Source organism: Azospirillum sp. TSH58 (assembly GCF_003119115.1).
Lineage (GTDB): Bacteria > Pseudomonadota > Alphaproteobacteria > Azospirillales > Azospirillaceae > Azospirillum.
The window spans coordinates 2,333,596-2,446,321 of record NZ_CP022364.1; the positions used below are offsets into that span (position 1 = coordinate 2,333,596).

At 69.8% G+C, this 112,726-nt stretch carries 100 protein-coding genes, 2 tRNA genes and 1 pseudogene (2 of these 103 running past the window's edge); 57 read left to right on the forward strand and 46 right to left on the reverse strand.

Going from position 1 to position 112,726, the window contains the following annotated elements; translation table 11 throughout:
* On the forward strand, positions 1–1,118 hold the final stretch of the coding sequence (locus tag TSH58p_RS14525) for a hydantoinase B/oxoprolinase family protein (protein WP_109469250.1). 2,491 nt of this gene lie to the left of the window's left edge; 1,118 of the gene's 3,609 nt are visible here — the last part of the coding sequence; the start codon falls outside the window, past its left edge; the stop codon is at positions 1,116–1,118.
* 262 nt (positions 1,119–1,380) lie between these two features.
* The gene (locus tag TSH58p_RS14530; RefSeq protein WP_109469251.1) at positions 1,381–2,784 is read left to right on the forward strand and encodes an FAD-binding oxidoreductase; all 1,404 of its coding nucleotides are present in this window, start codon (positions 1,381–1,383) and stop codon (positions 2,782–2,784) included.
* A 45-nt stretch (positions 2,785–2,829) separates the two neighbouring features.
* Here TSH58p_RS14530 and TSH58p_RS14535 read toward each other — a convergent pair whose 3' ends face one another.
* On the reverse strand, positions 2,830–3,711 hold the full coding sequence (locus tag TSH58p_RS14535; RefSeq protein WP_109469252.1) for an NAD(P)-dependent oxidoreductase: 882 nt from the start codon (positions 3,709–3,711) through the stop codon (positions 2,830–2,832).
* A gap of 398 nt (positions 3,712–4,109) precedes the next feature.
* Between TSH58p_RS14535 and TSH58p_RS14540 the strand changes: the two genes are divergently transcribed.
* Both TSH58p_RS14540 and TSH58p_RS33125 read left to right on the forward strand, forming a co-directional pair.
* Positions 4,110–4,340, forward strand: coding sequence for a hypothetical protein (locus TSH58p_RS14540; RefSeq protein ID WP_014241201.1), 231 nt, complete (start codon positions 4,110–4,112; stop codon positions 4,338–4,340).
* A gap of 162 nt (positions 4,341–4,502) precedes the next feature.
* On the forward strand, positions 4,503–4,679 hold the full coding sequence (locus tag TSH58p_RS33125) for a hypothetical protein (RefSeq protein WP_158282673.1): 177 nt from the start codon (positions 4,503–4,505) through the stop codon (positions 4,677–4,679).
* 28 nt (positions 4,680–4,707) lie between these two features.
* Here TSH58p_RS33125 and TSH58p_RS14550 read toward each other — a convergent pair whose 3' ends face one another.
* On the reverse strand, positions 4,708–6,843 hold the full coding sequence (locus tag TSH58p_RS14550) for a hybrid sensor histidine kinase/response regulator (RefSeq protein WP_109469254.1): 2,136 nt from the start codon (positions 6,841–6,843) through the stop codon (positions 4,708–4,710).
* 248 nt (positions 6,844–7,091) lie between these two features.
* On the opposite strand from TSH58p_RS14550, the gene TSH58p_RS14555 reads away from it, so the two are divergent.
* Positions 7,092–7,481: a carboxymuconolactone decarboxylase family protein gene (locus TSH58p_RS14555; protein ID WP_109469255.1), complete on the forward strand. Its 390-nt coding sequence runs from the start codon at positions 7,092–7,094 to the stop codon at positions 7,479–7,481.
* A 3-nt stretch (positions 7,482–7,484) separates the two neighbouring features.
* Here the strand turns inward: TSH58p_RS14555 and TSH58p_RS14560 are convergent, their stop codons facing one another.
* The 4 genes from TSH58p_RS14560 to TSH58p_RS14575 form a co-directional block, all read right to left on the reverse strand.
* Positions 7,485–7,886 (reverse strand): hypothetical protein, encoded by a 402-nt coding sequence (locus tag TSH58p_RS14560; protein ID WP_109469256.1) that lies wholly within the window; start codon positions 7,884–7,886, stop codon positions 7,485–7,487.
* 120 nt (positions 7,887–8,006) lie between these two features.
* Positions 8,007–8,083, reverse strand: a tRNA-Pro gene (locus tag TSH58p_RS14565).
* Positions 8,084–8,300: 217 nt separating this feature from the next.
* A tRNA-Pro gene (locus TSH58p_RS14570) sits at positions 8,301–8,377 on the reverse strand.
* A gap of 109 nt (positions 8,378–8,486) precedes the next feature.
* Positions 8,487–9,503 (reverse strand): polyprenyl synthetase family protein, encoded by a 1,017-nt coding sequence (locus tag TSH58p_RS14575; RefSeq protein ID WP_109070114.1) that lies wholly within the window; start codon positions 9,501–9,503, stop codon positions 8,487–8,489.
* A 110-nt stretch (positions 9,504–9,613) separates the two neighbouring features.
* Here TSH58p_RS14575 and TSH58p_RS14580 point away from each other — a divergent pair, with 110 nt between their 5' ends.
* Genes TSH58p_RS14580 through TSH58p_RS14590 form a run of 3 tightly spaced genes read left to right on the forward strand, consistent with a single transcriptional unit; the run spans position 9,614 to position 11,514 of the window.
* Entirely contained in the window at positions 9,614–9,829 is a 216-nt protein-coding gene (locus tag TSH58p_RS14580) for a DUF2007 domain-containing protein (protein WP_014241194.1), read from the forward strand.
* Positions 9,829–10,590, forward strand: a complete 762-nt coding sequence (locus TSH58p_RS14585) for a tRNA1(Val) (adenine(37)-N6)-methyltransferase (RefSeq protein WP_199230128.1) — start codon at positions 9,829–9,831, stop codon at positions 10,588–10,590. The genes TSH58p_RS14580 and TSH58p_RS14585 overlap by 1 nt, the downstream gene beginning before the upstream one ends.
* 45 nt (positions 10,591–10,635) lie before the next feature.
* Positions 10,636–11,514: a S49 family peptidase gene (locus TSH58p_RS14590; RefSeq protein WP_109070090.1), complete on the forward strand. Its 879-nt coding sequence runs from the start codon at positions 10,636–10,638 to the stop codon at positions 11,512–11,514.
* 168 nt (positions 11,515–11,682) lie between these two features.
* Here TSH58p_RS14590 and TSH58p_RS14595 read toward each other — a convergent pair whose 3' ends face one another.
* Positions 11,683–11,910, reverse strand: a complete 228-nt coding sequence (locus tag TSH58p_RS14595) for a type II toxin-antitoxin system HicB family antitoxin (protein ID WP_109070091.1) — start codon at positions 11,908–11,910, stop codon at positions 11,683–11,685.
* Between the two features lie 183 nt (positions 11,911–12,093).
* Here TSH58p_RS14595 and TSH58p_RS14600 point away from each other — a divergent pair, with 183 nt between their 5' ends.
* From TSH58p_RS14600 to glyS, 3 genes are all read left to right on the forward strand, one after another.
* Entirely contained in the window at positions 12,094–12,363 is a 270-nt protein-coding gene (locus TSH58p_RS14600; RefSeq protein WP_109070092.1) for a hypothetical protein, read from the forward strand.
* A gap of 88 nt (positions 12,364–12,451) precedes the next feature.
* Positions 12,452–13,339: a glycine--tRNA ligase subunit alpha gene (locus TSH58p_RS14605; protein WP_109070093.1), complete on the forward strand. Its 888-nt coding sequence runs from the start codon at positions 12,452–12,454 to the stop codon at positions 13,337–13,339.
* Between the two features lies 1 nt (position 13,340).
* The gene (glyS, locus tag TSH58p_RS14610; protein ID WP_109070094.1) at positions 13,341–15,428 is read left to right on the forward strand and encodes a glycine--tRNA ligase subunit beta; all 2,088 of its coding nucleotides are present in this window, start codon (positions 13,341–13,343) and stop codon (positions 15,426–15,428) included.
* A gap of 206 nt (positions 15,429–15,634) precedes the next feature.
* Here the strand turns inward: glyS and leuA are convergent, their stop codons facing one another.
* The 4 genes from leuA to TSH58p_RS14630 all read right to left on the reverse strand — a co-directional run bounded on the left by leuA (position 15,635) and on the right by TSH58p_RS14630 (position 19,552).
* Positions 15,635–17,332: a 2-isopropylmalate synthase gene (leuA, locus tag TSH58p_RS14615; RefSeq protein WP_109070095.1), complete on the reverse strand. Its 1,698-nt coding sequence runs from the start codon at positions 17,330–17,332 to the stop codon at positions 15,635–15,637.
* Between the two features lie 390 nt (positions 17,333–17,722).
* Positions 17,723–18,445 carry an LrgB family protein gene (locus TSH58p_RS14620; protein ID WP_109070096.1) on the reverse strand — a complete coding sequence of 241 codons (723 nt, stop codon included), beginning with the start codon at positions 18,443–18,445 and terminating at the stop codon, positions 17,723–17,725.
* Positions 18,442–18,816 (reverse strand): CidA/LrgA family protein, encoded by a 375-nt coding sequence (locus tag TSH58p_RS14625; RefSeq protein ID WP_109070097.1) that lies wholly within the window; start codon positions 18,814–18,816, stop codon positions 18,442–18,444. The genes TSH58p_RS14620 and TSH58p_RS14625 overlap by 4 nt, the downstream gene beginning before the upstream one ends.
* 76 nt (positions 18,817–18,892) lie before the next feature.
* Positions 18,893–19,552, reverse strand: coding sequence for an alpha/beta hydrolase (locus TSH58p_RS14630; RefSeq protein WP_109070098.1), 660 nt, complete (start codon positions 19,550–19,552; stop codon positions 18,893–18,895).
* Between the two features lie 205 nt (positions 19,553–19,757).
* On the opposite strand from TSH58p_RS14630, the gene TSH58p_RS14635 reads away from it, so the two are divergent.
* From TSH58p_RS14635 to TSH58p_RS14650, 4 genes are read left to right on the forward strand one after another with little or no spacing between them, the layout of a single operon-like run.
* Positions 19,758–20,192 carry a DUF3775 domain-containing protein gene (locus TSH58p_RS14635; protein WP_109070099.1) on the forward strand — a complete coding sequence of 145 codons (435 nt, stop codon included), beginning with the start codon at positions 19,758–19,760 and terminating at the stop codon, positions 20,190–20,192.
* Positions 20,189–20,926: an SRPBCC family protein gene (locus tag TSH58p_RS14640; protein ID WP_109070100.1), complete on the forward strand. Its 738-nt coding sequence runs from the start codon at positions 20,189–20,191 to the stop codon at positions 20,924–20,926. Before TSH58p_RS14635 ends, TSH58p_RS14640 begins: the two co-directional genes overlap by 4 nt.
* Positions 20,923–22,113: a zinc-dependent alcohol dehydrogenase gene (locus TSH58p_RS14645; RefSeq protein WP_109070101.1), complete on the forward strand. Its 1,191-nt coding sequence runs from the start codon at positions 20,923–20,925 to the stop codon at positions 22,111–22,113. The genes TSH58p_RS14640 and TSH58p_RS14645 overlap by 4 nt, the downstream gene beginning before the upstream one ends.
* Positions 22,114–22,126: 13 nt before the next feature.
* Positions 22,127–22,387, forward strand: coding sequence for a hypothetical protein (locus TSH58p_RS14650; protein ID WP_247874039.1), 261 nt, complete (start codon positions 22,127–22,129; stop codon positions 22,385–22,387).
* A 5-nt stretch (positions 22,388–22,392) separates the two neighbouring features.
* Here TSH58p_RS14650 and TSH58p_RS14655 read toward each other — a convergent pair whose 3' ends face one another.
* A complete protein-coding gene (locus TSH58p_RS14655; RefSeq protein ID WP_109070103.1) occupies positions 22,393–23,139 on the reverse strand; it encodes a ThuA domain-containing protein in 747 nt (248 codons plus the stop codon).
* A gap of 113 nt (positions 23,140–23,252) precedes the next feature.
* Between TSH58p_RS14655 and treZ the strand changes: the two genes are divergently transcribed.
* The 5 genes from treZ to TSH58p_RS14680 all read left to right on the forward strand — a co-directional run bounded on the left by treZ (position 23,253) and on the right by TSH58p_RS14680 (position 30,012).
* On the forward strand, positions 23,253–25,220 hold the full coding sequence (gene treZ / locus TSH58p_RS14660; RefSeq protein WP_247874040.1) for a malto-oligosyltrehalose trehalohydrolase: 1,968 nt from the start codon (positions 23,253–23,255) through the stop codon (positions 25,218–25,220).
* Positions 25,213–27,273, forward strand: a complete 2,061-nt coding sequence (locus tag TSH58p_RS14665) for an amylo-alpha-1,6-glucosidase (RefSeq protein WP_109070105.1) — start codon at positions 25,213–25,215, stop codon at positions 27,271–27,273. The genes treZ and TSH58p_RS14665 overlap by 8 nt, the downstream gene beginning before the upstream one ends.
* A 261-nt stretch (positions 27,274–27,534) precedes the next feature.
* Positions 27,535–28,698: a HAMP domain-containing sensor histidine kinase gene (locus tag TSH58p_RS14670; protein WP_158282604.1), complete on the forward strand. Its 1,164-nt coding sequence runs from the start codon at positions 27,535–27,537 to the stop codon at positions 28,696–28,698.
* A 637-nt stretch (positions 28,699–29,335) separates the two neighbouring features.
* The gene (locus tag TSH58p_RS14675; RefSeq protein WP_109070107.1) at positions 29,336–29,545 is read left to right on the forward strand and encodes a hypothetical protein; all 210 of its coding nucleotides are present in this window, start codon (positions 29,336–29,338) and stop codon (positions 29,543–29,545) included.
* A gap of 101 nt (positions 29,546–29,646) precedes the next feature.
* The gene (locus TSH58p_RS14680; RefSeq protein WP_109070108.1) at positions 29,647–30,012 is read left to right on the forward strand and encodes a hypothetical protein; all 366 of its coding nucleotides are present in this window, start codon (positions 29,647–29,649) and stop codon (positions 30,010–30,012) included.
* A 12-nt stretch (positions 30,013–30,024) separates the two neighbouring features.
* Here the strand turns inward: TSH58p_RS14680 and TSH58p_RS14685 are convergent, their stop codons facing one another.
* The gene (locus tag TSH58p_RS14685) at positions 30,025–31,308 is read right to left on the reverse strand and encodes a polysaccharide deacetylase family protein (RefSeq protein WP_109070109.1); all 1,284 of its coding nucleotides are present in this window, start codon (positions 31,306–31,308) and stop codon (positions 30,025–30,027) included.
* 48 nt (positions 31,309–31,356) lie between these two features.
* Here TSH58p_RS14685 and TSH58p_RS33980 point away from each other — a divergent pair, with 48 nt between their 5' ends.
* Positions 31,357–31,884, forward strand: a complete 528-nt coding sequence (locus TSH58p_RS33980) for a DUF2934 domain-containing protein (protein WP_247874041.1) — start codon at positions 31,357–31,359, stop codon at positions 31,882–31,884.
* A 53-nt stretch (positions 31,885–31,937) separates the two neighbouring features.
* Positions 31,938–32,522, forward strand: a complete 585-nt coding sequence (locus TSH58p_RS14695; protein WP_109070111.1) for an HPF/RaiA family ribosome-associated protein — start codon at positions 31,938–31,940, stop codon at positions 32,520–32,522.
* Between the two features lie 57 nt (positions 32,523–32,579).
* On the opposite strand, the gene TSH58p_RS14700 is transcribed toward TSH58p_RS14695, so the two are convergent.
* On the reverse strand, positions 32,580–33,812 hold the full coding sequence (locus TSH58p_RS14700) for a L,D-transpeptidase family protein (protein ID WP_109070112.1): 1,233 nt from the start codon (positions 33,810–33,812) through the stop codon (positions 32,580–32,582).
* 342 nt (positions 33,813–34,154) lie between these two features.
* Between TSH58p_RS14700 and TSH58p_RS14705 the strand changes: the two genes are divergently transcribed.
* The gene (locus tag TSH58p_RS14705; RefSeq protein WP_109070113.1) at positions 34,155–34,751 is read left to right on the forward strand and encodes a DUF882 domain-containing protein; all 597 of its coding nucleotides are present in this window, start codon (positions 34,155–34,157) and stop codon (positions 34,749–34,751) included.
* Positions 34,752–34,923: 172 nt separating this feature from the next.
* Positions 34,924–36,099 (forward strand): hypothetical protein, encoded by a 1,176-nt coding sequence (locus tag TSH58p_RS14710; protein ID WP_109469257.1) that lies wholly within the window; start codon positions 34,924–34,926, stop codon positions 36,097–36,099.
* 612 nt (positions 36,100–36,711) lie between these two features.
* Here the strand turns inward: TSH58p_RS14710 and TSH58p_RS14715 are convergent.
* A pseudogene (locus TSH58p_RS14715) lies at positions 36,712–36,970 on the reverse strand (helix-turn-helix domain-containing protein); the annotation flags it as partial.
* A 501-nt stretch (positions 36,971–37,471) separates the two neighbouring features.
* On the opposite strand from TSH58p_RS14715, the gene TSH58p_RS14720 reads away from it, so the two are divergent.
* Both TSH58p_RS14720 and TSH58p_RS14725 read left to right on the forward strand, forming a co-directional pair.
* Entirely contained in the window at positions 37,472–39,910 is a 2,439-nt protein-coding gene (locus TSH58p_RS14720) for a methyl-accepting chemotaxis protein (protein WP_109469258.1), read from the forward strand.
* A gap of 117 nt (positions 39,911–40,027) precedes the next feature.
* Complete coding sequence (locus tag TSH58p_RS14725; protein ID WP_146205807.1) at positions 40,028–40,390, forward strand: hypothetical protein; 363 nt, start codon at positions 40,028–40,030, stop codon at positions 40,388–40,390.
* Positions 40,391–40,585: 195 nt separating this feature from the next.
* Here TSH58p_RS14725 and TSH58p_RS14730 read toward each other — a convergent pair whose 3' ends face one another.
* Complete coding sequence (locus tag TSH58p_RS14730) at positions 40,586–41,137, reverse strand: hypothetical protein (RefSeq protein ID WP_109067809.1); 552 nt, start codon at positions 41,135–41,137, stop codon at positions 40,586–40,588.
* 70 nt (positions 41,138–41,207) lie between these two features.
* Positions 41,208–42,227, reverse strand: a complete 1,020-nt coding sequence (locus TSH58p_RS14735; protein ID WP_146205806.1) for a cation diffusion facilitator family transporter — start codon at positions 42,225–42,227, stop codon at positions 41,208–41,210.
* A gap of 186 nt (positions 42,228–42,413) precedes the next feature.
* On the opposite strand from TSH58p_RS14735, the gene TSH58p_RS14745 reads away from it, so the two are divergent.
* From TSH58p_RS14745 to accC, 5 genes are all read left to right on the forward strand, one after another.
* Positions 42,414–43,877, forward strand: coding sequence for a dynamin family protein (locus TSH58p_RS14745; protein ID WP_109067807.1), 1,464 nt, complete (start codon positions 42,414–42,416; stop codon positions 43,875–43,877).
* A gap of 35 nt (positions 43,878–43,912) precedes the next feature.
* On the forward strand, positions 43,913–44,707 hold the full coding sequence (locus TSH58p_RS14750) for an ABC transporter substrate-binding protein (RefSeq protein WP_109067806.1): 795 nt from the start codon (positions 43,913–43,915) through the stop codon (positions 44,705–44,707).
* Positions 44,708–44,832: 125 nt separating this feature from the next.
* The gene (gene aroQ, locus TSH58p_RS14755) at positions 44,833–45,282 is read left to right on the forward strand and encodes a type II 3-dehydroquinate dehydratase (RefSeq protein WP_014241158.1); all 450 of its coding nucleotides are present in this window, start codon (positions 44,833–44,835) and stop codon (positions 45,280–45,282) included.
* Positions 45,283–45,305: 23 nt separating this feature from the next.
* Entirely contained in the window at positions 45,306–45,755 is a 450-nt protein-coding gene (accB, locus tag TSH58p_RS14760) for an acetyl-CoA carboxylase biotin carboxyl carrier protein (RefSeq protein WP_109067805.1), read from the forward strand.
* 20 nt (positions 45,756–45,775) lie between these two features.
* A complete protein-coding gene (accC, locus tag TSH58p_RS14765; protein WP_014241156.1) occupies positions 45,776–47,119 on the forward strand; it encodes an acetyl-CoA carboxylase biotin carboxylase subunit in 1,344 nt (447 codons plus the stop codon).
* 275 nt (positions 47,120–47,394) lie between these two features.
* Here the strand turns inward: accC and TSH58p_RS14770 are convergent, their stop codons facing one another.
* The gene (locus TSH58p_RS14770; RefSeq protein WP_109067804.1) at positions 47,395–48,048 is read right to left on the reverse strand and encodes a ribonuclease T2; all 654 of its coding nucleotides are present in this window, start codon (positions 48,046–48,048) and stop codon (positions 47,395–47,397) included.
* A gap of 125 nt (positions 48,049–48,173) precedes the next feature.
* On the opposite strand from TSH58p_RS14770, the gene aat reads away from it, so the two are divergent.
* Complete coding sequence (aat, locus tag TSH58p_RS14775) at positions 48,174–48,815, forward strand: leucyl/phenylalanyl-tRNA--protein transferase (RefSeq protein ID WP_109067803.1); 642 nt, start codon at positions 48,174–48,176, stop codon at positions 48,813–48,815.
* A 21-nt stretch (positions 48,816–48,836) separates the two neighbouring features.
* Here the strand turns inward: aat and TSH58p_RS14780 are convergent, their stop codons facing one another.
* The 8 genes from TSH58p_RS14780 to TSH58p_RS14815 all read right to left on the reverse strand — a co-directional run bounded on the left by TSH58p_RS14780 (position 48,837) and on the right by TSH58p_RS14815 (position 54,755).
* Entirely contained in the window at positions 48,837–49,298 is a 462-nt protein-coding gene (locus TSH58p_RS14780) for a DUF2155 domain-containing protein (RefSeq protein WP_247873800.1), read from the reverse strand.
* A gap of 92 nt (positions 49,299–49,390) precedes the next feature.
* On the reverse strand, positions 49,391–49,657 hold the full coding sequence (locus TSH58p_RS14785) for a hypothetical protein (protein ID WP_109067802.1): 267 nt from the start codon (positions 49,655–49,657) through the stop codon (positions 49,391–49,393).
* A gap of 171 nt (positions 49,658–49,828) precedes the next feature.
* Positions 49,829–50,314 carry an outer membrane lipid asymmetry maintenance protein MlaD gene (gene mlaD / locus TSH58p_RS14790; protein WP_109067801.1) on the reverse strand — a complete coding sequence of 162 codons (486 nt, stop codon included), beginning with the start codon at positions 50,312–50,314 and terminating at the stop codon, positions 49,829–49,831.
* A gap of 30 nt (positions 50,315–50,344) precedes the next feature.
* Entirely contained in the window at positions 50,345–50,737 is a 393-nt protein-coding gene (locus TSH58p_RS14795; RefSeq protein WP_109067800.1) for an NADH:ubiquinone oxidoreductase subunit NDUFA12, read from the reverse strand.
* Positions 50,738–50,866: 129 nt separating this feature from the next.
* Positions 50,867–51,538 (reverse strand): LysE family translocator, encoded by a 672-nt coding sequence (locus TSH58p_RS14800; RefSeq protein WP_109067799.1) that lies wholly within the window; start codon positions 51,536–51,538, stop codon positions 50,867–50,869.
* A 25-nt stretch (positions 51,539–51,563) separates the two neighbouring features.
* On the reverse strand, positions 51,564–52,472 hold the full coding sequence (locus TSH58p_RS14805) for a lipid A biosynthesis lauroyl acyltransferase (protein ID WP_109067798.1): 909 nt from the start codon (positions 52,470–52,472) through the stop codon (positions 51,564–51,566).
* On the reverse strand, positions 52,465–53,475 hold the full coding sequence (lpxK, locus tag TSH58p_RS14810) for a tetraacyldisaccharide 4'-kinase (RefSeq protein WP_109067797.1): 1,011 nt from the start codon (positions 53,473–53,475) through the stop codon (positions 52,465–52,467). Before lpxK ends, TSH58p_RS14805 begins: the two co-directional genes overlap by 8 nt.
* Entirely contained in the window at positions 53,472–54,755 is a 1,284-nt protein-coding gene (locus TSH58p_RS14815) for a 3-deoxy-D-manno-octulosonic acid transferase (RefSeq protein WP_109067796.1), read from the reverse strand. The genes lpxK and TSH58p_RS14815 overlap by 4 nt, the downstream gene beginning before the upstream one ends.
* Positions 54,756–55,040: 285 nt before the next feature.
* Between TSH58p_RS14815 and TSH58p_RS14820 the strand changes: the two genes are divergently transcribed.
* Positions 55,041–56,396, forward strand: coding sequence for a globin-coupled sensor protein (locus TSH58p_RS14820; RefSeq protein WP_109067795.1), 1,356 nt, complete (start codon positions 55,041–55,043; stop codon positions 56,394–56,396).
* A 48-nt stretch (positions 56,397–56,444) separates the two neighbouring features.
* Here the strand turns inward: TSH58p_RS14820 and TSH58p_RS14825 are convergent, their stop codons facing one another.
* Together TSH58p_RS14825 and TSH58p_RS14830 are read right to left on the reverse strand one after the other, a co-directional pair.
* Positions 56,445–57,443 (reverse strand): glycosyltransferase family 1 protein, encoded by a 999-nt coding sequence (locus TSH58p_RS14825; protein ID WP_109067794.1) that lies wholly within the window; start codon positions 57,441–57,443, stop codon positions 56,445–56,447.
* Complete coding sequence (locus TSH58p_RS14830) at positions 57,440–58,297, reverse strand: UDP-2,3-diacylglucosamine diphosphatase (protein ID WP_109067816.1); 858 nt, start codon at positions 58,295–58,297, stop codon at positions 57,440–57,442. Before TSH58p_RS14830 ends, TSH58p_RS14825 begins: the two co-directional genes overlap by 4 nt.
* A 216-nt stretch (positions 58,298–58,513) precedes the next feature.
* On the opposite strand from TSH58p_RS14830, the gene TSH58p_RS14835 reads away from it, so the two are divergent.
* The 3 genes from TSH58p_RS14835 to TSH58p_RS14850 all read left to right on the forward strand — a co-directional run bounded on the left by TSH58p_RS14835 (position 58,514) and on the right by TSH58p_RS14850 (position 61,742).
* A complete protein-coding gene (locus tag TSH58p_RS14835; protein WP_247873799.1) occupies positions 58,514–59,431 on the forward strand; it encodes a diacylglycerol kinase family protein in 918 nt (305 codons plus the stop codon).
* 123 nt (positions 59,432–59,554) lie between these two features.
* The gene (locus tag TSH58p_RS14845) at positions 59,555–61,165 is read left to right on the forward strand and encodes a hypothetical protein (protein ID WP_158282543.1); all 1,611 of its coding nucleotides are present in this window, start codon (positions 59,555–59,557) and stop codon (positions 61,163–61,165) included.
* 109 nt (positions 61,166–61,274) lie between these two features.
* A complete protein-coding gene (locus TSH58p_RS14850; RefSeq protein ID WP_146205805.1) occupies positions 61,275–61,742 on the forward strand; it encodes a hypothetical protein in 468 nt (155 codons plus the stop codon).
* Positions 61,743–61,781: 39 nt separating this feature from the next.
* Here TSH58p_RS14850 and TSH58p_RS14855 read toward each other — a convergent pair whose 3' ends face one another.
* From TSH58p_RS14855 to TSH58p_RS14880, 6 genes are all read right to left on the reverse strand, one after another.
* Positions 61,782–63,137: a TldD/PmbA family protein gene (locus TSH58p_RS14855; RefSeq protein WP_109067790.1), complete on the reverse strand. Its 1,356-nt coding sequence runs from the start codon at positions 63,135–63,137 to the stop codon at positions 61,782–61,784.
* A 176-nt stretch (positions 63,138–63,313) separates the two neighbouring features.
* Positions 63,314–63,763: a DoxX family protein gene (locus TSH58p_RS14860; RefSeq protein ID WP_109067789.1), complete on the reverse strand. Its 450-nt coding sequence runs from the start codon at positions 63,761–63,763 to the stop codon at positions 63,314–63,316.
* 132 nt (positions 63,764–63,895) lie between these two features.
* Positions 63,896–65,020: a DUF3616 domain-containing protein gene (locus TSH58p_RS14865; RefSeq protein WP_109067788.1), complete on the reverse strand. Its 1,125-nt coding sequence runs from the start codon at positions 65,018–65,020 to the stop codon at positions 63,896–63,898.
* Positions 65,021–65,059: 39 nt separating this feature from the next.
* Positions 65,060–66,586, reverse strand: a complete 1,527-nt coding sequence (locus TSH58p_RS14870; RefSeq protein WP_109067814.1) for a UbiD family decarboxylase — start codon at positions 66,584–66,586, stop codon at positions 65,060–65,062.
* A 114-nt stretch (positions 66,587–66,700) separates the two neighbouring features.
* Positions 66,701–67,483: a DNA alkylation repair protein gene (locus TSH58p_RS14875; protein ID WP_109067787.1), complete on the reverse strand. Its 783-nt coding sequence runs from the start codon at positions 67,481–67,483 to the stop codon at positions 66,701–66,703.
* Positions 67,484–67,486: 3 nt separating this feature from the next.
* On the reverse strand, positions 67,487–68,146 hold the full coding sequence (locus TSH58p_RS14880; RefSeq protein WP_109067786.1) for a methyltransferase: 660 nt from the start codon (positions 68,144–68,146) through the stop codon (positions 67,487–67,489).
* Positions 68,147–68,396: 250 nt separating this feature from the next.
* Here TSH58p_RS14880 and TSH58p_RS14885 point away from each other — a divergent pair, with 250 nt between their 5' ends.
* Positions 68,397–69,128 carry a CHAP domain-containing protein gene (locus TSH58p_RS14885; RefSeq protein WP_348981716.1) on the forward strand — a complete coding sequence of 244 codons (732 nt, stop codon included), beginning with the start codon at positions 68,397–68,399 and terminating at the stop codon, positions 69,126–69,128.
* A 13-nt stretch (positions 69,129–69,141) separates the two neighbouring features.
* On the opposite strand, the gene ubiA is transcribed toward TSH58p_RS14885, so the two are convergent.
* The gene (gene ubiA / locus TSH58p_RS14890; RefSeq protein WP_109067784.1) at positions 69,142–70,068 is read right to left on the reverse strand and encodes a 4-hydroxybenzoate octaprenyltransferase; all 927 of its coding nucleotides are present in this window, start codon (positions 70,066–70,068) and stop codon (positions 69,142–69,144) included.
* 133 nt (positions 70,069–70,201) lie between these two features.
* Between ubiA and TSH58p_RS14895 the strand changes: the two genes are divergently transcribed.
* Together TSH58p_RS14895 and TSH58p_RS14900 are read left to right on the forward strand one after the other, a co-directional pair.
* Positions 70,202–70,996: a 16S rRNA (uracil(1498)-N(3))-methyltransferase gene (locus TSH58p_RS14895; protein WP_109067783.1), complete on the forward strand. Its 795-nt coding sequence runs from the start codon at positions 70,202–70,204 to the stop codon at positions 70,994–70,996.
* A gap of 81 nt (positions 70,997–71,077) precedes the next feature.
* Entirely contained in the window at positions 71,078–72,442 is a 1,365-nt protein-coding gene (locus TSH58p_RS14900; protein ID WP_109067782.1) for a glutamate--cysteine ligase, read from the forward strand.
* A 147-nt stretch (positions 72,443–72,589) separates the two neighbouring features.
* Here TSH58p_RS14900 and TSH58p_RS14905 read toward each other — a convergent pair whose 3' ends face one another.
* Together TSH58p_RS14905 and TSH58p_RS14910 are read right to left on the reverse strand one after the other, a co-directional pair.
* A complete protein-coding gene (locus tag TSH58p_RS14905; protein ID WP_109067781.1) occupies positions 72,590–73,744 on the reverse strand; it encodes a pyridoxal phosphate-dependent aminotransferase in 1,155 nt (384 codons plus the stop codon).
* A gap of 19 nt (positions 73,745–73,763) precedes the next feature.
* Complete coding sequence (locus TSH58p_RS14910; protein WP_247873798.1) at positions 73,764–75,173, reverse strand: gamma-glutamyltransferase; 1,410 nt, start codon at positions 75,171–75,173, stop codon at positions 73,764–73,766.
* Between TSH58p_RS14910 and TSH58p_RS14915 the strand changes: the two genes are divergently transcribed.
* The 3 genes from TSH58p_RS14915 (at position 75,142) to TSH58p_RS14925 (ending at position 78,004) form a co-directional block, all read left to right on the forward strand.
* Complete coding sequence (locus TSH58p_RS14915) at positions 75,142–76,494, forward strand: M48 family metalloprotease (RefSeq protein ID WP_247873797.1); 1,353 nt, start codon at positions 75,142–75,144, stop codon at positions 76,492–76,494. The two genes, TSH58p_RS14910 and TSH58p_RS14915, sit on opposite strands and share 32 nt — an antisense overlap.
* A gap of 122 nt (positions 76,495–76,616) precedes the next feature.
* A complete protein-coding gene (locus TSH58p_RS14920; RefSeq protein ID WP_109067780.1) occupies positions 76,617–77,372 on the forward strand; it encodes a DsbA family protein in 756 nt (251 codons plus the stop codon).
* A gap of 20 nt (positions 77,373–77,392) precedes the next feature.
* The gene (locus tag TSH58p_RS14925; protein ID WP_109067779.1) at positions 77,393–78,004 is read left to right on the forward strand and encodes an HAD family phosphatase; all 612 of its coding nucleotides are present in this window, start codon (positions 77,393–77,395) and stop codon (positions 78,002–78,004) included.
* Between the two features lie 12 nt (positions 78,005–78,016).
* On the opposite strand, the gene greB is transcribed toward TSH58p_RS14925, so the two are convergent.
* Together greB and TSH58p_RS14935 are read right to left on the reverse strand one after the other, a co-directional pair.
* Complete coding sequence (gene greB, locus TSH58p_RS14930; RefSeq protein ID WP_109067778.1) at positions 78,017–78,580, reverse strand: transcription elongation factor GreB; 564 nt, start codon at positions 78,578–78,580, stop codon at positions 78,017–78,019.
* A gap of 84 nt (positions 78,581–78,664) precedes the next feature.
* Complete coding sequence (locus TSH58p_RS14935; RefSeq protein WP_109067777.1) at positions 78,665–81,877, reverse strand: ribonuclease E/G; 3,213 nt, start codon at positions 81,875–81,877, stop codon at positions 78,665–78,667.
* A gap of 583 nt (positions 81,878–82,460) precedes the next feature.
* Between TSH58p_RS14935 and TSH58p_RS33985 the strand changes: the two genes are divergently transcribed.
* The 3 genes from TSH58p_RS33985 (at position 82,461) to TSH58p_RS14945 (ending at position 86,575) form a co-directional block, all read left to right on the forward strand.
* Positions 82,461–83,072 (forward strand): AMIN domain-containing protein, encoded by a 612-nt coding sequence (locus tag TSH58p_RS33985; protein ID WP_247895504.1) that lies wholly within the window; start codon positions 82,461–82,463, stop codon positions 83,070–83,072.
* Entirely contained in the window at positions 83,003–83,758 is a 756-nt protein-coding gene (locus tag TSH58p_RS33990) for an N-acetylmuramoyl-L-alanine amidase (protein ID WP_247895505.1), read from the forward strand. Before TSH58p_RS33985 ends, TSH58p_RS33990 begins: the two co-directional genes overlap by 70 nt.
* Before the next feature lie 306 nt (positions 83,759–84,064).
* Positions 84,065–86,575, forward strand: coding sequence for a penicillin-binding protein 1A (locus tag TSH58p_RS14945; RefSeq protein WP_109067775.1), 2,511 nt, complete (start codon positions 84,065–84,067; stop codon positions 86,573–86,575).
* A 72-nt stretch (positions 86,576–86,647) separates the two neighbouring features.
* Here the strand turns inward: TSH58p_RS14945 and TSH58p_RS14950 are convergent, their stop codons facing one another.
* A complete protein-coding gene (locus TSH58p_RS14950; RefSeq protein ID WP_109067774.1) occupies positions 86,648–87,604 on the reverse strand; it encodes a hypothetical protein in 957 nt (318 codons plus the stop codon).
* Between the two features lie 13 nt (positions 87,605–87,617).
* Positions 87,618–89,057, reverse strand: a complete 1,440-nt coding sequence (locus TSH58p_RS14955) for an MBOAT family protein (RefSeq protein ID WP_109067773.1) — start codon at positions 89,055–89,057, stop codon at positions 87,618–87,620.
* A 330-nt stretch (positions 89,058–89,387) separates the two neighbouring features.
* Between TSH58p_RS14955 and prfB the strand changes: the two genes are divergently transcribed.
* Both prfB and TSH58p_RS14965 read left to right on the forward strand, forming a co-directional pair.
* A protein-coding gene (gene prfB, locus TSH58p_RS14960; RefSeq protein WP_104675338.1) for a peptide chain release factor 2 occupies positions 89,388–90,510 on the forward strand; the annotation gives its coding sequence in 2 pieces (ribosomal slippage) (positions 89,388–89,456 and positions 89,458–90,510; 1,122 coding nt in all).
* A gap of 190 nt (positions 90,511–90,700) precedes the next feature.
* Entirely contained in the window at positions 90,701–91,009 is a 309-nt protein-coding gene (locus tag TSH58p_RS14965) for a peptidoglycan-binding protein (protein WP_035675189.1), read from the forward strand.
* 12 nt (positions 91,010–91,021) lie between these two features.
* Here TSH58p_RS14965 and TSH58p_RS14970 read toward each other — a convergent pair whose 3' ends face one another.
* The 4 genes from TSH58p_RS14970 to TSH58p_RS14985 are packed head-to-tail and all read right to left on the reverse strand — an operon-like array spanning position 91,022 to position 99,099.
* Positions 91,022–92,044, reverse strand: a complete 1,023-nt coding sequence (locus tag TSH58p_RS14970) for an ABC transporter substrate-binding protein (RefSeq protein ID WP_109067772.1) — start codon at positions 92,042–92,044, stop codon at positions 91,022–91,024.
* 32 nt (positions 92,045–92,076) lie between these two features.
* Positions 92,077–92,916 (reverse strand): ABC transporter permease, encoded by an 840-nt coding sequence (locus TSH58p_RS14975; RefSeq protein WP_247873796.1) that lies wholly within the window; start codon positions 92,914–92,916, stop codon positions 92,077–92,079.
* Entirely contained in the window at positions 92,909–93,682 is a 774-nt protein-coding gene (locus TSH58p_RS14980; RefSeq protein WP_109067770.1) for an ABC transporter ATP-binding protein, read from the reverse strand. The genes TSH58p_RS14975 and TSH58p_RS14980 overlap by 8 nt, the downstream gene beginning before the upstream one ends.
* Positions 93,679–99,099: an AMP-binding protein gene (locus TSH58p_RS14985; RefSeq protein WP_109067769.1), complete on the reverse strand. Its 5,421-nt coding sequence runs from the start codon at positions 99,097–99,099 to the stop codon at positions 93,679–93,681. The genes TSH58p_RS14980 and TSH58p_RS14985 overlap by 4 nt, the downstream gene beginning before the upstream one ends.
* 175 nt (positions 99,100–99,274) lie before the next feature.
* Here TSH58p_RS14985 and TSH58p_RS14990 point away from each other — a divergent pair, with 175 nt between their 5' ends.
* Both TSH58p_RS14990 and TSH58p_RS14995 read left to right on the forward strand, forming a co-directional pair.
* Positions 99,275–99,694: a cupin domain-containing protein gene (locus TSH58p_RS14990; RefSeq protein WP_109067768.1), complete on the forward strand. Its 420-nt coding sequence runs from the start codon at positions 99,275–99,277 to the stop codon at positions 99,692–99,694.
* Between the two features lie 340 nt (positions 99,695–100,034).
* Positions 100,035–100,646: a hypothetical protein gene (locus TSH58p_RS14995; RefSeq protein ID WP_109067767.1), complete on the forward strand. Its 612-nt coding sequence runs from the start codon at positions 100,035–100,037 to the stop codon at positions 100,644–100,646.
* A 94-nt stretch (positions 100,647–100,740) separates the two neighbouring features.
* Here the strand turns inward: TSH58p_RS14995 and TSH58p_RS15000 are convergent, their stop codons facing one another.
* Positions 100,741–101,001, reverse strand: coding sequence for a DUF3126 family protein (locus TSH58p_RS15000; protein WP_094306360.1), 261 nt, complete (start codon positions 100,999–101,001; stop codon positions 100,741–100,743).
* Positions 101,002–101,260: 259 nt separating this feature from the next.
* Here TSH58p_RS15000 and TSH58p_RS15005 point away from each other — a divergent pair, with 259 nt between their 5' ends.
* The 8 genes from TSH58p_RS15005 to TSH58p_RS15045 form a co-directional block, all read left to right on the forward strand.
* Positions 101,261–104,017: an SUMF1/EgtB/PvdO family nonheme iron enzyme gene (locus TSH58p_RS15005; protein ID WP_109067766.1), complete on the forward strand. Its 2,757-nt coding sequence runs from the start codon at positions 101,261–101,263 to the stop codon at positions 104,015–104,017.
* 290 nt (positions 104,018–104,307) lie between these two features.
* Positions 104,308–106,584, forward strand: a complete 2,277-nt coding sequence (locus tag TSH58p_RS15010; protein WP_158282542.1) for an SH3 domain-containing protein — start codon at positions 104,308–104,310, stop codon at positions 106,582–106,584.
* Between the two features lie 308 nt (positions 106,585–106,892).
* On the forward strand, positions 106,893–107,609 hold the full coding sequence (locus TSH58p_RS15020; protein ID WP_109067764.1) for a TetR/AcrR family transcriptional regulator: 717 nt from the start codon (positions 106,893–106,895) through the stop codon (positions 107,607–107,609).
* Between the two features lie 157 nt (positions 107,610–107,766).
* Complete coding sequence (locus tag TSH58p_RS15025) at positions 107,767–108,639, forward strand: ABC transporter permease (protein WP_199230000.1); 873 nt, start codon at positions 107,767–107,769, stop codon at positions 108,637–108,639.
* Positions 108,640–108,691: 52 nt separating this feature from the next.
* Positions 108,692–109,690 (forward strand): ABC transporter substrate-binding protein, encoded by a 999-nt coding sequence (locus TSH58p_RS15030; protein ID WP_035675146.1) that lies wholly within the window; start codon positions 108,692–108,694, stop codon positions 109,688–109,690.
* A 26-nt stretch (positions 109,691–109,716) separates the two neighbouring features.
* A complete protein-coding gene (locus TSH58p_RS15035) occupies positions 109,717–110,541 on the forward strand; it encodes an ABC transporter ATP-binding protein (RefSeq protein ID WP_035675144.1) in 825 nt (274 codons plus the stop codon).
* A gap of 181 nt (positions 110,542–110,722) precedes the next feature.
* On the forward strand, positions 110,723–112,015 hold the full coding sequence (locus TSH58p_RS15040; protein ID WP_109067763.1) for a hypothetical protein: 1,293 nt from the start codon (positions 110,723–110,725) through the stop codon (positions 112,013–112,015).
* Between the two features lie 20 nt (positions 112,016–112,035).
* On the forward strand, positions 112,036–112,726 hold the 5' portion of the coding sequence (locus TSH58p_RS15045) for a Gfo/Idh/MocA family protein (RefSeq protein ID WP_109067762.1). The gene runs 461 nt beyond the window's last position; only the first 691 of its 1,152 coding nucleotides appear in the window; its start codon is at positions 112,036–112,038; its stop codon lies beyond the right edge, outside the window.

Sequence of the window (112,726 nt, forward strand, 5' to 3'; positions counted from 1 at the left end):
ACAGCACGACCATCGACCAGGAGGGCGTCCTTCTCGACAATGTCCAGCTCGTCGAGCGGGGCCGCTTCCTGGAGGAGGAGGTCGTCGCCCTCTTCACCGCCGGGCCGCAGCCGGCGCGCAACGTGGCGCAGAACCTGGGCGACCTGAAGGCCCAGATCGCCGCCAACGAACAGGGCGCGCGGGAACTGCGCCGGATCGTCGCCCAGTTCGGGCTGGAGACGGTCAACGCCTACATGAAGCTGGTCCAGGACAACGCCGAGGAGCAGGTCCGCCGCGTCATCGACGTGCTGACCGACGGCGAGTTCGTGCAGGAGCTGGACAACGGCGCGATCATCAAGGTTCGCATCACCATCGACAAGGACGAGCGGTCGGCGCGGGTGGACTTCACCGGCACCAGCCCGCAGCTCACCAGCAACTTCAACGCCCCGACGGCGGTGTGCCGGGCGGCGGTGCTCTACGTCTTCCGCACGCTGGTGGACGACGAGATCCCGATGAACGAGGGCTGCCTGAAGCCGATCGAGATCGTCATCCCGCCGGGCACCATGCTGTCGCCCAGCTACCCCGCCGCGGTGGTGGCCGGCAACGTGGAGACCAGCCAGTGCGTCACCGACGCGCTGTACGGCGCGCTCGGCGTGCTGGCCTCGGCCCAGGGGACGATGAACAACACGACCTTCGGCAACGAGCGCTACCAGTATTACGAGACGGTCTGCGGCGGTTCCGGCGCCGGTCCCGGCTTCGACGGGACGGACGCGGTGCACACCCACATGACCAACTCGCGCCTGACCGACCCGGAGGTGCTGGAATGGCGCTTTCCGGTGCTGCTGGACAGCTTCCGCATCCGCCGCGAATCGGGCGGGGCGGGGCGCTGGCGCGGCGGCGACGGGGTGGTGCGGCGCCTGAGGTTCCTGGAGCCGATGACCGCCGCCATCCTGTCCAACCACCGCCGCGTGCCCCCCTTCGGCCTGAAGGGCGGCGCCCCCGGCCAGATCGGGCGCACCTGGGTCCAGCGCACCGATGGGTCGGTGGAGGAACTCGGTCCCCAGGACAAGACCGCCATGGGGGAGGGCGACGTGCTGGTCGTCGAGACGCCGGGCGGCGGCGGCTACGAGGAGGCGTAGGGTCTCAGTTCCCTCTCCCCTCTGGGAAGAGGGTTAGGGTGAGGGGGGTGCGCGTGTCGTACGTCCGGCAAAGGCGCAACCCCCTCACCCTCCCCGCGCCTGTGGCGCGGGTCCCCTCCCTCTCCCCAGGGGGGAGAGGGCTTTTGCTGCGGCACCCACCCATGCGCGCGAGTCGCTTGTCTGCGCGGGCGGCGGGGCTTAGCTTCTCCGGTCCTACCACCGCACGGCATCGTGCCAAAAGGACCCCCGGGGAGATTCGTCCATGACCGCCGTACCCGCCGCCCAGCCTCGCGTCGCCTTCACCGACGAGATGAAGGCCGAGTTCAAGGCCCTGCTTGGGGACCGCTTCACCACCGCCGCGGCGGTGCGCGAGCATCACGGCAAGGACGAGTCCTACCACCCCAACTTCCCGCCCGACGGCGTCGCCTTCGCCACCTCCACCGAGGAGGTCAGCGCCATCGTCAAGCTCTGCGCGAAGCACGGCCTGCCGATCATCCCCTTCGGCACCGGCACCTCGCTGGAGGGCGGCGTCGCCGCGCTGGCCGGCGGCATCTGCGTCGACGTGTCGACCATGAAGGAGGTCCTGCGCGTCAGCCCGGAGGACCTCGACGTCACCGTCCAGGCCGGCGTGACCCGCAAGCAGCTCAACGAGCATCTGCGCGACACCGGCCTGTTCTTCCCCATCGACCCCGGCGCCGACGCCTCGCTGGGCGGCATGGCCTCCACCCGCGCCAGCGGCACCAACGCCGTGCGCTACGGCACCATGCGCGAGAATGTGCTGGGGCTGACCGTGGTGCTGGCCGACGGCCGGATCATCAAGACCGGCGGGCGTGCCCGCAAGTCCGCCGCCGGCTACGACCTGACCCGCCTGTTCGTCGGTGCCGAAGGCACGCTCGGCATCATCACCGAGGTGACGCTGCGCCTCTACGGCATCCCGGAGGGGATCTCGTCGGCGGTGTGCCCGTTCAACGACATCCGCGGCGCCGTGGACACGGTGATCCAGACCATCCAGTCCGGCATCCCCGTCGCCCGCATCGAGCTTCTGGACGAGGTGCAGATGGACGCGGTGAACAAATATTCCAAGCTGGACTACAAGGTCGCCCCGACCCTGTTCTTCGAGTTCCACGGCACCGCCGCCGGGGTGAAGGAGCAGGCGGAGATGGTCGCGTCCATCGCCGCGGAGTTCGGCGGCAGCGAATTCACCTGGGCGACCCGTCCGGAGGATCGCTCCAAGCTCTGGCAGGCCCGCCACGACGGCTATTACGCGGCGCTGGCGCTGCGTCCCGGCTCCAAGGGCTGGCCGACCGACGTCTGCGTGCCGATCTCGCGGCTGGCCGACTGCATCCTGGAGACCAAGAAGGACATCGCCGAATCCTCGATGCTGGCCCCGCTGGTCGGCCATGTCGGTGACGGCAACTTCCACCTCGTCTACGTCATCGACCCCGACAAGCCCGAGGAGCTGGCCGAGGCCAAGCGCCTGAACGACCGCATGGTCGACCGGGCGCTCGCCATGGGCGGCACCTGCACCGGCGAGCACGGCATCGGCTACGGCAAGATGGAGTTCCTGGAGAAGGAGGCCGGCGACGCCTTCGCCGTGATGGGCGAGCTGAAGCGCGCCTTCGACCCGGAAAACCGGATGAACCCCGGCAAGGTCGTCCGCATCTGAGGACAGTGAAAGGGGAGCGCCGCAGCGCTCCCCATCCCCCTCCGTTCAGCGCGTCAGGCGGGTCATCAGGCTGGAGGTGTCCAGCCGGTTGCCGCCCATTCCCTGCACCTCGGCGTAGAACTGGTCGACCAGGGCGGTGACGGGCAGGGTGGCGCCGTTGTTGCGGGCCTCGTCCAGCACGATGCCCAGGTCCTTGCGCATCCAGTCGACGGCGAAACCGAAGTCGAACCTGCCGTCCAGCATCGTCTTGGCGCGGTTGTCCATCTGCCAGGACTGGGCGGCCCCCTTCCCGATCACGTCCACGACCTTGTGGCCGTCCAGCCCGGCCTTCTGCGCGAAGGCCATGCCCTCGGCCAGCCCCTGCAGCAGCCCGGCGATGCAGATCTGGTTGACCATCTTGGTCAGCTGGCCGGCGCCCGCCGGGCCCATGTGGGTGACGGAGCGGCCGTAGCAGGCCATCAGCGGCTGGGCACGGGCGAAGGCGTCGGCGTCGCCGCCCACCATCACCGTCAGCACGCCGTTCTCCGCCCCGGCCTGGCCGCCGGACACCGGCGCGTCGAGGAAGAACAGGCCGCGCTCGCGGGCCAGATCGGCCATCTCGCGCGAGACGGTGGCGGAGACGGTGGAATGGTCGGCGATGATGGTGCCGGGCTTCATGGCGGTCATCGCCTCGCCGGCCACCGCCCGCACGTCGTCGTCACCGCCGACGCAGAGGAAGACCAGCTCGGCGTCGCGGGCGGCCTCGGCCGGGGTGGCGGCGCCGGCCCCGCCGAAGCGGGCGGTCCAGGCCTCGGCCTTGGCGGCGGTGCGGTTGCAGACGGTCACCCGGTGACCGCCCCGGACGGCCAGATGGCCGGCCATGGGAAAGCCCATGGTGCCAAGCCCCAGAAAGGCGACGGAGCGGGAAGCGGTCGCGGTGTCGGCCATGGTCCTGTCTTCCATTGTTGTATCGGCTGCGGATTGTTCTTGTCGGCGATCGCTTTCTGTCGGCGATCGTTTTCTTTCGGCGTCTGCCCTTGGACCGCCAAGCTAGGCCGGGAGCGCGTCCCGATCAAACGCCGTCCGCCGAGTGCCGCGCGATTGCAGTGCGGCGGCCTCCTTCCCCCGTCCGGCATTGCCGGGGAGCGGCACTCTGCCGCGGGAGGCATGACTCTTTCGAACGAGGTTGTCTTGCCGCGCCCTTGCTCCCGGCGCGTGATGTGTTAAGACGTTGAATGCCGGGTTTGCAGCGCAGCACCCGGCCATGCCGGCGCAACGGCGCCGGTGAACCAGGGCAGAGCCGGGGCCGCAAGACCCGGGCCGGAGAACAAGGGAAGGATAGCCGCATGACGAATCAGTCGGGTTTCCAGGATGCGCCGCCGGACGAGCGTTCGAACCTCACGGACGAGCAGGAGAGCGCCATCCGCGTCCTCGCCAACAGCCTGCACCGCCTGAACGACGCCGTCGTCAAGGCCGTGGAAGCCGGCGTGACGGTCGAGCTGATGCGCACCGCCCGCTATCACAACGCGACGGGCAACTGGGGCGACCAGCTCACCCCGATGATCCGCACCAAGTAAGCGGCTCATCCCATCCGACCGGAAGGCCTCCTGTCCGAAAGGACAGGGGGCCTTTTCCTTTTCGGCATGACCCATTCCGTCCCACCATTGTTCCCGTCGCGGTGCGGAACCGCGGCGCCCTTCGCCGGTTCCTTCCATTTGGCCTCCAGCAAGGAAACGGTCATGAAGGACGCTCAGAACCACATCCCGCAGCGTCAGGGCATGAACGACCGCGAAGCGTTCTGGCGCATGCATTGCCTGTCGGAACCGACCTTCACCGACCTCACCCATGGCATCTTCCTGGGGCTGATCTGGTCGGCGGTGCTGTGGGCGCCGATGTTCATCAGCGTCCTGCTCTGACCCGTCCGTCCGGTTGGAACGGCCCCGGTCAGGCGGTCTTCGCGGTGCGGAGCAGGGCGCGGACGCGGGCGGCGAGCTGGTCCGGGGTGAAGGGCTTGGGCAGGACGGCGGCGTCGGCCTTCAGGCCGGTCAGCGATTCGGGGCTGTAGCCGGAAATCAGCAGGACTCGGATGCCGGGCCAGCGCTCCTGGACCCGCCGCGCCAGATCGATTCCCGACACGCCGTAGGGCATCACCACGTCGGTCACGATCGCGTCGAAGGCGGCGTCCTGGTCCAGGATCTCCAGCGCGGCGGCGCCATGGTCGGCGGTCACCACCTCGAACCCCTCCTGCGCCAGCCCCTCCACGGTGGCCATCAGGACCAGCGCGTTGTCCTCGACCACCAGCAGGCGTACCGGTCCGGCCGGCATCGCCTCCGCCGCGTCCGGCACCGCTTCGGCTTCCGGCGCACGGCCGGACACCGGCAGGCTGACGCGGACGACCGTGCCGCGGCGCGGCGCGCTGGAAATGGTGGCGTTGCCGCCCGACTGGCGGGCGAAGCCGTAGACCATCGACAGGCCCAGACCCGTCCCCTTGCCGTGCGGCTTGGTGGTGAAGAAAGGCTCGAAGGCGCGGGCGGCGACCTCCGGCGGCATACCGCTGCCGGTGTCGGCGATCTCCAGAACGGCGAGCGGGCCGTCGGATGTTTCCTCCTGCCGGGCGGCGATGCGGATGCGCCCGCCCGCCGGCATCGCGTCGCGGGCGTTGATCACGAGGTTCAGCACCGCCAGCTCCAGCTGGACCGGATCCACCTCCACCGGCAGCGGCGCGCTGGAAAGCGCCCAGTCCAGGGCGATGTCGGCACGGACGGAGCGTTCCAGCAGATCGGCCATGACCCGCAGGGCGTCCCCCAGATCGATCACCTTGGGGTCCACCGCCTCCTGGCGCGAGAAGGCCAGCAGCTGTCCGGTCAGCGTCCGGGCGCGTTCCAGCGCGGTGCGGGTGCCGTCCAGGTAGCGCGTCCCCTCCGCCGGCAGATGCCGTTCCATCAGATGCAGGTTGGCCAGGGCGGCGGTCAGCAGGTTGTTGAAGTCGTGGGCGACGCCCCCGGTCAGCTGGCCGAGCGCCTCCAGCTTCTGCGACTGGCGCAGCGCGTTCTCCAGGGACTCGCGGGCGCGGGCCTCTTCGGTCCAGCGGCGGATGGCCCCCATCTCGCTGCGCGCGCGGCGCAGCGCCAGCAGGGTGATGCCGACCAGAGCCAGCATCGCCGGCACGGTGAAGGCGGCGTAGAGCAGGACGTTGCGCGCCCAGCCGGCCCGGATCTCGTTGATCGGGATGCCGTAGGTCACGTAGAGCGGGTAGGGCGCCACGTGCATGAAGCCGTTGAGCCTCGCCACGCCGTCCATGCGGCCCCGCGTGCGGAACACGCCCTCGGTCTGCCCGGACGCCATCGCGCCGAGCAGAATGCTGTCCGCGGCATGGCGGGCCTGCCGGTCGCCGGTCGAGGGGTAGCGGACCAGGACCGAGCCGTCGCGGCGGACCAGAGAGATCGACTCCTTCTGACCGGCGACGACGAGCTGATAGAAATCGGTCAGGTAATCGGTCAGCACCGCGGTCAGCAGCACGCCGTTGAACGGCCCTTCCGGTCCCCCGGCGGCGGCGCGGCGGCGCGTGACGTTGAACTGCCGCTTGCCCGACCCGCGCCCCGTGATCGCCTCGCTGACCAGGATGCCGGCGTCGGCCGCCGCCTGGGTGCGGAAATACTCCCGGTCGCCCACATTGATCGACGGGGCCGGGAACAGCCGGTTGTCGTTGCGCACCGCGCCGTTGGGATCGACCAGCCCGACGACGCCGATCTGCGGAAGCTCCTCGACCAGCGTCCTCAGATAGCCGTGCAGGTCGTCGGAACGGCCGATCTCGTCCCAGCTCATGCCGGCGGTCCGCTCGTCCAGCCGGTCCAGGACCTGCTCGACCGTGTCGAAGACCTTCTGCATGTGCTCGTGCAGGATCAGCACGGTCTTGCGGATGTTGCGCTCCGCCTGCGCCTCCTCCTCGTGAAAGTCGCGCCAGGCGATGGCGGTGAACAGCAGGGTTGGAACCAGGACGGAGGCCACCAGAAGGATGCGGAGCAGGCGCACCATTCCTTCCGATTCGGTTGCCAGGGCGTCGAGGTGGCGGAGGGGCATGGGATGGAGGACTTGAAGGCGGGGAGGGTGGCGACAGGGCGGGGCGCCGTGCGCGGGCCATCGGAATTAGGAAGCTATGCCGGTCCGCGGCGGTCGGAGCAACCTGAACTTTCCGGCGCCCCTATGACCTTCAGGGGAAGAGATAGGACGTTGCGACCCTTCGGCGATGGCCCCGCGGGGCGGAAGCGGCGACAATGCCGCGGGATCGAGCCCTGAACTGTGCCCTTCTGCCGTGGAGACCATCAGCCATGCCCCTGAAGCCCATCGAGCACGCCGACGCCGCTCCCGAGGTGCGCGCCGTCTACGACGACATCAAGGCGGCCCGCAACGTGCCGGACGTCAACAATTTCTGGAAGATGGCGGCCCATCACCCGCCGACCCTGAAACGCACCTGGGAGAGCCTGAAGGAGGTGATGGCCCCCGGCGCGCTGGACCCGCTGGTGAAGGAGATGATCTTCGTCGCGGTCAGCGTGACCAACGGCTGCGACTACTGCATCCGCTCGCACGAGGCCGCCGCGCGCCGCGCCGGCATGACCGACGCCCAGTTCGGGGAGCTGATGGCCGTCATCGGCATGGCCAACGAGACCAACCGCCTCGCCAAGGGCTATCAGGTGGAGATCGACGAGGCGCTGAAATAGCCGTCACGCGATGTCGTCGAGGGCGTCCTCCAGCGACGGGTAGATGCCCTCGGCCAGCGAACCGTCCACCCGCACCGGGCGGGGGAGCACGGCCACGGCGTCCAGCGCGCCGCGCAGCGTCAGGCCGGTGACCTCGACGAAGCCGCCGCGGTTGCCGTAGCGTCCGGCGGTCCATTCCGCCCGGTCGGGGTCGCCGGACAGCCTCCCGTTGCAGGTGATCATCTCGTGGGTGTCGTCGCCGCCGCGCCGGTTCCAGGCCATGCCGCCGCCGATATCGCGCGGGCGGAAGCCCTGCGGCTGGACCAGGTCGCGCACCGCGCGGGACACCACCACCGCCTTGGGGTCGATCTCCGTCCCCACCGGGCCGCCCGCCGCCTGGGGTTCCTGTCCGATCGCCTGTTCCATGGGTCCGCTCCCCGTCTGTGTCGCCTTCCAAAGGACAACAGGCGGGAGCGCGGCCTGTGCCGCGGCGGCGGGCCGGAAAAGCGAAAGGGCCGATGCGTCGCCGCATCGGCCCTTTCAATTTGGTCGGAGAGAGAGGATTCGAACCTCCGGCCCCTGCCTCCCGAAAGCAGTGCTCTACCAGGCTGAGCTACTCTCCGGTCCGTCGGTGCCGCCGTTGCCAGCGTCGCCGTGGAGCGGGTGTATAGACCCATTGCCCGCGGGCTGCAATGGGAATAAGCGGCATTTGCGGTATGTTTTTTTGCCGGGTCGCGAAAGCCGGCGGGAAGGCCGCCGCACGGCTGGTTGGGCGGGCCGGAAAAGCGAAAGGGCCAAAAGCGAAAGGGCCGATGCGTCGCCGCATCGGCCCTTTCAATTTGGTCGGAGAGAGAGGATTCGAACCTCCGGCCCCTGCCTCCCGAAAGCAGTGCTCTACCAGGCTGAGCTACTCTCCGGTCCGTCGGTGGCGCCGTGGCCGGCGTCACCGTGGGCCGCGTATATAGCCGCTCGATCCAGGGGCTGCAACGTGAAAATCATCCCCCGCGGCGAAAAAGTTCCCAAAGCTCAGAAATCGCGCTCGATCACGAAATCCAGCACCTCCAGCAGGGCGGTCTTCACCGGGGTATCCGGGAACAGGCCCAGCGCGTCGCGCGCGATGGAGCCGTAGTGGCGCGCGCGCTCCACGGTGTCCTTCAGCGCGTTGTGCTTGGCCATCAACTCCTGGGCGCGCTCCAGATCGCCCTCCTGCTGGTCCAGCTCCTCCATGGTGCGGCGCCAGAAGGCCCGCTCCTCGTCGTTGCCGCGGCGGAAGGCCAGCACGACCGGCAGGGTGATCTTGCCCTCGCGGAAGTCGTCGCCGACCGTCTTGCCCAGCTTCGCCTGGAAGGCCGAATAATCCAGCACGTCGTCGACGAGCTGGAAGGCGATGCCCAGATTCATGCCGTAGTCGTAGAGCGCCAGTTCCTCGGCCTGCGGGCGGGCGGCCACCACGGCGCCGACGCGGCAGGCGGCGGCGAACAGCTCCGCGGTCTTGGCCTTGATGACCTCCAGATAGGCCTGCTCGCTGGTCTCGGTGTCGTTGGTGGTGCGCAGCTGCAGCACCTCGCCCTCGGCGATCACCGCGGACGCCTTGGACAGGATGCGCAGCACGTCGAGCGACCCGACCTCCACCATCAGCTCGAAGCTGCGGGAGAACAGGAAGTCGCCGACCAGCACGCTGGCCTTGTTGCCGAACACCGCGTTGGCCGAGGCGAGGCCGCGGCGCAGGTCGCTCTCGTCCACGACGTCGTCGTGCAGCAGGGTGGCGGTGTGGATGAACTCCACCACCGCGGCCAGCATCTTGTGATCCTCGCCCTTGTAGCCGCACAGCTCGGCGGCGGCGAGGGTGAGGACGGGACGCAGGCGCTTGCCGCCGGCGGCGATGAGATAGCCGGCAAGTTGCGGGATCATATCGACGGACGAATGCATCCGCTGGACGATGATCTCGTTCACCGCGCTCAGGTCATCGGCCACCAGGGCGGTCAGATCGTCGAGCGGGGTGGACTTCCGCCGTTTCGGCTCGAGGTTGGTCACGACCGCCAAGGTCGACTCCAATGATGATTGACGTGACGAATTCCGGCAGGGAGCATAACGGCATAGCCTCTTCGGTCAAGTCCGCAAGGCGAATAAGGGCACAGAACAGCCGGGATTTCATGAAGGAACTGCTGCGCACCACCGATCCGGTCCGTCTGAGCTGGCTTCTCGCCCTGCTGACCGACGCGGGAATCGAGGGGATCGTGCTGGACACCCACACCAGCATCCTGGAGGGCTCCATCGGCGCCATCCCCCGCCGCCTGATGGTGGCCGAGGAGGATCATGCCGCCGCCTGCCGCCTGCTGCGCGACGCCGGGGAGGAGCTGGGGGCGTGATGGCGGAGAGCGACGGGGCGTTCGACACGCTTCTGAACGGGCGCGTCCGCCTGCACCAGCCGCAGGCCGGTTACCGCGCCGCCGTCGACCCGGTGCTGCTCGCCGCCTTCACCGCCGCCGGGCCGGGGGAGCGGGTGCTGGACGTCGGCACCGGCACCGGGGCGGCGGCGCTGTGCCTCGCCGCCCGTGTGCCGGGCGTCGCTGTCGTCGGGCTGGAGAAGCGGGCGGAGGCGGCGGAGTTCGCCCGGCGCAACGTTGCCCTCAACGGGACGGCCCTCAACGGGATGGGCGACCGGGTGAGCGTCCTTGACGGCGATCTGCTGGCCCCGCCGCCGGAGCTGCTTCCCGGAACGTTCGACCGGGTGATGATGAACCCGCCCTACCTGCGCGCCGGGGCGGCCAGCGTCCCGCCCGATCCCTGGAAGGCCGCCGCGAACGTGGAGGGGGAGGCGGGCCTGGCCGACTGGGTGCGCTTCGCCAGGGCCATGCTGAAGCCACGCGGCACGCTGACCATGGTCCACCGGGCCGACCGGGTGGACGAGATCCTGGCCGCGCTCCACGGCGCCCGATTCGGCTCCCTGACGCTCGTCCCGCTCTGGCCCAGGCCGGCGGAGGAGGCGCGGCGCATCCTGCTGGCGGCGCAAAAGGGGGGGCGCTCGCCGGCGCGATTCACCGCCGGGCTGGTGCTGCACGGCCCCGATGGCGCCTACAGCGCGCAGGCGCAGAGGATTCTGCGCGACATGGAGCCGCTGATCGCTTAAGCCGGTTCTTTCAATCCGGCGTCAGCGCCACCATTTCAACCGGCGATGAACATGACGAAGCTGCTCGCCAAACTCCCGTTCGGCCCCTGGCGCGACGCCGGGCCGATCGTGTCCGTCCTCCGCCTGTCCGGTGTCATCGGTCAGGCCGGAGCCTTCCGCCAGGGCCTGACCATGTCCAACATGGCCGGGCTGATCGAGCGCGCCTTCGCGCCGAAGGGTCAGGCGGCGGTGGCGCTGGTCGTCAATTCGCCCGGCGGATCGCCCGTGCAGTCGGCGCTGATCGCCAAGCGCATCCGCGACCTCGCCACCGAGAAGAAGGTGCCGGTCTTCGCCTTCTGCGAGGACGCGGCGGCGTCCGGCGGCTATTGGCTGGCCTGCGCGGCGGACGAGATCTGGGCCGACGAGAGCAGCATCCTGGGCTCCATCGGCGTGGTGTCCGCCGGCTTCGGCGCGCACGCGTTCATCGAGCGCTACGGCATCGAACGGCGGCTCTACACCGCGGGCGACAAGAAGGTGATCCTCGACCCCTTCTCGCCGGAGCGGGAGGACGGGGTGGCCCATCTGAAGGCGATCCAGGCGGAGATCCACGACGCCTTCAAGGCCATGGTGCGCGACCGCCGCGGCGCCCGCCTGTCCGGGTCGGAGGAGGAGCTGTTCTCCGGTGCCTTCTGGGCGGGGCGGCGCGCCCTGGAACTCGGGCTGATCGACGGCATCGGCGACCTGCGCACCGTGCTGCGGGGCCGTTTCGGCGAGAAGGTCCGCCTGCGGGTGGTGCAGGAGGACCGGCGCTGGTTCCGCCGCATGGGCTTCCGCGTGGCGGCTCCGGTGGGCGTGAGCGCTCTGGACAGCCTCGCGGCGGACCTCCCCGCGGCGGCGCTGTCCGCCGTCGAGGAGCGGGCGCTCTGGTCGCGCTACGGTCTTTGAGTTTTTCTGCTTGTGGTCGCCTTGGTGCCCCCACCCTGACCCTCCCCCGCTATCGCAGGGGAGGGGATTGAGGGTCGTGCAGCGGAGTTCCCTCCCCTGCGCAGCGGGGGAGGGCTAGGGTGGGGGCCAAGTGCGAGGGCTTATGCCCCGTTACTGGGCTCCACGATCTTACTGGGTGACTTCGCGCAGGCGTTCGGACGGCGGCGGGACCGGCTCCCCGGCGCGGCGGGCGTTCTCGATCCAGGCGGCGATGGCGTCGAGCGCCGCCGTGCTGGCGTCGGCAGGAGTGGCGCCGCCCGCGGTGCAGCCCGGCAGGTCGGGCACCTCGGCCACATAGCCGACGCCCTGTTCCGGAGGCAGGGGGCGGACGATGACCGGATAGGCGCTGGCGTTCATGACGTTGCGTCTCCTCTGCGCACGGTTTTCACCCATTAGGTGCCGCTTCCGCTGCGGACGACAAGGATTCTTTGCGCTGGACGGGGCGCTTCTTTCGAAGTTCGATCCATTTTCGAGAGGTCAGCCGTTCGGGGTGAAGGCCACTCTTGACCGGGCGGCCCCGCACCCCCTAATCCTGCTTCCATGTTCAGCTTGTCCAAGATCCTCTTCCTGATCCTGGTGATCGGCGCCGTGTGGTTCGGTTGGCGCTGGTACAACCGCGTCGGCGCGGTCGGCCGGGAGCGCCTGCGCGAGCGGGAGCGTCGCGGCTCCGGAAAGCCCACCGCCACCAGCGGCGGCGGGCCGGCCCAGGTGGCTGCCGAGGACATGGAGAAGTGCCCGGAATGCGGCGCCTACGTCGCCCCGCGCTCCGCCGTGGCCTGCGGCCGGCCGGTCTGCCCTTACGGGCGCTGAACCTTAAACCCAGGCGGGCGCTTGATTCCGGGAATACCGCCGCGTATCGTGCGGCGCGTTTTTCCACACCAATCATAAGTGACCGCCGATGGCCTCCCCGAGCGGGTCTTCCCAAGACAGCCGCGGCCTGTCCTTTCAGGCCCTGATCCTCAAGCTCCACCAGTTCTGGTCGGAGCAGGGCTGCGTGATCCTCCAGCCCTACGACATGGAGGTGGGTGCGGGCACCTTCCACCCGGCGACGACGCTGCGCGCCCTCGGCCCGCAACCGTGGAAGGCGGCCTATGTGCAGCCCTCGCGCCGCCCGAAGGATGGCCGCTACGGCGAGAACCCGAACCGGCTCCAGCACTACTACCAGTATCAGGTGATCCTGAAGCCCTCGCCGGCCAACCCGCAGGAGCTGTATCTGGAAAGCCTGAAGGTGCTGGGCATCGACCCGTCGCTGCACGACATCCGATTCGTCGAGGACGACTGGGAAAGCCCGACGCTGGGCGCCTGGGGCCTCGGCTGGGAGGTCTGGTGCGACGGCATGGAGGTTACCCAGTACACCTACTTCCAGCAGGTCGGCGGCATCGAGTGCGACCCGGTCGCGGTCGAACTGACCTACGGGCTGGAGCGTTTGGCGATGTATGTGCAGGGCGTGGAGAACGTCTACGACCTGGACTTCAACGGGCAGGGCGTCAAATACGGCGACGTGTTCAAGCGCGCCGAGGTCGAGTATTCGGCCCACAACTTCGAGCACGCCAACACCGACATGCTGCTCCAGCATTTCAAGGACGCCGAGGCGGAGTGCCAGTCGCTGATCGCCAAGGGCGTCGCGCTGCCGGCCTACGACCAGTGCATCAAGGCGTCTCACCTCTTCAACCTGCTGGACGCGCGCGGCGTCATCAGCGTCGTGGAGCGCGCCGCCTACATCGGCCGCGTGCGCGCGCTGGCGAAAGCCTGCTGCGAGGCGTGGACCGCCGGGGGGCCCAAGTAACATGCCCGAACTTCTGATCGAATTCTTCTCCGAGGAAATCCCGGCCCGCATGCAGGCGCGCGCGGCGGACGACCTCAAGCGCCTCGTCACCGAGAAGCTGGCCGCCAACGGCCTGTCCTTCGGCACGGCCGAGGCCCATTCCACCCCCCGCCGCCTCGCGCTGGTGATCGACGGCCTGGCCGAGCGCACCGCCGACGTCCGCGAGGAGAAGAAGGGGCCGCGCGTCGGCTCGCCCGAGCAGGCGGTCGCCGGCTTCCTGAAGTCCGCCGGCCTGACCAGCCTCGACCAGTGCGAGCAGCGCGACACCGGCAAGGGCGTCTTCTACTTCGCCGTGGCGGAGAGGAAGGGCCGCGCCACCGCGGAGGTTCTGGCCGAGATCATCCCGGCGGTCATGGGCGACTTCCCCTGGCCGAAGTCGATGCGCTGGGGCACCGGCACGGTGCGCTGGGTGCGCCCGCTGCACTCGATCATCGCCCTGTTCGGCGGCGCCGTGCTGGAGGGCTCGTTCGACCTGGGCGGCGCGCAGGGCAAGCTGGTGTTCGGCAACAGCACCCGCGGCCACCGCTTCCTGTCGCCGGACGCCTTCACGGTCACCGACTTCGCCGACTACAAGGCCAAGCTGCGCGCCGCCCATGTCGTGCTCGACCGCGCCGAGCGCAAGGCCAAGATCAAGGCCGACGCCGAGGCGCTGGCGGCGACGGAGGGGCTGACCCTCTCCCCCGACGACGGGCTGCTGGAGGAGGTCGCCGGCCTCGTCGAATGGCCGGTCGCCCTGGTCGGCACCATCGACGAGAAGTTCATGGACGTGCCGTCGGAGGTCCTCATCACCTCCATGCGCACGCATCAGAAGTATTTCGCGCTGCTGGACAAGGCCGGAAAGATGGCCCCGCGCTTCGTCGTGGTCGCCAACACGGTGACGGCGGACGGCGGCAAGGCCATCGTCGCCGGCAACGAGCGCGTGCTGCGCGCCCGCCTGTCCGACGCCAAGTTCTTCTGGGACCAGGACCGCAAGACGAAGCTGGAAGACCGCGTGTCCAAGCTGGGCGCCATCACCTTCCACGCCAAGCTCGGCACGGTGGCGGAGAAGGTCACGCGCGTCCAGGTGCTGGCCGCCGAGATCGCCCGCGCCATCGGCGCCGACGCGGACGCCGCGACCCGCGCCGCCCTGCTGTCCAAGGCGGACCTCGTGACCGAGGTGGTCGGCGAGTTCCCCGAGGTCCAGGGTATCATGGGCCGCTACTACGCGCTGGGCGAGGGCGAGAACCCCGCAGTCGCGGAGGCCATCGCCGAGCATTACAAGCCGCTCGGGCCCTCCGACAGCTGCCCGACCGCTCCGGTGTCGGTCGCCGTGGCGCTGGCCGACAAGCTCGACACGCTGGTCGGCTTCTTCGCCATCGACGAGAAGCCCACGGGCTCGAAGGACCCGTATGCCCTGCGCCGCGCCGCGCTGGGCATCATCCGGCTGATCCTGGAGAACGGGCTGCGGCTGAACCTGACGCAGCTGTTCAAGGCCGCGCACGGCGCCTACACGGTCGGCGGTTTCGCCGCCGCCGATGGCGTCGCCACCGACCTGATGGCCTTCTTCGCCGACCGCCTGAAGGTCACGCTGCGCGACCAGGGCGTGCGGCACGACCTCGTGGACGCGGTGTTCGCTCTGGGCGGCGAGGACGACCTCGTCCGTCTGCTGGCCCGCGTGAAGGCGCTCCAGACCTTCGTCGGGTCGGAGGAGGGAGCGAACCTGCTCGCCGCCTACAAGCGCGCCAGCAACATCGTCCGCATCGAGGAGAAGAAGGACGGCAAGGCCTACGACCAGCCGGTCGATCCGGCCCTGCTGACGCTCGCGGAGGAAAAGGACCTCTACGGCGCCCTGTCCGGCGCCGGCGAGACGGCCCGGCCGCTGCTGGCGCAGGAGGACTTCACCGGCACCATGGCGGCGCTGGCCCGCCTGCGCGGCCCGGTGGACGCCTTCTTCGACAAGGTGACGGTGAACGCCGAGCAGGCCGACCTGCGCGCCAACCGCCTGCGGCTGCTCAGCCAGATCCGGGCGACGCTGAACGCGGTCGCGGATTTCTCGCGCATCGAGGGGTGATGGGGCAGGGGGTGCCGCACGGTGCCCCCACCCTCCCACGCTTGCGCGTGGGTCCCTCCCTCCCCCGCTGCGCAGGGGAGGGCCAAGTTTCCCTCCCCTGCGCAGCGGGGGAGGGTCAGGGTGGGGGCCCGTTTCGGACACTCCCTACCATCCCAACAAAAAAGGGGCGCCCCACCGGGCGCCCCTTTCTCATGTCCCTGAACCCCTTACCGGACGGCGCGGTTCGCGGCGCTGACCAGGGCGCGCAGCGAGGCGGTCACGATGTCCGCGTCCATGCCGACGCCGAACAGGGTGCGCTCGTCCTTGGTCTTCACCTCGACATAGGCGCAGGCCTGGGCGTCCTCACCCTCGCCGACGGCGTGCTCGCGGTAGTCCACCACATGCAGGTCGATGCCGGCACCCTGGCGCAGCGCGTCCAGGAAGGCGTCGATCGGACCTTTGCCCGAGCCCTTCAGCGTGCTGACCACGCCGTCGCGCGACACCACCACGTTCAGCACGCGGGCGCCGGAGTTCGGGCCGCGCGGCTCGGTCGAATGCTCGATCAGGGCCAGCGGGGCGTCGATGTCCAGATACTCCGCCTTGAAGGCGTTGTGGATGTCGGCGGGGGCCAGCTCCTTGCCGGTCTCGTCGGCGATGCGCTGCACCGTCTTGGAGAACTCGATCTGCAGGCGGCGCGGGATCTGGATGCCGTAGTCCTTCTCCAGCACATAGGCGATGCCGCCCTTGCCCGACTGGCTGTTGATGCGGATCACCGCCTCGTAGCTGCGGCCCAGGTCCTGCGGGTCGATGGGCAGGTACGGAACCTCCCACGTGCCGTGGTTGGACTTGGCCAGCGCCTTCAGGCCCTTGTTGATGGCGTCCTGGTGCGAGCCGGAGAAGGCCGTGAAGACCAGCTCGCCCGCGTAGGGGTGGCGCGGATGGACGGGCAGCTGCGTGCAGTATTCGGCGACGCGGACGATCTCGTTGATGTCGTCGATGCGCAGCTCCGGATCGACGCCCTGGGTCAGCAGGTTCAGCGCCAGCGTGATCACGTCGACGTTGCCGGTGCGCTCGCCGTTGCCGAACAGGGTGCCTTCCACGCGGTCGGCGCCGGCCAGCATGCCCAGCTCCGCCGCCGCGACGCCGGTGCCGCGGTCGTTGTGCGGGTGCAGGGAGATGATCGCCGCGTCGCGGTTCTTCATGTTGCGGCAGAACCACTCGATCTGGTCGGCGTGGATGTTCGGGGTGGACATCTCCACCGTCGCCGGCAGGTTCAGGATGACCTTGTTCGCGGCGTCGGCGCCCCAGGTCTCCATCACCGCCTCGCAGATCTCCAGGGCGAACTCCAGTTCGGTCCCGGTGAAGCTCTCCGGCGAATATTGCAGGACGATCTCGGTCTCCGGATGCTCGGCGGCCAGTTGCTTGATCAGCTTGGTGCCGGCGACCGCGATGTCGACGATGCCCTGGCGGTCCAGCCCGAAGACGACGCGGCGCTGCAGCTCCGAGGTGGAGTTGTACAGGTGGACGATGGCGCGCTTGGCGCCCTTGATGCCCTCGAAGGTGCGGCGGATCAGCTCCTCACGCGCCTGGGTCAGCACCTGGATGGTCACGCCGTCGGGGATCTTGCCGCCCTCGATGATCTCGCGGCAGAAGTCGAAATCGGTCTGCGAGGCGGCGGGGAAGCCGATCTCGATCTCCTTGAAGCCCATCTTCAGCAGCGCGTCGAACATCGCGCGCTTGCGATCCGGACCCATCGGCTCGATCAGCGCCTGGTTGCCGTCGCGCAGGTCCACCGAGCACCAGACCGGGGCCTTCCCGATGGTCCGGTTCGGCCACTGGCGGTCGGTCAGCTTCACCGGGGCGAAGGGGACATACTTCTCGTGCTTGGCAGAAGTGGCGGCGGCGGGGGTGGCGATGTGGTTCATGACGCTTCGTGATCCCTTGGGAGCCCCGGTTTTCGTTGCGGGGCGTTGTCTCGTGTCGTGTGGGGACCGGCGGGACTACGGTCGCCGAGCTGCCGGGCGGCTCAGCGACCGTTCCTAAGTCGCAGCCCCGGCCCCAGCCGGGAGACACGCTTCGCCCCGCAAGGGCGCGTGCCGAAATGGCGCGTGCAATAGGTGCTCATGGGAAAACTGACACTTCGACCAGGGAACAGGGCAGACGAACGCGGACGACCCGGACGCTCAAAGCGCCGGGGTGATAAGTCGCAGAAGGGCGTTCGTGTGGTCGATGCGGATCATGGGCCACACTGTGCGCAGGCAGGCTTGCTGTGTCAAGCCACGATTCCATGAAATCTTCTTTCGCGAAGCGGGGCTTCACGTGAAGAACAGGCGGTAGAGGACGGGCAGGAGGATGGCCGTCACCAGCCCGTTCAGCCCCATCCCCAGACCGGCGAAGGCCCCAGCCACCTCGTTCACCTGAAGCGCGCGAGCGGTGCCGATGCCATGGGCGGCCACCCCCAGGCCGAAGCCGCGCGCCCGCCAGTCCGTCACCCGGACGAGGTTCAGCACCCAGGTGCCGAAGGAGGCGGCGATGATCCCGGTCAGGATCACGAAGACCGCGGTGAGGGAGGGCAGGCCGCCGATCTGCTCCGACACGCCCATGGCGATGGGGGAGGTCACCGACTTCGGCGCCAGCGACAGCATGGTGCGCTCCGACGCGCCGAGCGCCCAGGCGATGGCGACGGCGCTCAGCGCCGAGGCGGCGGAGCCGGTCAGCAGGGCGACCAGCAAAGCGACGGCGGAGCGCCGGACCTGCTGGAACTGGCGGTAGAGCGGAACCGCCAGCGCCACCGTGGCGGGGCCGAGCAGGAAATGGACGAACTGCGCGCCGTCGAAATAGGTGCGGTAGTCGATCCCCGCCACCATCAGCGCCGCGGCGATCAGCAGCACCGCGATCATCACCGGGTTCAGCGCGGGCCGCCGTCCGAACCGCTCGAACACCCACATCCCCGCCTGATAGGCGGCCAGCGTCAGGGTCAGGCCGGCGAGCGGGCTGGCCGACAGATAGACCCAGATCTCGTGGAAATCGGGGCTCATCGGGCGTCCTCCCCATCGCCGGTTTCCGCATCGGGACCACGGCGGCTGAGGGCGCTCATCACCCAGGCGGTCAGGGCGACGCCGATCAGCGTGCTGCCCAGCAGGGCGGCGGCGATGGGCAGGGCCTCCGCCTCCAGCCGGTTCAGATGCGCCATCACCCCGACGCCCGCCGGAACGAAGAGAAGCGACAGGTGGCGCAGGATGCCGCCCGCCGTCTCCTGCAGCGGCTCCGGCACGCCGCCGCGGACCAGCAGGCCGACGAACAGCAGGACCATGCCGATCACCGGCCCCGGCACGGGCAGATGCAGCAGGCGGGCTGTCAGTTCCCCCGCCAGCTGGCAGGAGAGAAGAAGGGTCAGGGTGCCGAGCATCGGCAGGCTCCGGGCTTTTCGGGGGAGGTGGCCGCAGCCTAATCCCGGAGGGTGCCGTGGGGGGAGAGGATATGCCCTACCGCTCCAGCAGTTGAGCCTTGAGCCAGTCGCGCACCTCGCGGCAGACGGCCTCGGCGGTCTCGTCCAGTCCGTGGCCGGCGCCGGGCATCAGGACCAGCTTCTTCGGCTCGCGCGCCATGCGGTGGACGTGGATGGAGCACATCGGCGTCAGCCTCTCGTCGGCCTCGCCATGGACCAGCAGCACCGGGCAGCTCAGGTCCGCAACGGCGTCGGTGCCCAGCCCCTGGGTGGCCAGCGTCACCACCGTGCAGACCGCGCCGCGGTTGGAGGCCGCCGCTTGGATCGCCACCGCCCCGCCGAAGGAGTGGCCAACCAGCGCGACATGGTGGATGCCGATCCGGCCGAGGAAGGTCAGGCCGCACAGCGCGTCGTAGACGGCCTCGTCCAGCGCGCGCGGGTTGCGGTAACGCAGGCGCAGCGAGGCGATGCCGTGCTCCCTGAGATCCTCCGCCAGCCGTGGATAGAGTCCATGGGCCGGCGAGTCGAAGCCGCCGCCGACACCCCCCAGCCAGATGACGCCCAGCGTCCCCGCCGCCTTGTGGCCGTCGGGGGCGGCGTGGAGGCGGGCCTCCACGGTGCCGCGGTCGGTCTCCAGGCGCACGGGGGCGAACGCCTCGTCCACGATCTCGCCGATCTGCGCCGACAGGAGCGGCATGGCTGTTCTCCGGCTTGCCAGGGTCTTGCAGGGGTTAACAAGCCATCGGGCATCTCCGTTGCTCCGGCCTGTTGCTCCGGAACCTCGCCGCACCGTCTCCGGTTGTGCCGGGAGGCGGTCCGCGACACGGGCCGCTTTCGCGACGAACCCCCAGCCCGGCTGTTGGCGTCGGGCAAAGCCGTGCAACTGAAAAGAAGTGCGACACATGCTCAAACAGATTTCGGTCGATACCGTGAAGCAGGCCGCCGACCTCGCGTACGAGGCCGTGGCCGACCGCCAGCGTTTCCTCGCGGGAATGCGCAACATCGACCTCGGGGAGCAGAGCAGCGAACGCGGTTCCCGGAACCCGACCGATCTCGACGCCCTCAGCATCCTGTCCTCCGACGCCAGCGGTGCGCTGAACCAACTCCAGAAGATGCTGGAGGACCTGACGCCCGAACAGCGGATGGAACTGCGCGCGGTCATGTTCGTGGGGCGCGGCGACTTCGCCGGGAACCAGTGGGACCGTGCGCTCGACGAGGCCGGTCGGGCGCCCGACGCCACCCACTACACCGACATCGCGGAGCGCATCGACCTGCACGACGACCTGATGAAGGGGCTGTACGAGCTGGACCTGCTGAAGAAGAAGGACGGGCAATGACCAGAGGCCGGGACGGCGGGCGGCGCATCGACGGCTCCGCCGGGACGCTCGAACGCTGGGCCGCCATCCTCGGCGGCACGGCGCTGGGTTTCGCCGGGGCGCGGCGGGGAAGCTGGGCGCTGGCCGCGCTCGGCGGCGGGCTGTTCCTCGCCGGGGCGGCGGGGGTTCCACTGTCCAGCCCGCTGCGGCAGGCGGCGCTGCCGGCGCTGCGCCGGGAGCCGACGACCACCCAGGCGAACGTCACCATCGCGGTCCCGGCCGACAAGCTGTTCCGCCACTGGCGCAACGTCCGCCATCTTGCGGCGCTGTTCCCCCACCTCGACGCCGTGGAGATCCTGTCCGACATGGAAAGCCGCTGGAAGGCCCATGGCCCCGGCGGCGTTCCGGTGGTCTGGAACAGCCGGTTGGACAAGGTGAGGGAGAACGAACTCATCACCTGGCACACGCTGGAGGGGGCGGACCTGCCGCACCGCGGCACCGTCCTGTTCCGTCCGGCGCCGGGCGGCCGCGGGACGGAGGTCAGCCTGACGCTGGCCTACCACCCGCCGGGCGGCGCCGGTGGCGACGCCGTGTCCCGCCTGTTCGGCGCCGCGCCGGAGCAGCAGGCGCGCGAGGCGCTGCGCCGCCTGAAGCGGATCATGGAGGTTGGGGCGCTTCCCACCATCGACGGCCAGCCGAGCGGGCGGGCCGAGCGGGGCGGGGCCGAAGCGCGACTGCGGGAGGTGACGGGATGAGGGCGCTCTGCTGGAACGGCGTGAACGACCTGCGGGTGGAGCGGGTGCCCGACCCCAGGATCCTCGGCCCGCAGGACGCGATCATCAAGGTCGGCCTGTCCTCGGTCTGCGGGTCGGACCTGCACCTGATCGGCGGCCACGTCCCGACCATGCGGGCCGGCGACATCATCGGCCATGAATTCCTGGGCGAGGTGGTGGAGAAGGGGCCGGAGGTGACGCGGCTGAACCGCGGCGACCGGGTGATCACCGTGTCGATCATCGGCTGCGGCAAATGCTGGCACTGCCAGCAGGAGGAGTTCTCGCTCTGCGACAACTCCAACCCGCAGCCGGCCTTCGAGGAGTCGGCCTACGGACACTGCACCGCCGGCATCTTCGGCTACAGCCACGCCTTCGGCGGCTATGCCGGAAGCCACGCCGAATACATCCGCGTCCCCTTCGCCGACACCAACTGCTTCCGCGTGCCGGAGGGGGTGACGGACGAGCAGGCGGTCTTCGTCTCCGACGCCGTGCCGACCGGCTACATGGCCGCCGACATGGGCAACATCAAGCCGGGCGACGTGGTGGCCGTCTGGGGCTGCGGCGGCGTCGGCCAGATGGCGATGAAGAGCGCTTTTCTGTTGGGGGCGGAGCGGGTGATCGGCATCGACCGCTTTCCCGACCGTCTGCGCGCCGCCCAGATGAAGGCGGGGGCGGAGACGCTGGATTACAGCCGCGTGGACATTTACGACGCCCTGCTGGCGATGACCGGCGGGCGCGGGCCGGACGTCTGCATCGACGCGGTGGGCATGGAGGCGGACAGCGGCGGCCCGGCCAACAGGGGTCTGGCCATCGAAGACCTGTACGACCGCAGCAAGCAGGCCCTGCGGCTGGAGAGCGACCGGCCCGCCGTCCTGCGCCAGATGATCCAGTGCTGCCGCAAGGGCGGGACCCTGTCCATCGTCGGCGTCTATGGCGGGCTCATCGACAAGTTCCCGATGGGGGCGGCGATGAACAAGGCGCTGACCCTCCGCATGGGCCAGCAGCACGGCCAGCGCTACGTCAAGCGCCTGTTCGCCCACATCGAGAAGGGCGACCTCGATCCGTCCTACCTGTTGACCCACAAATGGGCGCTCGACGACGCACCGCAGGGTTACCGCATGTTCAAGGACAAGGCCGACGACTGCATGCGGGTCGTCTTCACGCCGTGACGGGGAGGGGAGAATGGCCATGACGATCGTCTACGCCTATGCGGCCGAGAAGGGGCGCGGCGTCGAGGCGGAGATTCTCGGTGGGCTGCGCGACCGTTGCGGCCATGTCGTCCAGACCGGACGCGAGGAGCGCGACGCGGAGCGCCGCGGGTCCGTCGATGTCATCGTCACGCTGGAACTGGACGAGTCCCAGCGGGATACGGCCCTCAACGCGCTGCGCGCCCATCCCGCGGTGATCGACGCCGCCGCCGAGAGCTTCGGGGAGCGGGTCTGAGTCCCTCATGAGCGGGGCGGAATCGGTTCCGGCGGGGTCGTCCGCCGGCCCCGCACCGGCGCCTCCAGCCCTTCCGGCCGCGCGGCCCAGCGGACGGCGTTCAGGATGACGCGCTGGATCTGCGGGTGATGATAGGTGGGGTAGGTCTCGTGGCCGGGCCGGAAGTAGAAGACGCGGCCCAGCCCCCGCCGCCAGCCGCAGCCGCTGCGGAACACCTCCCCGCCCTGGAACCAGCTCAGGAAGACCAGATCGTCCGGCGGCGGGACGTCGAAGGGCTCCCCATACATCTCCTCATGATCCAGTTCGATGCAGTCGGCGATGCCCGCAGCCACGGGGTGGCCGGGGTCGACGACCCACAGCCGCTCCCTCTCGCCGGCGATGCGGTATTTCAGGAAGCAGCCGGTGCCCATCAGCGCCACGAAGGGCTTGGCGAAGTGGCTGGAGTGCAAGGCGACCAAGCCCATGCCCTGCTCGGTCACCCGCCGCTTCACCCGCTCCGCCACCACGTCCGACACCTCGGCATGGGCGCGGTGGCCCCACCAGACCAGCGTGTCGGCGGCGCTCAGCCGCTCCTCGGTCAGGCCGTGCTCCGGCTCGTCCAGCGTGGCGGTTTCCACGGCCAGGCCGGCGGCGCGCAGGGGGGCGGCCAGCGCCTCGTGGATGCCCTGGGGGTAATGGGCCATCACGGCCTCGTCCCGGCGTTCGTGACGGAACTCGTTCCAGATCAGAACGCGCGGCGAGGGGTGTGGCATGGCGGGTGACCTTTTCGGGGGGATGGCGCCGGCTCCGATGGATCGCCCGTGGGACGAAGGGAGGCGGCGCCTGTTGGGGGCCGATGATCGAAACATTGCGGTGGGAGCGTTCCGTGTCGAGTCCTCCCGATGCAACGCGCTCCAGCGGTCCGGCCTTCGCCGTCCGCCGTTGCCCCATAGGCGTGGAACCCACAGCGGGCGACCGGGTGCGGGCGCGCGTCTGGGCGCCCGTGTGCCGCAGCGTCAGTCTTCTGGTCGGGCCGGAGGAGCGCGCGGTGGCGCTGGGCGCGGAGGGCGACGGCTACTTCTCGGCGACGGTGGAGGGGGTGCCGGTGGGCAGCCTCTACCGGTTCCGGCTGGACGACGGTCCGGCCTTCCCCGATCCGGCGTCCCGCTTCCAGCCCGACGGGCCGGAGGGGCCGTCGCAGGTGGTCGACCCCTCCGCCTTCGCCTGGACCGACGCCGGCTGGACGGGCTGCGGCCTGCGCGGGCAGGTGATCTACGAGATGCACATCGGCACCTTCACGCCGGAGGGGACCTGGGAGGCGGCGGCGCGCGCGCTGCCTCACCTGGCGGAACTGGGGGTGACGGTCCTCGAACTCATGCCGGTGGCGGAGTTTCCGGGGCGCTTCGGCTGGGGCTACGACGGGGTGGACCTGTTCGCCCCGACCCGGCTCTACGGCGGGCCGGACGACATGCGGCGCTTCGTGGACCGCGCCCACGCGCTGGGCCTCGCGGTGATCCTCGACGTGGTCTACAACCATTTCGGACCCAGCGGGAACTTCCTGTCCCACTTCGCCACGGACTACTTCGCCACCCGCTACAAGAACGAGTGGGGGGACGCGCTCAACTTCGACGGTCCGAACTGCGGCCCGGTGCGGGAGTTCTTCCTGGCGAACGCCGCCTTCTGGATCGACGAGTACCATCTGGACGGGCTGCGGCTGGACGCCACCCAGCAGATTTTCGACCGCTCCAGCCCGCACATCATCCAGGAGATCGGACAGGCGGTCCGCCGGGCGGCGCGCGGGCGCGGCACCCTTCTGATCGGGGAGAACGAGTGCCAGAAGGCCGCCATGGCGACCCCGGTGGAGCAAGGCGGCTGCGGGCTGGACGCCCTGTGGAACGACGACTTCCACCACACGGCCATGGTCGCGCTGACCGGGCGGAACGAGGCCTACTACACCGACTACCACGGCACGCCGCAGGAACTGCTGTCGGCCGTCAGGCACGGCTTCCTCTACCAGGGGCAATGGTACCGCTGGCAGGGCCAGCGGCGCGGCACGCCGGCCCGCGGCCTGCCGCGCCCGGCCTTCGTCACCTTCCTCCAGAACCACGACCAGATCGCCAATTCCGGTCGCGGCCTGCGGGTCCACGCCCTGACGACGCCGGGGCGCTTCCGGGCGCTGACCGCGCTGACCCTGCTGGGTCCCGGCACGCCGATGCTGTTCCAGGGGCAGGAGTTCGCGGCCAGCGCGCCCTTCCACTATTTCGCCGACCACGAACCGGATCTCGCCGCCAAGGTGGAGGAGGGGCGGGCGGAGTTCCTCTCCCAGTTCCGCAGCCTCGCCGACCCGGCCATGCGCGCCCACCTGAAACGCCCGCAGGACGAGGACACCTTCCGCCGCTCCAAGCTCGACCATGCGGAACGGGAGACTCACGCGGACGTCTGGGCGCTGCACCGCGATCTTCTGCGCCTGCGCCGGGAGGACCCGGTGTTCCGCGCGCAGGGGGACGGCGGGCTGGACGGCGCCGTGCTGGGGGAGGAGGCGTTCGTCCTGCGCTTCTTCGGAGCGGGGGACGGAGGGGACGACCGGCTGCTGCTGGTCAATCTCGGCCGCGACCTGCGGCTGGACATCCTGCCGGAACCGCTGCTGGCGCCGCCGGTTGGCAGGGATTGGACGCCCCTTTGGTCCAGCGAGGACGCCCTCTACGGCGGCTGCGGCATCGCCCCGCTGGAGTCGCCGGACGGCGCCTGGCGGCTTCCCGGCCATGCGGCGGTCGTCCTGTCCATCAAGGACGCTGTTCCGGACGAAGAACCGGGCGAAGGCAACGGCGAAAGCGCTCAGGAGACCCATGGCTGATTACGTCCGCAAGATCACGCGCGACCTCCTGCGATCCACGCCGGACGCCGCGCTTTCCAGCGAATGGCTGGTCGCCAACGGGCTGGGCGGCTACGCCTCCTCCTCCCTGTCGGGAGCGGTGACGCGGCGGTACCACGGGCTGCTCGTGGCGGCGCTGCCCACCCCGCTGGGCCGGGTGGTGATGCTGAGCCAGCTCAACGACGTGCTGATCCAGCCGGACGGCACCGAACGGCGGCTGACCGGCCACAACCCGCAGCCGGACCAGTGGCCCGACCCGGAATACCCGTCGGACGCCGCCCCGTCCGGCCTCATCGAATTCCGCATGGAGTCCGGTCTGCCGGTCTGGCGCTACGCGTTCGGCGACGTGGTGATCGAAAAGCAGATCGTGCTGCCGCACCTGCAGAACATCGTCCACGTCACCTACCGGGTGGTGACGGCGCCGCAGCCGGTCTTCCTGCGGCTCCGCCCGGTGATGGCCTTCCGCAAGCTGGAGGCGGCGGTGGACGAGCCGCTGGCCCGCGACTACCGCGTCACCGCCCGCGGTCACGAGTACGAGGTCTGGGCGGGGCCGGAGCTGCCGGTGCTGCGCATGACCATTGAGGGGGCGGAGCTTCCCCTGACCCTGGACGGCGGGGCGCGGCGCGACATCGTCTATCCGGTGGAGGCCGAGCGCGGCTACGAATCGCGCGGCTCGCTGTGGACGCCCGGCTATTTCAGCGGCCCGCTCAGCCAGGGCCAGACGCTGAGCTTCGTCGCCGCCACCGAGTCCTGGCAACGGCTGTGGGCGCTGCCGCCCTCCGACGTCCTGCGTTTCGAGACGGAGCGGCGGCGCCGCATCGTCGGGACGGCTCATCCCTCGTTGCGCGAAGGGCCGATGGCGGAGCTGGTGCTGTCGGCGGACAGCTTCCTGTTCGTGCCGGCTGGCCGCGTCGCCGACCAGATGCGCGCCCGCGCCGAGGGGGACGAGGTGCGCACGGTGATCGCCGGCTACCACTGGTTCACCGACTGGGGCCGCGACACCATGATCAGCCTGGAGGGGCTGACCCTGACCACCGGGCGCCATATGGAGGCCGGCTGGATCCTGCGCACCTTCGCGCACTACATCCGCGACGGGCTGATCCCCAACATGTTCCCCGACGGCAAGGACGAGGGGCTGTACCACACCGCCGACGCCACCCTGTGGTTCTTCCACGCGCTGAACCGCTATGTCCGGGCGACCGGCGACCGGCACACGCTGCAACTGCTGCTGCCCCGGCTGGTCGAGGTGATCGACCATCACCGGCGCGGCACCCGCTTCGGCATCGCCGTGGACCCCGGCGACGGGCTGCTGCGCCAGGGGCGGGAGGGCTACCAGCTCACCTGGATGGACGCGAAGGTCGAGGATTGGGTGGTCACCCCGCGCCGCGGCAAGGCGGTGGAGATCAACGCGCTCTGGTACAACGCGCTGCGCCTGACCGCCGGCTGGCTGACCGAGGAGGGGGACGTCCAGGCGGCCCGCCCGCTGGAGGATCTGGCGGAACAGGCCCGCGCCTCCTTCAACGCGCGCTTCTGGTGCGCCCAGGCCGGGCATCTGTACGACGTGGTGGACGGGGAGCGGGGGGACGACGACGCCTGCCGGCCCAACCAGATCTTCGCCGTCTCGCTCGACAACCCGGTGCTGGACCGCGACCGCTGGGACCCGGTGGTGGAGACGGTGCGGCAACGGCTGTTGACCCCGGTCGGGCTGCGTTCGCTGGCGCCGGGGCACCGCGACTACAAGCCGAAATACTTCGGCGACCTGCGCGCCCGCGACGCCGCCTATCACCAGGGCACGGTGTGGGCGTGGCTGATCGGCCCCTACGTCGATGCGTGGCTGAAGCTGCATCCGGAGGACAAGGCCGGAGCGCGGGCCCTGCTCCAGGGCTTCCTGCCGCATCTGGACCATGCGGGGATCGGCACCATCTCGGAGATCTTCGACGCCGATCCGCCCTTCAGTCCCCGCGGTTGCATCTCGCAGGCCTGGAGCGTGGCGGAAGTCCTGCGCTGCTGGGCGGCGACGGAGGAGGACCGTTGAATCCGCTCCTATTGTCATTCCGCCTATGAAAAGCGTCATAAGAAGTTAAGGAGATAGCACAAGGCGGCGTCTCGGTTACTGAACAGAAAGCGGCGACTCGGGAAAAACATGATTCGATGACGGCGCCATAACATCCGGGAAACCCACATTTTGTTGAAGGTTTCTGCCGCCCGTGTCTATCATTGGTGGCGGGATGGAACGAAAATTCACGAACACACACGGCCGTGTGACCACCCGCGCAGGATGATGACGGGAGGGGGCATGCTGGCACTGCTGTCGAAGCCAAAGCACCCGGCGGTCGATTGGGACGCCTTGAGCCGGCGGATACTGGAGGAGAGCGCGCAGGCCTGCTGGGTGGTGGATGGCGAACTGGTCACCGTCGCCGTCAACCCGGCGCTGTGCGCGTTGCTCGGCTACCGGGCCGGGGAGCTGATCGGAACCCACCTGCTTGCCTATGTGGCGGAGGAAAGCCGAAGCGTCCTGGAGCGGCAGGCGGCCATCCGTGGCCTGACCCCGCACCGCAGCTACGACGTGACCCTGATCCGCTCCGACGGGATGCCGCTTCGCGCGATCTTCAACGACTCGCGGCTGGACGGCGGGGATGGCGGGGCGGCGCCGGGCTTCTGCCTCTTCGTCACCGACATCACCCGCCGCAGCGAGGAGGAGACGCAGCGCGCCCAGCGGGTGGACCAGCTGGCGGACGCGGTCGCGCGGATGAACCGCTTTCTCGGGCAGATCTGCCAGGAGCTGAAGGACCCGCTGAGCGCCATCCTGGGCGCGACGCAGATGATCTCCTCCGACGCGGCGTTGCCCGAACCGGTGGGCGGCGGCGGCCAGGGAAGCGCGCAGCTGGGCGCCTACGCGGCGCTGTGCAGCGACGCCGGCCGGCAGATGATGCGGACCATCGAGAATTTGTCGCTGTGGTCACGCCTGCAGCTGAATCAGGTGCCCGTGGATCTGCGGGTCTATGAGCTGGGCGGCCTGCTCCAGGACGTGTTGGAGGAACTGGAGCCGCGCGCCCGCTCCCGTGACATCATCGTCGTCAACCGGATCGTCGCCACCCCGGTGCTGGGCGACCTGTCCGCGCTGAACACGGTGCTGAAGCATCTGATCGAGAACGCGGTGCGCTTCTCACCCTCGGGAAGCATCGTCATGCTGTCCGCCGCACAGGCGGATGGGCGGGTGGCCGTGCGGGTCCAGGACAACGGGCTGGGCATTCCGGAGGAATTGCAGCCCCATCTGTTCCGCATTGATCCGCACCACGCCGCGCCCGGCGCCGATGGCGAGATGGGAAGCGGCCTCGGCCTGCTGATCTGCAAGGCGCTGGTCGAGCGCATGGGCGGCGGCATCCGCATTTTCAGCAAGCCGGGCGGCGGAACCGTGGTCACCGTGACCCTGACTCACGGTCTCCGCGCCGGATTGTAACACCAGAGAACGGATGGTGGGGCGAACCTTCTCCGCCGGTGGGAGGAGGGACGGCGGGATCGGGGTGCCTCATGCGGGGAGTCCAAGCATTCAGTTGTCAACAGGGCACAGACCCGCGCGAAATCGCCGCGTGGGTTGCCGGACAGCAGAATCCAATTGACAGGCGTGAGCGCTGCAACACCCTCCCGAATCGGGAAAGGCAATGCATTTCAATGGTTTGTGTGACATGCTCAAAATTTGGGCAAATCGCGCTATGGCCTTGTCGCGCTTGACTCGAATCGGGAAAAGCCGGGCCTTGTCAACACAGTTATCCACAGACTCTGTGGAGAGCCTACGCGGGAGGTGAAGGGAGCGGTCCCGGGCCCATAACCTTTGGCGGGAGGGCCGGCCAATCAGAATAAGTACTTCAGATTTTAGGCTCCGCGCATTTTTGCCGCTATAGTGGTCGCGCCTCATCCCGCCGTATTGCCCCAATCCAACCGGCGCTGGATGAGCAGTGACGGGAGGAGTGCCCATGCTGGATGTCTATGGGACGTCTTGCCCGGCGGCGCGTCCACGATGGTCATGGCGCGCGGCGACCGGTCAGTCGCGGTATCGGCGCGTGCAAGGATTTGCCGCTCCGGCGTTTGCGGCGGCGATGCTGTCCGCGTTGATCCTTCATCTGCTGCTCACCCTCGGTGCCCATTTGGGCGGGGCCGACGCGGCGGGCGTGCTGACGGTGGCGGCGGGCATGGCTGCGGTTCTCGTGGTCCTGCTGCCCTTCGCCCTGCTGAGCGTCCGGCGGGCGCTGGACGCTCTGTCCGCCGTACGGACGCGGGGGAGGGCGGCGGCCTCGCCCCAGGGTTGATGCGCCGCCGGTCCGGGAAATCACGGTTGCCCCTTTTGTAAGTCCGCGCATAAAGTGATGACGCCGTGGCGATGGACGGCGCTGTTCGGCGGGGGCTGTGCATGGGGTTGTTCGATTTTCTGAAGGTAACCGTCAAGGACGACCGTAAGGCGGCGCCGCGCCGGCCCAACGCGTCCGCCGGCCCGTCAAACGTCATCGAGTTCGACGGCAAGAGCTTTCCCCTGGCGGGGCTCAGCCACAAGGGCTTCGTGGCGACCGGCTTCGACGGGTCGCTGATCCCCAGCCAGACCGCGCGCATCAGCGTGCGGATCGACGACGCCTGCGGCAAGTTCACCTTCGCCGCCACCGTGACCATCGAGGAGGTCAAGGGCGGGTCGGTGTCCGGCGCCTGGAACATGCTGCCGCCGGAGGTCGAGGCGACCATCCGCAAGTACCTGCAGATCCGCAAGCAGAAGACCGGAAAGTAAAGCGGACGCTGCTCAGTTGGCGGTTTGCAGGCGGGTGTCGCCGACCTTCGGTCCCGTCTTCGCCCCGGCATTGACCAGGGTCGGGGCCATGGCCGGCGTGGCGATCCGGTGCATCCGCTCGATCCATTCTGACAGGGTGACGAACTCGCAGCCCTTCGCGCGCATCGCGGCGATCACGCGGGGCAGGGCGTTGAGGGTGGACGGGTAGGTGGAGTGCAGCAGCAGCACGCTGCCGGTCCCCGCCTCGGTCTTGACATGCTGGACGATGCGGTCGGGGTCGCGGACTTGCCAGTCGCGGGTGTCCACGGTCCACAGCACCGGGCTCATGCTCTCCTCACGGGCGATGGCCAGCAAATCCGGCGTGTAGCGCCCGTAGGGCGGGCGGAACAGCACCGGGTTGGCGCCGAAGCCGCGCAGGATGCGGTTGGCCTCGGCGATCTCGTGGCGCTGCGCCTCGGGGTCCATGGCGCGCAGGTCGGCGTGGGTCAGGCTGTGGTTGCCGATCTCATGGCCGGCGGCGATGAAGTCGCGGATCACCTCGCCCTGGTTCTCGGCGACGCTGGCGACCGGAAAGTAGGTCGCGGGAATCTTCTCGCGGTTCAGCACGTCCAGAATCTGGCGTGTGACCACCCGGTGCGGCCCGTCGTCGAAGGTGAGGGCGCAGAGGTTCCAACCCTCCTCCTTCAGCGTCGCCGGCATGACGTCGAGCGCCGTGTCGGGAATCACCGCGCCCAGCCGGCCCTTGCGGCGTCCGGACTTCTCGATGGCGGCCATGGTGCGGGCGGCCTCCGGCGGGTAGGTGATCGCGACGTCCGTCCTGGTCTCGCCACCGGGGCGGGGCGGGGCGACGTGCGCGCTGTCGGCCGGCGGCTTGATCTCCGGCGCCTGGGGCGACGCCTGGGGCGACGCCTGGGGCGACGTTTGGGGCGATGCCTGGGGCAGGGCGGCCGCGTCGAGGACGAGGCAGCCGAAACCGGCGCCGAGCATGCGGCGGCACAGCGCCGTCACGTCCAGCCCCACGGGGGCGGTGGCCCGCAGGGCGACGCCCTCGCCCTGGCGCCGCGCGTCGAGCGGAACGACCGCCGGGCTGAGTCCGTCCGCCAGATCGGGCGAGCGGCGGCGCAGGCTGTCCCACGCCCACCAGGCATCCCCCTCCCGTTGGAAAAGGCCGAGTTGCAGCAGCGACGGTCCATCCGCGGCGCGGGCGGCGGTGTCGGGCAGACCCGCCAGCGTTCCCGCGGTCAGCGTTCCCAAGGCCAGCGGCAGCGCGAACAGGGCGGAGCGGAGGTGGCGCATGCCCGTGAGGAGGCGGCCCGTAAGGAGGCTGGACGTGGGGGAGCGTCCATGGTCAGGCCGGTTCACGCGTTTATCCTCCGGATGGTCGCCTTCGTCGAATATCACCCCTTCGGGATTAATTCAAACGGCGTGGTTTCCGTTGGTTTCCCGGCTTCGGCCACCCCCGAAGCCGGAACCTTCGGTGTTCCGGTGCGGTTGACGGGAAGCGCGCCCGGTCCGACGCCCGACCCCAGAGGAGGGCGCGGGGAGGCGCGGAACGAGAACCGAAAGGAGGCAGCCCGGATGGCGGATGATTTGGAAAGCCGGATCAGAGCGCGCGCTCACCAGATCTGGGAGCGCGAAGGCCGTCCGGAGAATCGCGCCGCGGACCATTGGGAACTCGCCAGCGAGGAAATCGCCATCGAGGACAACTACCGGGACACCTTGCGCCCGAATCCGGCCCGTGGTCCCGATGACACCGCGGAGCGGACCGAACCGGTCGAACCCGTGCTGAGCATGGAAAGCCAGGGCGAGATGCCGGGCCTCGCCGACCAGGGCGAGGAGTTCCGCATCCCCGGCCGAGCCCGCGACTCCTGACCGCGACCGGCGTCACGCCGCTTTCCTCACGTCGTGCTTGAAGAGGACTTCCCATGGACACGAACCTGGAAATCGCCTTCCACAACATGGACTCCCAGCCGGAGCTGGAGGCCTACATCCGCGAACGGGCGGAGAAGACGGAAAAGCTGTTCGACCGTCTGGTCGGCATGCGGGTCGCCGTGGAAGCGCAGCACCGCCAGCACAAGACCGGCAACGTCTTCGACGTCCACATCGAGCTGATGGTGCCGGGCCAGGACATCGTGGTCAGCCGCAAGCCGAACAAGGCGAAGGAGCGCTACGCCAATCCCGACGCCCGGACCTCGATCCGCGACGCCTTCGAAGCCGCGGAGCGGCAGTTGAAGGAATACAAGGACAAGATGCGCCGCGATGTGAAGGTCCATGATCCGGAGCAGCCCGGCCGTGTCTCGCAGCTCAACCCGACCGAGGACCACGGCTTCATCACGACCAACACCGGGACGCAGCTCTATTTCCACCGGAACAGCTGCCTGAACGTCGATATGGACCAGCTCAGGACCGGCGACCCGGTGAAGTATGTGGAGGCCACGGGCGACACCGGCCCGACCGCCTCCAAGGTCTGGCGCGCCTCCGGGTCCGACACCGAGTTGCGGGCCACGTGACGACAAAGCCCCCGCCGGCCGGCGGGGGCTTTTTCCGTTCGGCGCCGTTCCCGCGGATTAGGCCCTCTGGGCCGGGGGCATCGGGTCGGACGAGGTGGGACCGGCCGGCTCCGGCGCCGCCGTGGGGACGGTGTCCTCGTTCAGGTCGTAGATGTCCGGGTGCAGGCGGACGGCGTCGCGGTCGTCCACCGTCGCGGTCCAGTAGACGAAGCGCACCGGCACCGGCTGGGTCAGCTTGATCCACTGGGGTTCCTGACGGTCCAGCATGCGGTCGAGCCGCGCCGTGGACACATGCTCGGTCGCCAGCAGCGCCTCGGCCATGCCGCGCGCGTCCTCCAGGCGCACGCAGCCGGAGCTGACGGTGCGGATCTCGCGGTCGAACAGCCGTGGCTCGTTGGTGCCGTGCAGGTAGATGTTGTAGGGGTTGGTCATGTTGAAGCGGTACCGGCCCAGCGCGTTGTGGTCGCCCGGCTGCTGGACGATCCGCACGCGGCGCGGCGAGACGTTGCGCCAGTCCACGACGGCCGGCTCCACCGGGGCGCCGTCCAGATAGACCACCGCGTTGGCGATTCCCGGCGTGCCCTTGGCCCGCAGCAGGGGCAGCTTGTCCTCCTTCAGAACGGTGGGCGGCACGGTCCAGGTCGGGTTGACGATGACGTGGGTGATCTGGTCCTGGAGCAGGGGCGTCTCGCGCGACGGGCGTCCGACGATCGAGCGCATGGTCAGCGCCTCCTCCCCGTCACGGACCAGCGTGGTGGTCTGGCTGGGCAGGTTCACCAGGATCACGGTGTCCGGGGACGTGTCGCGGAAGGCGCGCATGGACAGCGCGCTGCGCCGCATCTGGGCGGCGGCCTCCTGCGGGCTGCGGTCCAGCGCCACCCGCGTGCCGCCGCCGACCAGCCCGTCCACCTTCATGCGCTGGCTGAACTGGAAGGCGCGCACCGCGGTGTCCACCTCCTCATCGAACACATCGCCCTGGCGCGCCCGGTCGAGGAAGCCCAGTTCGGCCAGGCGCTGGGTCAGCCGCTCCACGCGCTCGCCGTTGCTGCCCCTTTTGAGAAGCGGTCCGGACCCGATGCGGGTGACGGCGCGCTCCGGCTCCGCCTCCAGCCGCGTGGCGGCGTCGTCCAGGCGGTCGGCCCAGCCGGTCAGTATCTCGCGGTAGGAGGCGGCCTCGGCGGCGGCCGGGGCGGCGGCCGTGCCGGCGATCACGGACAGCGCCAGCGTCAGCGCGGCCAGGACCGGCGCCGGGCGGCGTCGTTGGTCGGTAAGCGTCCGGGATGCGTGCATGATCCGTCCTCGTCTGGCAGGAGGTCCGATCCCCCGTCCGTTCTATCGAATGTAGTACGTGAACCCGCGTCCGGCGAGGCGGGGACGGACCTCCATCGGGTCGGGAAATCGGCGTACGGCCTCCGGCCAGGGACGACCGTCCCGCAGGGCCGGCGCCGGCTGTGGTCGGGGGCCGATTTGTGACCGATTCGGGCCATTTTCGGGTTGATCCCGGTCAAGCCCTAGCCTATAGGAAATAGTCGTTCGCTATGACCGCAATATTTAGGTCTTATCCGAACAATCCATAGGGGGTCGTCCGGCGCTGGAACGGTGCGGCCCGATCACCAAAAGGCATAGGGAGTGATGCTTTTGGGGAATGACGACCGTGCCGCGCCGATGAATGGGCGCGAGACCGGCCGCCGTGGGTTTCTGACCTTCGCCGCCGCGACCCTGACCGCCCTGGCCGTACCGGTCCTGGTGCCCGCCGCACCGGCCCTTGCGGCCCCCCTGGCCGGCGGCGTCCGCCGCCTGTCCCTGCACAACATCAACACCAATGAGCAGTTCAGCGGCGTCTATTGGGCCGACGGCGCCTATCGTCCGGACGCGCTGAAGAAGCTCGACGTGCTGCTGCGCGATCACCGGGCCAAGCAGGTCGGCCGCTACGACCCCCGCCTGTTCGACGTGCTGGCCCGCCTGCACCAGACGCTGGACAGCGACGAGCCCTTCCGGGTCATCTGCGGCTACCGGTCGCGCCGCACCAACGCCATGGCCCGCCGCCGCTCGCGCGGGGTCGCGAAGGAAAGCTACCACACCCGCGGCATGGCCATCGACGTGATGCTGCCGGATGTCGAGCTGAAGGCCATCGCCACCGCGGCCCGCGGCATGGAGGCCGGCGGCGTCGGCTACTACCCGCGCAGCGGCTTCGTGCACATCGACACCGGGCCGGTCCGCACCTGGTGACGGTCGCCCCGTCGTGGGCTGGGGGCCGCGCCGCGGCCGTCATAGGCTGACTTGCCGTACGCCGTGTTCCGGGCGCCTGCCCAGTCGGTAGGCACCCTGGAACCATGGCCCGACGCGCCGGTTGCTCCCATCGGAATTCCCCGAACGAGCAACGCGGAGGGCGACGAAGGCGATGTTCTGCAAACACGATCTGGAACGGCTCCTGACCGTCGATGCCGCCCCGGCGGTGTCCATCTTCCTGCCCACCCACATCGCCGGGCGCGACATCCGCCAAGACGTGATCCGGCTGCGCAACCTGCTGTCCAAAGCCCAGGACCAGCTGTGCGGGAAGCACGGCCTGCGCCGGCCCGACGCCGAGGCGTTCCTCAAGCCGGCCGCCGACCTGCTGGAGCAGAGCGAGTTCTGGCGGCACATGGACCGTGGGCTGGCGATTTTCCTGGCCAAGGGCGTGTCGGCCATCCATCGCGTGCCCGTCGAACTGCCGGAGGAGGTCGTCGTCAATTCCCGCTTCACGCTGCGGCCGCTGCTGCCGTTGCTGGCCGACGACGGGGCCTTCATGATCCTGGCCGTCACGGCGGGCCGTGCCCGCCTGTTCTGCGCGACCCGCCACGGCATCGCGGAGGAGGATGCCGGCCTGCCGCAGGGCGTGGCGGAAATCCATGCCGAAACCAACTACGAGAACAACCTGCACACCGCCCCGCCGGCCCGCCACGCCGACCGCACGGACCGCGGCGGCGTGTCCATGGCCAGGACGCACAACTTCGGCGAAGACCCCGAGGAACTGCGCAAGGCCCACCTCATCGAGTATCTCGGCCGGGTCGGTGGCCGTGCGCGCGACCATCTGAAACCCTTCCGCGGCCCGCTCGTCCTGGTGGCCGACGAGGAAATCCAGGGGCATCTGCGCAGGGACGCGCATTTGCAGGGGATGCTGGAGGACGGGGTCGTGACGAACCCCGACGCCCTGGAGGTCGATGAGCTGCATCGACGCGCCTACGCGGTGGTCCGGCCGATGTTCGACTCGACCCGTCGGACGGCGGTGGAGCGGTTCAAAGCCCTGTACGGCGACCGCAACACGGCGGAACGGACCACGACGCGGGCCGAGGACGTGATGGTGGCGGCGCGCGAGGGGCGGGTCGGTGTCCTGCTGGTGGCCGAGAACGAGAAGGTCTGGGGGCACTTCCGCGAGGATTATCACCGGGCCTTCCCGCTGCACCACGAAACGGACGGCGCCATCGATCTTGTCGAGGAGGCCGCCACCGAAACCCTTCTGCGCGGTGGCGAGGTGCATGTGGTGACGAAGGAGGAACTGCCGTCCGGTGCCTCGACCGCGGCGATCCTGCGCTTCTGATTCCGAACTCCCGACGTTTTCCACCAAGCGGGGCGGCGGCCGGTGATGGTGCCGCCCCGTCTGTGTTTCTGAAGCCTGTGTTTTTCGGGTCTACATTTCCGGGGCCGGCGTCGCGCCGTCAGGTGGGGGCCTTGTTCGGCTTGCCGGTGGGGGCTTTTCCCGCGCGGTAGATGTCCGCCGGGTCCCAGACGGCGCCGTGACGCCGCCGCTTTCCGCCGGGCGCCGCTTCGGCCTTGATGCGCGGCTTGGCGCCTTTCAGGAGCGTCTTGCCGCCCAGCGCAGCGGGGCCAGCCTTCGACTCGGCCTTGGACCCGGCCTTCGAGGAGGACGGAGCCGTCAGCACGATCCCCCCGCCGGCGAAGCGGTGTCTCGGCGCGGCGGTCGACGGCACGGTGTTGGCCGGACCGTCATCCACTTCCTGAACCTCTTCCTCCCGCGCGTCACGCAGGTGGGGCGACAGGGATCCCAGAAGCGAAAGAAGTTCGTCGCCCACGCTGTCCGGTGCGGCGCGCCACAGCCGCAGCATGCGCGCTTCGCGGCGGCTGATCGAGCTGTCATTGGCCCGGGAGTCGTCCGCCGAGGACGCTTTTCCGCCGGGGGCCTGCGAATCGTCGTAGCAATCGAAGAAGAAACTGATGGGAACGTCAAGAACCAGTCCGAGGCGATACAACGTGCCGGCCGAGATGCGGTTGGAGCCGCGTTCGTATTTCTGGACCTGCTGAAAGGTCAGGCCAATCGCTTCGCCCAATTTTTCTTGGCTCATGCCCAGCAAGGTCCGGCGCATGCGCACGCGCTGCCCGACATGTGCATCGACCGACCAGGATTCGGGCGATCCGCGTCGCCCTCTTTTGCGCACCGCTGGTTCGCTCATGGACCCGGAACTCCAATGCTTGCGAATAAATATGTAGGATTTGAGAATGTCGACAAGATTGTTCACACAGAACTTTTCGGCACGCAAGCGGAATCTCTGAAATTACTGCACGCTGGTCATGGTTTGAGCAGATATGAAGGCATATGGTTTCTCCCGCAGCCTTGCAGCCTCCCTTGCAACCCGGTCTGCTGAAGGCGCTGATTGCGGCGCATTGCCTGCCTCGCGCGTGCCGGTTGCGCACCCGCGCATGGCGTCGATTGGGAAAGGAATGATATTACGGGGTGTGGTCGATGGAGTGAATATTCCAAATTGTGGTGATTTCGTCGTCCCGGGATGGTGTGGAAACATTTTGCTAATCAAATTCGGATAGGTCGGAGGAAATAGAGTTCGCGCCACAGTCCGCGCTGCGTCCGAAGGGTCGGGCCGGCATGGATGGTCGGCGGCGATGGTCGGCGGCGACGCTCCCCTGCGCCGCCGGATCGCAATCAAAGGATCAGGTCGATGCAGACAAGCAGTCTGGCGGGGCGCTTCAAGGTCGGGACCCGCATTTACTTTGGTTTCCTTGTGGTGTTGCTGCTGCTGGCGGTGGTCGTCGCCATCGGCGTGCGGGGCCTCGGGGTGGCGCGGTCCGGCTTCGAATCTTACGCGGCGGTGAGCAACCACTCGATCCAGGTCAGCTCCATCGACGCGCAGGTCGCCCAGATGCGCCGCCTCGCCTTGACCTTCAACACCTTCGGCGACCCGAAGGTGGCGGAGCAGGTCCGCGCCGTCCAGGCGACCCTCGTGAAGGACCTGCGGGGCTCCCTGGATGGAACGACCGGCGAGCGCCGCGCCCTGCTGGAGCGGATGAACCAGGTCTTCGCCAGCTACGTGGCCGACTTCAACACGCTGGCGGAGCTTCGCCTGCGCCGCGACCGCCTCTACACCGAGCAGCTCGTCCCGGCGGGAGAGAAGGCGCGCGAGACCGTGTCGCAGCTCGTCTCCACCCTGATCGCCGACGGCGAGCACGAGGCGGCGGCCAACGCCGCCCTCGCGCAGGAGCAGCTTCTGCTGGCGCGGCTTGCCGCGTCGCGCTTCTTCACCAGCCCGAACGAGTCGATCATCGCGGAAGTGTCGGCCCGTGACGACGCCTTCGGCGAGGCCATCCGCCGGGCGACCGAGCGGTTGAGCAACCCGGCGCGCCGCGCCGCCGCGCTGGCCGCCGATCAGCTTGCCGACCGCTACGTCTCCCTGTTCCGCGAGACTGCCGCCGCCATGCTGGAAAACGCCCGGCTGGTCGACGTGATGGGCGCCCGCGGCGTCGAGTTCGCCGACCTTTCCGACCGCACCGTCGCGATCGAGGGCAAGGACCGCGACGCCGTGCTGGCCGAAACCACCGGCAGCATGGACCGCACCCTGTCGGCCAACATGACGATCGCGGCCGGCGCCTTCCTGTTCGGCCTGCTTCTGGCCTGGGCGGTGGCGCGGTCCATCGTCAAGCCGGTGGTGTCGATGACCGAGACGATGACGAACCTCGCCGGCGGCGACCTGACGGTGACCATCCCGGCGCTCGCCAATCGCGACGAGATCGGCCGGATGGCGCAGGCGGTGCAGGTGTTCAAGGACAACGCCATCCAGAAGAAGGCGATGGACGAGGCCGAGCGCGAGCGGCTGGAGGCCGAGCGCCGGGCCGACGAGGCGCAGCGCGCCCGCGAGACGGCCATCGGCGAGGAGATCGCCGCGCTGATCGACGGCGTGTCGAAGGGCGACCTGTCGCGCCGCCTGGAGCTGGCCGGCAAGGACGGCTTCTACCGGACGATGTCGGAAGGCATCAACCGCCTGACCGATACGGTGGAGGCGGTCATCGCCGACCTCGGCGCGGTGCTCAGCGCGCTCGCCCAGGGCGACCTCAACAAGCGGGTGGAGCGCGATTACCAGGGCGCTTTCCAGACCCTGAAGACCGACGTCAACACAACCTCCGCCAAGCTGTCGGAGATCGTCGGCCAGATCCTGCGCGCCACCGACGCGATTTCCGGCGCGGCGTCCGAAGTTTCGCTGGGGTCGAGCGACCTCGCGGAGCGGACGGAGCAGCAGGCATCGTCCCTGGAGGAGACGGCGGCGAGCATGGAGGAGCTGGGGGCGACCGTGCGCTCCAACGCCGACAACGCCCAGCGCGCCAACGGCATGGCCGCCGACGCCCGCACCGCCGCGGAATCCGGCGGGACGGTGGCGGATTCGGCGATCGACGCGATGAAGCGCATCGAGGCGTCGAGCCGCAAGATCACCGACATCATCGGGGTGATCGACGAGATCGCCTTCCAGACCAATCTGCTGGCGCTGAACGCGGCGGTCGAGGCGGCGCGGGCCGGCGATGCGGGCCGCGGCTTCGCCGTGGTGGCGCAGGAGGTGCGCAACCTTGCCCAGCGCTCCGCCCAGGCCTCCAAGGAGATCAAGGGGCTGATCCTCGACAGCGACAGCCAGGTGAAGGACGGTGTGGAGCTGGTCAAGAAGGCCGGCGACGCGCTGGAGGGCATCGTGTCGGGCGTCCAGCAGGTCGCCGGGCTGATCGCCGAGATGGCCTCGGCCTCCTCGGAGCAGGCGGCGGCGCTCGACGAGATCAACGCCACCGTCTCGCAGATGGACGAGATGACCCAGAAGAACGCCGCGCTCGTCGAGGAGACCACCGCGGCCGCCCAGTCGCTGGCCAACCAGGCGACGGACCTGCGATCCCTGGTCAGCTTCTTCAAGCTGGACGCCGCGGCCTTCGCGGCGGCCCCCGCCGTCCATCATGGCGGGGCGTCTCCGGCTCTGCGGCGCAGCATCGCCCCGACCAAGCCGGCGCCGGCCAAACCCGCCGCGCGCAAGGCGGCGGCTCCGGCCCGTCCGGCAGCGGCGGGCAAGGCGGCCTCGGCCACCCTGCAGCGCGCCTCCGCCGACGAGGACGATTGGAAGGAGTTCTGATAAGGGGTTCCGATTGGGGGCACGCTGAAGAATGCGTGCGATGGAAAGGGCGGCGCGGACGTTTGTCAGGGTAGGCCATCACACCGGCCTCCTTCACCAACCGGGAGTGACGAACCCATGACCGCGCGCCGCCTCATCCCCGTAAGTCTCATGGTGCCCCTGTTCCTTGCCGGCGCCCTGTGGGCGGTGCCGGCGGGCGCCGCCGACACGCCGCCCCCGCCCGGCGCCACTCCGCCGGCTCCCGGCGCGCCCAGCACGCCGGGCGAGCAGGCCCGCCAGGGCGTGGAACTGCTGATGAAGGCGCTGGAGGGGTGGGTGCGGCAGGTGCCGATGTTCGCTCCCCCCGAAGTCACCCCGGAGGGCGACATCGTCATCCGCCGGCTCGACCGGTCCCGCCCGGCACCCCCCAATCCAGGACCGGCCGAACCCACGCCGCCGAGGTCCGATCCCCCGGTGCCCAACGCCCCGACCGATCTGTAGGGCGAAGCCGGAAGCCCGATACGTCCTGTCACGCAGCGCTCTGGCGGGGATGGCGGCGTATCGCGGGAGGCCTGAACAGGCTTAACGCTTCCTTAAATCATAGTTAATAGTGGGTTAACGACCGTTCGTGGGCCGAACAGGGGCCGCGAGGGCCGGGCTGCGTGACGCGCTGTATCGGCCCTTCCGCTCCGCCGGTCAGCCGGCGTGCCAGGGGCCTCCCGGACGGGCGAAGCCTTCCACATGATCGCGCAGCTTCTGGATTTGCGACGGGGTGAGGGAGAGGCCGAGCCGTGCGGCGAAGGCGGCGGCCAAGGCGCCGCGCGTCGGGCGTTCCCCCCGGCCCGACAGGGCGCGGTACAGCTCGAACGCCGCGGCGTAGCGCCGCAACGCCTCCGGACGGCGGCGCAACTGGGCCGCCTGCGGGGTGGCGGTCGCCTCCAGATGGGCTTCCAGACGGCGCAGGGCGTCCGCCGCCGTCAGGGCGGGCAGGGGAATGGGCGGCTCCGGCTCCCGTTCGGGCCGGCCGATGGCCGCCTTGGCGCGGTGCCGCCGCTGGCGCAGCCGGTCGTCGTTGCGCAGGCGCTCCGCATAGGCGGGATCGCTGCGCCGCCGCTCGGTGCGGGCGCGGTTGGCGCGGGCGTTGCGCTCCTCCCGGTCCGCGCGGCTCTGCGGATCGCTGAGAAGGAAGGCGAGCTCCTCCGCCGTCAGGCGCAGGGAGTCGGTGTCGGGGTCGTTTTCGGCAGCCATGCCGAAAGCAACGTTTCCGGCGCGGTGATCGATCCATACCACCGAAGAAGGTCACAGACGGTGAGGCCCGTCAGGCCGCGTGGTGCATCTCCCGGCCGTCCGGGCAGGGGCCGGTCTCCACCTGAACCGTGGCGTGGCCGATGCCGAAGCGTCCGCGCAGGGTCTTGACAAGATCGCGCAGCACCGCGTCGCGGTCGGTTCCCGGCGGCACCACGGCGTGCATGGTCAGCAGCGGCCGCTCCGCCGTCAGGGACCAGACATGGACGTGATGGATGTCGGTGACCGCTGGCACCGCCTCGTGCAGGGCGCTGCGCAGTTCGTCCACATCGATGCCGACCGGCGTGCCCTCCACCAGGATGTGGGCGCTCTGCCGCACCACCTCCCAGGCGCCGCGCAGGATCAGCAGGGCGACCAGCACCGAGAGGATGGGGTCGATGGGCGTCCAGCCGGTCGCCAGGATGATGCCCGCCGCCGCCACCGCCGCCACCGAGCCCAGCAGGTCGCCCAGCACATGCAGGGCGGCGCCGCGGACGTTCAGGTTCTCCCGGTCGCCGCGGTGCAGGATGTAGAAGCCGGCGAGGTTGCCCAGCCCGCCCAGCACCGCCACCGCCATCATGGTGCCGCCCAGGACCGGCTGGGGCTCCATCAGCCGCTGCGCCGCCTCCCACAGAATCCAGGCGGACAGCAGGAAAAGGCTGAGGCCGTTGACGAAGGCGGCGAGGACCTGGAGCCGGTGGTAGCCGAAGCTGCGCCGCCGGTCGGACGGGCGCCGCCCCAGCCGGAAGGCCAGCCAGGCCAGCGCCAGCGCCGCCGCGTCGGTCAGCATGTGCCCGGCGTCGGCCAGCAGGGCGAGCGACCCCGACAGGACGCCGCCCACCACCTCCACCACCATCAGGCCGGCGGTCATCAGCAGGACCAGCAGGATCCGCCGCTCGCTGTCGGCCGTCACCCTCGCGGTGTGGGAATGCCCGTGGCTGTGGCTGTGGCCGTGGTCATGTCCATGCTCATGCCCGTGGTCATGGCCATCCTCATGGTCATGATGATCGTGATCGTGGTGCTGGGCACCGTGCCCCTGCGGTCCCTGCGTCACTGGCCTGCCTCCTCGCGGTCATGCTTGGAATCGGACGACGGGGTCAAGATAGGGCCGATGCTGCGCCGCCGTCACGGCGTTTCCGGTCACCGCGATTTCGCTGTCCATCGCAACGGCCCCTCGTGCTAGAGAATGCCTCCGACACGAGACGTCACCCATTTCACAGCAGACGGGACCCGGCCGGCCATGACCCCCAGGCAAGCCCTCCAGCAGCGCCTCGCCGCCCTGGACGCGCATCTCCGCGCGGAAAACCCGAACCTCCTCCCGGTCATCCCGACCTTCCGCAGTTTCGACCGTGTCCTGGTCCGGCTGGGCCTGCTGGGGCCGCACGAGTCGCTGACCACGCGCATTCCCTGGTGGCCGATGATCGCGGTGCTGGGTACCTTCTCGGCGGGCAAATCCACCTTCCTCAACGGCTATCTCGGCGCGCCGCTGCAGAACACCGGCAACCAGGCGGTGGACGACAAGTTCACGGTGATCTGCCACGGGCCGGAAACCCGGCGGGAGGCGCTGCCGGGCACCGCGCTGAACGCCGACCCGCGCTTCCCCTTCTACCGGATCGCCGACGAGATCGAGAAGGTCGCGGCGGGCGAGGGCAAGCGCATCGACAATTACCTGCAGCTCAAGACGCTGTCCGGCGACCGGGCGCGCGGCAAGATCTTCATCGACTCGCCGGGCTTCGACGCCGACGACCAGCGCCGCTCGGTGCTGCGGCTGGTCGACCACATCGTCGAGCTGTCCGACCTCGTGCTGGTCTTCTTCGACGGGCGCCACCCGGAACCGGGGGCGATGCAGGACACGCTGAAGCATCTGGTGGCGAAGACGGTGGACCGCGCCGACGCGCGCAAGGTCTGCTACATCCTGAACCAGATCGACACGACGGCGAAGGAAGACAATCTGGAGGCGGTGTTCGGCGCGTGGCAGCGCGCCATCGCCCAGGCCGGCCTGGTGTCGGGCCGCTTCTACGCGCTCTACGACAGCAAGTCGGCGGTCGCCATCGCCGACGACGCCGTGCGCGCCCGCTACGAGGCGCGGCGCGACGCCGACCTCGCCGAACTCCAGGTGCGCATCAACGAGGTGGAGGTCGCCCGCGCCTACCGCATCGTCGGCATGATCGACAGCCTCGTGAAGGAGCTGAAGGGCGAGATCGTCCCGCAGCTCGCCGCGGCGATGAAGCGCTGGCGCAAGCTGGTGCTGATCGGCGACGCGGTGTGGCTGGCCCTGCTCGCCCTGCTGTTCGGCGGGATCGCCAGCCTCGCCGGCGGGGACACGGTGTCGGCCTTCCTCACCTGGCTGACCCAGTCGCAGCCGGCCTGGGCCGGCGGACTGCCGGTCGGGGTGCTGGCGGCGCTGGTGGTGCTGGGCGGCCTGTTCGGCGCCGGCCACTTCTGGCTGCGCTCCTTCATGGCCCGCCGGGTCGCCCGCAGCCTGCCGGAGCGCTACGGCGACGTGGACCTGAACCTGCAGCAGGGCTTCCTGCGCAACACCCGCTTCTTCCGCTCGATCTTCCGTAAGAAGCCGGTCGGCTGGAGCGGCGGCGCCGAGAAGCGCATCTTCTCCATCCGCGAGGCGGTGGCGGAGCATGTCCAGCGCATCAACGACCTGTTCACCGACCCCGCCGGGCGGCGCAACCGCGCCCCGGCGGAGTGATCGGGCGGCGGCGCGAGAGGGAAGGGAGGCCGGCCATGGTGGGGCGGCGGGGGCTTCTGGCCATGCTCCTGCTGCTGGCGGCGCTCGGTCCCGTCCGGGCGGCGACGCCCGACTCGGCCCCAATCGCCTCCGCCCCGCTCGGCTCAGCCCTGCATCTCGTCACCGGCAACGATTTCGCGCCCTTCACCGGGGAGGATCTGCCGGAGGGCGGCCTGCTGACCGAGATCGTGCGCCGCGCCTTCGACGAGGTGGGGCTGCGCTACGGGGTGCGCTTCATGCCCTGGCGCCGCGGCTACGACGGCGTGCTGGCGGGCAAGTTCCTCGGCACCTTCCCCTATGTCCGCACGCCGGACCGCGAGATGGAGATGCTGTTCTCCGACCCGCTGCTGGAGGTGCGGCAACTCGTCTACCTGTCCGCCCACAGCGGCATGGTGTTCCGCAAGCCGGAGGATTTCCGGGGCCGCACGGTCTGCGCGCCGGTCGGCTACGCCCTGCCGCCGGAACTGGCGGCGCTGGCCGCGGCGGGCGCGCTGACCCGGGAAAGCCCGGCGGATCTGCCGGCCTGCGTGCGGATGGCCGCCTCGGGCCGGGTGGACGCCTTCGTCATCGACGAGTTCACCGGGCGGAGCGCCGTGGCCAAGGCGATGATGGGCGACGAGATCCGCGTCGCCCCCTTGCCCTACGCCCGCGCCGGGCAGCACCTGATTCTCTCCCGTTCGCTGCCGGAGGCGGCGGCGATCCTGGCGGCTTTCAACGCCGGATTGAGAAAGCTGAAGGACGGCGGGGCCTTCGAGGAGATCCTGCGCCGCCACCTGTCCGCCGCGCCGTGAGGCATTTGGCGTCGAAGGGGGCAGAACACGCCGAATGGGCGTAACGTTTGCGCCATGCGGCATTGCCAGCGCGACGCAAAGTGCTATAAACGCGCGGACTCGATCTTGGAAAAGGGGCGTGGCCCGTGGCCATCGACGCTTCCGTTCTGGTCCTGAACGGACCGAACCTGAACATGCTGGGCGTGCGCGAACCGCATATCTATGGCTCCATGACGCTCGACGACCTGGAAGGCGCGTGCCAGGAACGCGCCGAACAGCTCGGGCTGGCCATCGATTTCCGGCAGTCGAACCACGAGGGCGAACTCGTTTCCTGGATTCAGCAGGCGCGGACGGAGCATGACGGCATCGTCATCAACGCCGGCGCCTACAGCCACACCTCCGTCGCCATCATGGACGCGCTGATCCTGTCCGAGCTGCCGATCGTCGAGGTGCATCTCTCCAACATCTACAAGCGTGAGGCCATCCGCCACCACTCGCACATTTCCGCGGTGGCCAAGGGGATGATCTGCGGCTTCGGCCCTCACGGGTATCTGCTGGCGCTGGACGCCATGGCGAATATCCTCGAGCGCGACTAAGGAACACGGGAAAAACGAACACCATGGCAAGCTTCGACATCGACGGCGATCTGGTCCGCAAGCTCGCGGATCTCCTGCGTGAGACGGGCTTGAGCGAGATCGAGTTTGCCGAGGGCGAGAAGCGGATCCGCGTCACCCGCCCGACGGCCGCCCAGACGGTGGCCGTGCACGCTCCGGTCGCCGCTCCCGCTCCGGTCGCCGCTGCGGCGGCGGCCCCGGCCGGCAAGCCCGCCAGCCATCCGGGCGCGGTCACCTCGCCGATGGTCGGCACGGCCTACGCCGCGGCCGAGCCGGGCGGCACGCCCTTCGTGCGCGTCGGCGACACGGTGAAGGCCGGCCAGACCGTCCTCATCATCGAGGCGATGAAGGTCATGAACCCCATCAAGGCCCCGCGGGGCGGCACGGTCGTCGAGATCCTGATCTCCGACAGCCAGCCGGTGGAGTTCGGCGAAGTCCTTATGATCATCGAGTGAGCGGGGATCATCCCTTGGCGATGTTCGAGAAGGTCCTGATCGCGAACCGCGGTGAGATTGCTCTGCGCATCCACCGCGCCTGCCGTGAGATGGGAATCCAGACCGTGGCGGTGCATTCCACCGCCGATGCCGACGCCATGCACGTCCGCCTCGCGGACGAGAGCGTGTGCATCGGCCCCGCGTCGGCCCGCGAAAGCTACCTGAACATTCCGGCGATCCTGTCGGCGGCGTCGATCACCGGGGCGGACGCGATCCATCCCGGCATCGGCTTCCTGTCGGAGAACGCCCAGTTCGCGGAGATGGTGGAGGAGCACGGCTTCACCTTCATCGGCCCGACCGCGGAGCACATCCGCATCATGGGCGACAAGGTCACCGCGAAGAAGACGGTGATGGAGCAGGGGCTGCCCGTGGTCCCCGGTTCCGACGGCCCGGTGCCGACGCTGGAGGAGGCGGAGAAGATCGGCCGCGAGACCGGCTATCCGATCCTCATCAAGGCGGCGGCGGGCGGCGGCGGCAAGGGCATGAAGGTCGCCCGCAACCCCGACCAGCTCAAGGAAGCCTACCAGCTCGCCCGTGGCGAGGCGCGCGCCGCCTTCGGCAACGACGAGGTCTACATCGAGAAGTATCTCGGCAAGCCCCGGCACATCGAGATCCAGCTTCTCGGCGACGAGCACGGCAACTGCGTGCATTTCGGCGAGCGCGACTGCTCCGTGCAGCGCCGCCACCAGAAGGTCATCGAGGAAGCCCCGTCGCCGGCCCTGAACGCCGAGCAGCGCGCCTTCATCGGCGATCTGGCGGCCAAGACGGCGGCGGCCATCGGCTACCGCGGCGTCGGCACGATGGAGTTCCTGTTCGAGGACGGGCAGTTCTACTTCATCGAGATGAACACCCGCCTGCAGGTCGAGCACACGATCACCGAGATGATCACCGGCATCGATCTGGTGCGCGAGCAGATCCGCGTGGCGACCGGCGCCCCGCTCGGCTACGGCCAGGCGGACATCCGCTTCCAGGGCCATTCGATCGAGTGCCGCGTGAACGCGGAGCATCCGGAGACCTTCATCCCGTCGCCGGGGAAGATCGACGGCTACCACGCGCCGGGCGGCCTGGGCGTGCGCGTCGACTCGGCGCTCTACGACGGCTACCGCATCCCGCCGCACTACGACAGCCTGATCGCCAAGCTGGTCGTCCACGGCACCACCCGCAACGAGTGCCTGATGCGGCTGCGCCGGACGATCGAAGAGTATGTGATCGGCGGCGTCGACACCACGCTGCCCCTGCACCAGCGCATCATCGCGCAGCAGGCCTTCATCGACGGCAACTACGACATCCACTGGCTCGAACAGCTGATGGGCATGAAGAAGTAATCGTTTGTTTGGCTGAATGAAAAAGAGCCCTTCTTCCCGATGGGGAGGACGGGCTCTTTTCGTTCGTGTGAGCGCGGGATTCTTGCGGGCAACCAAGTCTTCACGGATTGCGCGGATTTGAGCACGGATGACACAGATTTCTTTGGGCTTGCTCAGCCCTCGCTGATCGAACAGGCCCGCGCTAGGCGCGAATAGAGAAAATCCGCGAAATCCGTGTCAAAATCCGTGCAATCCGTGAAAACCCTGTTGTCCCCCGAGAATCCCGCACCCCACCGTCACGGCGCCGCGGTCAGCAGCGCGTCGCGGCGGCAGCGGTCCACCACCTTGGCGCCGCAGGGCATGAAGGACAGGTCCTTGCTCAGGCACAGCCGCACCTCCGCCACGTCGCGCTTGGAGCAGACCAGCGCCACCGACTCCGGCTCCAGCCCCGGATTGGCCTGGACGAACAGCCGCTCCACCTGGGTCGCGGGGATCGACAGGTCGGATTTCGGAGCCTGGAGCGCCTCGGGGATCTTCACCTTGGCGAAGGCCTTGCGGACCTGCGCGAAATAGTCGGTGACGGGCAGGCCGCTGCAGGTGCCGTGCTTGGTCCATTGGTGCACGATCAGGCCGACGCTGGGCATCACCGGCATGGTGGCGTCCACCACGGCGCGGGGAACCGTGCGGTCGCGGCTGCAGGTGGCCGGATAGCCGCCGTTGCTGTATTGCGGCCACAGGCCGTGGACGATGAAGCCGAACTTGCGCTCCATCCCGCACTGGTCGGGATCGGCGTCGCCCTGATTCTTGGCGCAGTGGGTGGGCGACCAGGACAGGCTGAGCACATAGTAATCGAAGGTGCCGGGCTCCGCCCTGCGCTGCGCCCATGACGCGCCGGTCATCGAGAGAAACGCAACCACCGCGACTGCAATGGCTGACAGAACCATCTTCATGCTGGAATTCCTTCTAAGGGAACGCTCTCCCGTTGCATACCATGGTGGGAGCCACCTGTCGCGCGGAAGTGGTGCGCTGAGATAACGTTGCGGGGGTGAGGGGGCAAACGGCTATAGTGTCCGCGATGATCGAACTGTCCGCATCGCTGCTTCTGCGCGCCTACGCCGCCGGCATTTTCCCGATGGCGGAGAACGCCGACTCCGAGGAGCTGTACTGGTTCGATCCGGAACGGCGCGGCGTCCTGCCGCTGGAGGGCTTCCACGTCCCGCGCAAGCTGCGCAAGACGGTGCGGCGCGGCCCGTTCGAGCTGCGTTTCGACGCGGCCTTCCGCGCGGTGATCGAAGCCTGCGCGGAACCGACCCCGGACCGCCCGAAGACCTGGATCAACGGCGACATCCTGCGGCTCTACACCGAACTGCACGAGCGCGGCTGCGCCCACAGCGTGGAATGCTGGAGCGGTGGCCAACTCGTCGGCGGCCTCTACGGCGTCGCGCTGGGCGGCGCCTTCTTCGGGGAAAGCATGTTCAGCCGCGTCACCGACGCCAGCAAGGTGGCGCTGGTGCATCTGGTCGCCCGGCTGCGGGCGGCGGGCTACACGCTGCTGGACGCGCAATTCGTGACGGAGCATCTGAGCCAGTTCGGCGCCATGGAGATCCCGCGCGCCGAATACCGCCGCCGGCTGGCCGCCGCCCTGGCGGTCCCGACGGACTTCGGCGGCGTCGACCAGGAGGCGGCCGTCACGGCGCTGCTGGGTGCGGACGGCTGAGGGCGGCCCTCGGGGCTTGACTCAGTCGCCCTCGCAGGACAGCACCCAGACGTCGTAGATCGGGTGCTCCATCGCCGACAGGGCGGGGCTGGAGGCGAACATCCAGCCGCTGAACACCGGTTCCGCCTGCTCGCCGGGCTTGTTCTCGATCACTTCGAGGAAGGCGGCGGTCTCCGGCGTCTCGATCGGCGGGTTCTCCTTGCAGGCGCGCAGGGTGATGCGCAGGCTGCCGAGCGCCTTGGTCTCGCCGACCGCGATGGTGAAGGTCGAGGTGCGGGCGGTGATCTTGTCCAGCCCCTGCAGCTTGGCGGCGGGGCGGCTGACCATCTCCTCCGGCACCGGGGCGGCGGCGGTGGGGCCGCTGGTCAGGCTCACGGCCGGAAGGCAGAGCAGCGCGGCCGCCAGGGCCGCGCCGCGAACGCGTTTGCCAACGATCGGGCCGATGAGGCTTTTCGGAGTCGTCGTCACTGGGATCGTCGTCACTGGGGATCGCTTCCGTGATGTCGAACGGCGTGGGCCGAAACCCGACAGCCTTCTAGCCCGGAAGCGTCTCCCCGTCTACTCCGCGCCGGCTTTTACTGGGTGATGCTGCCGCTGGGGCGGGTGCCGCCGTAGGGGGCGTTGGTGGACGGACCGGCGGTGCCCTCCTTCTCCTCGACCTTCTGGGTGGCGGTGCCGCCCGCGGCGCCCGCGGCTCCGCCGACCACCGCGCCGACCGGCCCGCCGACCACGGCGCCCGCCGCAGCCCCGCCCAGAGCGCCGCTGGCGGCCTTCTCCTCGGTGTTGACGCCGCAGGCGGCGGCGAACAGGGCGAGGCCGAGAACCAGGAAACGGGCTTTCATCGCTGATCTCCTCTGTGATGGGTCTGGCGTGATGGGTGTGCCGTATTGGATCCGGAGAAGGAAACGGCAGCGTGGCCGCGGCTGTTCCGAAGGGGGGTGGGAAAAAGTGGATGGCGCAAACGAAAAAAGGGGCCGCGAGGCCCCTTCGTTCGTCGTTTCCGTATGCGGCGCTTACAGCTTGGGCGGCTCGCCGCCCTCCTGTCCGGGCTTGCTCATGTTCTGCAGCGAGAAGATGACCTGACCGAGAAGCTGCTCGATGCCGGGGGTGCTCTGCGTGTACTCGACGCGGCCCTCCGGCTTGAGCATGTCCTCCTCGCCGCCCGGCTCCAGCGACAGGAACTTGCCGCCCAGCAGGCTTTCCGAGGCGATGACCGCCGCGGTGTCCTTGGGCAGCTTGATGTCCGGGTGGATCGACATGTGCACGACCGCCTGATAGCTCTTCGGGTCGAGCGTCAGTTCGGTGACCGACCCCACCTTCACGCCGCTGATCCGCACGTCCGCCCCGCTCTGCAGGCCGGAGATGCTGGTGAAATTGGCGGTGAGGGCGTAGCCGTTCACCTTGCGCAAATCGGCGCTGGTGTAGGCGAAAGCCAGAAAAAAGCCGGCCACGGCGAGGACGACCCCGCCGAGCACGGTTTCAATCACATTGCGGCGCATGAGGGATTCCTAAGGGACCGCGCGGGCGTCTCAGCCCGGAGTCCAGGGTTCGTAGTCGCCGGTGGCGCGCACGCGCTGCCCGCCCGCATACTGGTGCCCGGGCGGCCGGTAGGCCTGGAGCGAGCCGGACAGGTTCGGCAGATGCTCCTTCTGCCACGGCTTGTGGAAGGCGCTGTTGCCTTCCGGCAGCGGCTCCTTCGTGGTGTGGTGCAGCCAGGAATGCCATTCCGGCGGCACCTTGGAGGCATCCGGTTCCCCGGCATAGATCACCCAGCGGCGTTCCTTGACGCCGGCGATCTTGCTCGGGCAGCGGTAATAGGTGTTGCCGAAGCGGTCGGTGCCGACCTTGTTGCCCCGGCGCCAGGTGACAAACCGGATGTGGATGTTCGCCATCCAGGTGATCAGGGAGATCTTCTCGCTCATCGTCGCTCGCGGTCGGTAAGCCATTCGGCCGGACGGGCTGGCCGGTTAAACGCGGGCGGCACTATGACACCCCCGGCCACGCACGTCCACTGACTCCGCAACGTCTTTTCCCGCCTGACGGATTTGCCGTCAGGCGATGCGCCGGTCGGTCAGCAGCAGGCGCAGCGCGAAGCCCAGGAACAGAACCCCCGCCACGCCGTCCAGCACCGCCCGCACCCGCGCGCTCGACAGCGCGCGCCGCGCCGCACCGGCGCTGAGGGCCGCGACCCCCAGCAGGTAGAGGCCGCCGATGACGCCGAGGATCGAGCCGAGGAGGAAGATCTGCAGCGCGACGTGGCCGAGCGCCGGTGCGACGAATTGCGGCACGAAGGCGAGATAGAACAGGATGACCTTCGGATTCAGCAGGTTGGTCAGCAGCGCCTGGAGGAAGACGCGGTGCGCCGGGGCCGACTCGGGCTTGGCGGTGGGCGCCTCTTCGCCGCCGCGGCGGCCGAAGCCGGTCCGCAGGGCGCTCCACAGCGCGCGTCCGCCGATCCAGCCCAGATAGGCGCCGCCGGCGTAGCGCAGCACGTCGAACAGGGCCGGCGAGGCGGCGACCAGGGCCGAGATGCCGGCGGCGGCCAGCAGCGCGTGGATCAGGTTGCCCAGCGTGATGCCGGCGGTGGCGACCACCCCGGCGTTGCGCCCGTCCATCACACTGCGCGACAGGACCAGCAGGGAATCGGGGCCCGGCGCCACCGTCAGGACCAGCGCCGCGACGAGGTAGAGCTGAAGCAGATGCGGATCGAGCGGCAGGGGCATGGGATTTTCTCCGTCAGTCGGGCCGTCAGTCGGGCCAGCGCCGGTGCAGCCAGAGCCATTCGGCGGGGCGCTCGCGAATCCATTGCTCCAACAGGGCGTTCAGGCGCTCCATCAAAATCCGCACATCAGCGTTGCGGTCGCCGCTGTTTGGTGGCTCCACCGGCGGCAGGACGGTGATGCGGAAACGCGCGCCGTCCAGCCGTTCCGTCCGCGCCGGCACCAGCGGGATGCCCAGCCGCAGGGCGAGCTGTGCCGCTGCCGGCGCGGTCATGGCGTCCCGTCCGAAGAAGGGGACGGGCATGCCGTCGTTCATCTTCTGGTCGATCAGCATGCCGACATGTCCGCCCTTGGTCAGCACCCGGATCAGCGTGCGCGCGCCCTCAGGCCCCTTGGGAATGTGCGTGCCGCCGGCGGCCCCCCGCAGTTCGGTCAGCAGCCGGTCGACATAGGGGTTGTTGGGCGCGCGGTAGACCACCGCCAGTTCCAATCCCATCTTGCGGGAGCAGACGGGCTTCACTTCCCAGTTGGCGAAATGGCCGGACACCAGGATGCCGGCCTTGCCGTCGTCGCGCAGGGCGTCGATGTGCTCGCCGCCGACCACTTCGGTCCGGCCGCCGGGGCCATAGGCACCGATAGCGTCCAGATGCGGGTACTCGGCGATGACGCGGCCCAGATTGTCCCACATGCCGAGGATGATCGCGTCAATCTCCGCGGGGGATTTCTCGGGGAAGGCGCGCTCCAGGTTGCGGCGGGCGGTGCGGGTGCTGCGAAGGCGCGGGCCGACGGTCCGTCCGATCCAGCCGCCGAGAGCCGAGGCGCGGTCGAGCGGAAGGGCGCGGAACAGGCCGCAGAAGCCGTGGACGAGGACGGCCTCCAGCGGGTAGCCGACCCGGCGGGTCAGCCAGGACACCAGGGGGCCGCGCGGCTTAGCCATTGGGAACTCCAGTCGGAAGCGCGGTCAGAAGGGGGGCGAGCAGGCGGTCGAGGGCGGCGGGGTCCCGCCAGACGGCGCGCACCGGCACCACCCGGACCAGGGCGCGCAAAGGCTCCGGCAGGCGGACGGCGTCCTTCACGGTGGTGACGGGCAGGGCGCCCAGCGCGGCGGCGCGGTCCACCAGGGCCATCACCTCCTCGGGGCGATAGGGGTGGTGGTCGGCGAAAGCGGCGCGCTCCACCACGCGGGCGCCCAGCGCCTCCAGCGTCGCGAAGAACTTCTCCGGCCGCCCGATGCCGGCGAAGGCGAGGACCGCCTGTCCGGCGAGCGCGCGGGCGCCCTCCACCGGTTCCAGCCGGGCGTGCAGGACGGGCAGGGCGCCGGCCACGCGGCGCTCCACCCCGGCGCGGTCCTCGCCCAGCACCACGACGGCGTCGGCGCGGGCCAGCCCATGGGCCACCGGTTCGCGCAGGGGGCCGGCGGGGACGAGATGGCCGTTGCCGAAGCCCACCGCCCCGTCCACCACGATCAGCGACCGATCCTTGGCGAGGCCGGGATTCTGGAAGCCGTCGTCCATCACCAGGACGGAGGCGCCGGCGGCGACGGCCGCTCGTGCTCCGGCGGCGCGGTCGCGCGCCACCCAGCAGGGACCGTGGGCGGCCAGCAGCAGCGCCTCGTCGCCCACCGCGGCGGAATCGTGGGTGCCGAGATCGACGGCCAGCGGCCCGCGCTCGCGCCCGCCATGGCCGCGGGTGAGGAAGGCGGGGGCGGCCCCGCGGGCGCGCAGGGCCTCGGCCAGGGCGATGCAGACCGGTGTCTTGCCGGCCCCGCCCGCCACCAGATTGCCGACGCAGAGGACGGGCACGGCGGCCCGCTCCGGCCGCCCCGTCGCCATGCGCAGCCGCCCGGCCAGCCCGTAGAGCGCGCCCAGCGGGGCGAGCGCCCAGCCCAGAGCCGCCCCGGCGGCCCCGCCGGACCCGTACCAGAAGCCGGGAGTCCTCATGCCGCCGGCCGGACGCTGCCGACGCCCAGGACGGGGGCGAGCGCCGCCAGCGCGCGGTCGACGATCCGCCGGTTGGTCTCGGTCACCGCCGACGCGCCGGCGGCGACGCGGGCGCGGGCGGCCTCGTCGGTCAGCAGGCGCCCGACCGCGTCGGGCAGAGCCTCCGCCCCGGACACCGGCAGGGCGCCCCCGGCGGCTTCGAGCTGGCGGGTGATCTCCGCGAAGTTCCACATGTGCGGGCCGTAGAGGACCGCGCAGCCGAGCAGGGCCGGCTCCACCGGGTTCTGGCCGCCGTGCGGCACGAAGGACCCGCCCATGCAGACCACCGGGGCCAGCCGGTAGAACAGCCCCATCTCCCCCATCGTGTCGGCGATGTGCACGGCGTCCGCGGCGGCGGGCAGGGCGCCCTCGCCGCGGCGCGAGACGGTCAGGCCGCGCCCGCGCAGCAGCGCCGCGATGTCGGCGCCGCGGTGGGCGTGGCGGGGGATCAGCAGGGTCAGCAGGCCGGGCAGGCGCGGGGCCAGCGCCTCATGAACCGCGGCGGCCAGCTCGTCCTCGCCGGGGTGGGTGCTAGCGAGCAGCCAGACGGGGCGCCCGGCGCAGGCCGCGCGCAGCGTCGCCAGGGCGGCGGGGTCGGCGGGCGGCGGCTCGGCGGAGAATTTCAGGTTGCCGACGCTGACGACGCCCCGCGCGCCCAGCCGGCGCAGGCGGTCGGCGTCCTCCTCCGACTGGGCCAGCGTGACCTGGAAGGTGGAGAGCAGCGGCGTGATCAGGCCCGACGCGCAACGCCAGCGGTTGAAGGAGCGCTCCGACATGCGCGCGTTGACCAGCGCCGCCGGAATGCCGCGCGCCCGCACGGCGCCGAGCAGGTTGGGCCAGATCTCCGATTCCGTCCACAGCACCAGATCGGGGCGCCAATGGTCGAGGAAACGGTCCACAGCCGCCGGCAGGTCCACCGGCACATATTGGTGAAAGGCGCGCTCCGGCAGGCGGCGGCCCATCAGCTCCGCCGAGGTGACGGTGCCGGTGGTCATCAGGACCGTCAGGTCCGGCGTCTCGTCGAGCAGGCGGTCGATGAGGACGAGGACGGAGTTGGCCTCCCCCACGCTGGCCGCGTGGATCCAGGCCAGCCGTCCGGGCGGCCGCGGGCGCGCGGCCGTGCCGAAGCGCTCTCCCCGGCGGGCGGAGTCCTCCTTGCCGGCGGCCAGCCGCCGGTCGAGATACAGACGAACCGCCGGCCCGGCGAGGGTCGTCAGGCCGCGGTAGAGTGACTGAAGCATGCGGGTCGAAACGCCATCCGACAAAACCAACGCGGCCAAGTTTCCCGGCCGCGGTCCCCACCACTTTAGCACGGGGGGCTGTGGCAGAGGTAAGGCTTTGCGCTAGCGCCCATCGGAAGGCTGATGGCCGGATGGGGCCTGCTCGCATACCAGGGTATGACGAATTTGGGGTGTCTTATGATAATTTTGAAGCAATCCGATGCTATCCTGGTGGCGTAGAAACGTTGGCAGCTTCAAGGATGGCGGGCAACGCTCCGGCCATCAACATTTCAGGATGATAACATCATGGCGGGCGTACAGGAACGTGACGGCCAGGAAAACCGGCTCCGGGCCTTCAGCATCACCGAGGCGGACATTGCGCGTCTGCGCGCCAACCGGGACTTCGCGCAGCACCGCCTGCCCTCTCTGCTGGAGCGGTGGCACAGCGCCTTCGCCGCTTGGCCGGAAATCCGCGACGCCCTGATCCTGCCGGACGTGCACGCCGCGCGCGTCGCCCATTGGACCCGCGTGGTTTCGGGCGACCTCGGTCCGGGCTTCCTGGAATCCGCCCATCGGCTGGCCAAGGCATTCTACGACCACGGTGTGCCGGGCTATGCGGTGGCCATCTGCCATCACACGGTGTCCAGCGGCATCGTCCGCGAACTGGGACTCGACGCGGCGGAAGGGCGCGGATCGCTGTTCGGATCGAGAAAGGCGGCGGAGCGGGCGGCCCTGCGCGACACGCTGGGGCGGGTCGCCTGGCTCGACCTCGAAGTGCTGCTGGAGACCTACGCGGCGGCCGAGAAGGAGAGCAAGCGCGCCATTCTGGATCAGGTCGCCGACAGCCTGGAGGGCAGCGTCCGCGGCATCGCCGACAACACGGTGGCCGCGTCGGACGAGATGAAGGGCAACGCCCAGCGCATGGCGCAGATCGCCGCCGCCACCAACCGCCAGTCGCTCGCCGTGGCCGCCGCCGCCGAGCAGGCGTCCGCCAACGTGCAGACGGTCGCCGCCGCGTCGGAGCAGCTCACCGGCTCGATCGCCGAGATCAGCCGGCAGGTCGCCCAGTCCTCGCAGATCGCCCGCGGCGCGGTGGCCGAGGCGGAGCGGACCAACGCCACGGTGAACGGTCTGGTCGACGCCGCGCAGAAGATCGGCGCGGTGCTCCAGCTCATCAACAGCATCGCCGGGCAGACCAACCTGCTGGCGCTGAACGCGACCATCGAAGCGGCCCGCGCCGGGGAGGCCGGCAAGGGCTTCGCCGTGGTCGCGCAGGAGGTCAAGAACCTCGCCAACCAGACCGCCAAGGCGACCGAGGACATCTCCGCCCAGATCGCCAGCATCCAGGAGGTCGCGCGCGGCTCCGCCGAGGCGCTGAGCGGCATCGGCACCACCATCGGCAGCATCAACGACATCGTCATCACCGTTTCCGCCGCGGTGGAGCAGCAGACCGCCGCCACCCAGGAGATCGTCCGCAACGTCCAGGAGGCCGCCCGCGGAACCCGCAGCGTGACCGACACCATCGGGGCGGTGACCAAAGGGGCGTCGGAGACGGGCAGCCTCGCCGAGGACGTGCTGGGGGCCGCCGGCAACCTGCACCGCGAGTCCGACCGCCTGCGCGAGAGCGTGGACCTGTTCATGCAGCGCATCCGCGCCGCCTGATCGGGGGGGCCGGGCCGGCCGCGCACCGGTCCGGCTTCCGTCCCCTGGTCAGGTGAACGGGCGCAGGTTCGCCAGGAACTGCTCGGCGGAGCGCCGCCAGGAGAAGTTCAGGGCATGGTCCCGGCACCGCTCCGGCGGGATGGTCAGGGCGCGTTCGACCGCCCCCTTCAGATCCTCGTCCAGGCAGCCGGCGCCGGAGCCGTCGACCACGTCCAGGGGGCCGGGCACCGGGTAGGCCGCCACCGGCACGCCCGAGGCCAGAGCCTCCAGCAGCACCAGGCCGAAGGTGTCGGTGCGCGACGGGAAGACGAAGACGTCCGCCGCGGCGTAGTGCTGGGCCAGTTCCTCGCCATGGCGGGCGCCGGCCCAATGGACCTCCGGGTATCTCTGCTGAAGCTCCGCGCGGGCCGGGCCGTCGCCGACCACCACCTTGCTGCCCGGCAGTTCGAGCCTCAGGAACTCCTCCAGGTTCTTCTCCACCGCCACGCGCCCGACATAGAGGGCGATGGGGCGGGGCAGCGCCAGGAAGCCCTTGGCGCGGGGGCGGAACAGCTCGGTGTCCACGCCGCGGGTCCAGCGCCGGATGTTGGTGAAGCCGCGGGCCGCGAGGTCGCTCTCGATGGACGGCGTCGCCACCATCACCGCCGAGGACGGCCTGTGGAAGCGGCGCACCACGGCGTAGCTGAGCGCCAGCGGCACCGGCGCCCGGTCGCGCACATATTCCGGGAAGCGGGTGTGGTAGGCGGTGGTGAAGGGCTTGCCGCGGCCGAGGCAGTAGCGCCGGGCGGCGAAACCCAGCGGCCCTTCGGTGGCGATGTGGATGCAGTCGGGGCGCAGCGCGTCGATCATCGCGTTCAGCCGGCGCCCCGCGCCCAGCGCCAGCCGGATTTCCGGGTAGGTGGGCATGGGCACGGTGCGGAAGCGGTCGGGGCCGATCACCTCCACGCGGTGTCCCATGGCCTCCAGCTCGGCTTGGACGGTGCCGATGGTGCGCACCACGCCGTTGACCTGGGGCAGCCAGGCGTCGGAGACGATCAGGATGTTCACGCCGCCGCCTTCTCCTTCACGTTCTCCTTGGCCGCCGTCTCCTTGGCCGCCGTCTCCCTGGTCGGGATGCGGGCGGGCAGCGTCGTCGCGGCGCGCCGGCGGATGTCCGCCGCCCAGTCGATGATCTCCAGCCGGCCGCAGGGATGCTCGACCAAGGCGGTGCAGGACTCGACCCAGTCGCCGTCGTTGCAATAGAGGATTCCTTCCATGTCGCGGATTTCGGCGGTGTGGATGTGGCCGCAGACGACCCCGTCCACCTTGCGGCGCCGGGCCTCGTCGCCGAGAGCGGTCTCGTAGTTGCCGATGAACTCGACCGCCGTCTTCGTCTTGTGCTTTAGGAAGGCGGACAGCGACCAGTAGGGAAAGCCCAGCTTGCGGCGCGCCCAGTTGAACAGCGTGTTGGCCTGGAGCAGGACCACGTAGGCGTTGTCGCCGATGAAGGCCAGCCAGCGGGCGTACTTCACCACCACGTCGAAGCGGTCGCCGTGGGTGACCAGGAGCCGCCGCCCGTCGGCGGTGACGTGGATCATCTCCTCCACCACCTGGACGCCGCCAAACTGCAGGCCGGCGTAGTCGCGGGCGGCCTCGTCGTGGTTGCCGGGGATGTAATAGACCTGCACGCCCTTGCGCGCCCGGCGCAGGATCTTCTGCACCACGTCGTTGTGCGCCTGCGGCCAGTACCAGGTCTTGCGCAGGCGCCAGCCGTCCACGATGTCGCCGACGAGATAGAGGTGGTCGGACTCGTTGTGCTTCAGGAAATCGAGAAGATACTCCGCCTTGCACCCCCGCGTGCCCAGATGGACGTCGGAGATCCAGATGCTGCGGTACTGCTTGACGTCGCGTGATCCGCTCATGTCCCGCTCCATCGCCATTTCGGCAAGGGTTCATGGAAACATGTCCCGTATATCGGCCGCTCATTGTCTTGACAACGATTTCGATCATCCGCATCTGTTGGGATCATTGATTTCGGCAAGACTTCTTTTCAGTGAAACAAAGGCGAAAAATGACTTTATCAAAACTGAAACAGGATGGTCACATTGGACGCTGGTGCGGCGGATGGAGGCGAATCGGTGCCTGAGACGTCCAGACCGGCCGCGGCGACCCGGCGTCGTCTTCTGATCATCCACAACCCGGTGGCCGGCGCCCGCCGCGCGCGCCGTCTGGGCGCCGCTCTGGCGGTGCTGGAGCAGCGCCACGGGGCCGTGGTGACGCTTCAGGCCACCGGCGGGCGCGGCGACGCGGAGGCGATGGCCCGCGCGGTGGCCCCCGGTGCCTTCGACGCGGTGGTCGCCGCGGGCGGCGACGGCACCATCAACGAGGTGGTCAACGGGCTGGGCGCGCGCGGCGGGGACTCGGCGATTCCCTTGGGCATCGTGCCGCTGGGCACCGGCAACGTGCTGGCGCATGAACTGGGCCTGCCGCTGGACGCGGAGGGCGCGGCGCGGGTGTTGGCGGAAGGGCGCACGCTGCCGGTGCATCTGGGTGTGGCGAATGGCCGCGCCTTCGCCATGATGGCCGGCGCCGGCCTGGACGCCCGCGTGGTGGAGGGGGTGGACACGCGGCTGAAGCGGCTGATCGGCAAGGGCGCCTACGCGGTGGAAACGCTGGCCCGGATCGCCGCGGGCGGCGGCGGTCCCTACCGTCTGGCGGTGGACGGCGGGGAGCCGGTGGAGGTCGCCTCCGTGATCGTCGCCAGGGGGCATTTCTATGGGGGGCGCTTCGTCTGCGCGCCCGACGCGCGGCTGACCGACCCGCGGCTGCACGTCTGCCTGTTCCCGCGGATGGGGCGGGGGAACGCCCTGCGCTATCTCTGGGGCGTCGCCGCCGGGCGGCTGCCGCGCTTTCCCGACTACCGCATCCTGCCGGCCCGGCGCGTGGTCATCGAAGGGCCGGCGGGGGAGCCCGTGCAGGGCGATGGCGACGTGATCGCCCGTCTGCCGGTGGAGATCGCGCTGGCGCCGTGGATCTTGCCGGTGCTGGTGCGTTGAATATTGTTTTAAGAGTCCGTTAAGGGGTCTCTTGGAAAAATTACTTGGGAACATTCAATAATTACTTCGGTCTCTAAGGATTTAAGGCGCCTGCCGCCCAGGCGGGACCGAAAGGGGGAAGCCATGTCCGCGTCGATCAACGCCCTGTTCTCCGCCACCACGGCCAGCGCCACCGCGACCGCCACCAAATGGAAGCCCGCCGGAGGGGCCGCCGAGGCGGAGGGGACCTGGAAGGCGGCCTCCGACGCCGGGTCCTCCGCGGGCTCCGCGGCCCTGGCCGCCTTGAAGGGCGAGGACAGCGTGGAACTCAGCGGGCTGGCCAAGTCGCTGACCGGCGTGGCGGGGAAGGTTTTTGCCTCCATCGGCTCCAAGGGCCGCGCGATGCTGGAAGACTTCGTCAAGTCCGGCAAGATGACCGAGAAGGACGTGGCGTTGGGACTGCGCCAAATGGCGACCAACGCCGTGAAGGACCGCTTCATCAAGGAGCGGCCCGAGGATGAGGAGGACAAGGCCTGGGCGGAGAGGCTCGGGGCGGCTGAAAAGGCCTTCAAGACCAAGACGGAACGCATGGACAAGGCCATGTCGGCCCTGAACGAGGCGCGCACCGCCGCTTTCACCGCCTTCGGGAAGGACGAGGACACCGAGGCGTTCCAGGCGGCAATGGCTCCGGCCAATGCCCAATTCCGCGCGGAGGCGGCGGACATCGAACGCGAGATGCTCGAGACCGCCGGTGGCGACCCGAACAAGATCAAAGGGAAGTTCTTCGGGTATTTCGTGAAGAAGGGCGAGGAAGCGTTCGAAAAACTGGATTTCGGCGCGGAAGCGGAGGGCGGCGAGAATGGGCTGCTGTCGCCGGACAATGAAAAGGGAAAGGCCGCCGCCAAGCTTATGTATGACCTGGGTTTCAAAGGAAATCTGTACGCAAGGGGTCTCGCGGAGTATGCCGCGGACGTGAACATTCCCGGCATCGGGCGCGGTAAGGTCGACAAGAGCCAACCGATGCCCGCAGAGTATGAGCCCTCTGCCAAGGAGGAGGCCGAGGCCGCCGGCCTGCCGCCGCCGCCCACCACGGTGCTGACCACCAGCCAGACGCCGGGGCTTCAGGGCTTCGCGAAGGTCATCCAGGACGCTCGCGACTCGCTGGACGCCACCTACACGGCGATGGCGAAGGAAGGCAAGGGGGTGAACTACTCCGACCCGACCGGCAAGGACGTGGAGCGGTTGTTCGGCGGCTTCGACCGGCGCAGCCTCCACGCCATCGCCAGCAACAAGGACGGCACCTTCTCCAAGAACGAGCAGGAGGCGGCGCAGTCCATCATGGCCCGTCAGCAGAAGGAGGCGATGGATGCCGCCGACCCTCTGGGCACCGACAAGGCCGCCGCCTACCGCGCCGGGGTGAAGTTCCTCGACGAGGCCAGCCAGGAGGAGAAGGAGTCGGTCAACTGGTCGGTACAGCGCGCCGCGCTCCAGTACAGCTATGAGAAGGCGACGAAGGAGACCGGCGCGCCGATGGAGCGGTTGGGCTACGGCAGTGCGCTTGCCTCCGTGTTGAAGGACGCGCTGGAGGCACAGGACGCGCAGGCCGGCGATGTGATGAAGAGCGTCGGTGGGAAGGCGATGGGCGGGGAGGGCACCGGCTACGTGTCCGACCTGAAGAGCCTGTCGCTGTTCCGGGATTTCCTGCCCAACCTGTCGGTGCGCGGCGCCGGGGGCCCGATGAGCGTGACGGTCTGATATCCCGTCCTTGCCACAGGCCGGCGGCGGCGCTTGCCGCTAATCCGATGGGGGTAGAGCCGCGGGACGCGCTTGCGGCTCACCTCCGGCCGGCAAGGGAATGCGGATCATGAGTGGGGATCGGATGCGGTGCCGGAACGGGCACGCCGCGCTGGCGCTTCTGGCGGTGCTGTCCATCACCGGCCCGGCGCTGGCGGACAAGCCCGACTGGGCCGGCGGTCCCGGCGGAGGGCACGGCAAGCCGCAGGGCGGGCCTTCCTACGATTCCAAAGGGCACGACTCCAGAGGGCACGACCCCAAAGGGTTGGTGTCCCGCGGCGAGGTGACGATCATCCGGGATTATTTCTCCGCCCATCCGGTCGGGGCGACGGCCCTGCCGCCGGGGATCGCGAAGAAGCTGGCGCGCGGCCAGCCGCTGCCGCCGGGCATCGCCAAAAAGCTGGCGCCCGTCGAACTGCGCCAGCGGGTGCCGGTGTGCATGAACGGCTGGGAGTGCATCCTGGCCGGCGCGGACATGCTGATCCTGGATGCGGTGCACGGCACCATCGCCGACATCGTCCGCGGCGTGGTCCGCTGACACGAGGGGGAGGCGCCGGAAGGCGCCTCCCTCTGGGCTTTACAGACCGGCGATGGTCAGCCCGTCGATGCGGATGGTCGGCGCGTCCATGCCGAAGCGAAGTTCCAGGTCGCTGGCCGGCTCCAGGTTCAGGAACATCTCCTTCAGGTTGCCGGCGATGGTCAGCTCGGTGACCGGGTACGAGATCTGCCCGTTCTCGATCCAGTAGCCGGCGGCGCCCCGGCTGTAGTCGCCGGTCACCCCGTTGACGCCCGTTCCCATCAGCTCCGTCACGTAGAAGCCGTTGGGGATCTCGGCCAGCAGCTCGTCGCGGCTCTTGGCCCCCGGGGCCATGTAGACGTTGGCCGGGGCCGGGCCCGGCGGGCCGGAGGTGCCACGGGCGGCGTGGCCGGTCGTCGACAGGCCGAGCTGGCGGGCCGAGCGCAGGTCGAGCAGCCAAGTGGTCAGGTGCCCGTCCTCGATCAGGTTGCGGCGGGTGGTGGCGATGCCCTCCGCGTCGAAGGGGCGGGAGCGCAGGCCGCGCTTCACATGCGGGTCGTCGACGATGGTGATGCCGGCGGCGAAGATGCGCTGGCCCATCTTGTCCTTGAGGAAGCTGGTGCCGCGCGCGATGCTCGGCCCGCTGATCGAGCCGGTCAGGTGGCCCAGCAGCCCGCGGGAGACGCGCGGGTCGAACACCACCGGCACCTTGCAGCTCTTGACCCGGCGCGGGTTCAGGCGGCGGATGGCGCGCTCGCCGGCCTCGCGTCCGATCGACGCCGGGTCGCGCAGGTCGGAGCCGTAGACCTTGCTGTCATAATCGTAGTCGCGCTCCATTCCCGTGCCGGTCCCGGCCAGCACCGAGGCCGAGAGCGACTGCCGCGACACGCCGTAGCGGCCGGTGAAGCCGTTGGACGCGGCGATGGCGATGGTGGAGCGGCTCCACCCCGCGTCGGCGCCCTCGGAATTGGTGACGCCCTCGACCGCCAGCGCGGCCTCCTCGGCGATGCGGGCGCGTTCGATCAGCAGCTCCGCCGACGGCTCCGACGGGTCGCACACGTCGAGGTCGGGGAGGGTGGTGTAGATCTGCTCCGGGTCGGCGAGGCCGCAGAAGGGGTCCTCCGGCACCACGCGGGCCATGGCGACCGCGCGCTCCACCAGCTCGTCCAGCGCCTTGGCGCTGCGGTCGGTGGAGGAGACGATGGCCTGCCGCTTGCCGATGAAGACGCGCAGGCCCAGATCGCCCGACTCGGACCGCTCCAGCTTCTCCGTCTTGCCGAAACGCTGGCTCAGCGACAGGGAGGCGCTGTCGAACAGCACGGCGTCGGCGGAGTCGGCCCCGGCGCCCTTCGCCTTGCGGATCAGATCGTCCAGCAGGGTCAGCACGTCAGGTTGCGAGGTGGTCGAAACGGGCATTACGGTCTCCGCTAGGTCTCCGGCTTGTCTAGCAAATGGGAGCCCGGAGAAGAAGAGGAAGGGGCATATCGCCTCAGGTCGGGCACGGTCCGGGTGCAAACGCGGCGGCGCGCGGGGGGCTGGTGCCCGCCCGCGCGCCGCTTTTCAGTACTTGCGCGTCAGGTCTTGTTTCAGGGTCAGGCCAGCCGGTTCTGCAGGGTGCTGCGGCCGGCGGTCGGCAGCTTCAGGGCGAAGGCGCCGTCGCCCAGCAGGGCCTGCACGCCGAGCAGCACCGTCCAGAACACCGGGAACTCCCAGCCGCCGCCCTGGGCCGAGAAGACCCAGCCGTTGCCGGTGTGCTGGAGCGTCGCACCGATCAGGATCGGCAGCAGGGCCAGCGAGATCCAGCGGGTGAAGACGCCGGCCACCAGCAGCAGGCCGCCGCCGATCTCGCCGAGGATGACCAGATAGGCGAAGAGGCCGGGATAACCGAGGCTCTCGAAGTAGCCGACCGTGCCGGCGATGCCGAAGGTGAAGACCTTCAGGATCAGGCCGTGGGCGATGAAGAGAAGGCCCAGGCTGACGCGCAGCAGGAAGGCGGCGTAGGGGGCGGTGCGGTTGTCGATGGCGGCGGTGTTGGCGTTCATGGCGTGGTCTCCTGGTCTCAGCGTGTGCCCCGCGTCGGGGCCGTTGTCGTCTGAGGCCAAGAATAGCGATGCCTGCGTTCGGGATAATCCGCTTAATCGTGCACTGATTGTTGCTTCAATACGAACGACAGATCACGCCCGGAAGGCGTTGGCCGGATCGTAGCGGGAGGGCAGGGCGAACAGGTCGGCGGTGGTGCCGGCGCCGTGGCGGCGGGCCTTGGACGGGCTGTCGTAGACCACCAGGAGGGCGGGCGGGGCGCCGTCGCGGCGGATGCAGGCGATGCCCTCCGCATGGTCGTCGCCCTTGCCGTAGGGCAGGTTCAGCAGAGGAACCAGCCGGTCGCGCGGGATGACGGTCTCGTGGGTGACGGACAGGGCGTCGGTCCAGCGCCACACGGCGACGGGGCCGTCGAGGTCCATGGTCGGCCCGGCCAGGATCACCAGATCCTCCCCGTCGAAGGACAGTTCGCGGATGCCCAGCCCGTCGAGATCGACGAAATGCTTGCGGTACTTCTCGCCGTTCGTCCCGATGGGGCGCAGCCTCAGGCGCTCCTCGACGTCCGGGTGGTCCTCCACCGCCAGTTCCAGGATGCAGGCCCAGCCGCGCAGCACCGGGCCGCGCAGCCCCAGCCAGACCCGGTCGCCGTGGGCGGCCAGCCCTTCCACGTCGAAGCCGTTCTCCTTGGCGGGAATCGCGACGAAGCGGGCCAGATGCTCGTCCTCCGCCAGGGCCTTGGTCAGCGCGTTGCCGCCCTCGCGGAATTTCAGGCAACCGGCCGCGCGCTTGCCGTCGCGGCGGACCGGCGTGAGGCGCCCGTCCGCCTCGCCGACCAGCGGGATGCGGCCGAGCAGGAAGCGGTTGGGGTCGCAGCGCACCTCCGTCAGCCGCTCCAGCGCCTTTTCGGTGCCGTTCTCCTCGCGCTCCGGCTTCTTGCGGGCCAGCGCGTGGGAGCCGGTGACCCACAGCCAGCCGCCGGCGATGGCCATGCCCTCGATGTCCGCCTCGTCCTTGCCCGGCTCGGTTTCCGGCAGTGCGAAGAACTCCGCCAGGGGAAAGACGGCGTCCTGGCGGTAGAGGGAGCCGCCGTCCTCGGCCATCAGGCGGACGACCCGCGCCCCCTCGTCCGAGGCCACGAACAGGGTGTCTCCCGCCCGCTCCGCCACCGACAGGTCCCCGGCGGTCTCGCCGCCGTCTCGGAAGACCAGACGGGCAGTGGCGATGGGGTTGGCGATCGGGCTGGCGATGTCGCTGGGCATGGCGGGCTCCTTGGCGAAAGCGGGACGTCCCTTAACGCCTCACTTCCAGATCGGGGTCCCGCTGCCCGGAAGACCGTAGGACGCCCATTTGCGCGACACCTCGTCCACCACGCCCTGGTCCATGCGGATCTTCTGGCCCCACTCGCGCTTGGTCTCCGGCGGCCACTTGTTGGTGGCGTCCAGCCCGACCTTGCCGCCCAGGCCGGATTCGGGGCTGGCGAAGTCCAGATAGTCGATGGGGGTGCCCTCGATCACGGTGATGTCGCGGGCGGGGTCCATGCGGGTGCTCATCGCCCACATCACGTCCTTCCAGTTCCGCGCGTCGATGTCGTCGTCCACGACGATCACCCATTTCGTGTACATGAACTGGCGCAGGAAGGACCACACGCCCATCATCACGCGCTTGGCGTGGCCGGGATAGGCCTTCTTCATGCTGACCACCGCGATCCGGTAGGAGCAGCCTTCCGGCGGCAGCCAGAAATCCACGATCTCCGGGAATTGCTGGATCAGCAGGGGGATGAAGACCTCGTTCAGCGCCTCGCCCAGCACCGACGGCTCGTCGGGCGGGCGGCCGGTGAAGGTGGAGAGGTAGATCGGGTTGCGCCGCATGGTCATCGCCGTGACGGTGAAGACCGGGAAGGGCTCGACCGAGTTGTAATAGCCGGTGTGGTCGCCGTAGGGGCCCTCGTCGGCGTATTCGTCCAGGCTGACATGGCCTTCCAGGATGATCTCGGCCTGGGCGGGCACCTTCAGCGGCACGGTCTTGCAGTCCACCAGCTCGACCTTCTTGCCGCGCAGCAGGCCGGCGAACTGGTATTCCGACAGCGTGTCCGGCACCGGCGTGACGGCGGCCAGGATGGTGCCGGGATCGGCGCCCAGGACGACCGCGCAGGGCAGCGGCTCGCGCTTGCCGCCCAATTTGTTCTGGTGGGCCTGCCAGCGGTGATGGTGCTGCGCGCCGCCGCGGTGCTTCAGCCAGCGCATGATCGTCTTGTTCTTCCCCAGCACCTGCATCCGGTAGATGCCGAGGTTGAAGTCGTCCTCGCGCTTGCCGGTCGGCCCCTTGGTGACGACCAGCGGCCATGTGATGAGGGGGGCCGGTTCGCCCGGCCAGCAGCTCTGCACCGGCAGGCGGCCGAGGTCGATCTGGTCGCCGGTCAGCACCACCTCCTGGCAGGGGGCGGAGCCGACGGTTTTCGGCTTCATCGACAGCACGGTCTTGGCGAGCGGGATCAGCTCCATGGCCTCGCGGAAGCCGCCCGGCGGCTCCGGCTGCTTCAGGAAGGCCAGCGTCTCGCCGACGCCGCGCAGCTCGTGCGGCTCGCGGTCCATGCCCCAGGCGACGCGCTCCACCGTGCCGAACAGGTTGACCAGCACCGGCATCTCCGAGCGGGTGCCGTCGGCCTTGATGACGTTCTCGAACAGCACCGCCGGGCCGCCTTCGGCGAGCAGGCGGGTCTGGATCTCGGTCATCTCCAGCGCCGTGGACACCGGCTCCCGGACCACCACCAGCCGCCCGGCCTTCTCCAGCCGGTCGATGAAGTCGCGCAACGAGGTGTAGGGCATGGTCAAAGGTCCGTTCGGATGCGTTGGGTTCGGATCAAGGGGGTGGGAGCGTTAGCATCGGCCTGGAGGCCGCCGCGTCAAGGGGGGATGGCCCACAGCCTCACGCGGGTTCCTTCACGCTGCGCAGGGTACGCTGCGCAGGGCGCGGCGGACGATGCGGCGGGTGGCGTCGGGGTCGGGGCTGTCCGTCTCCCAGCGGGCGCACAGCGCCTGCACCCAACCGGGCTGGCTCTTCGCCGCGTCGTTCAGCCAGTTGGCGACCGAATCCTGGACGTAGCGCGCACCATCCGCCCGCAGCGGGTCGAGCACCGGCAGGCCGCGCGCCGGATCGGTCTTCAGCACGCCGATGTGGCCGCACCAGACGCCGCGGGGGCGTGTGGCCTCGCTGGCGAAGCGGCGCAGCCGCTCCGACGGCTCGGCGGTCCAGGGGGCAAGGAGGGCCAGGGACTCGTCGATGGCGGCGGCGATGTGGGGGCGCAGGGCCAGCCACGCCCATTCGCGCACGCCGAAATGCGGGTCGTCGGCCAGCGGACGGACGCGCTCCAACCGTTCCGCCAATGTCAGGCCGGGGGCGGCCGCCAGCGCGTAGCAGGCCCAGCCGCGCACCGTGTCGGACGGGTGGGCGGCCAGCCGCTCCACGGCCGCCGGGTCGAGGCGCTCGACGACCGCGCTCCCCGCTGCGGCCATGCGCCGGGTCACGCCCTCCTTCGGATCGAAGGAAACGGCGCCCGCGGCCTCCGGAACGGCGGCGGCCAGCAGCACGGCGAAGTCGATGGCGAGCGATTCGGCCAGCGTGGCGGTCTCGCGCCGGCCGGCGTTCAGGTCGGCCAGCACCTCCGGCGGGATGTCGGCCATGCGGGTGGCGCCCTTGCGCGGCGCGGTCGTGGCGACGGTCATGGCTCAGGCCTCCGGCAGCAGGCGCCAGATCGTCGTTTCGCGCATCTCACGGTCCTCCAGCTCCAGGGAGGTCGGGACGCTGTACTGCGCGACCCGCTCGATTCCGCTGAGCGGAACGTAGGCGCGCCCCGGATCGCCCAGCAGGACGAGCGTGCCGGTTGCGGCGATTGCGCGCAGCCAGGCGGTCACCCGGTCGGCCATCGGCTTCTCGTAGCAGACGTCGCCCGCCAGGACGACGTCGATGCCGGGCAGGGGGCGGTCCACCAGATCGGCGCTGACCGCCTTCACCTCGACCCCGTTGGACTCGGCGTTCAGGGCGATGGCGGCCAGGGCGAAGCGGTCGATGTCGCAGGACTGCACGCGGGTCGCCCCGGCCATCATCGCGGCGATGCCGACCAGCCCGGTGCCGGCGGCGAAATCCAGCACCGACTTGCCCGCCACCAGCTCCGGCCGGTCGAGAACCAGCCGCGCCACCGCCTGACCGCCCGGCCAAGCAAAGGCCCAGTAGGGCGGCGGTACATTGGACTCTTTCAAAGAATCCTCCGTAGCTTCCCACAGCGGCGTGATTTCCGTCGCCAGATGCAGGGCGATCTCAGGCAGCAAAGGAGTCCGTGTCACCACCGTGTTGGAGCGGATGAAGTCGATTTGAGAAAAGTTGTTCATAACGGGACTCCCGGCGGGGGCTGCGCGGGCATGGATGATCTATCCACAACCGGTTTTGGTTACATAATTCAAACGGAGTAGACACACCTGCTGTCCCGTGTTACCCGTTCGAAAGGAGAAAAACAAAGGGCATGGGGCTGATATGCGGTCGAAAGGGATTGCACTCTGCGCATCGTTCGCGGCGTTCATCGCTCTCAGCCCGTTCACCATATCCCAAGCCAAGGCCCAGGACGGCGATTGCGTCCGCACGGTGCGCTCCATATCGGATTTCGACATCCGGGGCGATGCCTGGACGTGGTGGAACTCCGCCGCCAACCAGCAGTATGAGCGCGACCAGCGCCCGGCGCTCGGCTCCGTCCTCGTCTTCAAGCGGTCGCAGCGGCTGGGCCGCGGCCACGTCTCCCTGGTCAGCCACATCATCGACCGCCGCACCATCGAGGTCGATCACTCCTGGCTCGACGGCCGTGGCCTGCGCCGCAACATGCGCGTGGTCGACGTGTCGCCGCGCAACGACTGGTCGGCCGTCCGCGTCTGGCACGAGCCGTCGGACCAGCTCGGCCTGCGCGTCTACACCACCTACGGCTTCATCCTGCCCGACGGCGAGGAGGCGGACGTCCGTCAGGCCGATTCCCGCGGTGCCGGCATCGGCAGCACCTTCGCGGTCGCCCCGCAGGGCCGTTCCACGCCCAAGCCCGCCGCCGGGCCGCGCCTGATGGAAGCCTCCCTCAAGGGCCAGGCCATCGTCGTTCCGGGTCGCAAGCCGCAGGTGCTGACCGCGTCCCTCACCCTGTCCGGCAAGGGCACCGCCGCGAAGACGGCTCAGCCGGTGATGACGGTCGCCGTGTTGCCGGCCCGCAAGCCGACCCTGCCGGCCTCCCAGAAGGATGTCGTCACGGTGGCCTCGACCGAGGGCGTCCGCGCCGTCCTGCCGCCACGCAAGCCGGGCTCCACCGACAGCACCGTCGCCGAGCTGACGCGGTAAGGTCTCCCCCGCCTTAGATTTTCCCGGCCAGGAAGGCCGCCAGCACCAGCCAGCCGAACCAGCGGTTCGACTTGAACTTTTTCAGGCAGTCCGTCTGGTCGTCGGGGTTCCAGGTCGCCACCTGCCAGGAGAGCTGCAGCGCGGCCAGCGAGAGCAGCGGCAGGAACAGTCCGCCGAGCCCGGCCAGACGCCCGGCGATGCCGATCCCCACGAAGGTCAGCGTGTAGAAGCCGTAGATCCAGATCTTGCTCTGGTCGCCCAGCCGCAGGGCGGTGGACTTCACGCCGATTCGCGCGTCGTCCTCCTTGTCCTGGTGGGCGTAGATGGTGTCGTAGCCCAGCGTCCAGACGATCCCCGCGGCGTACAGCGCCAGCGCCGGCCATTCCAGATCGCCGCGCACCGCGGTCCAGCCCATCAGGGCGCCCCAGTTGAAGGTCAGCCCCAGGAAGGCCTGCGGCCACCAGGTGATGCGCTTCATCAGCGGGTAGGTGAAGACCAGCGCCAGCGACAGCACGCCCAGCCCGATGGTGAGCAGGTTGAACTGCACCAGCACCGCGAGACCGATCAGGAGCTGGAAGACCAGGAAGGCCAGCGCCTGTTTCACCGACACCTGCCCGGAGGGGATGGGGCGCGTCCGCGTGCGCTCCACCATCGCGTCGAAGTCGCGGTCGAGGATGTCGTTGACCGTGCAGCCGGCCCCGCGCATCACCACCGCGCCGACCGCGAACAGGGCCATCAGCCAGAGGTCGGGCAGCGGCCCCGATCCGGCCAGCGCGATGCTCCACCAGCCGGGAAACAGCAGCAGCCAGGTGCCGATGGGCCGGTCCAGCCGCGCCAGCCGCAGATAGGGACGAGTCGCCGCCGGGGCGAAGCGGTCGATCCAGTCGCCGCGCCGGATGTCGGTGAAATCGCCGGGAGCGGGGGAGGCGGGGCTGGTCATGGCGGACTCGGGAAAGGAAGTGAAGGAAACCGGGGGCAAGGTAGCGGCGGGGGTGGGTCCCCGCAAGGCTGGGCCGTTTCCGCCCCGGAGCGTTATCGCTATAGTCGGCGCCGCACACCGGAGACCTTGCGCCATGTCAGACCAACCGAAGACCCGCCTCTATGTGGACAGCCCCCTCGGCGAGGGGCAGGCGGTGGGGCTCGACCACGAGCGGGCGCATTTCCTGCGCCATGTCCTGCGGCTCGACAAGGGCGACATCGTGGCCGTCTTCAACGGGCAGGACGGTGAATGGCTGGCGGCCATCGACGGCTTCGGCAAGGGCTGGTGCTCGCTCACCGTGACGGTGCAGCGGCGTCTCCAGGCGGCCGGGCCGGACCTCTGGCTGCTGTTCGCCCCGATCAAGCGCGGGCGCATCGATTTCGTCGCGGAGAAGGCCAGCGAGCTGGGCGTGTCGCGCCTGTGGCCGGTCTTCACCCGCCGCACCGACCCCAACCGCGTCAACACCGACCGCCTGCGCGCCAACGCCATCGAGGCCGCCGAGCAGTCGGAGCGGCTGACCGTGCCGGAGATGGCCGACCCGCTGCCGCTGGACAAGGCGCTGGCCGGCTGGCCGGCCGAACGTACGCTGTACCTGTGCGCCGAGGCGGGGAACGTACGCCCCATCGCGGAGGCCGTCCGCGACCGTCCGCGCGGCCCCGCCGCCTTCCTGATCGGGCCGGAGGGCGGCTTTGCGCAGTCCGAACTTGACGAAATTTGCAAACTCCCCTTTGTTGTTCCCGTCGGTCTGGGGCCCCGCATTCTCCGGGCCGACACGGCGGTGGTCGCGGCGCTCGCCTGCTGGCAGGCCCTTGCGGGGGACTGGACGGCGGACGGGGGCGACACCCGACCGCCCTTCCGCGCGCCGGCCGACCCCACCGTCGGGGAGTAAGGGCCGCTCGACGCGCCGCTGTTCCGAGGCGGGCCGTTTGACCCTTTTGCCAGTTTAGACTTTTTGAAAGCGGGAGCTTCCATGTCCGCACCTCCGCAGACGCGTGGTGAACCGATCACCGACCGCCGCCAACTGGCGGCCTATCTGGAATCCGGCAGCAAACCCGCCGACCAGTGGCGCATCGGGACCGAACACGAGAAATTCGCCTACCGCGTCTCCGACCACCGACCGCTGCCCTACGAGGGGCCGGATGGGATCGGCGAACTGCTGACCCGCCTGCAGCGCTTCGGCTGGGACCCGGTGGAGGAAAAGGGCAACCTCATCGCCCTGACCCAGGGCATGGCGAACATCACGCTGGAGCCGGGCGGGCAGGTGGAACTGTCCGGCGCCCCGCTGGAGACCCTGCACCAGACCTGCGCCGAGGTGCACCGCCACCTCGATCAGGTGAAGGAGATCGGTGGCGAGCTGGGCATCGCCATGATGGGCCTCGGTTTCCAGCCGAAGTGGCGGCGCGACGAGATCCCCTGGATGCCCAAGGGCCGCTACAGGATCATGGGCGACTACATGCCCAAGCGCGGCAATCTCGGCCTGGACATGATGATGCGCACCTGCACCGTGCAGGTGAACCTGGACTTCGCGTCGGAAGCCGACATGGTGAAGAAGTTCCGGGTCAGCCTGGCGCTTCAGCCCATCGCCACGGCGCTGTTCGCCAACTCGCCCTTCACCGAGGGCAAGCCGAACGGCTTCCAGAGCTTCCGCAGCCACATCTGGACCGACACCGACCCCGACCGCACCGGCGACCTGCCCTTCGTGTTCGAGGACGGCTTCGGGTTCGAGCGGTACGTGGACTACCTGCTCGACGTGCCGATGTACTTCGTCTACCGCGACGGCACGTACATCGACGCCTCCGGCCAGTCCTTCCGCGACTTCATGCAGGGCCGCCTGCCGGCTCTGCCGGGCGAGGTCCCGCTGATCACCGACTGGGCCGACCACATGACCACCTCCTTCCCCGAGGTGCGTCTGAAGAAGTATTTGGAGATGCGCGGCGCCGACGGCGGCCCGTGGCGGCGCCTGTGCGCCCTGCCGGCGCTGTGGGTCGGGCTGCTCTACGACAGCCAGGCGCTCGACGCCGCCTGGGACCTCGTGAAGGGTTGGACGACGGAGGAGCGCGCCCACCTGCGCGCCGAGGTGCCGCGCCACGCCCTGCGCACCCCCTTCCGCGGCCGCACGGTGCGGGAGGTCGCGCTGGAGGTGCTGGAGATCGCCCGCGGCGGTCTGACTCGCCGCGCCCGCAACGACAACTGGGGCGACGACGAGGCGCATTTCCTGAACACGCTGCTCGACATCGCCGAGTCCGGCCAGACCCCCGCCGACGAGCTTCTGGCGAAGTTCAACGGTCCCTGGGGCGGCAGCGTCGACCCGGTGTTCAAGGAATACGCGTACTGAGAATGAAGCCCTCTCCCCTCTGGGGAGAGGGTTGGGTGAGGGGGCGTGAGGCCCGGTAGGGCGGAAGATACTCGTTGAACTTGGCGCGCCTCCGGCGCCCCCCTCATCCTAACCTTCTCCCCAGGGGGGAGAAGGGATAGGGCTAACCTACCTCTTCCAGGCGATGAGCCGCCGCGCCGCCTCGGCGATGGTTTCCTCCGAGCCGGCGAAGCTGAAGCGCACGAAGCGGAGGCCGCGGGCCGGGTCGAAGTCGACGCCGGGGGTGCAGGCGATGCCCGTCTCGGCCAGGATGCGCTTGCAGAAGGCCTCGCTGTCGTCGGTCATCTCCGTCACGTCGGCGTAGATGTAGAAGGCGCCGTCCGCCGGAGCCAGCTTGTCGAACCCGGCCTTCGGCAGTTCCCTCAGCAGCAGGTCGCGGTTGCGGGCGTAGCGGGCGACATGGCCGTCCAGCTCCTCGGTGCAGCTGAACGCCGCCACCGCGGCGGCCTGCGACAGGCTGGGGGCCGAGATGAACAGGTTCTGGGCGAGGCATTCGACCGAGCGGATCAGGTCGTCCGGCACGATCATCCAGCCCAGCCGCCAGCCGGTCATCGAGAAGTATTTGGAGAAGCTGTTCACCACCAGCGCGCTCTCGCTGACCTCGGCGGCGGTGACGGCCTCCGGCCCGTAGGTCAGGCCGTGGTAGATCTCGTCGGAGACGAGGCGCACGCCCTTGGCGTCGCACCAGTTGGCGAGCGCGGTCAGCTCCTCCCGGCTCAGCATCGTGCCGGTCGGGTTGGCCGGGCTGGCGACGATCAACCCCTGGATGGGCGGATCGAGCTGTTCCAGCAGTTCGATGGTCGGCTGGAACCGGTGCTCCGGCCCGGTCGGCAGCTCCACCGGCTCCACCCCGATCGCGGTCAGGGTGTGGCGGTAAGCCGGGTAGCTGGGCGAGGCCATGGCCACCCGGTCGCCCGGATCGAAGGCCGCCAGGAAGCCGAGCTGGAAGGCCCCGGACGAGCCGGTGGTGACCACCACGCGCCGCTCCGGCACCTCGATCCCGTAGCGGTCGCGGTACCAGCCGGCGATGGCCGCCCGCAGCGCCGGGATGCCCAGCGCTCCGGTGTAGCCCAGCACGTCGGCGTCGAGCATGCGGTGGGCGGCCTCCAGCACGCCCTTCGGCGCGCCGGTCGAGGGCTGCCCGACCTCCATGTGCAGGACCTCCAGGCCGGCGGCTTCCCGCTCGGCGGCGGCGCGCATCACTTCCATGACGAAGAAGGGCGGGATGGCGCCCCGTTTGGAGACTTTGGGTGCTTTGCTCATGATTCCAGACTTTTGTGCGTCAACGCTCGGTTTCGACCAGGATGCCCAGGGCGTGGGCGCGCGGGTCGGCGGCGACCTGGCATTCCTTCCAGCCGCTCTCCATCGAGGTCTGGCAGGTGACGAAGGTGGCGCGGCCCGGTCCGGCCGTGGCGCGGCTGACCCGGATGGCGGCGCCCGGTTCCTTGTCGAGCGCGGCGGGCAGGGCGGCGGTCAGCAGGGCGGCGGGAGCGGCGGCGGGGCCGTCGTTGCCGGCGGCGCTGGCCGCCCCGGCGAACTGGGTGCGTCCGACGATGGCGTTGGTCAGCAGGCCCGGCGCGCCGAAGCCGGCGCCGTCCACCCCGCGGGCGGCCAGCAGGCCGGTGCCCGGCACCATGCGGCCGGCCCCGAAGGGCGCCCCCATCGTGAAGGAGCAGGCGACCCCGTTCTCCTCATGGTCGATCACGACGAGGCCGGCGCCGGGCGCGGAAGCGCCGTTGCCGGTGGCGCCCAGCGCCTGGGCCACGCGGGCCGCGCGCTGGTCGGACGGCAGGTCGGCGGCGGCGTTCCAGGCGGCGGTCAGGGCGGCGCCGTTGCTGGTCTCGGGAAGCTGGGCGAAATGCATCGAGACGATGCCCAGCGGAATCGCCGCGGTGCCGGTCCAGCGCGGCTGGAAGCCGCGGACGGCCGCGGGGTCGATGGCGGCGGCCTGGGCCACGGCACCGCCCAGCGGCCCGCCATACATCGCGGCGATGCCGCTGCGGCGCACCTGCGACAGGGTGGCGGCCAGCTCCGGCTGGCTCAGCGGCGCGCCTTCGGCGAGCGGAGCGCCGGTCGGCAGGAAGACGCGGCGCGCCTCCGGATCGGCGGACAGGCGGGCGCCGGAGTCGGCGAGGTCGCGGGCCAGCGCCCGGCTGACCGGGGTGGAGCGGGCGAGCTGCTCCGCCGGGACCACGGCCTGCTCCCAGCGCATCGCCCCCGTGGCGGCCTGGAGCGCGTAGACGCCGCGCAGGAAGCCGGGCAGGGCGGCCCCGCCGGTACCGGTGGATCGGGGCAGGAAGTCGAGCGTGCGGGTTTCCTTCTTCGCGGCGTCGAACACCACGCAGACGCCGCCGCCGGTCATCCCGACGCGCGACGGCAGGGTGACGGCCATCGCCATCGCCATGGCGGCGGCGGCGTCGCCGGCCTTGCCGCCCTGGGCGATGATGTCGCGCCCGATCTCCGCCGCGCGCGGCTCGTCGGCCGCGACGAAGCTCTGGGCGGGGGCGCCCGTGCGGTATTTCGTGTTGACGCAACCGCCGACGAGCGATGCGGCTATGGCAATCGCGCCCAACCCTTGCCAGATTCGGCGGGTGGAATGGGGCGCCCGGACCGGCATCTTGACCGGCTGCCCGGTGCCCCGGTGTGCGGAGGAAGAAACGGTGCGCAAGCCCAGCAGGCTGGTTTCGGTCATCGCCATGTTTGCCGTGATGGTTCTGTCGTGGTCGCCGCCCGCGGGCGCGCAGCGGCGCCAGGAGATGCAATTCCTGAGCGACGCCGAGACGGAACATATCATCCGCGACATGGCGCGGCCAATCTTCCAGGCCGCCGGCATCGATCCGGACGCCGTGAACATCGTCCTGGTCAACGACAACACCATGAACGCCTTCGTCGCGGGCGGGCAGAACATCTTCCTGCACACCGGCCTGCTGCTGGGGCTGGAGGACGCCGGGCAGCTCATCGGCGTGATCGCCCACGAAACCGGCCACATCGCCGGCGGCCATCTGGTCCGCGGGTCGGAGGCGATGGAGAACGCCTTCCTGTCCTCGCTGATCGGCATGGGCATCGGCATCGTCGGCGGCATCGCCGCGGGCAACGCCGGGGCCGGTGCTGCGGGCGTCATGCTGGGCCAGCATCTGGCGGAGCGCAATTTCCTGTCCTTCTCGCGCAGCCAGGAATCCTCGGCCGATCAGGCGGGCCTGTCCTACATGGAGCAGTCCGGCATCTCGGCGGAGGGGCTGGTCACCTTCCTGGAGAAGCTGGGCGCCGCCGACGATCCGCTGCTGGTGGACCGCGACGCCGGCTACCGCCGCACCCACCCGCTGACCCGCGAGCGCATCGAGACGGTGCGCAACTTCGTGGAGCGGTCGCGCGTCGGCAAGAAGCCGGTTCCCACGCAATGGAACGAGGAGTTCCGGCGCATCCAGGCCAAGCTCTACGCCTACCTCGACCCCAACGGGGCGCTGCGCCGCTACAAGGCGGACGACCCGTCCTTCGTGGCGCGCTACGGCCGGGCCTACGCCTATTTCCGGCGCGGCGAGGTCCGGCAGGCCCTGCCGCTGGTCGACGGGCTGATCGCCCAGGAGCCGAAGAACGCCTTCCTCTACGAGATGAAGGGTGACCTGATGCTGCAGAACGGTCGGGCGGTGGACGCCGCCGCCCCCTACCGCAAGGCGATCGAGCTGGAGCCGGACGCCGGCAGCATCCGCGTCTCGCTGGCCCACTCCCTGATGGAACAGAACGACAGCCGGCTGGCCGACGAGGCGCTGCGCAACCTTCAGGTCGCCTCCAAGACGCAGGCCCAATCCGCCTTCCTGTGGCGGCTGATGGCCCAGGCCTGGAGCATGAAGGGCAACGCCGGCATGGTCGCCTACGCCACCGCCGAGGAGGCCTTCGCCCGCGGCGACAAGCCGATGGCCCGCTTCCAGGCGGAGCGGGCGGAGAAGCTGCTGCCCGCCGGCTCCCCCGGCTGGCTGCGCGCCCAGGACATCCGCGGGCAGGCGGGCGGCAAGTGAGGCTCCCCCCTTCGGGCGGCGCACAGCCGTCTTGCCTGACCCCGCCATCCCGGTCCACAGTACCGCCCCGACTCGCATCTCTTCGATCCGCTTCGGCCAAACGCCACACGAGAGAGTTCGTCATGACCCGCTTCCGCCCCGCCGCCCTGGCGCTCGCCGCCGCGCTGGCCCTTCCGACGGGGCTGCTGGCCCCCGCCCTCCAGGCGCAGAGCCCGATGGACGACGCGCAGCGCAAGGCCGTCGAGGAGGTCGTGCGCGACTACATCCTGAAGAACCCGGAGATCATCCTGGAGGCCGTGGACTCGCTCCAGAAGCGCCAGAAGATGGCCGAGGAGCAGAAGGCCAAGGCGGCGCTGGCCGACAACAAGGCGGCGCTGTTCCAGAACCCCGCCGATCCGGTCGCCGGCAACCCCAAGGGCGACGTGACGGTGGTCGAGTTCTTCGATTACCAGTGCGGCTACTGCAAGGCCGTGCAGGCCGACACCGAGCGCCTGATCAAGGACGACGGCAAGCTGCGCTTCGTCTTCAAGGAGTTCCCGATCCTCAGCCCGGCCTCGCTGACCGCGGCCAAGGCGGCGCTGGCGTCGCGCGGACAGGGCAAGTATCTGGAATTCCACAACGCCCTGATGGCCCACCGCGGCCAGCTCGACGACGACGTGATCCAGCGGCTGGCCAAGTCGGTCGGGCTGGACACCGACAAGCTGAAGAAGGACATGAACAGCCCCGAGGTGCTGAAGGTCATCGCCGCCAACCAGGCGCTGGCCGAGGAGCTGGGCATCCGCGGCACCCCGGCCTTCGTCATCGGCGACGAGCTGGTTCCCGGCGCCATCAAGCTGGACCAGATGAAGGACCTCGTTGCCGCGGCCCGCAAGGGTTGAGGGCGGGACGGGAATTGACGATGACCAAGCCAACCACCGTCGTCTTCGACATCGGCCAGGTGCTCATCGAATGGGACCCGCGGCATCTCTACCGCGAGCTGTTCGACGGGTACGAGGACCTGATGGAGGACTTCCTCGACACCGTCTGCAGCCCCGCCTGGAATCTGGAGCAGGACCGCGGCCGTCCTTGGGACGAGGCGGTCGCCGTCCTGGCCGCCGAGTTCCCCGACTGCCGCGAGCTGATCCGCGCCTATCACGAGCGGTGGGAGGAGATGGTGCCCGGCCCCATGGCCGGGACCCCGGACATCCTGATGGAGTTGAAGGAGCGCGGGACGCCGCTCTACTCCATCACCAACTTCTCGTCGGAGAAGTTCGCGCTGACCCGCAGGCGCTTCGATTTCCTGAACGTCTTCGACGGGATCATCGTGTCCGGCGACGAAAGGCTGGTGAAGCCGGACCCGGCGATCTTCCGGCTCCTGCTCGACCGCTACGGCCTGCAGGCGGCGGACTGCTGTTTCATCGACGACAGCCCGGCCAACGTCGAGGCCGCCCGCGCCATCGGCATGACGGCGCACCGTTTCTCCGGCGCCGCCAGCCTGCGCGCCGAACTGGAGGAGCTGGGGCTTCTGTAGCCCCAGCCTTCCTTACGCCGCGTCGCCCGGATAGCGGATGGCGACGACCTCGATCTGCTCCAGCCCGGCGGGGGTGCGCAGGTCCACCACGTCGCCCTCCTGCGCCTTCAGCAGGGCGCGCGCGATCGGCGAAATCCAGCTCACATGGGCGCGGTCCATGTCGACCTCGTCGGCGCCGACGATGGTGACGGTGTTCTCCGTCCCGTCTTCCCGCGCGTAGGTGACGGTGGCGCCGAAGAACACGCGGTCGCGGTTCTTCTGGAGCGTGGGATCGACCACCTCCGCCGACTCCAGGCGCTTGGTCAGGAAGCGGATGCGCCGGTCGATCTCGCGCAGGCGCTTCTTGCCGTAGATGTAGTCGCCGTTCTCCGAGCGGTCGCCGTTGCCGGCGGCCCAGGACACCACCTCGACCACCTTCGGGCGCTCGACGCGCAGCAGCGAGCGCAGCTCCTCCTGCATGCGCTGGAAGCCTTCGGGCGTCATGTAGTTCTTCACGCCCTTGGGCAAGGGCTTGGGATCGTCGGCCTCGTCGTCGTCGCCGGCGGAATCGTTCTCCCGGGTGAAGGCCTTGCTCATGGTCGGGACCCTTCGCGGTTCGCAGGAAAAGGAAAAGGCGCCGCGAGGCGCCTTTTCCAGTCTTTACGGCGATGAAGCGCGCGTTCAGCGGCTCCACCAGCCCCGGCGCGGCTTGGCCTCCGGAGCGGAGTCCGCGCTGGCGGGCTCGGACTCCGGCGGTGCGACCGAAGCCTCGGGGGCCTCGGTGACGGCCGGAGCGGGAGCCGCTTCGGCGGGAGCGTCCGCCGCGGTCTTGCGCTTGCGGGCCGGGCGCTTCTTCGGCTCCTCGGCGACCGGGGCCGCGACCGGGGCCGGAGCGGGCGCCGCCTCGGCGGGGGCGTCCGCCGCGGTCTTGCGCTTGCGGGACGGGCGCTTCTTCGCCTCCTCGGCGACCGGGGCCGCAACCGGGGCCGCAACCGGGGCCGCGACGGGCGCCGGCGCGGGAGCGGCCTCGACAGCCTCGGCCTTCGCCTTGCGGCTGCGCGACGGCTTGGCCGGCGCCTGGGCGGCGACCTCTTCCGGAGCCTTGGCCGCAACGGCCTTGGCGGAAGCCTTCGGGGCGGCCTTGGCGCCCTTCGCGGCGCGCTTCGGCTTGGCGGGGGCCGCTTCCGGCTCCGCCGTCACCGCTTGGGCCGTCACCGCCTCGGCGGCCGTCGCCTTGGCGCGGCCACGGCGCGGCTTGCGGGCCGGAGCCTCCTCGGCGGCGGGCTCCGCGGCCGGAACCTCCACAGCGGTGTCCGCCGCGGATTCCGGAGCGGCCTCGGCCGCCGCCGCGCTGGTCAGGACCCAGTCGAACTCGACCGGTTCCATGTCCGCCGGCAGCTCCGGCGGGTTGACGGCGCGACCGGCCTCGACGGCGGTCGGGAAGGACTCGGCTTCCGCCTCGCCCTCGGTGCCGTCTTCCGATTCGGCGGCGGGCAGACCCTCGCCGGCCTCCAGGCCCTCGCGCTGGCGGGACCGCCGGCGGCCACCGCGCTTGCCGCGGCGGCGCTTCTTGCGCTCGCCATTGGCGTCACCGTTGCCGTCGCCGTTCGTCTCGAAGGCGTCGGCGCCGTCTTCCGCCTCGGAGGCGGCCAGATCGGCATCCTCGTCCTCGTCGTCCTCGATGTGGGCGGGGCCGACATCGACGTCGTTGATGACGAACTCCGGCGCTTCGATCTGGGCGCGCTCGATCGCTTCCTCGTCGATCGCCGTCTCGTCGGCGTCGGCGGCCTCGGCTTCGACCTCGTCGCCCTCGGTCGCCTCGTCGGACGCGTCGGCGGATTCGCCGAATGGCGCGCGGCCATCCTCGCGGTCACGCCCGCGGCCACGGCGGCGGCGGCGGCGGCGGCGGCGGTCGCCCTCGCTCTCCCCGGCGGCGTCGGCGCGTTCCGCGACCTCGGCCCCGGCGGCCCCGGCGGCCTCGGCGGCCTCGACGACGGGCGCCTCCTCCTCGGCCTCCTCGGCCTCGGCGGCCAGGATGCGGTCGGTCTCGGCCAGGACGCGCTCGGCGCTGACCAGCGGCACGTCGTCCTCCGGCGTGCGGGCCTTGACGCGCTCAAGCCGCAGATCCGGCGCGATCAGCGTGTCGTCGGCCTGGACCATGACGCGGAACCGGTAGCGGTCCTCGATCTTGGCCAGCTCGCCGCGCTTCTGGTTGAGGATGTAGAGCGCGATGCGGGTCGGCACGAAGACAGTGATCTCCGACGACCGCTTGCGGATGCCCTCCTCCTCGATGGCGCGCAGAACGTGCAGCGAGGCGGACTCCACCGAGCGGATGACGCCGGTGCCGGAGCAGTGCGGGCAACGCTCGAAGTTGGTTTCCAGCAGCGACGGGCGCAGGCGCTGGCGCGACAGCTCCAGCAGGCCGAAGGCGGAGATGCGGCCGAGCTGGATGCGCGCCCGGTCGTTCTTCATCGCCTCCTTCAGGCGGCGCTCCACCGCGGCGTTGTTGCGGGGCTCCTCCATGTCGATGAAATCGATCACGATGAGGCCCGCGAGGTCGCGCAGGCGGAGCTGGCGCGCCACCTCGTCGGCGGCTTCGAGGTTGGTCTTGTAGGCCGTTTCCTCGATGTTGCGCTCGCGCGTCGACTTGCCCGAGTTGACGTCGATGGAAACCAGCGCCTCGGTCGGGTTGATGACGATGTAGCCGCCGGAGCGGAGCTGCACCACCGGGCTGTGGATCGCGTCGATCTGCGTTTCCACCTGATAGCGGTGGAACAGCGGGATCGTGTCGTCCTGGTACTGCATGACGCGCTTGGTGTGGCTCGGCATCATCATGCGCATGAAGTCGCGCGCGGTGTTGAAGCCGGCGCTGCCCTCGACCCAGATCTCGTCGATGTCGTCGGTGTAGAGATCGCGGATCGAGCGCTTGATGAGGTTCGCCTCCTCATAGATGAGGCAGGGCGCGGAGGACTTCAGCGTCTGGACGCGGATGTCGTCCCACAGGCGCAGCAGATATTCGAGGTCGCGCTTGATCTCCTGCTTGGAGCGTTCCAGCCCCGCGGTGCGCAGGATGACCGCCATGCCTTCCGGAATGTCGAGATCGGAGAGGATCTCCTTCAGGCGCTTGCGGTCGGCGGGGTTGGTGATCTTGCGGGAGATCCCGCCGCCGCGGCCCGTGTTGGGCATCAGCACGCAGTAGCGGCCCGGCAGCGACAGGTAGGTGGTCAGCGCCGCGCCCTTGTTGCCGCGCTCCTCCTTGGTCACCTGGACCAGCATGACCTGCCGGCGCTTGATGACCTCCTGGATCTTGTAGCTGCGCAGCGGGCGGGTGCGGCGGCGGTGGGCCTCCTCGACCTCGTCCCCGCCGATGACGTCGGGGCTTTCGGCCTGGGCGGCGCCGTCCGGCGCCTCATCCGACTCCGCGGACTCATCCGAACCGGCGTCCGTGGCGAAGGCCGGGACGTCGCCCTCGAACCCGTCGCCCTCGGCATCCGCGTAGGAGCCGGGCATCGGGGAGTTCTCCTCGACCACCACCTCCGGGCGGATCGGCTCGGCCATCACCGCGCCGTCGGCGGCGGCCTCGGCGCGGGCCTCGGCCTGCTCCTCAAGCCGGCGCTCCTCGGCCAGCAGGGCCTCGCGGTCGGCGATCGGGATGCGGTAGTAGTCGGGATGGATTTCCGAGAAGGCCAGGAAGCCGTGCCGGTTCCCGCCATATTCCACGAAGGCCGCCTGAAGCGACGGCTCGACCCGGGTCACCTTGGCAAGGTAGATGTTGCCCTTGAGTTGCTTCCGGGTGGCGATTTCGAAGTCGAGGTCTTCGAGTCTGTTCCCATTGACCACGGCAACCCGGGTTTCCTCCGGGTGCGTGGCGTCCACCAGCATGCGCTTGGCCATACAAGATCCCCATGACGCCCCAGGCCGCCCGCGCGACGGACAAGCCGCCAGGGCGCGTCATCGTTGTGTGCGAAGCCTGCGGAACCGGCCCCTAACCCGTCGAACGGCGCTGACGAAGCAGCCAGGACGGGTCGGGCTTCGGCCTCCGGGTTACGGCCTTGCGGCCGGCACCAGCTTCGAGGTTTCGTCCCAATCCACCGGCAACCCAGAAGCGTCACGCCCCGGACCGCGCCCGATGATGTAAATTTCGGCCGTGGGGGTCCGCGGGCGACGCCCACAGTCACCCCGGAGAGAAACCTCTCGGAAGAGTGGGCTGGTGGGTCGCGGTATGTCGCAGAGCTACCATAGACAAGCACGAAACCATGCACAACGTGGAATTCGGCGAAAGTTGCGGTCCACAGCATCCGGTTCGGCGGCATTGCCCCGGGCCGGGCGATGGCCGGGGCGGTGTTGCACGAACGGCACCCTCGCCGACAATTCCGCCACGCCCCCGGACGCCGCCGTTGAGCGCCTTGATTTCGCTGCGCTATAGCTGACGGCTGGCTTTGCCGGTTTGTGGTTTCTGATGGAACGGATGCCCCGATTGCTCGCGATTGTCGCCGCGCTGGGCGCCCTTCTGGGGGCGGCCGTCCTGCCGTGCGCCCCGGCGCAGGCCCAGACCACCGCGGCGCTGCCCTTTCCGCCGCCGGTGCAGGAGCGGGTGTCCGTCCTGAACGCGCGGCTGGGCCTGCATCCCGACAAGACGCGGCTGGTTCTGGAACTCACCGACTCGGTGCCCTTCACCGTGTCGGTGCACGGCTCGCCCTACCGGGTCGTGGTCGATCTGCCGGACGTGAGCTGGCCGGGTGGCAACACCGTCATGGCGGGCAAGGGCGTGGTCGCCCGCTACCGCTTCGAAGGGCGCGACGGCGGCGCCTCCCGCCTGGTGGTGGAGACCGACGGCCCGGCGCGGGTGGTCGAATCCTACCTCATTCCGCCGCGCGACGGCTTCAAGCCGCGCTTCGTCCTCGACATCGCCCGCACCACCCCGGCGCAGTTCGCCGCCGCCGCCCCGGTCGCCGCGACCACGGCCCCCCGCCGGCGAGCCGCGAGGCGGCCCGCCCGCCGGCGCGCAAGGACCCCATCGTGCCGGTCGCCGCGGCCCTGCCGCCGCCGGTTCCGCCGCGGGCGGCGCCGGTGCCGGAAAAGCCGATGATCGTCGTCGATCCCGGCCATGGCGGCGTCGATCCCGGCGCGGTCGGGGTCGGCGGGGTCTATGAGAAGGACATCACGCTGGCGATGGCGCGGGAGCTGAAGCGCCAGCTGGAGGGCAGCGGCCGCTACCGGGTGCGGCTGACCCGCGACAAGGACGTGTTCATCCGCCTGCGCGACCGCGTCGCCATCGCGCGGGAGGCCAACGCCGACCTGTTCCTGTCGCTGCACGCCGACAGCATCGGCTCCGCCAACATGCGCGGCCTGTCCATCTACACCCTGTCCGACCGGGCGTCCGACCGCGAGGCGGAAATGCTGGCCGCCAAGGAGAACCGGGCCGACGCGCTGGCCGGCATGGACCTGTCCTCCGAGAACGATCTGGTCGCCACGATCCTGATCGACCTCGCCCAGCGCGACACGATGAACCACTCCAAGCGCTTCGCCAACATGGCGCTGGAGCATCTCGGCCGCGAGGTCAAGCTGATCCCCAACAAGCCGCACCGGCAGGCCGGCTTCGCCGTGCTGACCGCGCCGGACATGCCGTCGGCGCTGGTCGAGATGGGCTATCTGTCGAGTCCCCAGGACGTCAGCCTGCTGAGCAAGTCGGCCCACCGCGAGAAGCTGGGCCGCGGCATGGTCCGCACCATCGACGCCTATTTCAAATGGCTGACCGGGGCGCAGAAGAGCTGAGGCTCGGTTGAACCGAAGCCGCAGCCATGCGGGCGGAGGCGGGCGGGCATACGCGCCGCCCCGTCACCACTTTCTTGCATGCGCCTTGTGGCCGTCACATTTTCCTGACAAGGCTGCGAGGGAGTCGGACTGCCGCCCCTCGCGGTGTAGGATGCCGCCCCTCGCGGTGTAGGATGCCGCCCCTCGCGGTGTAGGATGCCGCCCCTCGCGGTGTAGGATGCCGCCCATCGGACGGTTCCGCGTCTTCCCGGCCTCTGTCCCGGACGAAGACGGCGGGGCCGCCGCCATGCCTGTCTGGGAACCGTCATGCGCTTTATTCTGTCCGCCCTGATGGCCGTCGTGATCCTCGCCCTGGCCGGGGTGGGGGGGCTGGTCTACATGCTGGACCATTACGATCACGAACTGCCGGACTACACCAAGCTCGCCAACTACGAACCGCCCGTGACCACCCGCGTCCACGCGGGCGACGGGCGCCTTCTGGCGGAGTTCGCGTCGGAAAAGCGCGTGTTCGTCCCCATCGACGCCATGCCGAAGCGCGTGACCAACGCCTTCCTGTCCGCCGAGGACAAGAATTTCTACGACCACAAGGGCATCGACCCGGTCGGCATCGCCCGCGCCATCCTGACCAACGTGGAGAATCTCGGCCGCGACCGTCGGCCGATGGGCGCCTCGACGATCACGCAGCAGGTCGCCAAGAACATGCTGCTGACCAACGAGGTGTCCTTCCAGCGCAAGATCAAGGAAGCGATCCTGGCGATCCGCATCGAGCGGGCCTTCAGCAAGGACCGCATCCTGGAGCTGTATCTGAACGAGATCTTCCTGGGATACCGTTCCTACGGCGTGGCGGCGGCGGCGCTGAACTACTTCAACAAGGCGCTGGACGAGCTGGACATCGAAGAGGCGGCCTATCTGGCGGCCCTGCCCAAGGCGCCCAGCAACTACCACCCGGAACGCCAGCGCGACGCCGCCATCGCGCGGCGCAACTGGGTGATCGGGCGCATGGCCGAGGACGGGCACATCACCCCGGAAGAGGCCAGGATCGCCCAGTCCAAGCCCCTGGTCGTGCGCAAGCGCGAGGAGCAGGAGTATGTGACGTCGGAGTATTTCGCCGAGGAGGTCCGGCGCGAGCTGGTGAAGCTCTACGGCGAGCAGGCGCTCTACGAAGGCGGCCTGTCGGTCCGCGCCTCGATGGATCCGGTGCTCCAGCAGGCGGCGACCAAGGCGCTGCGCACCGGGCTGGTCCAGTACGACCGCCGCCACGGCTACCGCGGGCCGGTCGGCAAGATGGAGAATTTCGACAACTGGGCGAAGAAGCTCGCCTCCATGGCGCCGCCCCCCGGCTCCGAGGGCTGGCATCTGGCGGTGGTGCTGAAGGACGACGAGGCGGCGGCGCTCGACATCGGCCTGCCGGACGGCTCGCGCGGCCGCGTGCCGCTGGCCGAGCTGCGCTGGGCGCGGGCGCAGCGCGACGACAACCGGCTCGGCCCGGAGATCCGCCGCCCCTCCGACGTCGCCAAGCTGGGCGACCTGATCCTGGTCGAGGCCGCCGGCAAGGATGAGAAGGGCAAGGAGCCGCCGGCCGGCACCTACGCGCTGCGGCAGGTCCCGGCGGTGCAGGGCGGTCTGGTCGCGCTCGACCCGCACACCGGCCGCGTGCTCGCCATGGTCGGCGGCTTCTCCCCGCACATGAGTTCCTTCAACCGCGCCACCCAGGCGATGCGGCAGCCGGGCTCCTCCTTCAAGCCCTTCGTCTATCTGACGGCGCTGAACCAGGGCTTCACCCCGTCCTCGCTGGTGATGGACGCCCCGTTCGAGTACGACCCCGGCCACGGCCAGCCGGTCTGGCGGCCGGAGAACTACAGCCACGAGTTCTACGGCCCGACGCCGCTGCGCGCCGGCATCGAGAAGTCGCGGAACGTCATGACCGTCCGTCTGGCCCAGGCCGTCGGCATGGACAAGGTGAAGGCGCTGGCCGAGAATTTCGGCATCACCGACAACCTCCAGCCCTACCTGCCGATGTCGCTCGGCGCCGGCGAGACGACGGTGCTGCGCCTCGCCACCGCCTACGCCATGCTGGCCAACGGCGGCAAGCGGGTCAGCCCGACCTTTATCGACCGGGTGCAGGACCGCAACGGCAAGACCATCTTCCGCCACGACACGCGCCCCTGCGCCACCTGCAACCAGGTGCCCTGGAGCGACGGGCTGACCGTTCCCGCCGTCGCCGACACGCGGGAGCAGGTGAACGACCCGCGCACCGTCTACCAGATGGTCTCCATGCTGGAGGGCGTGGTGCAGCGCGGCACGGCGACGAAGCTGCTGTCGCTGGGCAAGCCGCTGGCCGGCAAGACCGGCACGACCAACGACAGCCATGACGCGTGGTTCATGGGCTTCTCGCCCGACCTCGTGGTCGGCACCTACATCGGCTTCGACCAGCCGCGCTCGCTGGGCGCCCGCGAGACCGGCGGTTCGGCGGCGGTGCCGGTGTTCAAGGACGTGATGGAGGTGGCGCTGAAAGACCAGCCGGCCACGCCGTTCCGCGTGCCGCGCGGTCTGCGCCTCGTCCGCGTCAACCCGGAGAACGGGCGCCTCGCCCAGCCCGGCGAGCGCAAGGCGATCTGGGAGGCCTTCATCCCCGGCACGGAGCCCAACCCCGACCAGCCGCAGATGGTGCTGGACGGCTCGGCCCATGCGGCGGACGGCGGCTGGACCGGTGGGGTCCCCGGCGGCGATCCGGCGGCCCAGCAGCAGCCGGGCGGCTGGGGCGCTCCGGCGGCTCCGCCCTCGGCGGCGACGGTGGGGACCGGCGGCCTCTACTGACCGGCGTGTTCTGAAAAGAAGAAAGCCCCGCTTCCCGGTCCGGGAGGCGGGGCTTTTCCTTTATGCGGCGTTTCAGGGACGCGCGGCGGTGTGGGTGTCCGTGCGGATCTGGGCGATGGCCTCGGCCGGGGCCGTGTCGGTGGGGCAGTCGGCCAGCGGACGCAGCCGGTCCTCCATCCGGGCCAGCATCAGGCGGACGCCGTCCTGGTTGATGTGCAGGGCGTCCACGAAATGGGCCTCGTCCTCGACCTCGCGGCGGGTGTCGATGACCGGCACGTCGGGCGGCAGGCGGGCCTTCAGATCCTCGAAGAAGGCGTCGAAGTTGGTCACCTTTGCGATGTAGCCGGGGAAGAAGGGCGTGATGACCACGGCGACCCGCGTGCCCTTCTCCCGCGCCGTGCCAATGATGCGGTCCAGCGCGTCCCAGTTCGGCTGGAAGCCCTCCATCCGCTCCGTCGGCGCCTTTTCGAGCTGGGCCTTGAGGAAGGGCGACATGGTGCCGCTCAGCGTCCGGTCGCCGGTCGGGTGCAGCCCGTCGAAGGCCAGCCGGATCGTCTGGTTGTTGTTGAAGATCAGCGTGTTGAACAGCTTGTTGGAGGCCCACATGGTGGCGTCGACCTGCCGGATGAAGCCGTCCACCCGCTCCGAATAGTAGGCCAGCAGCGGCAGGTCGGCGAGAGCCTTGGGATCGTCGACCACGCTCGTCGGCTCGACCAGCAGCAGGCGGGGGGCGCCGTGCCGGTCCAGGTAATCCTCCCACAGCAGGTCGCCGACCGTGGTGGGGGCGCCGCCCATGCCCAGGTTCAGCACCCGCCCGCAGGTCAGCGCCTGCACCTCCTCCACCGGGAAGTGGTTGTCGGCGCGGGAGTTCCCCAGGATCACCACGTCGGCGGGCGGCCCGTTGCGGTAGACGGTCATGAAGCGGTCCGACGACTGGAGGAGCGTGTCGCCCATCCAGGACGCCACCGCGCGGTCCATGGCGACCACCATGCCCAGGATCAGTCCGACGACGGCCAAAAGGCGGATCATGGTTCGGGCTCCCTCAGAACTGGAAATAAATGAAGGATCGGTTGGCGAAATTGCCGAAGAGCAGGAGCATCAGGATCAGCGTGGCGCAGCCGGCCGAGCGGACCACGACGTTGACCCCGGCGTAGCGGCGCCCGGCCCCGAACTCGATCATCGCGTCGATCATCAGCACGACGAGGCCGAACAGGGCGACGCGGACCAGATAGCTCATCTGCTGCATGCCGCGCGGCAGGCTGAAGTCGCCCTCGGCGATGATGCCCAGGATGGTCCGCACCGTGTGCATGTCGTCGGCGCGGAAGGGCAGCCAGGTCAGCGTGATCAGAAGGAAGACCAGCCCGACCGTCAGCAGCTTCCCCGCCATCAGCGGCGCGCCGCTCAGCCGCAGCGGGCTGCGCCTGGCCAGCCAGCGCAGGCCGTCCTCCGCCGCCATCAGGGTGGCGTGCATGGCGCCCCACAGGATGAAGGTCCAGGCGGCCCCGTGCCACAGGCCGGACACGAGCATCACGATGGTCAGGTTGCGGATGCGCAGCCAGTGGGTGCGCCCGCCGCCCATCGGGATGTAGACGTAGTCGCGGAACCATGTGGACAGCGAGATGTGCCAGCGCCGCCAGAAGTCCTTCATGCCCATGGCGAAGTAGGGGCGGGCGAAGTTCTGGCAGAGCGTGTAGCCGAAGATCTGCGCCAGACCGATCGCGATCAGCGAGTAGCCGGCGAAGTCGCCGTAGATCTGGAGCGAGAAGCAGATCAGCCCGATGACGTGGTTCAGCGCGTTGAAGAACTCCGGCTGGGCGAAGCGCGCGTCGACCACGGCGGCGGCGTTGTCGGCCAGCCCGAGCTTGAGGAAATAGCCCCAGATGATCTTCTCCAGCCCGGCGAAGCGGAAGGCGAAGCTGACGTCGTGGCGGGGGCCGTCCTGGATCTGGGGCAGCAGGTCGCGCGCCCGGACGATCGGCCCGGCGACGAGCTGCGGGAAGAAGGCGACGAAGGTCGCGTAGCGCAGCAGCGACCGCTCCGGTTTCTCCAGATGGCCGAGATAGAGGTCCAGCGTGTAGCTGAGATTCTGGAAGGTGTAGAAGGAAATGCCGACCGGCAGGATGATGGACAGCGTGCGGTGCCCGACGTCGAGGCCGAGCGAGGCCAGCGCCACCTGCGCGCTGTCGATGAAGAAGTTGAAGTATTTGAAAAAGAACAGGATCGCCAGATTGGTGGCGAGGCTTATCTGCATGAAGATGCGGGCGGTGGCCCGGTTCGGCGCGTCGGCGATGCGCAGCCCGCAATAGAAGTCGAGCAGCGTCGTGCCGGCGAGCAGCAGGCAGAAGCGGTAATCCCAGAAGCCGTAAAAGATGTAGCTGGACACCAGCAGCAGCGGCGTGAACAGCCGCGTCCTGGCGAGCATCATGAAGCCCGCCGTGAAGGCCGTGATGAACAGCAGGAACCCCAGGCTGGTGAAGTTCATCGGGGGGCCACGCTATTGTTGTTGGGGAACGGGGGCGCCGATAGCGCGCGCCCGCCGGGTGACGGGCACGAACGTCGGTGACGCTATCACGGGGGGCTGCCACTTATTCGCGCCGCGAAAGTGGTTTTGCGGCGCAAAAACGGTTTCATCCGAGTGGGTTGGTGGGATGCCCCGGTGACGGGGCCGCGCTCCGGCGGGTTACCGTTCCGGATCGGTCCAGCGTCGCGGAAGCCGTGGACCCTGTGGAATAAGAGGGTGCAAGGCCGCTCCCAACCCGCTACATAAGGGCCAAGACACTGGTTCAACTCTGGCTGACGAGGAGGCACTGCGATGCGGGCCGAGATCGAAGCGGCCGCCGGCGAGATTAGAGAATCGCTGGCGCTGCTGAGGAGGCATCTTTGACTGGGATAACGCGCTGCGTCGTCTCGACGAACTGAACGCCCACGCCGAAGACCCCAAGCTGTGGGACGACCCGTCCCGCGCGCAGACCATCATGCGCGAGCGCACCCAGCTCGAAACGTCCGTGAACGGCTACCGTGCCCTTGAGCGCGACCTGTCCGACAGCCTGGAACTGATCGAGATGGGCGAGGCCGAGGGCGACGCGACCGTGGTCGCCGATGCTGAGGCCCAGCTCTACGCGTTGCGCGACCGCGCGGCGAAGCTCCAGATCGAGAGCCTGCTCTCGGGCGAAGCGGACGCCAACGACTGCTTCATCGAGGTGAACGCCGGCGCCGGCGGCACGGAGGCCCAGGACTGGGCGCTGATGCTGATGCGCATGTACCTCCGCTGGGCGGAACAGCACGGCTACAAGACGCAGTGGCTCGAGGAGAGCCCCGGCGAAGAGGCCGGCATCAAGTCCGCCACCGCGCAGATCAGCGGCCACAACGCCTATGGCTGGCTGAAGACCGAGGCCGGCGTGCACCGTCTGGTGCGCATCAGCCCGTTCGACAGCCAGGCGCGCCGCCAGACCAGCTTCGCTGCCGTCTCGGTGTCTCCGGTGATCGATGACAAGATCAACATCGAGATCAACGAGAAGGACTGCCGCATCGACACCTTCCGGGCGTCGGGCGCCGGCGGCCAGCACGTCAACAAGACGGACTCGGCGATCCGCATCACCCACCTGCCCACGGGCATCGTGGTGGCCTGCCAGCAGGAGCGCTCGCAGCACAAGAACCGCGCCAAGGCGTGGGACATGCTGCGCGCCCGCCTGTACGAGCGGGAGCTGAAGATCCGCGAGGACGCCGCCGCCGCTCTGGAAGCGACCAAGAGCGACATCGGCTGGGGCCACCAGATCCGTTCCTACGTCCTGCACCCCTACCAGATGGTGAAGGACCTGCGGACCGAGGTGGAGACCTCGCAGAGCCAGGCGGTGCTGGACGGCGACCTGGACATGTTCCTGGAAGCCGCTCTGGCCGCGCGGCTTAAGGGGCAGAGCGACGACGCGGCGGCGTGAGTGCGGGTGGGGGTAGGTCTTGCCCCCACCCCGGCCCTCCCCCGCTGGGCGGGGGAGGGAGTTAAATCCCCTCCCCTGCGATAGCGGGGGAGGGTTAGGGTGGGGGCAAACCACCCCCCTATTTTTATCCCTTGGGAAGAAACGCGGCCTCTGCGTTGTTGATCTCCGCAACAAGAAACGGAGAGAGACCATGAACCGCAGCCTGTTCGCCGCCTTCCTGGCCGCCACGGCCTTCGCGTCCCCGGCCTACGCCGCCTGTCCGACGGACAGCATGACGCCGGACATGTATTTCGCCTATGTCGAAGGCATCCAGAAGACCCTGACCGAGCAGGGCTTCCGTCCCGGCGTGATCGACGGGAAGATCGGACCCAACACCCGCTCCGCCATCCGCGCCTACCAGAAGGCCGCGAAGCTCCCGGTGGACGGCTGTCCGACGCAGGAGCTTCTCGACCACATCAACTTCTCCCAGCCGAAGGTCTACGGGCCGGGCAAGCGGTAAAAAACCCTGCCGTTACTTCACGAAGGTCAGGTCCATGACGGACTTGGCGTCCAGCGCCTTGTCCACCTGACCTTCGGACTGCCAGAACTTCACCTGGTTGACGATGTCGTCGACCAGCAGCTTGCCCTTCGGCTCGACATAGGGCAGGCCGGCGGCGACGACCTCGGGCTTCTGCTTCGTCGCCTCGGCGATGATCGCCAGCAGCTCGTCGTAGCCGGGGCCCTTCACCACGGCGCCCGACGCGTCCTTGGCGTTGAAGGCGGCGTGGTATTCGGCCAGCCCGGTCAGATAGGCGCTGACGAACTTCTCGGCCAGCGGGCGGCGCTGGGCGACGGTCTTCGGGCTGGTGAAGAGGGCGCCGAGCTGCCACGGCGTCTCGTCGCCGACCCAGCCCAGGATGGTGCCGGAGCCTTCGGCGGCGAGCTGGCGGGCCACCGTCACCGGGGCGATCACCGCGTCCACCTGACCGCCCTTGAAGGCGGCGACCATCTTCGGCACGTCCTGCATCGCCACCATGGTCACGTCCTTGACCGCGAAGCCGTGCTTCTGGCCGAGCAGGCCGACCATGTAATGGAAGGTCGAGCCGACCGTGGTGATGGCGATGCGCTTGCCCTTGAGGTCGGCCGGCTTGGTCAGCCCGGCGTCGTGCGCCGCCTTGGTCGCCACATAGGCGCTGAGCTGGAATCCCGGCTCGTCGCGGCTCTGCGCCGCGATCATGGTGACCGCACCCTTGGCGGCGAGGTTGTAGAAGCCCGCCGTCAGGCCGGTGACGCCGAAATCGACGTCGCCCGAGGCCACCGCCACCGGCACCTGCTGGGCCGAGGTGAACATCTTCAGATCGACGTCCAGCCCTTCCTTCTCGAAATAGCCCTTCGACTTGGCGATGAAGATCGGGCCGGAGGAGGCCAGCGCCAGCACGCCGATGGAGGTCTTCTCCAGACCCTGCGCCTCGGCGGCGGGCGTTCCGGCCAGCGCCAGGGCCGCAGCGCCCATCACACCCAGAACCGCCCGGCGGCCCCAACGCACGACAGTCATTCTCAGTCTCCCTTTCTCGATGTTCATTCTTCTCACCGCCATTTCAGCAGGCGGCGTTCCAGGATGGACAGCACGGTCCCGATGCTCAGGCCGAGCAGCGAGAGAACCAGCACGCCGGCCAGGAGCTGGTCGGTCAGCATCAGGTTGCCGGCGGTCAGGACGAAGGCGCCGATGCCGTACTCCGCCCCGATCATCTCCGCCGCGACCACCAGGATCAGCGCGATGGAGGCGGTGATGCGGAAGCCGGCCAGGATGCCGGGCAGGGCGCCGGGAAGCACGATCTTGCGCAGGATCGACGCCCAGGGCAGGCCGAAGCTCTGCGCCATGCGGATCAGGTTGCGCGGCACCGAATCGATGGCGCTGTAGGTGGCGATCACGGTCGGGAAGAAGACGCCGAAGCCGATGGTGGCGAACTTCGACGGCTCGCCGATGCCGAACCACAGGATGAACAGCGGCAGAAGCGCGATCTTCGGGATCGGGAAGAAGGCCGAGACCAGCGGCACGCCGACCGCCCGCGCCACCGAGCCGATGCCCATGGCGAAGCCCACGGCCATGCCAGCCACCGTGCCCATGACCCAGCCCACGCCGATGCGCATCAGCGACGCCTTCAGGTGCTGCCACAGCGACCCGTCCTGCGCCATGGCGGCCAGCGCCGAGGCGACGGCGCTCGGCGGCGGCAGGAACAGCTCGCTGACAAGGCCGAAGCGGTTGGTGGATTCCCACACCGCGATCAGCAGCACGAAGGCGAGCAGCGCCGCCCAGCGGTGCCCCTTGACCGTGAAGCCGCCGCCGCGGAAGCGGACGGGTTGCGCCGGAGCGGCGGAACGGTCGGTCATCGGGAGGCTGGTGCTGGTCAAAGGGGTGTCAGGCATCGGCGATCTCCCGGTCGGCCAGTTGGGCCTCGGCCCGGATCAGGTGCCACAGCTGGTCGCGCACCTCCGCCAGATGGGCCTGGGCGGAGGGCTCCAGCCGCTGGTCGCGCGGTTCCTCGATGGTCACGATCTCGCGCAGGCGGCCGGGACGGCGGCTGAGCACGACGACCCGGTCGGCCAGCCGCAGCGCCTCGTCCAGATTGTGGGTGACGTAGACGGCGGTCGTCCGCTCGCGCTGCCAGAGCGACAGGAAATCCTCCATCAGCAGCTCGCGCGTCTGGGCGTCGAGCGCCGACAGCGGCTCGTCCAGCAGCAGCATGGCCGGGCGCACGGCCAGCGCGCGGGCGATGCCGACGCGCTGGCGCATGCCGCCGGACAACTGCTTGGGCAGCGCCTTGCGGAAGTCCCACAGCCCCATGCGGCGCAGGCCGGACTCGATGCGCTCCCGCCGCTCCGCCGCCGACAGCGGATGGTGTTCGAGGACAAGCGACAGGTTGTCCTCGACGCTGCGCCAGGGCAGCAGGGCGAAGTCCTGGAAGATGAAGGTGATCGGGTTCAGGCAGCCGTCCGGCACCTCGCCCGCCACCGCGATGGTGCCGGAGCTGGGCGCCACGATGCCGCCGGCGATGCCGAGCAGGGTGGACTTGCCGCAGCCCGACGGGCCGATGACGGCCAGAACCTCCCCCTCCTGCACCGTCAGGTCGATGCCGTCCAGCACGACGAGGTCGTCGTAGCGGTGGCACAGGTCCTTGATGATAAGCCTCATTGTCCCTTTTCCGTGGCCTTGCCGGGATTTGCCCCCGCCCAGGCGATCAGCAGTTCGTCGCGCGAGGTCAGGCCCGCCTCCGGCAGCGCGTGGTTCACGACGGCCTTGGCGGCGCCGCCGGTCGCTTCCGGCAGGCGGTTCTCCCACATGGCCTGATGGAGCGTGGGCAACTCGTCCCAGTTACCGAGGTATGTCGTTGGCACACGGACCGCCCCCGACGCAATGACGCGGTTCAGCCCTGCGATTTCCGCAGCGTTCGAAAGATGCGTGCCGACGATGGATGCCGATGGCATCAGGATGCGGCGCTGGCGCATCCACACCTGTGGCGCGTAGAAGCTGTAGCGGCGACCACTCATCTCCCCACAATAGACGACGCGGCCCGTGTGCGGCTTCACGAGCATGGTGGAGACGGCCAGCGTGTCGCGCCGCGCCCGCTCCACCACCACGTCGGGCATGCCGCGCGGGTTGTCGGCGGCGCGCAGGATGCGGCCGACAGCCTGGCCCAGCGGCTTGAAGGTGTCCTCGGTGAACAGCCGCACGGCCTCCTTGAAGGCGGCGGTCTCGCGCTGCGGGTCGGGCAGGTCCGGCATGGTGTCGGGCCAGTCGAAATGCGGCACGCGGCGCGTTATCTCGGCCAGCGACACCGCCCCGGCCAGCGCCTCGCCATAGCCGAGCGACAGCACGAAGTCGCGCTCGGAATCCCGGTCGGTGACGACGCAGACGCGGGCGCCGGACTCGCGCGCCGCCTCGATCGCCGACAGCGCCATGTCGTCGCGCAGCCCCACCGCCCCGGCGCCGTAGAAGACCAGCACGGCCTCGCCGGGGCGCAGGCGGGCGCGGCGCAGCATGTCGGCGGGCTCGGCGGAACCGGGCTTGCCGAGGAAGGTCATGTGATAGCCGCTGGAGGCGCCGAAGAAGGTCAGCGCGCCGCCCTCGGCCAGCGACTGGAAGGTGCGGGGGAAGGTCGTCTCGCCGGCGTGGCTGACCGCGTAGTCCACGAGGTTGCCACCGTTGGCGGCGCGCAGCGCGTCGAGGTAGGGGCGTCCGGCCTCCTCCCACGCCGCCCACTGCGCGGGGTCGGCGGGGATGCGGGTGAAGGCGGCCTCGGCGACGGAGCGGTCCACCGCCTCCGCCCCGCGGGCGCGGATGGCGGCGGCGCGGCGCTCCGACGACACCATGCCGGTCACCCTCATGCGCCGGGCCAGCGCCAGTTCCACCGTCCAGGCGCCGGTGCCGCCCGCCGCGCCCTCCACCAGCAGGCGCTTGCCGGGCTGCACGTCGAGCGCGGTGAACAGCGCGCGGTAGCCGGTCCCGGCGGCAAGCATGTAGCTTCCCGCCTCCTCCAGCGCGAGGCCGGGCGGCAGCGGGAAGAGCTGCGGCCCGTCGGCCAGCATGAATTGCTGGTGGCTGCCGTCCGGCGACTGGTAGCCCTGGATGTGGAAGTCGGTGAACATGGGATCGGCCCCGGCCTCCGGGTCCAGCAGGTCGGAGACTCCGGAATAGACGGCGACCAGATCGCCGACGGCCAGCCGTCCCTGTGCCTGCAACGCCTCGCCCATGCGCACGACCATGCCGACCCCGCCGGAGCCGGTGACGTGCACGTCCTCGTCATGCTCGTCGAACAGGGAGATGGGGATGCCGGTGAGCGCCCAGACGTCGTTGTAGTTGACCTCCGACGCCAGGACGTAGACGAGCGCCTGGTTGGGGCCGGGCTCGGGGACCGGGATGACGACCTCGGCTTCGGCCTGCGCCGGGTCGCCGTGGGCGGCGGCGCCCGTTTCCAGATCGCGGACGACGGCCTGGGCGAGCTGCCAGCGGGGCAGGGGCGTCGCGCCGGGGACGAAGGGGCTGCCGATGGGCAGCACGCCGTCGCGGCTGTCGCGCCGCGGGCGGGCGGGCAGGGGCGGGGACTTCTTCTCCAGGAAGAGGGCGATGCCTTTCTTGGCGCCGTTGTCGGGGTCGAGGAGGAAGCGGGCGAAGGCGTCGATCTCGGCCTTGGTGCCGGCGTCGAAGCCGTCGCTGAGGCCGGTGTCGACCAACTGGACGATGGTGTCGGCGACCGGGCCGCGGCCGACGGAATGAGCTTGGCGGAGGAGGCGGGCGCATTGCCCCCACCCTCCCGCTTCGCGGGCCCCTCCCTCCCCCGCTGCGCAGGGGAGGGTTTTGTCGGCGGGCGGCGGAGTTCCCTCCCCTGCGAAGCGGGGGAGGGTTAGGGTGGGGGCAAGTGCGGCCGTGGGGGCAAGCGCGGCCTCCCGCGCCATGGCCTTCGCCAGCGTCAGCGCGTCGTCCGCGCCGCGCGCCACCACATCGACCAAGCCATAGTCCAGCGCCGTCTCCGCGTCGATCTGGCGTCCCGACAGCAGGATCTCCAGCGCCCGCCCGTACCCACGCTCCGGGTCCTTGCGCAGGAGCAGGCGCGGCAAGCGCTGCGTGCCGCCATAGCCCGGCGGCAGGAACAGGTTGATCTCCGGCTGGCCCAGCCGGGCCCGCGGGTCGGCCACCCGGACGTGGCAGGCCATCGCCAGCTCGCAGCCGCCGCCGAGCGCCACGCCGCGGATCGCGGCGAACACCGGCTTGTCCAGCGCCGCGAGAGCGTGGAAGACGGCGTGGGCCTTGGCGGGCAGGGCGCGGGCCTCGCCCTCGTCCTGCACCTCGTCGAGAAGCTGGCGGATGTCGGCGCCGGCCACGAAGTTGCGGCCGGTGCCGGTGATCACCACGGCGCGCACATCCGCCCGGCGGGCGAGATGGGCGACCAGCGTGTCCAACTCGTCGAGCAGGCGGTCGGACAGGGCGTTGACCGGCGGGTTGTCGATGGCCACCGTCGCCATGCGCACGCCCTCGGCCAGCCGGTCGTACTGCACGGACAGGAAGCGCTGCCGCTCGATGAGGGTCTGTTCCTCCGCCCGCTGCTGGCCGCGCGTCCAGGCGGCGATGCGCGCCTCCAGGTCGGTCAGGCACTCCGGGTTGCGCAGGGTGGAGGTGTCGCCCAGCGGCTCCCCGTTCATCATCGCCGTCAGGAAGCGGCGCATGTATTTGCCGGAGCGCGTCTCGGGAAAGGCCGGGACGGCGAGGATGTCGGAGGGGACGGCGACGGCGCCCTTCTCCTGCCGCACCAGATCCTTCAGCCGGCGCTCGTCGTCGGCGGTGAGGTCACGGCCCTTGGCGGGAAGGACGAAGGCGACCGGGGTCAGCCCCTTCTCGCGGTGGGGGGCGCCGACCACGATGACGTTGCCGACCGGGCTGTCGGGGTTGATCTGCTTGTCGCGCAGGATCGCGCCCTCGATCTCCTCAGTGCCCATGCGGTGGCCGGACACGTTGATGACGTCGTCGGAGCGGCCGTGCAGGCTGAAGCTGCCGTCCTCGTACTTGCGCGCGAAGTCGCCCTGCAGATAGGCCCAGACCGGCTGGCCGTCGGCGTCGCGGAAGCGCCCGAAATAGGTCGTCACGAAGCGGTCGAAGTCGCCCTTCCAGCCGGGTTTCCCGACGTTGTCCGCGTCGCCCCAGATGGTGCGGGTCAGGTAGGGATAGGGAGCGGTGACGACGATCTCGCCCTTCTCCTCCGGCTCGGCGGGGCGGAAGGCGACGCGGCCCGCGGCGTCCGGCTCGCTTTCGGGCACCCAGACGTCGCCGAGAACCCAGGGCAGGGGGTAGGTGTGGGCGTCGGCGCGCAGCGGCTGGTCGGGGTTGCCGTAGGGGTGGGTCCAGACGATGCCGCCATGCTCCGTCGCCCAATAGCTGTTGATGTATTGCGGCGTCATCACCGCCATGCCGAAGGCCTGGACGGCGGGGCTGGTCGGCTCCGCGCAGAAGGTGGCGACGCGCAAGCTGCCGCGGTCGTAGCGCTCCACGTCGGCGCGGTTCTCCGGGTGGGTCATGACCGTCTTCAGGAAAGTCACGCCCGCCTTGAAGATGGTCACCTTGTGCCGCTCGATGATCGAGGCGAAGCGCCCGGCGTTGGGGAAGACCGGCGCCCCCTCCGTCACGATGCCGGGGATGCGGGCGGCGAGGCTGGCGGTGATGAGGTAGCTCTGCCCGGTGATCCAGCCGGGATCGGCGACGACGTAGATGACGTCGCGGCCCGGCAGGGCGTCGAAGCTGACCTTCATGGTGTGGGCGAGGCCGGCGACGTAGCCGCCATGGACATGCACCACGCCCTTCGGCTTCCCGGTGGAACCGGAGGTGTAGATGATGAACAGCGGATACTCCGCGTCCACCGGCACGCAGGGAACGGCCTTCGCCACGGCGGCGTAGAGCGCCCGGTCGTCCAGCGCGCGCAGCGCGTCCATGCCCGGAAGACCGGCGGCGGCGCACAGCTCCGCCTCGGCCGTCGCCAGCAGATCGTGCGCCCAGACGTCGCGTCCCTCGGTCCAGGGGATGTCGGGCAGGCCGGCGTGGCGGACGACGATCACCGCTTCGACCCGCGGCGGGGCGGCGGTCAGGGCCTCGGCGACGCTGGCGCGCAGGTCGGCCACGGTGGCGGCGTCGAGCGTCCCGGCGCGGTCCAGCGCCCGGCCCAGCTCGCGCATCACGTCGGCGGGGGCGACGGTGATCTCGCCCTCCAGCCCGCGGCGCACCGGCTCCATCAGGGCGTCGTCACCGAGCTTGGCGCGCAGCACCTCCGCGGTGATGCGCAGCGCGATGGGCAGGGCGACGAAGCGGTCGAGCGCCGGGTCGCTGTAGACCTCCTTGAAGGGGGCCATCTCGGCGTTGCGGCTGGCGCCGTCGGCGGTGATGACGACGCGGGCGCCGGCGTTCTCGATGCGGTCGGACAGGGTTTTATCCGAGAAGCCGCCGAACACGGCGGTGTAGATGACGCCGATGCGCTTCGCCCCTTCCGTCCAGACGATCTGGTCGAGGATGTTGGGCATGTTCAGCGCGATGCGGTCGCCCTGGCGGAGGCCGAGACCGCGCAGCGCCAGCGCGGCCAGGGCGGAGCGGATCAGCAGCTCGCGCCGGGTCAGCGTGACATGATGGACCGGGCCGCCGCGCCCGCCGTTGGCGGCGGCGTCCCAGCGGTCGCCCTCGTACCAGTAGGCGGTCTCGGCCCCGTGGCCGGACAGGACGTGGCGGTCCACCTCGTTGAAGGCGGCGTTGGTCAGTCCGCCCGCGAACCAGCGGTAGAAGGGGGCCTCCGACCCGTCGAACGCCTGGGTCCATGGCGTCCAGTCCACCCGCTCCGCCGCCTCGCCCGTCGCCGCGTTCCAGCCGCGCCACACGCCGTCGGCATCGCGCATCAGCCAGTGCGCGCCGTCGAACCAGTGGATCGTTTCCGCGGCGATGGCGCCGTGGAAGGCGCCGGGATCGGCCGCGCAGGCGGCGCGCTGGCTCCGCCAATCCGCGGCGGAGCGGATGGGGTTGACGGCGACGTCCTGCGGCAGCGGCGGCTGTCCGGCGGAGTCCGCGACGGCGTGGTCCATGGGTTTCCTCCCGATCGGGCATTTCTTCTTTGGCGGCCACGTCTTTTGCGCGGCGGGCATCACTATAGCGCGGCGCCCTGCATGGGCCGCAATGGCGCCGTGCGCGGCGGGGGTATGCCGTATACGCGGCTTTCGGTCATACTCGGTGCAATCAAGAGCGATGGGAGGAAACGGCATGTCCAAAAACGACGCGCCAGCGAACGATTCGGTGACCTTCGCGGTCAGCCACCCCGATCCGGCGGACTTCAAGCGCGACGGGCTGCGGCCCTTCTTCGAATACCGCGACCTGGGCATCCGCGCCGCCACGGCGGGCAAGGCGAACGCCCACGTCATCCGCGCCCGTCCCGGCGAGCCGTCGCACGGCGGCTGGCACCGGCACGCGCTGGATTTCCAGATGGTCTACGTGCTGAAGGGCTGGGTGAGGTTCGCTTACGAAGGCGTGGGGGAGGTGCTGCTGCAGGCCGGTTCCTGCGTGCACCAGCCGCCGGGCATCCGGCATGTCGAGATCGCGCATTCCGACGATCTGGAGATGCTGGAGATCACGCTTCCCGCCGACTTCCCGACCGAGGGCGCCGAACCGCCCACCGCCGACTGACGCCGCGGCATCCGCCAAAAAAGTGCCGGTCGCACCCGTCGTGAAAACGACGGTGCGGCCGGCCAGATGCTTTGGAGGAATCGCCGCCATGGCCACAGGGAACGACGCGGCCACGGGACGCTTCGCTGCAAAGGAAAGCAATGCCCGTGCCAGCGCTCGGGCGGGCTCCCGAGAGCCGGTTTTCCGCGCCTTTGGGGAGGGCCTCCGGACCGCACCTGTCTGGAAGACTGGACAGGTGCCCGGAACGCCGGACAGGCGGCTGGGCGCCGCTGTTCTGGCATGTTGGGCGCGTCGGAGGTATTAGGACGGGTTGCTGCGGCGTGATGAGGATGCGGACGGGATGCCCGAGGTCGAGATCTCCCGCGAGGACACGGGGCAGGCGGCGGTGTTCGAGGCGTCGCCCTCCAGCGTGCCGCCCCAGCGCTTCGCCCATCTGCTCTACGCGGCGATCCTGCTGGCCGGCTTCGTCGTGGTCGCCGAGCTGACCCTGGAGCCGGCGGCCTCCATGCTGCGCTGGCTGGGCATGCTGTGCGCGATCCCGCTTCTGCTGATGTGGGTGATCACGCTTCTGCGGGCGGCAAGGCGCAGCGCCGTCCGGCTGGTCGTGGCGCCGGAGGGGCTGACCGCCCATGGGCAGCTGATCCCGCACAACACCATCCGCGGCGTGGCGCTCTACCCGCCGCAGGGCAAGCGCCCGCTGTTCGTGGCGCGCATCCAGACGATGACCCCGCAGCAGCACGAACGCGAGCTGGCGCTGGCCGGCGGGGATGTGGACATGGAAGAGGAGAAGCCGGGAAAGGGGCGGCGTCCGCGCGCCGGCTACCGGCTGCTTCTGCTGCGCCGGAACCATCTGCCGGCGCTGATCCTGGTGCGCGGCCTCACCCTTTCGGGCGGCGAGACGCTGATGGCCGGGCTGGCCGCGGAACTGCGCCGCCACAGCCGGCCAGGCTGACAGTCCTCAGGATCTTTTTCGGCGCGCGGGCAAGCGCCCCTCCCGCCGCGGGGCGGGAGAGGACCGCGCTGGAGAGACGCCGGAAAGACGTGGCTCAGCGACGGGCCGTCGGGGCTGCCGGCAGGTCTTCTTCCAGGATGACGACGTGCAGGGCGTAGGAAACCTCACCCTCGTCCACGTCGCGGTGCAGGGTGCCGACGAACTCGTCGCCCAGCATGACCTCTGCGGACTGGCCGGCCTTCTCGGGCGGCTGGATGATGATCTTGTCGTTGCCGAGCGTCTTGCGCAGATAGGTCTGCACACGGGCGATTTCGGTTTCGGTCATCTTGGCGACCGTCGGCTTGGCGGGCGGCATGGCATGATCCCTGTGTTGTCGAAGGGGTCATATAGAAACCTTTCGGGCAAAGGGAAAGCACAACATCGCCCCGGATCGCGCATTCGCCGCGCGGCCCGCCGCAGGCCCCGTCTTTCTTGCGGATGGCCATGCCCCCGCCTGTGGGAAGCCCTTAGCCGGTTTTGTCCTCTTGTTCCGGGTGGCGCGGCCAAATACTGGACGGATTGGAACGTGTGAGCGTCCTCGCTCCGCCGTCCGGTGACCATGGCATGGGGTGACCATGGCTGCGCGCCTTCGCCGTTTCGTCTCCTGCCGCTTCGTCCTGGCGATCACCGCCGGCCTGCTGCTGGCCGTGGCGGCGTGGGTGGCGCCCGGTCTGGCGGCGACCGCGCCGGAGCAGCGCATCGCGCTCGTCATCGGCGTCGGCGCCTACCGCCACGCCACGGAACTGCCCAACCCGCGCAACGACGCCCGCGCCATGTCGGCGGCCCTGCGCAAGCTGGGCTTCGCGGTGGAGGAGCGCTACGACCTCGACAACCGCGGCATGGCCGAGGCGCTTCGCGGTTTCGGCATCCAGGCGGCGCAGGCCGACGTGGCGCTGCTCTATTTCGCCGGCCATGGCATGCAGGTCGGCGGCACCAACTTCCTGATCCCCGCCGACGCCCGGCTGGAGCGCGAGCGCGATCTGGTCTACGAGGCGCTGCCGCTGAACCTGCCGATGGGCGAGCTGGCCCAGGCGCGCAAGCTGGGCATCCTGATCCTGGACGCCTGCCGCAACAACCCCTTCGCCGACCGGCTGGTGCGGTCCGGGACCAAGCGGACGGAGGTGCATTCCGGCTTCGCCCGCGTGGACGACACGCCGACCGACACGCTGGTCGCCATGGCGACCCGCGCCGACGCGGTGGCCGAGGACGGACAGGGCGACCACAGCCCCTACACCGCGTCGCTGCTGAAGAATTTCGAGGTGCCGGGGCTGGAACTGAGCCTGTTCTTCCGCCGGGTGCGCGACGACGTGATGCAGATCACCCAGGGCCGGCAGGAGCCGTTCCTCTATGGCTCGCTGGGGGCCGCCCCCTTCTACTTCAACCCGCTGCCGGAGAACCGCCCGCCGCAGCTCGCCGACTTCAAGACCCTGGAGGTGTTCGACCGCGGCGGGACGGAGGGGCTCGGCATCGCGCGGCCCAGCGACCCCGACAACGACCAGCTCTTCGCCCAGGTGACCGGCCTGCCGCGCGGCGGCGGGGTGCGCATCGGCGACCGGGTGGTGCTGATCGGCGACTATCTGACGCTCGACCAGCTCACCGCCGCGACCTTCCGGGCCGACGCCACCCATCTCGGCGACGCCGGCAGCTTCGAGTTCGCGGTGATGGACGGGCGCGGCGGGGTGGCGCGCGGCGCCGTGCCGATCCTCATCAAGCCGAGCAACCGCCCGCCGGTCGCCGTCGCCGAGCGCAGCGTTCGCGCCGTGGTCAACAGCCTGCGGCTGGAGGTTCCCACCGACCCGGACGGCGACCCGCTGACCTTCACCGTCAGCGCCGTCCCGGAGCGCGGCAAGGTCCGCGACGGCACCACGCCGCTGAAGCCGGGCGACCGGCTGGCGCCGGAGCGGCTGACCGCCCTGACCTTCGATCCGGAGCGCGCGCCGGCGGGCCGCGCCGGGGTGTTCAGCGTGCTGGTCGAGGACGGGCGCGGCGGGCGGACGACGATGAGCGCGCTCCTGGAGGTGGAGGAGGCCGGCGCCGCCCCGCCGCAGGCCGATCTGGAGGAGTCGCTGTGGCGCCGCGTGCGCGACAGCCGCGACGCCGACGCGCTGGACGCCTTCCTGCGGCTGTTCGGCACCGGTCCCTTCGCCGCCCCGGCGCGGGACCGGCTGAACCGGTTGCGCGCCGAATCGGCCAAGGTCGCGGCGGCCGCCTCGGCGGGCGGGGCGGGGAACAGCGGGGCGTCGAGTGGTGCGGGGAATGGGCCGGGCAACGGGGCGTCCGGCGGCAAGGCGTCTCCACCGCCCGAACTCCAGCTCGACACCGCCGGGGAGGGGATGTACGTGGCCGTCGCCGACGCGGAGCTGCGCGCCGGGCCGGACGCGCGGTCGGAGCGGGTCGGCGCCCTCGCCAAGGACGGCGCGGTGCGGGTGCTGGGCCGGGTGGCCGACGCCGACTGGTACCGGGTGGCCCTGGATGACGGCGCGCAGGGCGGCGTGCAGGGCTTCGTCCGCGGTCCAGCGCTGCGCCCCGCCGGGCCGGAGGACCGTCAGCGGCTGGCGCTCGCCGCACCGGTCCAGCCGGGGGGCTCGCAGGGGCGGGCGCAGGGCAACGGCAGCAGTTTCCAGGATTGCCCGGAATGCCCGCCGATGATGCGCATTCCCGCCGGCAGCTTCGTCATGGGCAGCGAGCGTGGCGACCCCAGCCAGCGCCCGCCCCACCGCGTCACCTTCGCCAAACCCTTCGCCATCGGTGTCTACGAGGTGACCGTCGCCAACTGGCGGGCCTGCGTGGAGGGAGGCGGCTGTGCCGCCATGCCGCGGATGCGCAATCCCTCCGACGACACGCCGGTCCACAACATCCATGTCGAGGACGCGCTGGCCTACACCGAGTGGCTCAGCCGCAAGACCGGCCAGCGCTACCGCCTGCCGAGCGAGGCCGAGTGGGAGTATGCGGCGCGCGGCGGCAGCGCGGCGCGCTTCGCCTGGGGGGACAGCCTGACGCCGGGGGCGCGGCTGGCCAATTGCCGCGATTGCGGCGGCGGCGCCGACCGCTCCCTGCCGGCGGCGGTCGGCAGTTTCCAGCCCAACGCCTTCGGTCTCTATGACACCAGCGGCGGCGTGGCGGAGTGGGTCGTCGACTGCTGGAACCCCGGCTACAAGGGCGCCCCGACGGACGGCAGCGCCTGGACGGAGGGCGATTGCCGCAAGCGGGTGCTGCGCGGCGGTTCCTGGCGGGACGGGCAGGACGCCATCGCCGTCACCGCCCGCATCGGCTACGACGCCGACGTGCGCTATTTCGCCGACGGGCTGCGGGTGGCCCGCGACCTGAACTGACTCCGCTCCCGTTCGTTGGTGGGACGCACCGTCTGCGGAAGGGACCGCGGCGCCCCCGAAATTGCAGAAATTGGTGCTGGGCCAATGCGCTAGACTTGGCCGTTCAAGGCTTGTCGATCCGCGGACCGGACGGCCCGAAAACGGGAGGCCGGCGGCCGCTTCGACCAAAATCATTACAGCCGCCGCGGCCCGGGACTCCCTAAAGGGGTGGTCAAAGAGAAAATCAGGTGGAGGGTATCGACGTGTTGCGCTGGCCCCGGAGCGCCGTTTGGAAAGTTGCGCTGGTCCTGGTGACGGCGAACGTTGCCTTTGCCCCCCTGGCGTTCGCCGACGACAGGCGCGTCGCGCTGGTGATCGGCAACGCGCAGTACCAGGAGGGCGGTCCGGCCGCCGGGGTGGGCGCCAACGCCGCGGTCGTCGCCGACGCGCTGCGCCGCGCCGGCTTCACCGTCACCGCCGCCGAGAACCTCGACCACCGCGGCATGGTCGCGGCGCTGAGCCGGTTCCAGGACGCGCTGGGGCAGGCCGACCTGGGCTTCCTCTATTACTCCGGCGTGGCGCTGAGCTTGTCGGCCAAGGGCTTCCTGGTGCCGGTGGACGCCAGGCCCGGCTCCGAATACGACGTGATCTTCGACACCATCGAGCTGGACTACGCGCTGAAGGAGATCCAGCGCAGCGGGCGCAAGGCCGTCGCCGTGTTCGACCCGGTGCCCTCCCACCCGCTGGCCGACAAGCTGGCCTCCGCGATGGGCGAGGAGGGGCGGTCCGTGAAGCCGGCGCTGGCGGCTCCGGCGGCGCTCGACAACCTGTTCGTCGTCTACTCGCACCGGCCCGGCACGCCGCCCGCGACGGCGGCCGGCAAGGGGGCGGACTCCTTCTCCACCGCCCTGGCGCAGGAGATGGTCAAGCCGGGCGTGCCGCTGCGCGACGCGCTGGCCGAGGTCGCCCGCACCGTCGTCGGACGCACCCGCGGGACGCAGCATCCCTGGCTCCAGGACCGGTTGGGCACGGACCTCGTGCTGGTCCCCGGCCCGCGCGCGCCGTCCGCTCCCCTCGTCGCCCGGACGGAGGAGGCGCCTCCCGCCGAACCGAAGTCTGTCGAATCCAAGCCAATCGAATCCAAGCCAATCGAACCCAAGCCGCTGCCGCAGAAGCCGGAAGAGAAGCCGGCGGCCCCGGCGGTCGCCGAGGTCGAGGTGGACCCGCTGAACGAGAAGCGGGTGGTGACGCGCGACACCAACCTGCGCGCCGGTCCCGACACCAAGGCGGCGGTCGTCGGCACGCTGCGCCACGACAGCGAGGTTACGGTCACCGGGCGGACCCGCCGGAACGGCGGCTGGCTGCGCGTCGAGCAGGATGGCAAGACCGGCTTCGCCTTCGCCAGCAACCTCGCCAAGCCGGAGGAGGTGCCTGTGGCCTCCGCCCAGCCGCCGGCGCAGCTCCAGCAACCGCCCCAAACCCAGCAATCTCAGCCCGCGGCGTTGACGCCGGGCGTCTACACGGTGGCGCGCGACGCCAACCTGTTCGCCCGCCCGGTGCTGGGCGCCCGCAGCCTGCGCGATCTGGAACAGGGGCAGCGGGTGACGCTGCTCCAGGCCGCCCCCGATTCCGGTTGGGTGTTGGTGCGGGATTCGTCGGGTCAGGAGGGCTATGTCACCACCGGGACGCTGGCGGGCCGGTCGGGCGAGGCGGTGTCCATGGGTGGTGCGGCGGGCGGTGCGGCGCCCAGCGCCTACCCGCCGCCCACGGTGGTCCGCAACGACGTCGATCCAGTGGCCGGCGCGCTGTCGGGAACGACCGGCCCGACGAGGCTGGCCGCTCTTCCCGAGGGCGGCGGGGAGAGCGCCGCGGGGCGCTCCACATCGGGCGCGGACCCGGCCCTTGCCGGGCTGGCCGAACCCTACCGCGACGCCGTGCAGGCGGGCCGCAACGCCGCCGCCCGCGCGTCGCGTTCCGCCACCGCCGGGCGCGGGGCCGAGGCGAAGGCGCGCGAGGCCCAGGCCGCCGCCCGCCGCGCCGCCGGTCAGGCCCGCGGCGGGGAGTCGGGCTACGGGGTGCACCGCTTCCCCAACGGCGACGTCTATGAGGGGTCGTGGAACCGCGGGCTGGGCAACTTCGCCTTCCAGGGCACGATCAGCCGGAACGGCGTCGGCGTCTACCGCTTCGCCAACGGTCAGGTCTATGAGGGGGAGTGGAAGGACGACCAGATGTCCGGCTACGGTGTTCTGGGCTTCCCGTCCGGCGACCGCTTCGAGGGCACCTTCGTGAACGCCGTACCGAACGGGCCGGGTGTCTACCGCTTCGCCAACGGCGACTCCTACACGGGCGAGGTCCGTCAGGGTCGGGTGGACGGCCATGGCGAGCTGGCCTTCACCAACGGCGAGCGGTTCAACGGGGTGGTGGTGGACCGCCTTCCGGCGGGGCCGGGTGAGTTGTCGATGCGCGGCGGCACCCGCCATGTCGGGCAGTTCCGCGGCGGCATCCAGGACGGTCCGGGAGCGGCCATCGACTCCACCGGCGCGATGCAGCCCGGCATCTGGCGCGGCGCGACGCTGTTGAGCCGCTGAATTCCCAGCCCTCTCCCCTCCGCTCACGCGCAAACTTCGTTTGCGCTGACGCGACAGGCGGACCGAAGGTCCGCCGAAAGCGGGGAGAGGGTGCCCGCGAAGCGGGCGGTGAGGGGGGTGCCCATGGCGGTACGTCCGGCAAACGCGCAACCCCCTCACCCTAACCCTCTCCCCGGAGGGGAGAGGGGACTTCATAGGCAATGAGCCTGCCGGGAGAGGGAAGGCGTCTTTCCGTTTCGGCTGATATGCTCCACATTGGAACGCATTGCGGCTCGCCCTCCGGCCGCGCCATGCGAGGACCGGCCTGGATGGACACGCTGACCGACCCGAAGAAGACCGTTTCCGCGACCAAGCCGGCCAAGTCTGTCGGAGATAAATCCGTCCCGGCCAAGCCGGGCAAACCCGCGAAGGTCACCCGAGACCCGGAGGGCACCCGCGCCCGCATCCTCGCCGCCGCGACGGAGGAGTTCGCGCGTTACGGGCTGGGCGGCGCCCGCGTGGAGCGGATCGCCGAGGTCGCCGGCACCAACAAGCGCATGCTCTACTACCATGTCGGCAACAAGGAGAGCCTGTATCTGGCGGTGCTGGAGGGCGCCTACGCGCACATCCGCGCCACCGAACGCACGCTGAGCCTGGAGACTCTGGACCCGCCCGCGGCGATCGCCCGGCTGATCCATTTCACCTGGCAGTATTTCCTGGACCATCCCGAGTTCATGGCGCTGCTGAACATCGAGAACCTGCACCGGGCGGAGCTGCTGAAGACCTCCGACAAGGTGCACGCCATGCACTCGCCCTTCGTGCAGATGATCGCCGACGTGCTGGCGCGCGGCGTCGCCACCGGGATCTTCCGGGCCGGGGTGGACCCGGTGCAGCTCTACATCTCCATCGCCGGGCAGTCGTACTTCTACCTGTCCAACGTCCACACCCTGTCGGTCATCTTCGGCCGCGACTTGCTGGCCGAGGAGGCCAAGGCGGAGCGGCTGGACCATATGGTGGAGCTGATCCTGTCGTCGCTGCGGGCGTGATCCGGCAGGTGGTTTCATCATGAATAATCCGCATGCCTGACCATCTGTCCTACCTCTTTGGCAGGGTTGACCGCCTTGCCGCGCCGGGCTTACTTTTAACCAGCCGGTTAAAAGAGCGCCTCACGTCGGCGCCGCAACGACCGGGGGAGGAGGAGCGATGGCTGTCGATGCGGCGGCTCACGGGAATGCGTCCCGTGGCGGTCCCGCTTCGGGAACGGCGACGCGCAAGGCTGGGGCGGGTGCCTCGCTGCTGCGTCTGCTCAATTCCGGCTGGTTCCGGCCGGTGCTGTTCCTGGTGGTCCTGACCGTCCTGTGGGACCTGTCGGTGCGGATCTTCGCGATCCCGCCCTATCTGATACCGAAACCGGGCGACGTGGCCTTGGCGCTCGCCGCGGACTGGGACCAGCTTCTGGCGGCGTCGGTGCCGACCACGCTGGCGACGCTGGGCGGCTTCGCCCTGTCGGTGCTGTTCGGCATTCCCATCGCCATGCTGATCGCCGGGTCGAAGACGGTGGAATCCTACGTCTACCCGCTGCTGGTCTTCTCGCAGTCGATCCCGAAGGTCGCCATCGCGCCGCTGTTCGTGGTGTGGTTCGGCTTCGGGCTGCTGCCCAAGGTGATCTCCGCCTTCCTGCTGGCTTTCTTCCCCATCGTCGTGTCGGCGGTGCAGGGCTTCAAGTCGGTGGACGGCGACATGATGGACCTCGCCAAGTCCATGAAGGCGACGCGCCTTCAGACCTTCCGCATGGTCAGCCTGCCGCACGCCCTGCCGGCCATCTTCGCCGGCCTGAAGGTGTCGATCACGCTGGCCGTGGTGGGCGCCGTGGTGGGCGAGTTCGTCGGGGCGAATTCCGGCATCGGCTTCGTCCTGCAGCGCTCCATCGGCAACTTCGAACTTCCCCTGATGTTCGCGGCCCTGGTGGTGCTGGCGCTGATCGGGGTGGTGCTTTTCTGGGTCATCGACGTGATCGAGCGGCTCGCCATCCCCTGGCACGCGAGCCAACGCCACAACTACATCCCGACGTCGTAACGCCGACAACAAAACCAACAGCGACGCCGGACACTTTTCGGGAGGAGACGAGATGAAACGGACGCTCTTCGCGGCGCTCTGCGCCCTCACGGCCACGACGCTTCCGGCCCAGGCCGCGGACAAGGTCGTGCTGATGCTGAACTGGTACGTGTATGGCGAGCACGCCCCTTTCTACTACGGCAAGGACAAGGGCCTGTACGAGGCCGAGGGCATCGACCTGGAGATCCAGGAGGGCCGCGGGTCGGCGGTGACGACCCAGGCGGTGGCCGCGAAGACCGTCGATTTCGGCTACGTCGACGTGCCGACCATGATGAAGGCGGCGGTGAAGGGCGCCCCGGTCACCTCGCCCGGCGTGCTGCTCCAGACCAGCCCGATGTCGGCCATGGGCTTCACCGACAAGAACATCCGCAAGCCCGAGGATATCAAGGGCAAGACCGTCGCCATGACGCCGGGCGACAGCATGTCCCAGATCTGGCCGCTGTTCCTGAAGAAGACCGGCCTGAAGGACAGCGACTTCCGCGTCGTGTCGGGCGACGCCCAGACCAAGCTGAACGCCGTCATCAACGGGCAGGCGGACCTGCTGCTGGGCTACGTCATGGACCAGAGCATGAAGATCAAGGACGCCACCGGCAAGTCGGTGACGCCGATCCGCTTCGCCGACTACGGCGTCAACATGGTCTCCTCCGGCATCATCGCCCACACCGAGACGCTGAAGGACAAGCCGGACCTCGTGAAGCGCTTCATGGCCGCGACGACCAAGGCGGTCGAGGGGGCGGAGAAGAACCCGAAGGAGGCCGTGGCCGCCATCCTCAAGGCCAACCCCAAGGGCGGCCAGGAAGCCACCCTGCTGGAGGGCTTCGAGCTGACCACGCCGCTCTACCGCACGGCGGAGACCAAGGGGCAGCGGCCCTTCCGCGTCACCGACGCCAACATGGCCGAGACCGTGGACCTGCTGGTCGAGTACGGCGGACTGGACGCCGCGGCGAAGAAGAACCCGAAGGCCTTCTACACCCGCGATTTCCTCCCCGATCCCGCCGCGGCGGGCCAGTGAGGCCGGACGGACAGGAGAGCAGGGACATGGCTCAGCCCCAGTTGAAAGTCGTCGGATCGGCCGAAACGGCCCGCCTGTCGCAAAAGACCCTGATCCAGATCGACGGCGTGACCAAGACCTACCGCAGCCGCGACGGGGAGGTGCCGTCCCTGCGCCCGATCACCTTCGACGTGCGGGACGGCGAGTTCCTGGTGGTGGTCGGCCCGTCCGGCTGCGGCAAGTCCACGCTGCTGAAGCTGGTCGCCGGCCTGCTGCCGGTCAGCGAGGGCGCCATCACCATCGAAGGCACCACGGTGACCGAGCCGCACGACGACGTGGGCATCGTGTTCCAGAGCCCGGTGCTGCTCGCCTGGCGGACGGTGCTGCGCAACATCATGATGCCGGTCGAGGTCCGCGGCCTGCCGCGCGACAAGTACCTGGAGCGCGCCCGTGCGCTGATCCGCATGACCGGGCTGGAGGGGTTCGAGAACAAGTACCCCTGGCAGCTCTCCGGCGGCATGCAGCAGCGCGCCTCGCTGTGCCGGGCGCTGGTCCACGACCCGAAGATCCTGCTGATGGACGAGCCGTTCGGCGCGCTCGACGCCATGACGCGGGAGAAGATGAACGTCGAGCTGCAACGCATCCAGCACGAGACGGGCAAGACCGTCCTGCTGATCACCCACTCCATCCCGGAGGCGGTGTTCCTGGCCGACCGGGTGATGGTGATGTCGGAGCGTCCCGGCGCCATCGCCGCGACCTACGAGGTGCCGCTGCCCCGCCCGCGCTCGCTGGACGTGATGGGCCACCCGGTCTTCATCGAGCTGACCCAGCGCATCCGGGCGCATTTCAACGCCCAAGGGCATCTGGACTGAGGGGGCGGTGATGGCGAAGGACTTCCCCCACCCTGACCCTCCCCCGCTGGGCGGGGGAGGGGAATTGTCCCTCCCCCGCCCAGCGGGGGAGGGAAGGGGCCCGCGAAGCGGGAAGGGTGGGGGCATCGCACCCCTCCTCACCATCCGCGCCATCGAGCTTTATGAACGCCCCGTCCGCTTCGTGAAGCCCTTCCGCTTCGGCAGCGTGACGGTGGAGGCGGCCCCCCAAGCCTTCGTCCGCGCCCTGGTCCATGTGGCCGGCGTCGGCGAGGCGTGGGGCGGCACCGCCGAGATGATGATGCCGAAGTGGTTCGACAAACGCCCGGACCGCAGTCCGGACGAGACGGTGGACGGCCTGCGCCGCTCCCTGCGCCTCGCCCGCGACGCCTACCGGACGGACCGCGCCGACACCGCCTTCGGCCACCATGTCGCGGCTTACGAGACGCAACGGGCGGCCTGCCGCGCCGCCGGGCTGCCCGACCTGACCGCCGCCTATGGGCCGGCGCTGATCGACAAGGCGGTGCTGGACGGGCTGCTGCGGGTTCTGGATACCGATTTCTTCTCCGGCATGCGGGACAACCGCGCCGGGATCGACGCGCGGCTGACGCCCGATCTGGCGGGGTTCGACCTGGACGGTTTCCTCGCCGGGCTGGAGCCACGGGCCTCCGTGGCGCTTCGCCACACGGTCGGGCTGCTCGACGAGCCGGAGGCCCTGCGCGTCCTGCTGGCGCGGGAGCGGCTGGGCCGCTTCAAGATCAAGCTGGGCGGCGACCCGGTGGCCGATCTGGCGCGGCTGGCCGCGATCGCCGGCGTGCTCGACGCGGCGGCGGGCGACTATCGCGCCACGCTGGACGGCAACGAACAATACGCGGACGCCTCCGCGCTCGACGCCTTCGTGGCCGGGCTGGAGCGCGACCCGGCGCTGGAGGGGTTCCGCGGGCGCCTGCTCTACATCGAGCAGCCGGTGGCGCGGGAGCGCGCGCTGGAGGCGCCGCTGGGCGCGGCGGCCGGGCGCATCCCCTTCATCATCGACGAGTCCGACGACGGCTACAACGCCTTCCCGCGCGCCCGCGCCGCCGGCTACCGCGGCGTGTCGTCCAAGTCCTGCAAGGGGCTCTACAAGGCCATCCTCAACCGGGCGCGCTGCGACGCCTGGGGGGCACCGCACTTCGTCGCCGCGGAGGATCTGACCTGTCAGGCCGGGCTGGCGGTGCAGCAGGACACGGCGTTGGTCGCGCTGCTCGGCATCGCCGACGCGGAGCGCAACGGGCACCAGTACGGAAACGGCTTCGACGGAGCGCCGGAGGCCGACGCCTTCCTCGACGCGCATCCCGGCTTCTACACCCGGCGGGACGGCGTTGTCCGCCTCGCCACGGCGGGCGGCAGCCTGCCGACCGAAACCCTGGCCGTCCCCGGCTTCGCCAGCGCGGCGCAGCCCCGGTGGGACCGCCTGTCCCCTCTACAGAACGAATAATCCCCTAGGGAGTCCCCGACATGAGCACGAAGCGCCTTGGTATCATCATGCATGGCGTGACCGGCCGCATGGGCATGAACCAGCACCTGATCCGGTCGATCCTCGCCATCCGGGCGCAAGGCGGCGTCACGCTGTCCGACGGGTCCCGCGTCATGCCGGACCCCATCCTGGTCGGGCGCAACGCCGAGAAGATCCGCGAACTGGCCCAGCGCCACGGCGTCGAGCGCTGGACCGACAATCTGGAATCGGCCCTGGCGAACCCGGACGACACGATCTTCTTCGACGCCGGCACCACCCAGATGCGCCCGACGCTGCTGGAAGCGGCGATCCGCGCCGGCAAGCACGTCTATTGCGAGAAGCCCATCGCCACCAACCTGGAGGAGGCGCTGCGCGTCGTCCGGCTGGCCGAGGAGGCCGGGGTGAAGAACGGCACCGTGCAGGACAAGCTGTTCCTGCCCGGCCTGCAGAAGCTGAAGATGCTGCGCGACAGCGGTTTCTTCGGAAAGATCCTCTCGGTGCGCGGCGAGTTCGGCTATTGGGTGTTCGAGGGCGACTGGCAGCCGGCGCAGCGCCCCTCCTGGAACTACCGCGAGGAGGACGGCGGCGGCATCATCCTCGACATGGTCTGCCACTGGCGCTACGTGCTCGACAACCTGTTCGGGCAGGTCAAGAGCGTGTCCTGCCTGGGCGCCATCCACATCCCGGAACGCT

Bases quoted from the DNA above. Each gene is read 5' to 3' on its own strand.
- TSH58p_RS14530 (WP_109469251.1), top strand. From the start codon at position 1,381: ATGACCGCCGTACCCGCCGCCCAGCCTCGCGTCGCCTTCACCGACGAG.
- TSH58p_RS14535 (WP_109469252.1), bottom strand. From the start codon at position 3,711: ATGGCCGACACCGCGACCGCTTCCCGCTCCGTCGCCTTTCTGGGGCTT.
- TSH58p_RS14540 (WP_014241201.1), top strand. From the start codon at position 4,110: ATGACGAATCAGTCGGGTTTCCAGGATGCGCCGCCGGACGAGCGTTCG.
- TSH58p_RS33125 (WP_158282673.1), top strand. From the start codon at position 4,503: ATGAAGGACGCTCAGAACCACATCCCGCAGCGTCAGGGCATGAACGAC.
- TSH58p_RS14550 (WP_109469254.1), bottom strand. From the start codon at position 6,843: ATGCCCCTCCGCCACCTCGACGCCCTGGCAACCGAATCGGAAGGAATG.
- TSH58p_RS14555 (WP_109469255.1), top strand. From the start codon at position 7,092: ATGCCCCTGAAGCCCATCGAGCACGCCGACGCCGCTCCCGAGGTGCGC.
- TSH58p_RS14560 (WP_109469256.1), bottom strand. From the start codon at position 7,886: ATGGAACAGGCGATCGGACAGGAACCCCAGGCGGCGGGCGGCCCGGTG.
- TSH58p_RS14580 (WP_014241194.1), top strand. From the start codon at position 9,614: ATGAAGGAACTGCTGCGCACCACCGATCCGGTCCGTCTGAGCTGGCTT.
- TSH58p_RS14585 (WP_199230128.1), top strand. From the start codon at position 9,829: ATGGCGGAGAGCGACGGGGCGTTCGACACGCTTCTGAACGGGCGCGTC.
- TSH58p_RS14590 (WP_109070090.1), top strand. From the start codon at position 10,636: ATGAACATGACGAAGCTGCTCGCCAAACTCCCGTTCGGCCCCTGGCGC.
- TSH58p_RS14595 (WP_109070091.1), bottom strand. From the start codon at position 11,910: ATGAACGCCAGCGCCTATCCGGTCATCGTCCGCCCCCTGCCTCCGGAA.
- TSH58p_RS14600 (WP_109070092.1), top strand. From the start codon at position 12,094: ATGTTCAGCTTGTCCAAGATCCTCTTCCTGATCCTGGTGATCGGCGCC.
- TSH58p_RS14605 (WP_109070093.1), top strand. From the start codon at position 12,452: ATGGCCTCCCCGAGCGGGTCTTCCCAAGACAGCCGCGGCCTGTCCTTT.
- glyS (WP_109070094.1), top strand. From the start codon at position 13,341: ATGCCCGAACTTCTGATCGAATTCTTCTCCGAGGAAATCCCGGCCCGC.
- leuA (WP_109070095.1), bottom strand. From the start codon at position 17,332: ATGAACCACATCGCCACCCCCGCCGCCGCCACTTCTGCCAAGCACGAG.
- TSH58p_RS14620 (WP_109070096.1), bottom strand. From the start codon at position 18,445: ATGAGCCCCGATTTCCACGAGATCTGGGTCTATCTGTCGGCCAGCCCG.
- TSH58p_RS14625 (WP_109070097.1), bottom strand. From the start codon at position 18,816: ATGCTCGGCACCCTGACCCTTCTTCTCTCCTGCCAGCTGGCGGGGGAA.
- TSH58p_RS14630 (WP_109070098.1), bottom strand. From the start codon at position 19,552: ATGCCGCTCCTGTCGGCGCAGATCGGCGAGATCGTGGACGAGGCGTTC.
- TSH58p_RS14635 (WP_109070099.1), top strand. From the start codon at position 19,758: ATGCTCAAACAGATTTCGGTCGATACCGTGAAGCAGGCCGCCGACCTC.
- TSH58p_RS14640 (WP_109070100.1), top strand. From the start codon at position 20,189: ATGACCAGAGGCCGGGACGGCGGGCGGCGCATCGACGGCTCCGCCGGG.
- TSH58p_RS14645 (WP_109070101.1), top strand. From the start codon at position 20,923: ATGAGGGCGCTCTGCTGGAACGGCGTGAACGACCTGCGGGTGGAGCGG.
- TSH58p_RS14650 (WP_247874039.1), top strand. From the start codon at position 22,127: ATGGCCATGACGATCGTCTACGCCTATGCGGCCGAGAAGGGGCGCGGC.
- TSH58p_RS14655 (WP_109070103.1), bottom strand. From the start codon at position 23,139: ATGCCACACCCCTCGCCGCGCGTTCTGATCTGGAACGAGTTCCGTCAC.
- TSH58p_RS14665 (WP_109070105.1), top strand. From the start codon at position 25,213: ATGGCTGATTACGTCCGCAAGATCACGCGCGACCTCCTGCGATCCACG.
- TSH58p_RS14670 (WP_158282604.1), top strand. From the start codon at position 27,535: ATGCTGGCACTGCTGTCGAAGCCAAAGCACCCGGCGGTCGATTGGGAC.
- TSH58p_RS14675 (WP_109070107.1), top strand. From the start codon at position 29,336: ATGCTGTCCGCGTTGATCCTTCATCTGCTGCTCACCCTCGGTGCCCAT.
- TSH58p_RS14680 (WP_109070108.1), top strand. From the start codon at position 29,647: ATGGGGTTGTTCGATTTTCTGAAGGTAACCGTCAAGGACGACCGTAAG.
- TSH58p_RS14685 (WP_109070109.1), bottom strand. From the start codon at position 31,308: ATGCGCCACCTCCGCTCCGCCCTGTTCGCGCTGCCGCTGGCCTTGGGA.
- TSH58p_RS33980 (WP_247874041.1), top strand. From the start codon at position 31,357: ATGGTCAGGCCGGTTCACGCGTTTATCCTCCGGATGGTCGCCTTCGTC.
- TSH58p_RS14695 (WP_109070111.1), top strand. From the start codon at position 31,938: ATGGACACGAACCTGGAAATCGCCTTCCACAACATGGACTCCCAGCCG.
- TSH58p_RS14700 (WP_109070112.1), bottom strand. From the start codon at position 33,812: ATGCACGCATCCCGGACGCTTACCGACCAACGACGCCGCCCGGCGCCG.
- TSH58p_RS14705 (WP_109070113.1), top strand. From the start codon at position 34,155: ATGCTTTTGGGGAATGACGACCGTGCCGCGCCGATGAATGGGCGCGAG.
- TSH58p_RS14710 (WP_109469257.1), top strand. From the start codon at position 34,924: ATGTTCTGCAAACACGATCTGGAACGGCTCCTGACCGTCGATGCCGCC.
- TSH58p_RS14720 (WP_109469258.1), top strand. From the start codon at position 37,472: ATGCAGACAAGCAGTCTGGCGGGGCGCTTCAAGGTCGGGACCCGCATT.
- TSH58p_RS14725 (WP_146205807.1), top strand. From the start codon at position 40,028: ATGACCGCGCGCCGCCTCATCCCCGTAAGTCTCATGGTGCCCCTGTTC.
- TSH58p_RS14730 (WP_109067809.1), bottom strand. From the start codon at position 41,137: ATGGCTGCCGAAAACGACCCCGACACCGACTCCCTGCGCCTGACGGCG.
- TSH58p_RS14745 (WP_109067807.1), top strand. From the start codon at position 42,414: ATGACCCCCAGGCAAGCCCTCCAGCAGCGCCTCGCCGCCCTGGACGCG.
- TSH58p_RS14750 (WP_109067806.1), top strand. From the start codon at position 43,913: ATGGTGGGGCGGCGGGGGCTTCTGGCCATGCTCCTGCTGCTGGCGGCG.
- accB (WP_109067805.1), top strand. From the start codon at position 45,306: ATGGCAAGCTTCGACATCGACGGCGATCTGGTCCGCAAGCTCGCGGAT.
- accC (WP_014241156.1), top strand. From the start codon at position 45,776: ATGTTCGAGAAGGTCCTGATCGCGAACCGCGGTGAGATTGCTCTGCGC.
- TSH58p_RS14770 (WP_109067804.1), bottom strand. From the start codon at position 48,048: ATGAAGATGGTTCTGTCAGCCATTGCAGTCGCGGTGGTTGCGTTTCTC.
- aat (WP_109067803.1), top strand. From the start codon at position 48,174: ATGATCGAACTGTCCGCATCGCTGCTTCTGCGCGCCTACGCCGCCGGC.
- TSH58p_RS14785 (WP_109067802.1), bottom strand. From the start codon at position 49,657: ATGAAAGCCCGTTTCCTGGTTCTCGGCCTCGCCCTGTTCGCCGCCGCC.
- mlaD (WP_109067801.1), bottom strand. From the start codon at position 50,314: ATGCGCCGCAATGTGATTGAAACCGTGCTCGGCGGGGTCGTCCTCGCC.
- TSH58p_RS14795 (WP_109067800.1), bottom strand. From the start codon at position 50,737: ATGAGCGAGAAGATCTCCCTGATCACCTGGATGGCGAACATCCACATC.
- TSH58p_RS14800 (WP_109067799.1), bottom strand. From the start codon at position 51,538: ATGCCCCTGCCGCTCGATCCGCATCTGCTTCAGCTCTACCTCGTCGCG.
- TSH58p_RS14805 (WP_109067798.1), bottom strand. From the start codon at position 52,472: ATGGCTAAGCCGCGCGGCCCCCTGGTGTCCTGGCTGACCCGCCGGGTC.
- lpxK (WP_109067797.1), bottom strand. From the start codon at position 53,475: ATGAGGACTCCCGGCTTCTGGTACGGGTCCGGCGGGGCCGCCGGGGCG.
- TSH58p_RS14815 (WP_109067796.1), bottom strand. From the start codon at position 54,755: ATGCTTCAGTCACTCTACCGCGGCCTGACGACCCTCGCCGGGCCGGCG.
- TSH58p_RS14820 (WP_109067795.1), top strand. From the start codon at position 55,041: ATGGCGGGCGTACAGGAACGTGACGGCCAGGAAAACCGGCTCCGGGCC.
- TSH58p_RS14830 (WP_109067816.1), bottom strand. From the start codon at position 58,297: ATGAGCGGATCACGCGACGTCAAGCAGTACCGCAGCATCTGGATCTCC.
- TSH58p_RS14845 (WP_158282543.1), top strand. From the start codon at position 59,555: ATGTCCGCGTCGATCAACGCCCTGTTCTCCGCCACCACGGCCAGCGCC.
- TSH58p_RS14850 (WP_146205805.1), top strand. From the start codon at position 61,275: ATGAGTGGGGATCGGATGCGGTGCCGGAACGGGCACGCCGCGCTGGCG.
- TSH58p_RS14855 (WP_109067790.1), bottom strand. From the start codon at position 63,137: ATGCCCGTTTCGACCACCTCGCAACCTGACGTGCTGACCCTGCTGGAC.
- TSH58p_RS14860 (WP_109067789.1), bottom strand. From the start codon at position 63,763: ATGAACGCCAACACCGCCGCCATCGACAACCGCACCGCCCCCTACGCC.
- TSH58p_RS14865 (WP_109067788.1), bottom strand. From the start codon at position 65,020: ATGCCCAGCGACATCGCCAGCCCGATCGCCAACCCCATCGCCACTGCC.
- TSH58p_RS14870 (WP_109067814.1), bottom strand. From the start codon at position 66,586: ATGCCCTACACCTCGTTGCGCGACTTCATCGACCGGCTGGAGAAGGCC.
- TSH58p_RS14875 (WP_109067787.1), bottom strand. From the start codon at position 67,483: ATGACCGTCGCCACGACCGCGCCGCGCAAGGGCGCCACCCGCATGGCC.
- TSH58p_RS14880 (WP_109067786.1), bottom strand. From the start codon at position 68,146: ATGAACAACTTTTCTCAAATCGACTTCATCCGCTCCAACACGGTGGTG.
- ubiA (WP_109067784.1), bottom strand. From the start codon at position 70,068: ATGACCAGCCCCGCCTCCCCCGCTCCCGGCGATTTCACCGACATCCGG.
- TSH58p_RS14895 (WP_109067783.1), top strand. From the start codon at position 70,202: ATGTCAGACCAACCGAAGACCCGCCTCTATGTGGACAGCCCCCTCGGC.
- TSH58p_RS14900 (WP_109067782.1), top strand. From the start codon at position 71,078: ATGTCCGCACCTCCGCAGACGCGTGGTGAACCGATCACCGACCGCCGC.
- TSH58p_RS14905 (WP_109067781.1), bottom strand. From the start codon at position 73,744: ATGAGCAAAGCACCCAAAGTCTCCAAACGGGGCGCCATCCCGCCCTTC.
- TSH58p_RS14910 (WP_247873798.1), bottom strand. From the start codon at position 75,173: ATGACCGAAACCAGCCTGCTGGGCTTGCGCACCGTTTCTTCCTCCGCA.
- TSH58p_RS14920 (WP_109067780.1), top strand. From the start codon at position 76,617: ATGACCCGCTTCCGCCCCGCCGCCCTGGCGCTCGCCGCCGCGCTGGCC.
- TSH58p_RS14925 (WP_109067779.1), top strand. From the start codon at position 77,393: ATGACCAAGCCAACCACCGTCGTCTTCGACATCGGCCAGGTGCTCATC.
- greB (WP_109067778.1), bottom strand. From the start codon at position 78,580: ATGAGCAAGGCCTTCACCCGGGAGAACGATTCCGCCGGCGACGACGAC.
- TSH58p_RS14935 (WP_109067777.1), bottom strand. From the start codon at position 81,877: ATGGCCAAGCGCATGCTGGTGGACGCCACGCACCCGGAGGAAACCCGG.
- TSH58p_RS14945 (WP_109067775.1), top strand. From the start codon at position 84,065: ATGCGCTTTATTCTGTCCGCCCTGATGGCCGTCGTGATCCTCGCCCTG.
- TSH58p_RS14950 (WP_109067774.1), bottom strand. From the start codon at position 87,604: ATGATCCGCCTTTTGGCCGTCGTCGGACTGATCCTGGGCATGGTGGTC.
- TSH58p_RS14955 (WP_109067773.1), bottom strand. From the start codon at position 89,057: ATGAACTTCACCAGCCTGGGGTTCCTGCTGTTCATCACGGCCTTCACG.
- TSH58p_RS14965 (WP_035675189.1), top strand. From the start codon at position 90,701: ATGAACCGCAGCCTGTTCGCCGCCTTCCTGGCCGCCACGGCCTTCGCG.
- TSH58p_RS14970 (WP_109067772.1), bottom strand. From the start codon at position 92,044: ATGACTGTCGTGCGTTGGGGCCGCCGGGCGGTTCTGGGTGTGATGGGC.
- TSH58p_RS14975 (WP_247873796.1), bottom strand. From the start codon at position 92,916: ATGCCTGACACCCCTTTGACCAGCACCAGCCTCCCGATGACCGACCGT.
- TSH58p_RS14980 (WP_109067770.1), bottom strand. From the start codon at position 93,682: ATGAGGCTTATCATCAAGGACCTGTGCCACCGCTACGACGACCTCGTC.
- TSH58p_RS14985 (WP_109067769.1), bottom strand. From the start codon at position 99,099: ATGGACCACGCCGTCGCGGACTCCGCCGGACAGCCGCCGCTGCCGCAG.
- TSH58p_RS14990 (WP_109067768.1), top strand. From the start codon at position 99,275: ATGTCCAAAAACGACGCGCCAGCGAACGATTCGGTGACCTTCGCGGTC.
- TSH58p_RS14995 (WP_109067767.1), top strand. From the start codon at position 100,035: ATGCCCGAGGTCGAGATCTCCCGCGAGGACACGGGGCAGGCGGCGGTG.
- TSH58p_RS15000 (WP_094306360.1), bottom strand. From the start codon at position 101,001: ATGCCGCCCGCCAAGCCGACGGTCGCCAAGATGACCGAAACCGAAATC.
- TSH58p_RS15005 (WP_109067766.1), top strand. From the start codon at position 101,261: ATGGCTGCGCGCCTTCGCCGTTTCGTCTCCTGCCGCTTCGTCCTGGCG.
- TSH58p_RS15020 (WP_109067764.1), top strand. From the start codon at position 106,893: ATGGACACGCTGACCGACCCGAAGAAGACCGTTTCCGCGACCAAGCCG.
- TSH58p_RS15025 (WP_199230000.1), top strand. From the start codon at position 107,767: ATGGCTGTCGATGCGGCGGCTCACGGGAATGCGTCCCGTGGCGGTCCC.
- TSH58p_RS15030 (WP_035675146.1), top strand. From the start codon at position 108,692: ATGAAACGGACGCTCTTCGCGGCGCTCTGCGCCCTCACGGCCACGACG.
- TSH58p_RS15035 (WP_035675144.1), top strand. From the start codon at position 109,717: ATGGCTCAGCCCCAGTTGAAAGTCGTCGGATCGGCCGAAACGGCCCGC.